Below are 101,616 nucleotides of genomic sequence, written 5' to 3' on the forward strand. Positions count from 1 at the left end.
GGCTCGGGATGACGCGCGCCGAGACGATCTCCTTGTCGGAGGTCTTGTCGGGCGTCTTGTCGAAGTAGACACCGGGCGAGCGCACGAGCTGCGAGACGACGACGCGCTCGGTGCCGTTGATGATGAACGTGCCCTTGTCGGTCTGGAGCGGGAAGTCGCCCATGAAGACCGTCTGCGTCTTGATCTCACCGGTCTGGTGGTTCATGAACTCGGCCTCGACGTAGAGCGGGGCCGCGTAGGTCTTGCCGCGCTCCTTGCACTCCTCGATGGAGTACTTCTCGGGCTCGAGGTACGGGTTCGTGAACGACAGCTGCATCGTCTCGGAGAGGTCCTCGATGGGCGAGATCTCCTCGAAGATCTCCTCGAGGCCGCTCTGCTCGGCGATGTCGGTGCGGCCGGCGGCGCGAGCCTCTTCGAGGCGCTGGCGCCAGGCGTCGTTTCCGACGAGCCAGTCGAAGGACTCGGTCTGCAGCGCGAGCAGGTCGGGGACCGTGAGCGTGTCGCTGATCTTGGCGAACGAGAGGCGACTTGCGACGCGTCCGTTCTTGGTGATGGTGGTGGATGCGTTCTTGCGCGCAGCAGCCAAGGGGATGACCTCCATGAGCCCGGTGAGGGCTACTAGATTCCTTGTCGACAGGTGAGGTGCGACCCGGATCCTCCGCCTCGATCCACCCGCCATCATCTGCGGGGATCTTGAGGCGCCAGCCGACCACCATTTGAGGGCATGGGGGAATCCAGGGAGCGCAACTTCCAACTATAGCCCCATGCGACGCGCCATGTCCACCCGGATCCTTGACCAACCCGTTTCCGCCCGGTATAAGCCCGCGCCGCGGGGCCGAAACGGGGCTCAGGCGCGGCGAGCCCGCAGCACCACGTGCACCGCGATCCCCGCCAGCAGCGCCCAGAACGCGGCGCCGATCCCCCACGCCGTGAGCCCGCCGGCCGCGACGACGAAGGTGACGACGGCCGGGATCCGCCCGCCTTCGTCGCGCACCGCCGCCGCGAGCGACGACGCCAGGGTGGGCAGCAGCGCCAGCCCCGCGACGGCCGCGAGCACGGCGGGCGCGACGCCGACGAGGGTCGTGAGCGCCGTCGCGAGCGCCGCGAGCACGACGTACACGCCGGCCGACACGCGCACGGCGCGCCAGCGCTGCGCCGCATCCGGGTGGGCGTCGGGCGACGCCGCGAGCGCGGCCGTGATGGCGGCGAGGTTGATGGCGTGGCCGCCGAACGGCGCGCCGGCGATCGTGCCGACGCCCGTGACGACCATCGACTCGCGCCAGGGCACGACGTATCCGTACGACGACAGCACGGCCGCGCCCGGCACATTCTGCGAGGCCATCGTGACGATGTAGAGCGGCAGGGCGATGCCGACGATCGCCGCCGCGTCGAACGCGGGCAGCACGGGCTCGAGCACCGGCAGGAGGGGGCCGTCGAGGCCCCTGCCCGCCGCGAGCACGCCGAGCACGACGAGCCCCGCGGCGAAGGCGGCGGGGGCGGCCCATCCGGGGGCGAGGCGCATGAGAACGAGCCAGACGAGCACGATCGGCAGCACCGCGAGCGGCTCCTCGGCGAGCCCCCGCACGGGCGCCAGGCACAGCCCGACGAGCACGCCCGCCAGCATCGCCTGGGCGACGGCCGCCGGGATGGCCGCGACGGCGCGCGCGAGCCCCGGCCACAGCCCCGTGAGCACGATGAGCGCGCCGGCGAGCGCGAAGGCGCCCACCGCCGCGGGCCACCCGCCCTCCGGGGCGGTGCCGGAGGCCAGCAGCGCGGCGCCGGGCGTGGACCACGCCAGCACCACGGGCAGGCGCGTGCGCTGCGCGAGCCACAGCATCCCGAGCGCCTGCGTGAGGCACAGCACCACGAGGCCGGACGCGGCCTGCGCCGGCGTCGCCCCGGCGGCCTGCAGCCCCGCGAGCACGACGGCCGACGAGCTGGCGAAGCCCACGAGCGCCGTCGTGACGCCGGCGAGCGCGATCCGCCCCCGGTCCGCGGGGCGCGGCGGGGTCGGGGTGCCGTCGGGTCGTTCCACGGGATCAGGCTAGGGGCGGCTCGTTGCGGGCAGATGTCGCGCCCGGGCGCCCGTTCCCGAGGAGATCCCCGCTCCCGAGGACGAAACCGTCCCGGTCCGTCCTCTCGATCCGGGATCCCCGCTCGAACCGGGGCCGCGGATCGAACGAGCCTGGGCGACGTACGCTCGAGCCGTGGGACGACAGCGAGGGACGGATCGGGAGGTGCCGACGGCGCGGCTGTCGGACGGGCGCATCGCGCGGATCCTGCCGAGCGAGTACGCGGCGGGCTACGAGGTCGACGTGGACGGCACCCCGCAGTCGCACGTCGATCCGGACGATCCCACGCACCTGCACTTCGAGTACGTGGCGCGCATGGGCGCCGTCATCGACCTGCTTCCGGGCGGGCCGCTCACGGCGGTGCACCTGGGCGCCGGCGGCCTGACGATCCCGCGGTACATCGAGGCGACGCGGCCGGGATCGCGGCAGCAGGTGATCGAGCTCGAACCGGCGCTCGTGGATCTCGTGCGGGAATCGCTGCCGCTGCCGCGCGGGGCGGCCATCCGCATCCGGATCGGCGACGCGCGCGAGGGGCTGGCGCGGCTGCCGCAGGGGATGCACGGTTCGGTGGATCTGCTCGTCTCGGACGTGTACTCGGGCGCGCAGACGCCGGCGCACCTGACGACCGTGGAGTTCTACCGCGAGGCCGCGCGGCTGCTCGCGCCGACGGGCGTGCTGCTCGTGAACGCGGCCGACGGCGCGGGACTCGCGTTCGCGCGGCGCCAGGCGGCGACCATCCGCCGGGTGCTGCCCGAGCTCGCCGTGCTCGCCGAGGTGCAGGTGCTCAAGGGCCGCCGGTTCGGGAACCTCGTGATGGCCGCCTCCGCGCGCCCGCTGCCGGTGGAGTGGCTGCCGCGCCTGATGGCCGCCGGCCCCCACCCCGCGAAGGTCGCCCACGGCGAGGAGCTGGACCGCTTCATCGCCGACGCGCGCCCGGCCGTCGACGGCGACGCGACGGACTCCCCCCGCCCGTCCTGGTCCCTCTTCGACCGCTGACGATTTCGCCGAACCCGCCCTCGTTCGCCGAGCCCGCGCCCGATCCGGCGCGGGCACGCGGATCGGGCGCGGGTTCGGCGACGGGAGTGCTTCCGGATTCGCGGCATGCCGCGTGCCCTGCCACGGCGCCGGATCTGCTCCCGCACACTGGGATGACCGAAGCGCGCGAAGGGAGCGAGGCGTTGAGCTACATCCAGGGATACGACCCCGAGACCCTGCGCGAGATCGTCGACATCGCGGCGTGCCGCGAGCGGCTGCGCGAGATCGGGCACCAGCGCAGCCTGCCCGCGCTGCTCGAACGCGTGTGGCTGCTCAAGGTGCTGGGCGAGCTGGACGAGTCGCTCGACCTGTCCGAGCAGTCGGTGCGGGTGGCCCGCATGGCCGGAACGCGCAAGGACCTGCTGCGGGCGCGCATCCTGCACGCCTCCGTGCTGACCGAGCGCGGCGCGCACGCCGCCGCCGAGTTCGAACTGTCGACGTGTGCCGAGGAGGCGGAGGGCCAGGAGTGGCCGGGCATCACGGCGTTCGCGCTGCAGCACCGCGGCCGCACCCGCTTCGACGCGGGCGACTTCGCCGGCGCGCGCTCCGACTTCAAGCGCGTGCTGTTCCTGCGGCAGGATCTCGGCGCGGACGAGACGCAGCTCGAGGTGGCCATGTCGATGGTCGAGGCCGCCGAGCGCCGCCGCGGTCACTCGCTCGCCAGCTGATCCGGCGCGATCCGCCCGGATGTCGGCGGCCCGGCATACGCTGATCTCGTGTCGGAGCTGGATCGCGTGAAGGTGTGGGCGGATGCCCTCATCCGCCTGCATCTGGACGCCTCGTGGACGTTCGCGTTCGACAACGCCAAGCGCCGCGCGGGCCTGTGCGACTACGCGCGCAAGCGGATCTCCGTCTCGCGCTACCTCGCGGCGCGGTACGACGACGACACCAACCACCAGACACTGCTGCACGAGGTCGCGCACGCGCTCGCGGGTCCGGCGGCGGGGCACGGCAGGGAGTGGAAGCGGATCGCGCGGGGCCTGGGCTACGTCGGCGGCACGACGCACGACGGCGAGACCGCGACCGAGCTGGCGCCGTGGGTGGGCGTGTGCCCCGCCGGCCACACGGCGTACCGGCACCGCAAGCCCACGCGCCCGGCCTCGTGCGTGAAGTGCTCGCCGCGCTTCGACCGCCGCTACCTGTTCCGCTGGGAGCACCGCGAGATCACCGCCGCGGCCCGTCGAGCGGCCCTCACGCCCCGCTGACGGCGACCGGTCAGACCGCCCGCAGCTCGCCGTCGGCGTAGCGGAGCACCGTGTCGACGTCGTCGATCCGCGCCGCCGCGAGCACGGCGTCGCGGGCGCCGGCCTCCTCGAGCACGAGGCCGGTGGCGCTCGCCGTGAGCAGGTGCTTCACCGCGCGCCGCAGGCCGCGGAACGACTCGGCCGCCACGGCGACGTCGGGCGCCGAGTGGTCGATCCCGAGCGCCGACAGCGCGTCGGCCACCGCACCGGCGGCCAGCTGATCCTCCACCGTCACGCGCCCGGCGTGCCCCGCCGGCACGAGCGCGACGCTCGTGCGCGCCGCGCGGCGGTTCTGCTCGTCGTACACGGCGCGGGCGGTCGCGGTGGCGTTGCGCAGCCCGGCGAAGAGCACGAGCGGCGCCGGGTCGATCGCGGCGGCCGCCGCCAGCGCCCTGGCACCGTCGTCGCCGGCGAGCGCGAGTCCCTCATCCGGCCCGGTCCCGTCGAACGCCCCGCTCAGCGTGCCGAGCGCGTCGACCACGACGTGCACGTCGGCCGGGGCCAGGCGCCCGATGCCCGCGACGCCCCAGTCGAGCCGAACCTGATACCTGCCCTGATCGAACGCACTCACGCTCTCAGCGTAGGAGGCCGCGACTCTCGGCGCCGAGCCGAGGGAAATGGTCCGAAACACGACCGGATCCGCCGATTCGCCCTCGTCTCGCACGATTCCCCTCATCTCGGAGCGGGGACGGATCGCCAGGGCGGGCGCGGTGGCACACTGGCGGCATGCGGATCCTGCTGAAGCTCGTGCTCGACTGCGACGCCCACGCCGCCTGGCGGGCGCTGCACTCCCCGCGCGCGCTCGGCGAGATGCACGGGCCACTGCTGTCGATCGAGCCGCTCGCGGCGCTGCCGACGCAGTGGCGCCCTGGCACGGACGCGCCGATCCGATACGCCGCCGGGCCCCTCCGACTCGGCACCCACCTCATCACGATCTCCGAGCGCGCGACCGAGGACTCCCGCGGCCCCGTGCGGATCCTGCGCGATTCGGGCATCCCCCTCACCGGACCGCTCGCGGCGCTGGACGTGTGGGATCACCAGATGGCGGTCTCGCCGGCCCCCGGCGATGCGGTGCGCACGCTGTGGCGGGAGCGGCTCGTCATCGGCGGCGCCGTCGCCCCGCTGTACTGGCCGGCGCTGTGGACGCTGTGGCAGTGGCGCGGCGCCCACCTGCGGCGGCTCGCCCCCACGTGGGCGTACGAGCCGCCGGCCTCCGAGGAGTGAGCGACCTCAGTCGGCGGCGAGCGCCTCGACCGGGGCGACGCGCGTGGCCAGGCGGGTGGGACCGACGGAGGCCACGAGCGTGAGCACGGCCGTGGCCGCCACGACGATGGCCATGGGCAGCCACGGCACGGCGGGCGGGACGAGCGTGCCCGCGGGCGCCCCCAGCGATGTGGAGATGGAGCCGAGCAGCGATTGCGCGGCCGCCCACCCGTAGGCGATGCCGAGCGCAAGCCCCAGGGCGAGCGACGCGATCGTGATGTGCGCGGCCTCGAGCAGCACCATGCGGCGCACCTGCGGGTTCGACAGGCCGAGGGCCCGCAGCAGACCCAGCTCCGTGCGGCGCTGCACGACGCCGATCGTCAGCAGGTTCACGAGCCCGACGGCGGCGATCACCGCCGAGACCGCGACGAGGCCCATCATGACCCCGGAGACGATGTCCATCGCGGCGAGGTAGTCGGCGGCCATGTTGCCGCCCGAGTTGGCGACCATGACGGCCTTGGCCGACTCCGTGGCCACGGCGAACATCGTCACGAGCGTGACGCCGACGACCACGCCGATCGCCATCCGGCTCGAGCGCTCCGGGTAGCGCAGCGCGTTCTCGGCCGCGAGCCTGGCCGTGGCCGACGAGCCGAAGGCCCGCCCGACGAGCCGCAGCACGGGCGGCATCACGAGCGTGGCGCCGAGCACGAGACCCGTGAACGAGAGGAGCCCGCCCACGAAGGAGACGAGGATCGCCAGCGGCGTGAGGATCCCGAGCGCTACGCCGACCCCCAGCAGCACGCCGCCGGCGATGAGCAGCACGAGCGCGACGACGTTGCGACCGAGGCCGCCCCTCGCGTGCGCGGACGTGCGCTCGACCGATCCGCCGAGCGCCTGCAGCGGCGTGACGGCGAGCACGCGGCGCGATCCGGCCCACGCGGCGGCCCACGTGGTGAGCGCGACGGCCACCACGGGCAGCGCGAGCCAGGGCTGCACCACGCCGTAGCCGACATCGGGCACGTCGAGCAGCCTCGTGGCGAGCGCCACCCCCGCGGCCGACAGCAGCGTGCCGGCGAACGCGCCGAGCACGGCGCCGATGATCCCGACCACCAGACCCTGGCCCGCCACCTCGGCCCGCTGCGAGCGCGCCGACGCACCGATGAGCCGCATCAGGGCGATCCGGCGCGTGCGACCCGCGACGATCGTCGCGAAGGTGTTGGAGGTGACGACCGCGCCCACGTACATCGCGATGATCATGAAGATCCCCGCGAGCACAGGCAGCATCACGACGAGCGTGCCGCTGTCGGGGAACGTGTCGGTCAGCAGCGCTGCGAGGTAGCCGGTCGTCGAGAGCAGCACCGCCCCGAACGCGGTCGAGAGCCCGGCGACGAGCACGCTCGCCCCCATGCCGCGCTCGGCGAGGAAGGCGAAGGACCGGCGCCGCGCGGGGGCGAGGGCCGCGCCGGCCGCGACGGCACTCACGCGGCCACCCCCGCACCGGCTCCCGCGCCCGCGGGCGTCTCGGCCGACAGCATGTGGGCGGAGATCTGCTCGGGGCTCTGGCGCGGCTTGTCGGCCACGATCCGGCCGTCACCCAGGAAGAGGACGCGGTCGGCATGCGCGGCGGCGATCGGATCGTGCGTCACCATCGCGATCGACTGGCCGTGCTCGCGGCTGGCGGTGGCCAGCAGCGCGAGCACCTCGCGGCTCGTGCGCGAGTCGAGCGCGCCGGTGGGCTCGTCGGCGAAGACGAGGTCGGGCGCCGTGGCGAGCGCGCGGGCGATCGCCACCCGCTGCTGCTGCCCGCCGCTGAGCTCGTGGGGCCGGTGGGCGAGCCGCGGCCCGAGCCCGAGCGATTCGATGAGCCCGTCGATCCGCGCCTGCTCCGCCCCCGTCGGCCGGCGGCCGTCGAGGTCGAACGGCAGCAGGATGTTGCCGCGCACGTCGAGGGTGGGCACGAGGTTGAACGACTGGAAGACGAAGCCCACGCGGCGCCGGCGCAGGATCGTCAGCTCGGCATCGCGCATGCCGGTGATCTCGGTGTCGCCGATCCAGGCGCGGCCGCCCGTGGGGGCGTCGAGGCCCGCCATGATGTGCATGAGCGTCGACTTGCCCGATCCGCTCGGGCCCATGATGGCCGTGAACTGGCCTCGGCGGATGCCGACGCTCACGTCGTCGAGCGCGCGCACGGCGCCGTCGCCCGATCCGAACGTCTTGGACAGGTGCGTCACCCGGGCCGCGAGGCCCAGCTCGCTGGTGCTGATCTCCATGCCCTCGACGCTACGGACGACGCCCCCTCGCGGTCATCGCCCGCCAGGCTCATCCGCGTACATCGCAGGGATGATCCGCGAACCCGCGCTCGTTCGCCGAACCCGCCCCGGATCGGGCGCGGGCTCGCGGATCGAGCGCGGGTTCGCGGGCAGGAGGGGGGAGTCAGACGAGGCCGTGCTCGAACGCGAACACCACCAGCTGCACGCGGTCGCGCAGGCCGAGCTTGGTGAGGATGCGGCTGACGTGCGTCTTCACGGTCGACTCGCTGAGGTACTCGCGCGCCGCGATCTCGCCGTTGCTGAGGCCGCGAGCGGCGAGCGCGAAGATCTCCTTCTCGCGGTCGGTGAGCTCCTCGTACGCGGGCGGGACGGGGCGGGCGGGCTCGGCGAAGTGCGCGAACAGCGCGCGCGTCGCCGAGGCCGCGATCACCTCCGATCCGGCGTGCACCGAGCGGATCGCCGCGAGCAGGAACTCGGGATCGGCGTCCTTCAGCAGGAAGCCGCTGGCGCCCTGCCGGATCGCGCGCGCGGCGGCCTCGTCGAGGTCGAACGTGGTGAGCATCACGATCCGCGGTGCCTGCGGATCCTGCAGCAGCTCGGCCGTGGCGGCCAGCCCGTCCATCACGGGCATCCGGATGTCCATGAGCACGACGTCCGGGCGGGTGCGGCGCACCACCTCGACGCCCTCGCGACCATCGCCGGCCTCGCCGACGACCTCCAGGTCGGGCTGCGAGGTGAGCAGCATGCGCACGCCGGCGCGGAACAGCGCCTGGTCGTCGACGAGGACGACACGGATGGGGCGGTCCTGCCCTGCGCCGGTGTGCTCCGTCACCGCGGCTCCCTCGCTCATGCGCCTCCCCCGATCGGCAGCTCGCCCGCCACCACGAACGTACTGCCCTGCGCACCCGCGTCCGCGCGCCCACCCACCAGCTGCGCGCGCTCGCGGATGCCGATGAGCCCGTGCCCGGGCGTGCCGTCGCCCCGCTCCGATCCGCCCTCCGGGATGCCGTTCGTCACCCGGAAGGCGACACGATCCGGCCACCACGACAGGCGCACGTCCACGCCCGCGCGGTCGCCGTGCCGCAGCGCGTTCGTGAGCGCCTCCTGCAGGATGCGGTACACGGCCAGCTGCACCGAGGCGGGGATGTCGGTGGGCGGCGCCGGGTCGATGTCGACGTCGATCTCGATGCCGGCGGCCCTCACCTGCGCGAACAGCTGCTCGAGGTCGGCGAGCGTGGGTTGCGGCCCCTCGGCCTCGCGGTGGCGCAGCTGCGTGAGCAGCATGCGCACGTCCGAAAGCGCGGCCCGCGCGGTCTGGCTGATGGTGCGCAGCGCCTCGGTCGCGGCCGCCGGATCGGCCGCGGCGGCGTAGCGCGCGCCGTCGGCCTGGGCCACGACCACGGCGAGCGAGTGCGCCACGACGTCGTGCATGTCGCGCGCGATGCGGCCGCGCTCCTGCTCGGACGCCGCCTCGAGCTCGGCGCGTCGCTGCGCCTCGCGGTTCTCCCGCGCCCGGATGCTCGCGCGCACGAGCGCGCCCGCCGTCCACGACAGCAGCAGCGAGAACAGCGCGGCCGACAGGACCGAGGCGCTCACGACCGCGGCGGCCATGGGGCTCACGAACGTGTCGGGGCCGCCGAACATCCCCGGCATGAGCAGCAGATAGCCGGTGATCGTGAGTGCGCCGCCGATCGCCGACGCGAATCCCGTCCACATCACGGCCCGCGATCCGTAGGCCGCCGTCACGTACAGCACACCGAAGATCGCGAGGTTGCTGGGCAGGGGCGTGAGCGCCGACGCCATCTGCACGATCGCGCCGACCCAGGCGATCGCGAGCGCCAGCCCGGGGGACAGCCGCCGCACCGCCAGGGCGCCCGCCATGAACACGCCCGTGATCACCGCGAGGATCCACGACTGCTCCGGCGCGAGGGTGACGAGCCCGAACAGCAGGAAGAACCCGACGGCCAGCACCACGTCGACCACGATCTGGGCGGTGGAGAGGGGGCGGAAGAGCTGACGGATCACGACGGTCCACGCTATGCCAGCCGGGTCGGCCGCACATCATCCGCAGGATGTATCCCGCGGAGTGCGCGGCGCGGTCATCCGGTGCGGTCATCCGGCGCGGTCATCCGGTGATCGCCCGCGGATCTACGCTGGAGCGGTGACCCCGCTGCATGACACCTCCATCCGCTCGTTCGCCTCCGACAATTACTCCGGGGTCCACCCCGAGGTGCTCGCGGCCATCGCCGCGGCGAACGACGGGCACCAGGTGGCGTACGGCGACGACGCCTACACGGCGCGGCTGCAGGAGGTGCTCGTGGGGCACTTCGGCGAGGGGGTCGAGGGCTTCCCCGTGTTCAACGGCACGGGCGCGAACGTCGTGGGCCTGCAGGCGATGCTGCCGCGCTGGGGCGCGGTCGTCGCGCCCGCCTCGGCGCACATCAACACCGACGAGGGCGGCGCGCCCGAGCGCGTGGGCGGCATCAAGATCCTGAGCGTGCCGACCGACGACGGCAAGCTCACGCCCGAGCTGCTCGACCGAGAGGCGTGGGGCTGGGGCGACGAGCACCGCGCGCAGCCCCTCGTCGTCTCGATCACGCAGTCGACGGAGTTCGGCACGCTCTACACGCCCGACGAGGTACGCGCCCTCGCCGAGCACGCGCACGCGCTCGGCATGCGCGTGCACATGGATGGATCGCGGGTCAGCAACGCGGCGGCCGCGCTGGGCGTGCCGCTGCGCGCCTTCACGACCGACGCGGGCGTGGACGTGCTGAGCCTGGGCGGCACGAAGAACGGCGCGCTCGGCGCCGAGGCCGTCGTCGTCATCGACCCGAGCGCCGCGGAGGGTGTGACGTTCGTGCGCAAGTTCGACATGCAGCTCGCGTCGAAGATGCGCTTCCTCTCGGCCCAGCTCATCGCGCTCTACGAGGGCGACCTCTACCTGCGCAACGCGCGCCACGCCAACGCGATGGCCGCGCGCCTGAGCGGGCTCGTCGAGGCGGGCATCGCCGACGGCTCGATCCGCGGCACCCGCCTGACGCAGCCCACCGTCGTCAACGGGGTCTTCGTGGCGCTGCCCGAGGGCGCGGCCGACCGGCTGCGGCAGCACTTCCGCTTCTACGACTGGGACGCCACGAAGAACGAGGTGCGCTGGATGTGCAGCTTCGACACCCAGGAGTCCGACGTCGACGCGCTCGTCGCGGCCCTGAAGTCGGAGACCGCCGCGCTCTGACCCGCTCTCTCCCGCGAGACAGCAAGTACGCGCCGAGACAGCGGCGTCTGCACGCTGTGGAGTCTCACGCTGTCTCGGCGCGCAGAAGCTGTCTCGCGAAATGGAGGGACGGTCAGCGCAGGGCGCCGACGCTCGCGAGCGCCATGCGCACGAGGGCGCCGCGGCCGCCCTCCATCTCGGCGGCCACCGCCTCGGACGCCGCCTCCTCGGGCGAGAGCCACGTCACCTCGAGCGCGTCCTGCCGCGGCTCGCACGTGCCCGTCACGGGCACGACGAAGGCGAGCGAGACAGCGTGCTGGCGGTCATCGTGGAACTGGCTGACGCCGGGCATCGGGAAGTACTCCGCCACCGTGAACGGCACGGGCGACGGGGGCAGCAGCGGGAAGGCCATGGGCCCGAGGTCGTTCTCGAGGTGGCGGAAGAGGGCGTCGCGCACCGACTCGCCGTAGCGCACGCGCCCCGACACGATCGTGCGCAGGATCTCGCCCACCGGCGACGCGCGCAGCAGGATGCCGACCTGCGTCACCTGCCCCGTGCCGTCCGTGCGCACGGGCACGCCCTCGACGTACAGGATCGGCAGGCGGCGGCGGATCTCGGCGAGCTCGATGTCGCTGAGCCACGCGGGGTTCTTCGCGGGGCCTGGCATGCCCGGCAGCCGGATCGCGCCCGTGTCGAGGTTGATCGGCCCCGAGGGCGTCGGGTCCTCGGGCAGGTCGTCGGGATCGGGGGTGCGTACCGGCATGTGTCCTGTATACCCGCCCGATCCGCTCGGCGCGCTCCCCGCGGCCGGGTGTGGAGGGATCCGATCGATCCGGCGCGCGGCAAGATGGACGCATGCCGCTGATCCCCGCCCTCGACGACGCGGCCGTGCTGTGGCGCGGCGACCGCGACGGCCGGCCGCTGCTCGTGCTGCTGCACGGCTACGGCTCGGACGAGCGCGACCTTTTCGCGCTCGCGCGCCAGCTGCCCGACGCCTTCGTCGTCGCCTCGGTCCGCGCGCCGATGGAGCCGCCGTGGCCCACGCCCGGCCACGCCTGGTACGCGCTGGAGGGCGAGGGGGCGCGGGATCCCGAGGCCGTGACGCAGGCGGCCGCGCGCTTCCTCGAGTGGCTCGACGGCACCGGCCACGACGGACCCGTCGGGCTGCTGGGCTTCTCGCAGGGCGGGGCCGTGGCGCTGCAGGCCCTGCGCCTCACGCCCGCGCGCTTCGCCTTCGCCGTGAACCTCTCCGGCTACGTCGCCCCGGGCGCCCTCGCGGGCGACGCGACCCTCGCCGAGGCCCGGCCGCCCGTGTTCTGGGGCCGCGGCACCGCCGACACGGTCATCCCCGAGGCGCTCGTCGTGCACACCACCGATTGGCTGCCCGCCCACACCGACCTCGTGGGCCGGATCTACCCCGGCCTCGCCCACGCCGTGGCCGAGCAGGAGCTGGGCGACGTGCGCGTCTTCCTCGAGAAGCAGCTGCGGTCGCTCGCCGATCAGGACTGATCCGGGCTCTCTGGTCCGTCCTCGTCCGCGGGGGTGCCGGGCGCGGGGTCGTCGGCCTCGGGGGCCGATCCCTCGCCCGGCTCCGGATCGGAGTCGGGTCTCGCCGCATCCGGGCCGTCGGACTCGTCGTCGGGCCGCGTGCCGGACGCGAACGCCATCGAGACGCCGAACGCGATGCCGATCGAGACGCCGATCGCGAAGTTCTCCAGTGCCAGTCCCAGCGCGAACCCGATCCCGATGCCGAGGGCCACGCCCACGCCCCAGTTGGGCTGGAGCCCGCCACGCTCGTCGCTCATGCACGCCACGGTACGCGCCGCCCGCGACCGGCACCTCCCCCGCGCGACGGATCCGGGTGACGGGCCGGATGTCGGAGATCGGCGGCAGGATGGAGGCATGGCGGACGTGCTCGAGCGGTTCGGGGAGGCGACGCGGGACTGGTTCCGCGGCGCGTTCCCCGCGCCCACCGACGCGCAGCGCGGGGCGTGGGAGGCGATCTCCGGCGGCCGCCATGCCCTCGTCGTCGCACCGACCGGGTCGGGCAAGACGCTCTCGGCGTTCCTGTGGGCGATCGATCGCGTCTTCCGCGAGCCGGCGCCCGAGCGGCGCTCGTCGCGGATCCTGTACGTCTCGCCCCTGAAGGCCCTCGGCGTCGACGTGGAGCGCAACCTGCGCTCGCCCCTCGTCGGCATCTCGCAGGCCGCGCGCCGTCTCGGCATCCCGACGCCCGAGGTGTCGGTGGGCGTGCGCTCGGGCGACACCCCCTCGTCCGAGCGGCAGAAGCTCGTGCGCAACCCGCCCGACATCCTCATCACGACGCCCGAGTCGCTGTACCTCATGCTCACGAGCCAGGCACGCGAGACGCTGCGCGGGGTGCACACCGTCATCGTCGACGAGGTGCACGCCGTGGCGGCGACCAAGCGCGGGGCGCACCTGGCGGTCTCGCTCGAGCGGCTCGACGAGCTGCTCGACGCGCCGGCGCAGCGGATCGGACTGTCGGCCACCGTGCGCCCGATCGACGAGGTCGCGCGGTTCCTGGGCGGATCCGCACCCGTCGACATCGTCGCGCCGCGCGCGTCGAAGACCTTCGACCTGCGGGTGACCGTGCCGGTCGACGACATGCAGAACCCGCCGCCCGCCGCCGGCGCCGCGCCCGCGCCCGAGGACGGCGAGGAGGAGTGGTTCCGGCCGCCCGAGTCGACCGAGATGACCGGATCGATCTGGCCGCATGTGGAGGAGGCGATCGTCGACCGCATCCTGCAGCACCGCTCGACGATCGTGTTCGCCAACTCCCGCCGGCTCGCCGAGCGCCTCACGGCGCGGCTGAACGAGATCTACGCCGAGCGGGTGGGGATCGAGGTGCCCGCGCCCACCGTGCCGGCCGCGATGATGGCGCAGGCGGGCGCGACGGCGGGCGTCGCGGCGATCCTGGCGAAGGCGCACCACGGCTCGGTGTCGAAGGAGCAGCGCGCGCAGGTCGAGGAGGAGCTCAAGTCGGGCGCGCTGCGCTGCGTCGTGGCGACGAGCAGCCTCGAGCTCGGCATCGACATGGGCGCGGTCGACCTCGTCATCCAGGTGGAGGCCCCGCCGAGCGCGGCCAGCGGCCTGCAGCGCGTGGGTCGCGCGGGCCACCAGGTCGGCGAGATCAGCCGCGCCGCGCTGTTCCCCAAGCACCGCGCCGACGTGCTGCACACCGCGATCGTCACCGAGCGGATGCTGTCGGGCCGGATCGAGGCGATCTCGATCCCGCAGAACCCGCTCGACATCCTCGCCCAGCAGACGGTGGCGGCCACGGCGCTCGGCCCCGTGGAGGTCGAGGCGTGGTTCGAGACCGTGCGCCGCTCGGCGCCGTTCCGCACGCTGCCGCGCGGCGCCTTCGAGGCGACCCTCGACCTGCTGGCCGGCCGCTACCCGTCCGACGAGTTCGCCGAGCTGCGACCCCGGCTCGTGTGGGACCGCGACGCCGGCACGATCGAGGGGCGCCCGGGATCGCAGCGCCTCGCGGTGACGAGCGGCGGCACGATCCCCGACCGCGGCCTGTTCGGCGTGTTCGTCGCAGGCGAGTCGACGGGCGCGCGCGTCGGCGAGCTCGACGAGGAGATGGTCTACGAGTCGCGGGTGAACGACGTCTTCACGCTCGGCACCACGAGCTGGCGGATCGTCGAGATCACGCACGACCGCGTCAACGTCGTGCCGGCGTTCGGGCAACCGGGCAAGGTGCCGTTCTGGCACGGCGACGGGCTGGGACGCCCGGCCGAGCTGGGCGAGGCGCTCGGCGCCATGTCGCGCGAGCTGGCGGCGTCGCCGCGCGAGAAGGCGGTCGACCGCCTGCGCGAAGCCGGCCTCGACGAGCGGGCGATCGAGAACCTGCTCGCCTACCTCGAGGAGCAGAAGGAGGCCACCGGATCGATCCCCACCGATCGCCTGCTCACGGTGGAGCGCGGCCGCGACGAGGTGGGCGACTGGCGGATCATCCTGCATTCCCCGTACGGCATGCACGTGCACGCGCCGTGGGCGCTCGCGGTCAACGCGCGCATCCGCGAACGCCTGGGCGTGGACGGATCGGCGGTCGCGAGCGACGACGGCATCATCGCGCGCATCCCCGACGCCGAGTCGGATCCGCCGGGGGCCGAGCTGTTCGTCTTCGAGCCCGAGGAGCTGGAGCAGATCGTCACCGACGAGGTGGGCGGCTCGGCGCTGTTCGCCGCGCGCTTCCGCGAGTGCGCGGCCCGCGCGCTGCTCATGCCCCGCATGAACCCGGGCCGCCGCACGCCCCTGTGGCAGCAGCGCCAGCGCTCGGCCCAGCTGCTCGAGGTCGCGCGCCGGCACCCGACCTTCCCGATCATCCTCGAGACGCTGCGCGAGGTGCTGCAGGACGTCTACGACCTGCCCGCGCTGACGCGGCTCGCACGCGGCATCCAGGAGCGGCGGATCCGGATCGTCGAGACCGAGACCGCGCAGCCGTCGCCCTACGCGCGCGACCTGCTGTTCGGCTACGTCGGCGCGTTCATGTACGAGGGCGACTCGCCGCTGGCCGAGCGCCGCGCGGCCGCGCTGTTCGTCGATCCTTCGCTGCTGAGCGAGCTGCTGGGCCGCGTGGAGATGCGCGAGCTGCTCGATCCCGACGTGATCGCGCAGTACGAGGCCGAGCAGCAGCGCCTCGCGCCCGACCGCCGCGCGCGCGGCGCGGAGGGCGTGGCCGATCTGCTGCGCGTGCTCGGCCCCCTTTCGGTCGAGGAGGTCGCCGCGCGGCTCGAGCCGGAGGGGGCACCCGCAGGCCTCGACTCCGGCGCTGACGCGCCTGCGCTCGACCCGTCTCCGCTCCGCGGCTCCGCCGCTCCGGTCGACGACCCCGACATGGGTCGTCGAGCGAGCGAAGCGAGCCGAGACGGGTTGAGCGAGGAGCGAAGCGACGAGTCGAAACCAGGGCCGCACGTCGCCCGCGCCGCCACCCATCTCGCCGCGCTCGTCGACGCGCGCCGGGCGATCCCCGTGACCATCGCCGGGGTGCCGCGCTTCGCGGCGATCGAGGACGCCGGCCGGCTGCGCGATGCGCTCGGGGCCGCGCTGCCCGTCGGCGTGCCGGTGGCGTTCCTCGAGCCCGTGGCCGATCCGCTCGGCGACCTCGTCTCGCGCTACGCCCGCACGCACGGTCCGTTCACCACGGAGGCGGTGGCGGCGCGGCTCGGCATCGGCACCGCGGTGGCCCGCCACACGCTGCAGCGCCTGGAGCAGCAGGGCCGCCTGTCGAGCGGCTTCTTCCTGCCCGAGGGCCGCGGCGCGCTCGACGAGAGCGAGTGGTGCGACGCCGAGGCGCTGCGCCGCATCCGGATGCGCTCCCTCGCCGCGCTGCGCGGCAGCGTGGAGCCCGTCTCGCCCGAGGCGTACGCGCGGTTCCTGCCCGACTGGCAGCACCTCACGCGGCCCCTCGAGGGCATCGACGGCGTGCTCGCGGCGGTCGAGCAGCTGGCGGGGGTGCCGATCCCCGCCAGCGCGTGGGAGTCACTCGTGCTGCCCTCGCGCGTGCGCGACTACGCACCCGCGATGCTCGACGAGCTCACCGCGACGGGCGAGGTGGTGTGGTCGGGGCACGGCGCCCTGCCGGGGCGCGACGGCTGGATCGCGCTGCACCCCGCCGATGCCGCGCCGGTCACGCTGCCCGAGCCCGAGGGCGAGGTCGACCCCGACTCGCTGGAGGGGCGGATCCTCGGCATCCTCTCGTTCGGCGGGGCGTACTTCGCGCCGCAGCTGGCCGAGATGGCCCGCGCCCGCATGCCCGACGCCGATGCGGCCGCCGTATCGAAGACGGCGGTGGTCGACGCGCTGTGGGGCCTCGTGTGGGCCGGGCGCGTCACGAACGACACGTTCTCGCCGATCCGCACGCTGCTGGGCGGCGGCTCGCAGGCGCACCGGGCCCAGCGCCGCGCCCCGCGCAGCCGGATGTACCGCGGCGCGGCCGCGCGCCCGCAGGCCCCGCGCCCCCTCGTGGGCGGGCGGTGGTCGGTGCTGCCCGCGCCCGAGGCGGACGCGACCGTGCGGGCCGCCGCGACCGCGTCGATCCTGCTCGACCGGCACGGCGTCGTCACGCGCGGCGCCGTGCAGAACGAGGGCGTGCCCGGCGGGTTCGCGCAGGCCTACCGCACGCTCGCGGGGCTGGAGCAGGCCGGCCACTGCCGCCGCGGCTACCTCATCGAACGGCTCGGCGCGGCGCAGTTCGCCACGTCGCCCACGATCGACCGCCTGCGCACGTTCGCGGGCCTGCCCGATCCGGCGCCGCTGCGGGCCGTCACGCTCGCCGCGACCGATCCCGCCAACCCGTATGGTGCCGCCCTGCCGTGGCCGGCGCTCGAGGGCGTGCGGCACCGGCCGGGCCGCAAGGCGGGCGGCCTCGTCGTGCTGCTCGACGGCGCGCTCGTGCTGTACCTCGAGCGCGGCGGACGCACCGCGCTGGTCTTCGACGAGGACGAGGAGCGCGTCGCGGCGGCGTGCGCCGACCTCGCGGGCACGGCCCGCGCCCGGCGGCTCGAGACGCTCACGGTCGAGCAGGCCAACGGCGAGTTCGTCTACACGGCGCCGCTGGGGCGGGCGCTGCGCGCCGCCGGCTTCGTCGAGTCGCCGCGCGGCCTCACCCTGCGGCGGGCCCGGCCATGACGCGCGGGCCGGATCGTGCCTGAGGGCGACACCGTGCACCGCGCGGCGCGGCGGATGCACGCCGCGCTCGCGGGCCGGGAGGTGACGCGATTCGACATCCGCGTGCCCGCGTCCGCCACCGCCGACCTGCGCGGCAGCACCGTGCACGAGGTCTTCGCGCGCGGCAAGCACCTGCTGCACCGGATCGGCGACGCCACGCTGCACTCGCACCTCAAGATGGAGGGCGAGTGGTGGGTGCTGCGCGAGGGCGAGCGCTGGCCGCGCCCCGCGTTCCGGGCGCGCGCGGTCGTCGCGGTGCGCGGCGCCGAGGCGGTCGGCTTCGACCTGGCGATGGTCGAGGTGCTGCCCACCCGCGATGAGCACCGCGTCGTGGGGCACCTCGGTCCCGATCCGCTCCGCCCGGACTGGGATCTCGCCCTCGCCGCGGCGAACGTGGCCACCGATCCTCGCCCGATCCACGTGGCGATGCAGGATCAGCGCCACGTCGCCGGGTTCGGCAACGAGTACGCGAGCGAGCTGCTGTTCCTGCGCGGCGTGCACCCCGAGACGCCCGCGACGGCTGTCGACGCCGTCGCCCTGCTCGAGCTCGGCGCCCGCACCATCCGGCGCAACGTCGACCTGCCGGTGCGCATCTTCACCGGCGTCGCGCGGCGCGGGCAGGAGCGCTGGGTGTACGGCCGCGAGCACCGCCCGTGCCGCCGGTGCGGCACGCCGATCCGGCGCGGCGCCCTCGGCGCGACCCCCGCGAGCGAGCGCGTCGTGTACTGGTGCCCGGTGTGCCAGCCGGCGGCCTGATCCGGTTCAGTGCCCGATGTAGCGGCCGGGGCGGTGATTCAGCGCGAGCACGAGGTTGAGCACGACGGCGCCGGCGGCCGAGAGCAGCACCATGCGCCAGTCCACCGCGAAGAACGCCGCGACGACGATGAGCACGTCGACGATCATCTGCGTCCACCCCGCACGGAAGCCGGTGCGGTCCTGCACGAGGATCGCGACGATGTTCACCCCTCCCACGCTCGCACCGTGGCGGAACAGGATGAGCAGCCCGACGCCGACGAGCAGATTGCCGCCCAGCACGGCGTACACCGGCTGCAGCCCCGAGACCGGGACCCAGGCCACGTTCACCGCCGACAGCGCGGCCACGCCGCCCACGCAGATCGCGGTGAGCACCGTGAAGCGCACGCCCTTCTTCCACAGCGCGAGCGCGACGAAGGGGGCGTTCACGAGGGTGAAGATGAGCCAGAACGGCACGTCCGAGAGCTGATCGATGAGCAGCGCGAGCCCCGCCGTGCCGCCCGTGACGGCGCCCACCGCCTTCAGCAGGTGCAGCCCGAAGGCCACGACGAACGTGCCCGTGACGATGCCGAGCACGTCCTCCGCGAGCGTGTGGCGCGTCTGCTCCCACTCGAAGACGACCTGCTTCTGCTCGGGAGTGGATGATCCGGTCACCCGTCAACGATAGAAGGCCCGCGACCCGACCGCGATCCGGCCGCGTCAGGGGAACCGGAGCACAGCGCACGTGGAGCAAGCTCCCCGCTCGGGAATAGCCCGGGGAGGCATGGTGTTGGTGGGGAATGGCGGCCACAACCGCTGGCCGCGGAGGGACATCGTGGGCAAGAACTACGTCGACATCGAGAACGAGCGCGGCGAGACGCTGCGCTACCGCAAGCACGTGAACGGCCGAGGACTCGTCGCGCACGGCGCCAAGGTGCACCCCGAGGCGCGCGTCGAGTCGGGCGCCTACATCGAGCCGGGCGCGCGGATCGCCGCGGGCGCGCGCGTCGCGCGGGGCGCGTGGATCGAGCCGGGCGCGCAGGTCGGCCCCGGCGCCATCATCGACGCCAACGCGCAGATCGGCCCGAACGCCGTGATCGGCTCGCACGCCCACATCGGCGTGCGCTCGCACATCGGCGCCGAGGCGCTCATCCCCGACGGCGCGATCATCCGCGACGACGAGTCCATCGCCGACGGCGCGCGGGTCAAGACCGACCGCCGCGGCTTCCTGCTCGCGGCCTGACGCGCGTCAGGACCGACGGCGGTCAGGAATCGATCGCTCCTGACGCGCGTCAGGAATCGACCGGGGCGAGGCCGACGAACTTCATGCGGTCCTCGCCGTAGAAGCAGGACTGCAGCGCGAGTTCGCCGCCGAGGCCGACGAGGTCGGCCGTGCTCGACCAGATCTTGGACGTGTATCGGATGTCGACGACCTCGTAGACCTGGTCGCGGCCCTCGATCCGAATGCGCTGCCCTTGCTCCCAGCCGAGCAGCACGTCGCCGCCGCAGTTGTTGTGCGCGGCCGCCGTCTCTGGCACACCCTCGCGCTCGTACGAGCTCATGACGGTGAACGTGCCATCGCAGAGGTCGAGCTCGTGCCGGCCGCCGACGACCCCGATTCGCACCGTCGGCAGTTCCTCGAAGACCTCTTCCTTGACCTCGTCGACGGTGCTCGTGACCTTGGTCTTGAGCGCGCCGTACACCCGCGCGCTCTCTTCTGGCATGACGGCGTACGTGCCGATCATCACCGCTCCCGCGGCGATGAGCACGATGCCGAACACCGTGAGCAGCTTTGCGCCCCGCCGCTTCTTCTCACCGTGAGTCGCCATGGCACCTCTTCCTCGCACCGCGAGGATACCAAGCCCCCGTGACATCCGGACCCGCCGAGCGAGATCCCACGGTCCGCTCGGACCGGTCGAGGCCGCGGCTCGTCGGCCGGTGACGCGGTCGTTCAGCGCGACGAGCGCGCGGTGCGCCCGCGGGTGATGCCCACGAACGTCTGGACGTCGTCGGAATCGCGGTCCCGCCGCCACGCCAGCGCCACCGTGCTCTCGGGGCCGCCTACGAGCGCGCGGTGGTCCACGTCGCGGCGGTGGTGCAGGCGCGCCAGCGAGAGCGGGACGACCACCACCCCCACCCCCGTCGCGGCGATCGCGATGGCGTCCTCCGTCGTCTCCGGAGCGTCGAAGCGCGGCGCCACGATGGGCAGGGCGAGCGGGCCGAGCACATCGTCGGCGGGCGTCACGAGCACCTCGCCCTCCAGATCGTCCGGGTGCAGCTCGTCGGCGGCCAGGAGCGAGGAGTCCCGCCCGGCGACCACCACGGGCGTCTCGTCGTAGAGCCGGATCGCGTGCACGGCGTCCGCATCCCCGGCCAGCGGCAGGCGCACGAGCGCGGCGTCGACGTGCCCGTCGTCCAGCGCCGCGCGCTGGTCCGCGACGGCGATCGGCACGAGCTCGAGCGCGACGTGCGGCATGCGCTCCCGCCACCGCTCGATCCACTTGCCCGGCATGGCGCCGGGGATGACGCCGAGCCGGAAGACCCGGGGCTCGGGCGCCGCCGGGGTGTCCGCCGCCTGCCGGCGGGGGGCCGGGCTCGGGGCGCGGGGCGCACGCGTGGGCTGGGGCCGTCCCCCGCGGGGCGCCCTGGCGCCGCCGCGGCGACCGCCTCCCGCGCTGCCCTTGGCCATACGGCAAGGCTACCCGCGCCCCGTCCGGCACCCGCCGGGCGGCACGGCTGCGGTCCGGAGGAGAACGGCGCCAGCGGAGGACCGGATCGGCCCATCGCTCCTCCGGTGCGACCGTTCTCCTCCGCGGGGCCGCGCGCCCGCCGCTACGCCTCGGCGCCCGGCGCGCCGTCGCGCCCGGCACGCAGCATCACGACGCGCATCGCGACGCAGACCGCCGTGAGCAGCGCGGCCGCGGCGAGCGCCGCCACGGCGACGGGAACGCTGCGCGGCTCGCCGGTGAGCCGCTCGACGGCGATCCACACCGTGCCCCACGCGATGGCGAGCGGCATCGCGACCGCCCAGCTGTTGCGCGCCGAGACGGCGATGCCCGCGGCGCACACGGCCACGAGCGCCAGCACGCCGCCGCCGTCGCCCGCCCAGCCGCCCAGGTTCAGCGCCGCGATCCACGCCGCCGCGTTCGCGACACCGGCCGCCAGCGCCCAGCCCAGATGCGCGCCCGCGAGCCCGTCGAGCAGCAGACCGCCGAGCAGGCTCTGGCGCCGCCGCGTCGTCGCCGCGCCGCGGAATGCCCGATACGCGGTCCCGACGAGCAGTGCCATCACGACCACGGTGGTCCACAGCGGCAGCAGCTGCGCGGCGAGGATCCACAGCCCCTCCAGCGCGGCGACGGCCGCGAGCCACCACCCCGCTGCGCGGTGCCGCGGATCGTGCCGCTGGGCGGGCAGTGCCTGCCAGACGGCGTACGCGACCAGCCCGGCGTAGAGGGGCGTCCAGATCATGAACGCGGGCGTCGCGGGCGCGAGCAGCGATCCGGCCGGTCCGAGCGCGCCGCCCTGCGTCTCGGCGACCGACCGTCCGCCCGCCGCCCCGGAGCCGAGGAAGCCCGCGGCGATCGCGGCGACGACGCAGATCGCGACGACGACCTGCCGCAGGCCGTCGCGGTGGCGGCTCTCCCCTGCCGGGGACGGCACGGACCGCTCGTGCGGATCGCTCACGTCGGCTCGCCTCGCCTTCTCGAGAGGATGCATGCCTCCACTCTCCGCACCGCCGACATCCGCCGACAGGGGCTTGTCCCGGCCCGCCGGATGTGCGTGCGTGCGGTCACTCTCCCCGCAGCATGGCGACGCGCTCCCGGAGGTATGCGTCCAGCGGCATGAGCGCCCCGCCCGCGGTCCAGCGCACCACGAGGGCGCCGTCTCGCCACGAGAGCGGGCCGGACGCCTCTCCCGCCGCCACCGCCGCCAGGTCGATCCGCGCGTGGTCGACGTTGACCGTCGTCCCCTCCGCGAAGCCCCCGCGCACGCACATCGCGGCCGCCTCGGCGCGCCGCCGCGCCGCCTCCGCGGTGAAGCCGCGCCGTCGCTCCTCGCTCGCGCGCAGCACCTGGCCGACCTCGTGCACGGCGTCGTCGCCGATCAGCAGCACGCCCACGCGCCAGGCCTCGCCATCGGGCACGATCCGGGGCCGGGCGCCCAGCGCCCGCCGCAGCCCGCCGGGCAGCTTCAGGCGGCCGAGGGCCTCCCGCGGCACGGGCGCGAGCCGTCGCCGCGCCTCGTCGAAGAGCTCGGCCGGGTCCACCCGACCAGGCTACGGTGCGAGGGCCCGCTCGATCAGCGCGATGGCGGCCCGTCCGGCGTCGGGCCGCCCCTCGGGCGCGAACGCCGTGTGGAACGCCGCCATGCTCACGGCCGTGGCGACGTCCTCGACCGTGACAGACGGGTCCACCCGACCCGCCTCGCGCTCCCGCCCGAGGATCCCGGCGATGATCCGCTCCAGCCGCTGCGCGAGGGCGGCGACGGCGGGATCGGTCGACGGCGCGAGCGCCTCGAGCAGCGACGCCGACATGCGCGCCTGGGCCACGACGAGCTCGAGCAGCCCGCGCAGGTCGTGCGCCTGCGCCTCGACGGCCGCGAGGTTCTCGTCGAACACCGCGACCGCCAGCGCCGTCTTGTCGGGGAAGTGGCGGTACAGCGAGGCCTGGCCGACGCCCGCCCGCTTGGCGATCTGACTGAACGGCACCCCGAAGCCCTGCTCGGCGAACAGCTCCCGCCCGGCCGCGATGAGGGCGCGTCGGTTCGCGGGACCGGCGGCGGGTCCGCGGTTGCTCTTGGAGGGCTCGATCCACGAGATCGACCCCGCGCTGTGGGAGAAGGTCTTCGCCGTCAACGTGACGGGCTCGTTCAAGCTCATGAAGGCGGTGCTGCCCGGCATGCTCGAGCGCGGCGCCGGATCGATCGTGAACGTCGCGAGCGAGGCCGGCCTGCGCGGCTCGGCCGCCGGCACGGCGTACACCGCGTCGAAGCACGCGGTCGTCGGCATGACGAAGAGCTCGGCGTACCTCTACGCGCTCACAGGCGTGCGGATCAACGCGGTGGCGCCCGGCGCCGTGGCGACGAACATCGAGGGCACGTTCGCCAGCGAGTTCGCCGCGCCCCGCATCCAGCGCGGCATGGCGGCGATCCCCTCGATCGCCCACGCCTCGCAGCTGGCCGCGTCGATCACGTTCCTGCTGACCGACGACGCCACCAACCTCAACGGCGTCATCCTGCCCTCGGACGGCGGCTGGTCCGCGGCCTGATCGCCGCACACCCGCGAGAATCCAGACCCGCGCAGAGAATCCCGTCACCCGCGGATTCTCGGCGCGGCGATGGATTCTCGCCGATCTCCCGCCTGTGAGGCCGGCGGCTAGAGCTCGTCCTCGTCGCGGTCGTCCTCGGTGCCGCCGTCGGGGTACGACGCCACCTCGGGGCGGCGCACGAGGAAGACGATCGAGGCAGCGAGGCCGCCCCAGACCAGCACCGCGGCGATGACGAAGGACGCGATGGCGATGCCGCTCATCGGGCGCCTCCCTTCAGGTTCAGCTGCGCATCCGTCGGCCAGGCCTCGAACCGGTCGGGATCATGCCGCCAGCGCAGCTGCGGCAGCACGAGCGCGCCGACGATCATGATGAGCACCGATCCCCAGCCGGCCACGCCGAGATACCACGTGGGGTAGCCCCCGTACCCGTTCACGAACAGATCGATGATCTTCGTGATGAGCATGTACGCGAGCACGGCCGGCGCCAGCACCGCCGTGAAGAACGTCCACAGGCGACCCACGTGGAACGTCGACAGCGCGCTGAGGTGCCGGGACAGCTCGCGGCCGCGGCGGCGCACCCACAGCACGATCACCGACATGGCGACGGCCGAGCCGACGATGCCGACGTTGTTGGCCCAGTTGTCCACGGTGTCGAGCGCCGTGAGGCCCGAGGTGGAGCCGAACAGCACCATCGACACGACGGCGAGTGCGCCGCCGAAGCCGAGCACCGCCTGGGCCCGGGTGAGGGCGAACTTGTCGCGCAGCGCGGCGATGATCACCTCGAGGATCGAGATGAGCGACGTCAGGCCCGCGAGCGTGAGCGATCCGAAGAACAGCGCACCGACCCACTCGCCGCCGGGCATCTCGCTCACGATGGCGGGGAAGGTCATGAACGCCAGGCCCACGCCCGTCAGGCCCTCGAGGTCGCCGACGGCGACGCCCTGCTGGAACGCGAAGAACCCGAGCGTCGCGAACACGCCGATGCCCGCGAGGATCTCGAACGACGAGTTGCCGAAGGCCACGACGAGGCCCGCGCCGGTCATGTTGGATCGGCGCTTGCGGTACGAGGCGAACGTGATCATGATGCCGAACGCCACCGACAGCGAGAAGAAGATCTGGCTGTACGCCGCGATCCAGACGTTCGGATCGGCGAGCGCGGCGAATTCGGGGGTGAAGAACTCGTCGAGGCCCTGCGCGGCGCCGGGCAGCGTGAGGGAGTAGATCACGATCGTCAGGAACGCGAGCACGAGCAGCGGGATGATGATGACGTTCGCGCGCTGCACGCCCTTCACCACGCCCGCGGCGAGGATGCCCAGGGTGACGATCCACATGATCGCGAGCGGGATCGCCACGGCCGGCATGTACTCGAGTGTGAACGGGGCCGTCGTCGAGTCGGCGGCGTGCAGGTAGTCGCCCGTGAAGAAGGCGGTGGGGTCATCGCCCCATCGCAGGTCCCACGAGAACACGAAGTAGCTCGACGACCACGCGAGCACCGCCGTGTAGTAGATCGCGATGAAGACGCTGATGAGCACCTGGAACCAGCCGAGCCCCTCGCCGAGCTTGCCGCCGAGGCGACGCAGCGCGAGCGGGGCGGAGCCGCGGAAGCGGTGCCCGATCGCGTAGTCGAGGAACAGGATCGGGATGCCGGCGGTGACGAGCGCCACGAGGTACGGGATGAGGAACGCCCCGCCACCGGATTCGTAGGCGACGCCCGGGAAGCGCCAGATGTTCCCGAGCCCGACGGCCGAGCCGAGGGCGGACAGGATGAATCCCACCTGCCCGGACCACTGCTCCCGCTCGGGGACGGCGGTGACTTCGCGCTGCGCTCGCGCCATGGTGCTCCTCGCTCGCGACGTTCGGTGACGGCCTTCGCCGGTGACCGAGAATACGCGGCCGGGCGGGCGCGAGGGAACAGCGCGCGGGATGTCGCGTCGGGAGCCGCGGGCTCAGGCGACCTGGTCGTCGCCCCCGTCGAGGGCGCGCAGCGGCCGGATCGGCGGGTGCGCGCCGTGGATCTCGCGGTGGATGCGCTCCATGCGCTCGTCGAGCTCGGCGGCCGTGAGGGCCGCGTCGCGCAGGCTGTCGGTGAGGCGCACCGGCACCTGGCGCTCGTACTTGTAGTAGATCTTGTGCTCGAGGCTCGCCCAGAAGTCCATGGCGATCGTGCGGAACTGCACCTCCACCGGCACATGCACGGTCCCCGTCGAGAGGAACACCGGCACCTCGACGATCGCGTGCAGGCTCTTGTAGCCGTTGGGCTTGGGGTGCGCGATGTAGTCCTTGACCTCGCGCACCGTCACGTCGTCCTGCCCCGCCAGCAGCTCGAACAGCCGGTAGGCGTCGCTCACGAAGCTGCACGTGACCCGCACGCCGGCGATGTCGGTGACCTGCTCGCGGATCGTGTCGAAGTCGGGCTCGATCCCCTTGCGCATCACCTTGGCGAGGATCGAGTCGGGCGTCTTCAGCCGGCACGACACGTTCTCGATCGGGTTGTACGCGTGCGTGTGCTCGAAGTCGTCGCGCAGGATGAGCATCTTCGTCTCGATCTCGCGCATCCCGAATCGGTACTCCGACAGGAACCGGGCCAGGTCGTCGCGGATCTCCCGCGCCTCCGCCAGCGCCTCGTCGTCGAAGGCGAGCGCGTCCGCCGCATCGGTGGTCATGCCACTCACGCTATTCAGGCGGGGTCGGCGTCGGCTGTGAGAAGCCTATGGTTCTGCCCGCGACGTCCGGCGCCCTTGCGCGGCGCGCGGCGCGTGCGCGAACGGGCATCACGGGATACCGTGGCCCCATGGGCATCCTGTACTACGGCGGATCCGCCGTACCGATCCACATCGAGGACCGCGCGCTGGCTCACCTGAAGGTCGTGATCGTCGCGAAGCTGCGCCGCAACGAGAGCTTCACCGTCTCGTGGAAGCACCACGAGTCCGAGCCGACCGGGCGCAGCACCATCTGGATCAACCCGTCGCTGCCGCTGCGGTTCGTGTTCGACGAGCCCGAGGCGCCCGAGCTGAACCGCGCCTGGATCGAGGAGCTGGCGCACTCGGCGAACGCGCTCGGCGGCGTCGTGCTGACCGAGGAGCACGTCGAGTCGCCGCCCGACCAGGAGCCCGCCCGCAACTGAGCGCGCACTATAAGAGCGCCGCCCCCCGCGGGGATCGGCGCTCTTCTCGTCTGAGCTGCGGGCGGCTCAGTCCTCGCCCGCCGGCTGCGAGCTCGGCTCGGGCGGCTCGGGGGTGATCGTGAGCCCGTTGGGACCGCTCGCGGCGAGCATGAGGTCGTCGAGCCACGCGCGGTTCAGGCGCGGCGCGCGCCCGCCCGAGAAGTGGAACTGCATCGGGATCGAGGGGTGCAGCCAGAAGCTGCGTCGCCCCTCGCCCTCGCCGAGCTTGGTGTCGAACATGAAGGGCTCGCCCCGGCGCAGCTTGTTCATGACGACAATGCGCAGGTGGGCCAGCGTGCGGTCATCGATCTCGACGCTTGTGGCCGCCGCGCCATAGAGGAACCGTCCCATGGGGCGACTCTAACCGACCCGCGCCGGGCGATATCGCGGGCGCGGGCAACGGCCCGGGTGGTACCCGGGCCGTTGCGGGGACGCGTCAGATGCCTGCGACGCCGCCCTGGTCGCGCGAGGTCTCCTGCGCGCCGTGGATCTCGCCGCGCCACGCGCCGGTCTCCGAGTCGCGCTCCTCGATGAACTCCTTGAAGCGCCGCAGGTCCATGCGTGCCTGCGCGTCGTCGATGCCGAGCGCCGCGCCGGCCTTCTCGAGGAGCCCCTCGGGCTCCCACTCCATCTCGAGGCGCACGTGCGTTCCCTCGGCGTTCGGCTCGAACTCGACGCTGCCGCGGTGGAAGGTGCCGTCGGCGCTCTGCCACGAGACGTGACGGTCGGGCACCTGATCGACGACGTCGGCGTAGAACGAGTTCTCCTTGCCCGCGATGCTCACCGTCCAGCGCGTGCGCACGTCATCGATCTGCTCGACCGACTTCACGGCCCCCAGGAACTCCGGGAACGATTCGAACTGCGTCCACTGGTCGTACACCTTGCTGATGGGCGCCTCGACGTCCACCTCCGCGCGAAGTGTGGTCGTGGCCATCTCGTGCCTCCTTAGGGATCTCATCTGCGGATGTCGTGCGAGCCACGCTAGGCACCGCGAATCGCGTTGACGACGGGGTTGACGCCGGGCGCGACGGCGCTCAACATGCCGATGCCCGCAAGCTTCGGGCGCCGGCCGTGTCAACCCGTGGCACCGCCGTGCGCCTCGCGTGAGGATCGCGGCATGGAGAAAGACGTGGATCGACGCCCCATGCGGTTCGCCTTCGGCGCCTGGATCACCATCGTCACGGTCGGCCTGGCGCTGATGATCCTGATCCCGGCCCTGGGGAGGTGACATGCGGCACTTCGCACGCGACGCGGGCCTGAGCTTGTTCTTCCTCGCGATCTTCTTCGCCACGATCATCGGACAGGCCTTCGCGGGGCTGGCGCAGAGCAACGAAGAGCTGGTCAGGCACGGCAGGCCCAAGGAGGGACTGTGGCAGTACGTGACGTCGAGCGAGTTCGTCGTCGACGTCGCGGAGAACTGGCAGAGCGAGTTCCTGCAGTTCTTCGTGTTCATCCTCGCCACGGTGTGGCTGGTGCAGCGCGGATCGCCCGAGTCGAAGAAGCCCGGCGACGAGGGGCGCGGGTCCGAGGAGGATCAGCTGCTCGGCCCGCACGCGCTGCCCGAGTCGCCCGCGTGGGCGAAGGTGGAGGGGGCGCGGCGCTGGCTGCTGTCGAACTCGATGCTCATCGTGATGGGCGCCGTCTTCGTGCTGTCGTGGCTCGCGCAGTCGCTGGCGGGCACCACCGTGGCGAACGAGGAGGCGGCACAGCACGGCGAGCCGCCGATGACGTGGCTCGCGTACATCGCGAGCCCGGAGTTCTGGAGCCGCACGCTGCAGAACTGGCAGTCGGAGTTCCTCGCGGTGGGCTGCATGGTGGCGTTCTCGATCTACCTGCGCCAGCGCGGCTCGTCCGAGGCGAAGCCGGTGGGCCTGCCGCACCACGTCGCGGGCGAGGAGTCGCAGTAGACGCGGTGCGGCCCGTGGCGGCCGCATGGGGATCGCCCCGCCGCGGGGTCCGCGATATGCCGGACCCGGCATGCCTGCCGACGCCGGAGAAGCGCTTCTCCGGGAGAGAACCGCTTGTCAAGCACCTTCCGAACGGCTCGCGGCCGGGCGTAGCGTCGCCCCGCCGCGCTTCTCCGCGGCAGGATGACGAGGGAGCGGGACATGGTGTTCTCAGGCAACGTGACCTCACGCCGCAGACGCCTGGGGGCGCTCGCGGCGATCGCCGCGGTCGGCCTGCTCGGCGGCTGCGCCGTCGGCACCGGCAGCGCGGGCGGCGACGACGACGCGCAGTACGACGCGGACGCGACGCTCGAGGGCGAGCTCTCGGTGATGGGGTTCTCGGGCGTCGACGAGGTCGCGACGAGCCGCATGGACCTGACCGAGCAGGAGCTCGGCGACGGCGTCGAGCTGCGCCTCATCGAGGGCGAGCTCGATCTGCAGCAGTTCCTGTCGACGGTGGCGACCGGCGACCCGCCCGATCTCGTCTACGCCAACCGCGACCAGATCGGCTCGCTCGCGGCGCGCGACGCGATCCTGCCCCTCGACCGCTGCATCGAGGGCGAGGGGATCGACACGTCGATGTACGTCGAGTCCGCGCTCGCGCAGGTGACGCTCGACGGCACGGTCTACGGCATCCCCGAGTTCAACGTCGTGCAGCTGACGATGGCGAACGCCGACCTGCTCGACGCGGCCGGCCTCTCGATCGAGGACGTGAACGGATCGGATCGCGAGGCGATGTCCGCCGCGAACGAGGCGCTCATGCGGCGCGGCGGCACGGGCCTCGAGGTGATCGGGATCGACAGCAAGCTCCCGGAGTTCTTCCCCCTGTGGGCGAAGGCCGCCGGCGTCGACCTGCTGTCGGAGGACGGTCGCGAGGCGAACCTCGACGATCCCGAGGCCGTGCGCGCCCTCGAATGGGCCGTGTCGATCTACGACGCGCAGGGCGGCTTCGCCGACGTGAAGGCGTTCCGCGACTCGGCCGACTTCTTCGGCGAGGGCAACCAGTTCGCCAGCGGCGTGCTGGGCGCCATGCCGATGGAGCAGTGGTACGTCAACGTGCTCAGCGACGTCTCCCCCGACGCGCCGCTCGCGTTCGACACCGTGCGCGACCTCGAGGGCGAGCCGCTCGCGTACGCGTCCGGATCGGCGTGGGCGATCCCCGCGGGCGCCGAGAACCCCGAGGCGGCGTGCCGCTGGGCGCGGGCGATGACCTCGCTCGACGCGTGGCAGGCGGCCGCGCAGGCGCGCCTCGAGCTGCGCGAGGCCGAGGGCAAGCCGTTCACCGGCATCCTCACCGGCAACGCCGAGGCGGACGAGATGGTGCGCGACATGGTGACCTCGGGCGGCGAGCCGTGGGACGCGGGCGTCGAGGCGATGTACGAGGCCAACGAGCACACCTTCGCCCTGCCGGCCAACCCCGCCGACGCCGAGTTCGAGCAGGCCATGAACGACGCCGTCAACGCCGTGCTCACGGGCGAGGCCGAGCCGGCCGACGCGCTCGCCGACGCGCAGCAGCAGGCGCAGGAGGCGCTCGACGAGGCCTGGGAGAGGGTCGAGGGCGAGGGATGAGGCGGCGCGAGTCCCTCGCCGCCGTCGGATTCCTCAGCCCCTGGCTGATCGGCTTCGCGGTCTTCACCGCGTGGCCGATCCTGTACAGCGCCTACCTGTCGCTGACCGACTACGACGTCATCAACGATCCGAACTTCGTCGGCTTCGACAACTACGTCGAGCTGTTCGAGGATCCGAAGGTCTCGCTCGCGCTCGGCAACACGCTGCTGTTCGCCGTGCTGCAGGTGCCGCTGTACGTGGCGGTCTCCCTCGCCCTCGCCATGCTGCTGAACCGGGCCGGGCGGGCGTCCGGGTTCTTCCGGACCGTGTTCTTCCTGCCCAAGATGACCCCGCCCGTCGCGGTGGGCATCCTGTTCCTGCTGCTGTTCAACGGCCAGAACGGGGTCATCAACGGCGCCCTGGGCGCGGTGGGGATCGACGGACCGTCGTGGACGACCGACCCGGCGTGGGTGAAGCCGGGGCTCGTGATCATGAGCCTGTGGACCGTGGGATCGTCGGTGCTGATCCTGCTGGCCGCGCTGCGGGGCGTGCCCGAGGAGCTGTACGAGTCGGCCACGCTCGACGGCGCGGGCGGCTGGCGGCGCTTCCTCAGCGTGACGCTGCCGATGATCAGCCCCGCGGTGTTCTTCATCGTCGTCGTCAACACGATCGCCGCGCTGCAGACCTTCGACGAGGCGTACACCGCCTTCTTCGGCGCGGGCAACTCCACGTACAGCAACGACGCCGCGCTGTTCTACGTCATCTACCTGTTCCAGCAGGCGTTCGAGTTCCTGCACATGGGGTACGCGTCGGCGATGGCCTGGGTGCTGTTCGTCGTGATCATGGCGATCACCGCCGTCCAGATGGTGCTCTCGCGGCGCCTCGTGCACTACGAGGGGGCCGCGCGATGAGCGCCCTGACCGAGCGCGTGCCGCTGGCCGTCGGCACCGACGCGGAGGCGGCCGGATCGATCGCCGGCGCGCGGCGCGGGCCGTCGCGCCGGCGTCGGACGCGGATCGGGCGGATCGTCTCGATCGTGCTGCTGTGCCTGGTCGGCGTCGTCTTCGTCTACCCGTTCGTGTGGCTCGTGAGCGCGTCGTTCAAGCCGCGCGGCGAGGTGTTCGACAACCGCCTCATCCCCGAGACGTTCACGTTCGACAACTACATCGCCGTCTGGCAGGAGGCGCCGCTGGCGCTGTGGCTGCTCAACACGGTCATCGTCACGGTGCTGGCGGCCACGGCCGTGACGCTGTCGAGCGCCATGGTGGCGTGGGGCTTCGCGCACTTCCGCTTCCGCGGCCGCGGGTTCCTCTTCTCCCTCGTGCTCGGCTCGATGATGCTCCCGGGCGCCGTCACGATGATCCCGACGTTCCTCATCTGGAACTCGCTCGGCCAGGTGGGCACGCTCACCCCCATGTGGGCGCACAACCTCTTCGGCAGCGCGTTCTACATCTTCCTGATGCGGCAGTTCATGCTGTCGCTGCCGCGCGAGCTGTTCGATGCTGCGCGGGTCGACGGGGCGGGGCCGTGGCAGGTGTTCTGGCGCATCGCGCTGCCGCTGAGCCGGCCCGTCATCGCGGTCACGCTCGTGTTCGAGGTGCAGACGGTGTGGACCGACCTGATGCGCGGCCTCATCTACCTGCGCGACAGCGCCACGTTCACGGTGCCGCGGGGCCTGAAGTCGCTCGTGGACGCCTTCGGGTTCGGCGGCGAGTGGCACTGGGAGATCCTCGTGACCGCGAGCGTGGTGACGACCGTGCCGATGATCGTGCTGTTCTTCCTCGCGCAGCGACACATCATCCAGGGCGTCGCCACGACGGGCCTCAAGGGCTGACCGGGCCGCCCGCCTCCCGGCCGATCGCCGTTCCCGTAGATTCGGGGGCATGACCCGGGCTCCCGAACCACGGATGCCGTGGGCGCACGCGCTCCGCTACGCCGGGGTCGCGATCGGCGCGCCGTACGCCGTGGCGCTGCTCATCGTCCTCGCGCTGGTCGGGCTCTCTTCCCCGCGCCCCGGCGATCCGTCGGTCGCCGGCATGGCGCTGGTCGGCGCGATCATCGCGGCGGCGTCATTCCTCGCGCTCGCGCTGCTTGCACGCCGCCGCCCGCCGCGGTCGCGGATGATCGCGTTCGGACAGGCGCTGCTGGCGTGCCTTCTCGCGATCCTCGCCGTTCTCGTCGCGACGGGTGCCGCGACGGTCGTCGTCGAGGCCGCCTCGCCCACGCCGGCGCGCGCCCCCTTCGCACTGCCGCTCCTGTCGATCACCGTCGCGTACGCCGTCGCCGTCGTGGCGCTGCTCGGCACCCCGCTCTGGGTGGGCGCCGGCGTCGTGGCGGCGGCGCCCCTGCTCGGCCTGCCGCCCCGGCCGGAGCTTCGCGCGCCCGGCGCGATCGGCGCCGGCCTCGCGCTCGCGCTGCTGGCGGCGGTGACGATGCTCGCGGGCGTCTTCCGCTCCCCCGCGGAGGCGGCCTCCGAGGTGTGCGCCGCGGAGGCCTGGGCGGCGCCACACGGCGCGGTCTTCACGGGCGCGTGGAGCTGGTTCCCGCTCGGGTGGCGTTGCGCGTGGGACGGCGTCGGCACGGCCACGGACTGGTGGCCCACCTTCGCCCTCGGCTGGGGCCTCGGCGGCCTCGCGCTCGGGCTGTCGCTGTGGGCGGCGAACCGTCCGGCGCGCCCGCGCACCGAGGTGCCGCAGCTGCCCGACGAGGAGTCGATCTTCCCCTGATCCCGGCGGTGTCAAGCCCCTGACGACGGCCCCTGCCCGGCGCGATTCTGGACCGGACAGAGGAGGCCACATGAGCGAGAACGACGTGCCGACCGGCAAGCCGAGCCAGGCCGAGGGCGAGGACCCGGACGCCCCCGACACCGGCGACCCCATCGAGGTCGGCGGCCACCCGTCGCAGGCCGAAGGCGAGGACGACGAGGACGCCTGATCCGTCAGGCCCGGCGCGGCGTCAGCCACACGGCGAGCGCCGCGCCGGCCGCGCCGCCCACCAGCTGCGCCGCGACGAACGGCGCCACCGAGGCGGGAGCGATACCCGCGAACGAGTCGCTGAACGCCCGCCCGATCGTGATGGCCGGGTTGGCGAAGCTCGTCGACGCGGTGAACCAGTACGCCGCGCCGATGTACGCCCCTACCGCGGGGGCGGCGAGCGCGCCGCGGCCCGTGCGGGCGAGCAGCAGGATCACGAGCACGAGGCCCGCGGTCGCGACCCCCTCGGCGAGCAGGAGGGGCGCGCCCGCGCGATCCGTCGTCGACCACGACACGGCGGCGGCGCCGAACATGAGGTTCGCGAGGATCGTCCCCGCGATGCAGCCGGCGATCTGCGCGGCGACGTAGGGGGCGACCTCGTGCCACGCCCGCCCGCCCGTGGCGGCGTCGACGAGGGTGACGACGGGGTTGAAGTGCGCGCCCGAGATCGGGGCGAGGATCGCGATGAGCACGGCCAGGCCGAGCGCGGTCGCGAACGCGTTCTCGAGCAACTGCAGCCCGGCATCGCCCGGGGACGTCCGCTGCGCCATGATCCCCGAGCCCACGACGACCGCCGCCAGCAGCGCCGATCCGAGCGCCTCCGCCGTCGCCCGCCGCGCGATCCCCGGTTCCGAGACGAGGACATTCGCCCGCGGAGAGGGCAATTCGGCGGGATGCGGGCCGTTCTCGGGCGATCCCCCTCGCGCGGGAGCGCGGCCGCTCACGGCTTGAGCACCTCGGAGACGCGGTCGAGCGCGCCCGGGACGAGCGCGTAGTAGGCCCACGTGCCGCGCTTGGAGCGGCTGAGGAAGCCCGCGTCCGTGAGGATCTTCAGGTGGTGCGACACGGTCGGCTGGCTGAGGCCGACGGGCTCGGTGAGGTCGCACACGCACGCCTCCTGCCCCTCGCTCGCGGCCACGATCGACAGCAGGCGCAGGCGGGCCGGATCGGCGAGCGCCTTGATGGTGCGGGCGAGCTCCGCCGCCTCGCTCGCCGAGATCGGCTCGCGCGCGAGGGGCGCGCAGCACGCGGCGGCGGGGGCGTCGAGGAGCGGAAGCGAAGTGGCCATGCATCGAAGATAGTCGATATTGACAGATGTCGATAGATGCGAGCAGGATGTGTCCATCGACATCCTTCAATGAACGGAATGGGGATCATGACCCTCCTCGACATCGCACCCGCCCCCACCGCGGGCAACCGGCTCGACGGCCTGCCGATCGCCATCATCGGCGCCGGCCCGGTGGGGCTCGCGGCCGCCGCCCACCTCGCCGAGCGCGGCATCGACTTCGTCGTCTACGAGCGGGGCGACAGCGTCGCCGACGCCGTGCGCGGCTGGGGGCACACGCGCCTGTTCTCGCCCTGGGAGCACCTCGTGGACGACGCGGCCCGGCGCCTGCTCGAGGCCGGAGGGTGGACGATGCCGCCGGCCGGCGTCGCGCCGACGGGCGCCGAGCTCGTGCGCGACTACCTCGCGCCGCTGGCCGCACATCCGGCCATCGCGCCGCACATCCGCACCGGCGTGGAGGTCGCCGCCGTCACCCGGGAGGGCATGGATCGCACCCGCACGCGCGGCCGCGCGCAGGCGCCGTTCGCGCTGCGGCTGAACGGAGCCGACGGCGCGGAGGAACGCAGCGCGCGCGCCGTGCTCGACGCCTCGGGCACGTGGGCGAACCCGGGGCGGCTCGGATCGCACGGCCTCGATCCGCTCGGCGCCGACGCCGTGGCGGAGCGCCTCGTCGCGCCGCTGCCCGACGTGCTGGGCGCCGATCGCGCCCGGTTCGCCGGGCGGCACACCACCGTCGTGGGCGCGGGCCACTCGGCGGCCAACACCCTGGTCGCCCTCGCCACCCTCGCGCAGCTCGAGCCCGGCACCCGCGCGACGTGGCTGATCCGCAACGCGCGCGCCGCGCGGGTCACGACCGCCGACGACGAGCTCGAGGGGCGCGGGCAGCTCGGATCGCGCCTCGAGCGGCTCGTCGCGACCGGCCGGATCGAGGTGGTCGACTCCTTCGAGATCGCGCGCCTCGAGCCCCACGGCGACGGCGTGCGCGTGCACGGCCGGCGCGGCGACGGCATGGACAGCCACGACACCGACCTGATCGTGAACGCCACGGGCTTCCGCCCCGATCTCGACATGCTGCGCGAGCTGCGCCTCGGCCTGGACGAGATCGTCGAGGCGCCCCGGCGCCTGGCGCCCCTGATCGATCCGAACGTGCACTCGTGCGGCACCGTCGAGCCCCACGGGTACCGCGAGCTCGCCCACCCCGAGCCGGGCTTCTTCATCGTGGGGATGAAGAGCTACGGCCGCGCGCCGACGTTCCTGCTCAAGACGGGATACGAGCAGGTGCGCTCGGTCGTGGCGTGGCTCGCGGGCGATGCCGAATCGGCCGGCCGCGTGGAGCTCGTCCTGCCCGCCACCGGCGTGTGCAGCACGTCCGACGGGTGCTGCGCGTGAGCGGGCCCGTGCACGTGCGCGCGATGGCGCCCGGCGACTGGCCCGAGGTCGAGCGCATCTACCAGGCGGGGATCGACACGGGGGATGCGACCTTCGAGACGCGCACGCCCGCGTGGGAGGCGTTCGACGCGAGCCGCCTCGCGCATCCCCGGCTCGTCGCGGAGGTGGGCGGCACCGTCGCGGGGTGGGTGGCCGCATCGGCGGTGTCGACCCGCCCGGTGTACCGCGGCGTCGTGGAGCACTCGATCTACGTCGACCCCGCGGCGCGCGGGCGCGGCGTGGGGCGAGCGCTGCTGGAGGCGTTCGTCGCGGCGGCCGAGGCAGCCGGGATCTGGACGATCCAGTCGTCGATCTTCCCCGAGAACGTCGCGAGCCTGCGCCTGCACGCCGTCGCCGGGTTCCGCGAGGTGGGCCGGCGCGAGCGGATCGCGCAGGCCGCCGCCGGCCCGCACGCCGGCGAGTGGCGCGACACGATCCTCATCGAGCGCCGCGCGCGGTGACTCGGCGCGGTGACTCGGCGCGGTGACACCGGCGCGAGCCGCGCCGAGCGAGGGCGGCACCCATAGACTGGGGTCTATGAGTACCGCCCTCGCCCCGCTCGCGGCGCTGGCGGATCCGACGCGGGCGCGCATCGCGCGGATCCTCCTCGCCGCGCCCGGTCGGCGCGCGTCGGTGACCGCCCTGGCGGACGAGCTCGGACTCCGGCAGCCGACCGTGAGCCACCATCTGAGCACGCTGCGCGAGGCGGGGGTCGTGACCTCCGCGAAGGAGGGCCGCCGCGTCTGGTACGCGCTCGCCCCGGAGCGCCTCGACCGCGTCGCCGAGATCGTCGGCGCGGAACCGTCGGCGCCGCTGCCGTTCGACGCGGACGGCGCCGTCGACCGGATCGCGGAGCGCTTCCGCGGCATCCACTCGCGCGAGACCGTCGCCGCGTGCCTGGCCGAGAGCATGAGGCTGCTCGCGGCGGGCGGCGAGGCGCCTCGCGACCTCGGCTCGCGCGCCGCGGACTTCACGGTGTCTCGGCTCGAGGCGCTGGCGCGCGCGGCGGGCCAGGGGCCGCGCGAGACGCCGGAGGTGCTCTTCGTCTGCGTGCGCAACGCGGGGCGATCGCAGCTCGCGGCGGCGCTGCTGCGCCAGCTGGCCGGCCCGCGCGTGAACGTGCGCTCGGCCGGATCGGCCCCGGCGGCCCGACTCGCCCCCGACGTGGTGGCGAGCCTCGACGAGGTCGGCGTGCCGCTGGGCGGCGAGTTCCCCAAGCCGCTCACGGACGAGGCGGTGCGCGCCGCCGACGTCGTCGTGACGATGGGCTGCGGCGACGCGTGCCCCGTCTACCCCGGCAAGCGCTACGAGGACTGGGACCTGCCCGATCCCGCGATCCTGCCGCCCGACGAGGTGCGCGCCGTCCGCGACGAGATCGAGCGGCGGGTGCGCCGACTGCTGGACGAGCTGCTCCCACGGTGAGCGGCTTCCCAAACACATAGATACTGGTCTATGCTTTGAGCATGACCGAGACGCCCTCGCCCAAGCCCACCGTCCTGTTCGTGTGCGTGCACAACGCCGGCCGCTCGCAGATGGCCGCCGGCTGGCTGCAGCACCTCGCGGGCGACCGCGTGGAGGTGCTGAGCGCCGGCTCCGCCCCGAAGGACAGCATCAACCCCGTCGCCGTCGAGGCCATGAGCGAGGTCGGCATCGACATCGCCGGCAACACGCCCAAGGTGCTCACCGTCGAGGCGGTGAAGGAGTCGGACGTCGTCATCACGATGGGCTGCGGCGACGCCTGCCCGATCTTCCCCGGCAAGCGCTACGAGGACTGGGAGCTGCAGGACCCGGCCGGCCAGGGCATCGAGACCGTCCGCCCCATCCGCGACGAGATCCGCGCGCGCGTCGAGGCGCTCGTCGCCGAGATCGCGCCGGCCTGATCAGCCGCGCGCCTCGGGATTGTCGCGCACGGCGACGCTGGCGCCCCCGGCGGTCGGCCTCGCCGCGGCGCGCACCGACGGACGCAGGCCGCCGATCCGGCGCAGGGGCGCGCCGATGAACAGCCCCAGCGTCGCGCCGGCGGCCAGGGCGATCCCGACCATGCCGGCCGTGATGAGCGACGAGGCGGCGAAGAGCACGTGCTCCGTCTCGCCGCCCGACTCGACGAGGCCCAGCAGGCCGCGGAACACCGCAGCACCCGGCACGAGCGGCACGATCGCGGCGGTCGTGATCGCCACCGACGGCACGTGGAACCGCTGCGCCACGAGCGCGCCGACGAGGCTGGCGAGCAGCGCGCCGGCGAAGCTCGCGGAGGCCTGGTCGAGCCCGGCGGCGCTGACGGCGGCGAAGCCGCCCCACGCCACGGCGCCGAGCAGCGCGCTGAAGCCGATGATGCGCCCGCCCGAGCCGTTGAACGCGGCGACGGCGATCGCGACGATGATCGATCCGACGATCTGGCCGCCGAGCGACCCGAGGGGCAGCGCCTCGGTCGGCGGCTGCATGCCCACGCCGAGGGCGCGGGCCAGCTCGAGCCCCACGACGATGCCCAGCACGACGCCGAGCGTCTGCAGCATGAGCTCGAGCAGGCGGCCGCCGGCCGTGAGGGCGAAGCCGTCGATGGCGTCTTGCGCGGCGCCGACGACGGCGAGGCCGGCGAGCATCAGCACGATGCCCGATGAGACGACGATCGACGCGCGCACGTCGACGAAGGGCTCGATGCCGGCGCGGGCGAGCATCGCGGTGATGACCGTGAGCACGGTGAGCACGAACGCCCCGGCGATCTGGCTGAAGAACAGCGGCACCTGCAGCTTGGCCAGACCGGCCTGCGTGAGCGCGACGCCCAGGGCCGCGAGGAAGGTGACCGCGAGGATCGACCACGAGGCGCCGAACATCACGCCGACCCCGACGGCCAGCATCGCCTGGGCGAGGATGACGACGACCGGCCGGTAGCGGAACGGCACGCGGCGGATCTGGTGGAAGCGGGTGCGCGCCTCCGCCAGGTCGAGCCCGTTCTCGACGTCGGCGACGAGCGCCTGCAGCCGCTGCAGCTTGGCGTGATCGGGCACCGCCGCCCGCACGACGCGCATGATCGTGACCGGCCAGTCCTCGCCGTGCCGGTGATCCGACAGCGTGATCGAGTTGAACGTGATGTCGACGTGCACGCTGCGCAGGCCGTAGGCGCTCGTGATGCGCAGGGTCGCCAGCACGACCTCCTTGGCCGAGGCGCCGACCGAGAGCATCGCCTCGCCCACCCGCATCGCCAGGTCCATCACGCGCAACGCGAGGGCGTCGTCGACGATCGGGATCGCCTCGGTGGCGGTCCGCTCCGATTCGTCCCGGTGGATGGCCCGGCGCACGGACTCGAGGACGCGACGACGACGCTCGCTTGCCATGCCTCCATCCTCCCCCAGCCGACGGACGTGCGGAGGCCCCGCCGCGTCGGGCGGGGCCTCCTCGTGCCTCGGATGGGGCGTCAGGCCGGCGAGCCGGCCAGCACCTCCTGCTCCAGGCGGGCGTAGCTCGTCTCCATCCCGTCGACCATGCCGGTGCCGAGCACCATCTCGCGCGTGGCGGCGTCCGGGTAGGTGATGAGCAGCGACAGCAGCGTGCCGCCCTCGACCGGGGTGAGCGTGAGCTCGTTGCGCGAGGGCTCGCCGGGCATGCCGATCATCACCTCGGTCGTCACCTCGCGGTGCGGCGGCTCGGACTCGAGCAGCTCGCCCTCGAAGCCGAACCCCTCGGATCCGTCCTCGCGCGTCCACTCCTGGCGGTAGCGGTCGCCCACGTTCCGCGGGATGTCGGCCACGGTCATGACCCAGCCGTCCGGTCCCTTCAGCCAGCGCTTCACGAGCTCGGGCTCGTGGTGCGCGCGCCACACCTGCTCGACGGTTCCGCCGATGACGCGGGTGACGCGCACCTGGTTCTCGCCGATCTGCTGGGCCGCCGCGGGAAGGTCGGCGGCGAAGGTCGCGAGGTCGGCCACGACGTCGTCGATCTGGCTCATCGCCTCGCGCGTGCCCTCCTCCATGCCCATCTCGAGCAGCTGCTCGAGCGCCTCGAGCGAGGGGAAGGTCATGACGCCCACGAGGCGCGAGCCCTGCTCGGTCTCGGTGAACGAGAAGGTCATGAGCATGGTGGGCATGTCGGTGTTGAGCGAGCCGTCGTCGCGGGCGAATCCGTCGCGCACCGTGAACGAGCGTCCCTCGTCCACGGCCTCGAACTGCCAGATGCCCGCCGAGCGCTCACCCTCCGGCCCGGTCATGTAGTAGTGCGAGAAGCCGCCCGGGTACACGTCGTGACGCGTGAAGGTGGCGGGCCAGCCGGGAGGGCCCCAGAACCGCTCGATCTGGCGCGGATCGACATACGCGTCCCACAGGCGCCGCACGGGCACCGGGAACTCGGCGGTGACGGTCATGGTGAGGGCGTCGAGGTCCTTCTCGACGGAGGTGAGTGGCATGATGTGCCTTTCGTCGGTGATGGATGTTCGGTGTCGCGTCGGTCGTCAGTCTTCGGCGAGCAGGGCGTCGAGCTGGGCGACGCGGCCCCGCCAGATCTGCTCGTAGCGCTCCAGCAGCGCCTGGACGCGGCGGATGCGTTCGGGTTCGCCGCGGACGATGCGCTCGCGGCCCTGCGGGCGCTTGCTCACAAGTCCCGCTCCCTCCAGTACCGCGACGTGCTTCTGCACGGCCGCGAAGGACATGTCGTATGCGGCGGCGAGCTGCGACACCGTCGCCTCACCCGTGAGGGTGCGGCGCAGGATGTCGCGACGCGTCGCATCGGCGAGGGCCCGGAAGATCCGGTCCACCTCGTCGTCGGTCAGTTCGGTTTGTACAACCATTTGGTTGTAGGTTACCGCGGCGTGCGGCCCTGTCAAGAGGGGGATCGGCGGCGAACGTTACGCCGCGTTTCGGCTGCGGTGCCGGGTCGGCGCGCGGCGGCCTAACGTGGGCGGAACGCTTTTCGTCGAGAGGAACCCGCCGTGTCCACGCCGCTGCAGCACATCGATCCCGCCGAGGTGCGGGAGCGTGCGGCGTGCATGTGCGCGCACGGCGGCGCGTGCTCGTCGTACGCCCCGGGTCACGCGCTGCACCTGATCCAGGCGCGCGTCGCCTCGGCGACGCCGCGCGAGTGGACCGACGGGATCGTCGCGCACGCCGACGCGGTCGAGGGCACCCTGGTCGTGCGCGACCTCGACGGCGGCCTGCACGAGCTGTGGAACGGATCGGGCGCGGCGCTCGAGGCGCCGGAGGGCACGCCCGTCGCGCTGCACCGCCGCTACGGCGTGCTCGCGGTGGGCCGGGCCCAGTTCAACGTGGCGCAGGGATGAGAGAGGCGGCCGTCAGGCGGCCGCCATCATCGAGTCCTTCATCGCCGCGCAGGCGTCCCTGCACGCCTCGCAGGCCTTGATGCACATCTGGCAGATCTCGCTGTCGGTGTGCGGCCGGCACGCGTCGACGCACGCCTCGCACATGGCGATGCACGCGTCGAGCATGCGCATCATCGCCGCGGGCGTCATGCCCTGCATGCGCATCATGGAGCGCATCGTCGTGTGACACATGTCGGCGCAGTTCATGCACGTCGGCGCGCAGTCCATCATCTGCGTCGAGCAGATGGTCGTGGCCTGCTCGGCGGCCGAGCAGGCGTCCATACAGGCCTGCATGACCGACATGTCCATCGACGCCATCTCGGGCATGGACTTCATGTCCTTCGCCATCGCGTCCATCATCATCGCGTCCATCTCGCACCTCGTTTCTCGGGGTCTCAGGCGAGCGGGAGCGCCCGTCTCGCGGCCAGGATAGAGCGGCCCCCGCCGGGCGCGGAACCCCTTGCGCGCACCCTCGGTTGCCGAGCGGAGCTGCCGCAGGCCGCGGAGATGATCCGCTTCTTCCCCTGTGGGCGTGACCGCCGCCTACTCCGCGCGGGCGGCGGAGTACACCGAGCTGCTGGGCAGCATGGGCGCCGTCCACCCCTCGGATCGGCAGCTCATCGACTCCTGGGCCGCCGCGGTCGACGGGCGCGTGCTCGACGCCGGCTGCGGCCCCGGCCACTGGACCGGCCACCTCGCCGGGCGCGGTCTGGACGCCCGCGGCATCGACCTCGTGCCGTCGTTCGTCGAGCACGCCCGCGCGGCCTACCCTGGCGTGCGCTTCGACCTCGAGAGCATCGAGGACATCGCCGAGCCCGACGGCGCCCTGGGCGGCGTGCTCTCGTGGTTCTCGACCATCCACCACGAGCCGTCGCGCATCGCGGCTCCGCTCGCGGAGTTCGCCCGCGTGCTGCGCCCGGGCGGCCTGCTCGTGCTCGGGTACTTCGACGGCACCGCGGTCGAGCCGTTCGACCACGCCGTCGCGCCCGCCTACCGCTGGCCAGCCGACGCGCTGGAGCACCTCCTGCGCGAGGCCGGCTTCGAGGTGCTGGAGACCCACCGCCGCACGTCGCGCGAGCACCGGCCGGTGGGGGCGATGCTGTGCCGGCGAGTCAGCCCTCGTCCGGCATCGTGCAGGTCGTGAGGAACTCGATCAGCCTGGTGCCGTCGTCCGTGCGGAACAGCTCGTCGAGTGCCACGTTGAACTCCTCCTGTCGCGCGTACGGGATGCTCACGGGTTCGAAGCCCGCCTGGATCAGCGCACCCGTCATCATGATCCGGGCCGTGCGCTTGTTCCCGTCGAAGTAGAACTGCGACCTCGTCGCCGAGGCGAAGTACACCAGCGCACGCGCCCTCGGGTCGCCGAGCGTGCCGAGGCCGGCGAGCAGGTTCGTGTAGTCCGCCTGCAGCTGCTGCCCACCATCGCCGGCCGGGTCGCCCTCGACGGTGCCACCGCCGGCGAGCCGCACGGCGCCGCCGCCGTTGACGCTCCCCTCACCGCGGAAGCTGCCCGATTCGATCGCCTCGTGCCGGGCGACCACACCGTGGATGCGGTCGCTGATCTCCTTGCGCAGGGAGAAGGTCCCGTCGCGCACGGCACCGACCATCAGCTGCATGCCCTCGCTCAACGCGAGGATCTGCTCGGCCTCCTCGATCCTCTTCCCGCCGACGGTGACGCCGTCGAGCAGCGTTCGCACCTGCGGCAGGGTGAACGTGTTGCCTTCGAGCGCCGCGGCGTTCCACACCAGCTCCGGAAGCGCCTTCTCGAGCCGGAACAGGGAGCGCTCGACGGGCGAGGGCTTGATGAGGTCGAAGTCGATCGCACCGGGTCGCCAGGTGATCCGTCCGGTCTTCAGTTCGCGGATCGCATCGCCGGCGAGCGCGTCGCGAGCGCCAGGACCCGTCTGCTGACGCGCTCGGTTCTCCGCGGCTCGACGCGCGAAGTCGGCGGAGGTCAGCCCCCACTTCTTCTGTGGGGGTCGCTTCGGGTTCTGCTCGTCACCCATCGCCCGTCACCACCCGTCCGTGATCTCGTTCGCGAGCTCGTCGTATCCGAGCCCATGCAGGTCGATCACGGCCTGGATCGGCGACACGACCCTCTGATCCCACACGGGCGGCTGGATCATGTCGACGAAGTACGCCGCCATCGTCGGCGCCAGAAGCACGCCGGCCGGCTGGTACTCGCCCACCTCGCGCAGCGTCGCGGCCAACCGCTCCGCCACCGCGTCGGCATCACTCGTCCACACCACCACGGGGCCCGGATCCGGCGCGTGGCCGAGATAGACCCGCGCCGCAGCCACTCCGGAAAGCGCACCGAGACCGGCCCCGAGCGCGCTGCCCGCGATCTCGACGATCCGCTCCTGCGAGACGCCCGCCTTCGGGGCGAAGAACCGGGCGCCCTTGCGGTGCTGCGGGGCGGAGAGCCGGCCCGCCAGCTCCAGCAGCCGCTTCGGGTCGCTGCCGCCCTGTCTCTCGAGCCGCGCGATCCACTCGGTGATGGCCGCGACGTCACCGGCGCGGATCAAGTCCCACCCCTCGAGGTCTTCCGAGCCCGGGGTGGCGGGGTCGAGCAAGACGCGCGCCGCCACCGCGGCGGCCGGGTCGCTTGCGGGAACCAGCGTCACCTCGAGGTCGTAACCGGCGGCCAGAGCAAGCTCTCGCAGCGTCGCCATCGTCGGAGAGGACACCCCATCGCGCACACGCCGGATGGTCGCGCGCGACAGCCCGGTCGCGCGCGCCGTCGCGCTCGGCGCGCTTCCGAGGCTTTCGATCAGGAATGGGACATCCATGTCGCGAGGGTATCAAGAATGTCGCATCCGAGGCATTCGCGAGGTCGTCCGATAGGTGGCGCGCGAGGCGGGAAGGCAGATTGTCGTAGCTCCCTGGGCCCGACACCGCGCCGACGCGGGGGATCAGCCATCGCGCCCTCACCTGGCCGACAGGGTGAAGCCGCTCCGGTACTCACGCATATCGGAGGGGGATCCAAGCACGAGCACGAGAACCATCACCGGGATGCTGGCCAAGGAGTACTGCGGCTCCGCCGACTGACGGCACAGCCGAAGCGTCACCCCGCGAACAGGCGGCGCAGCGCCTCCCATCGCTCCGCCACGACGAAGACCGGCACCCTCGAACGGTCGGCGACGTCGACGGCGACCTCCCGCCCACCCTGCTGGCTGCGGCCCGTGTGCACGTCCACCCACTCCCCCGGCGGGAGGTACACCGACCAGCTCGTCGCGCCGGGCTCGAGCACGGGCGCCACGAGGAGGTCGTCCCCCAGCATCCACTGCACGGGGTGGCGCCACACCTCCTCGTCGGCCGGATGATCGAAGAACAGCGGGCGCATGAGCGGCGCAGAGGTGTCGAGCGTGCGTCGCGCCGATTCCGCAAGATAGGGGACAAGCCGCTCGCGCAGGGCGACGAGCTCGCGCACCTCCTCGATCACGGCAGCGTCCCCGGTGCGCTCGGCGATGTTCCAGGGCGTGCGGTCGTTCGAGGGGCTGCGGTGGTGGTTGAACTCGGAGTGGTACTGCATGATCGGCACGAAGACGCTCGCGGCCATCGCCCGCACGTACAGCTCCGCGTCGGGGATCGGCCCCGAGAAGCCGGCGATGTCCCAGCCCCAGTACACGATTCCGCAGGATGCGGCGGAGAGCCCCGCGATCATCGACCAGCGGAAGGCCTCCCACGTGGAGTTCTCGTCGCCGGCCCAGAACGCTCCGTGAGCGGGTGAGCCGGTGAACCCGGCGCGGCTGAAGGTGACCGGTGCCTTCCCGGCCGACTCGAGCAGTCGCCCGTACGCGGCGGCGTAGGCGACGGGGAAGCGATTGTTCGACTCGTCCCCGCCGGAGCCGTCGAGGTAGACCAGGTCGGTGCCCCAGGCGTGCTCTCCCCCGTCGGTCTTGAACCCGTCGATGCCGACCTCCTCGACGAGATACCGGCGCTTCTCGGTCCACCACTCGGCGGCGCGCTCGTCCGTGAGGTCGGGCATCAGCGACAGCGGGAACCACCATCCGCGGTTGCGGTAGGGCCGAAGGCTCCCGTCGGGGGCGGCCTCGCGAATGAGGACACCGGCTTCGAGGGCGGCTCTCGCGTCGGCCGCGGCCTGGCCGGTCGGATGCGGTCGCAGCTTCAGCAGCGGGATCTGCCACAGGTGCACGCGCACGCCGTCGGCGTGCAGCGCGTCGACCATCCCCTTGGGGTCGGGCCAGGCACCATCCGGCGGGAACGTGAAGTCGGAGAGCCGCATCGGGCCGCCGTCCTCGCGCACCTCGTACTGGGCATCGCGGAAGATCGTGAAGCTCTTCTCGTCGCTCCACGCCTCGATCACGACATTGCGGACGGGGATGCCGTGCTGTCGGTGCAGCGCCATCTGCCGCTCGACTTCGGCCTGCGTGTTCCACTCGTTGCCGCTCGCCCAGAGCCCGAAGACCCAGTCCGGCAGTTCCCGGGGCCGTCCGGTCTCGCCGAGGAAGGCGTCGAGCACGGCGGACGGCGATCCGGAGTAGAGCGCCAGTTCGACCACGTCCTCCGCGTCGGAGGGCGCGTCGACCTCCGCTTCGACCTCGAGCCGGTCGGCATCTGTTCGTCCCACGTCGAACCACACTCGCCGCGAGGTGCGCACGTGAAAGCCCCACCCGTCCGCGCCCACGACATGGGCGAACGGCATCGGCAGGTAGGTGCGGCGGTGTGCTCCCTGGCTCTTGTACTGCTCGAACACGACGGAGTCGAGGCTCTGCCCGCGGTGATCGAGCGCGTCGTAGCGCTCACCGAATCCCGCGACGTGCTCGCCCGGCGCGAGCGGGAGGGCGAAGCGGACGCGGCGCACCCGTTGCCCGTCGTCGAGCACCTCGACGCTGCCCGGTACGACGGAGCGCGCGGAGCCGTCGACCGCGAGGGTCGCGTCGGAAGCGGCCCGCCAGCCCGCAGCACGGGACTCGAACCACCGGGTGCGCTGCTCGCGGCCCGCAGCGTCGGTGCCGGTGAACCGGTAGCGGATCACGCTTTCCGCCGCGGGGGCGGTCAGGACGAGCTGCCACCCGCCCGCGGTGCGAGCCGTGCGGGCCTGGGCCGAGGCGAGGTGCCCGCCGTCGACCGCCTGGCCGCGTGACGAGCGCACGACCCGCTCGAGCGGAAGCGTCGTCGCGGCGCCGTCGATCACCACCTCAGCGGTGACCGCCTCGATCTCGCCCGACGTCCTCACGCCGAGCCGCAGCGGCTCGCCGGCGACGGGGTGGACGGGGCTGCGCTGCTCGGTGTCATCGGAGTAGGGGTGGCCCGAGCCGGAGGGGCGGTGGCGGATCACGCGGCGATCTCCTTCCGGTCAGCGCCGATCTCCGTGGCGAGACGCAGCACCATCGCGTGGCTCCACAACAGCGGAGTCGCGACGGGACCCCAGCGGTCGAGCCATTCCTGGCGGTACTCGGGTGCGAGGAGGTGGCCGTCGACCTGCTCCGGCAGCATCCCCTCGTCGTTCGCAGTGGATGCGGCCCAGTCCAGCAGCCGGCGCGCGCTCTCGCGGTCCCGCGCCGCGGCATAGGCCAGTCCGAGGAAGCACGACAGCAGCGGCCAGCGGCCGCCGCCGAAGAAGGTGTCGGCACGGAAGCGGTGCACGCCGCCCTCGACCTCGAGCTGCTCGGAGACCGCCCGCAGCGTCCCCTCTGCGAGGGGGGATGCCGGGTCGATCACGCCGAGTGGCGCGATCAGGGCGCTGAGACTGCCGTCGACCTCGGTCGAGCCGACCCACTTCACGAGGTGCCCGTCCGCGACGCCGACGTCGAGAAGGCGCGCGCGCACCCGCTCGGCGCCGATCCGGGCGCGCTCCGCCCGATCGCCGAAGACGAGGCCCGACTCGGCGGCGGCGGACAGCCCCGCCGCGATGCAGCCGAGGGTCGAGATGTGCACCTGCTCGAGGTGCTCCTCCCACCAGTCATAGCAGGGTCGCTCCCACGAGCTCAGCAGATAGTCGACGGTGAGCGCCGCTGCCGCCGTCCATCCGCAGAGGTCGACGCCGTGCCGCTCGACGTGCTCGGCCGCCGCCCACAGCCACGTGCCATAGCCGTCGAGCTGGAAGTCCCACCACTCGTCGCCGCCGGGAGCGCCGTCGAAGGTGAAGCGCGCCGGCAGCATCCTCTCGTCGGGCAGAGGCCGCCCCGCTGCCTGCGCGGCGACGATCTCGAGGATGCGGTCCTCGTTTCGCTCGATCACCATCGCGCACCAGTCGAAGAAGCGGGTGGCCGACTCGATCTCCCCCGCGGCCGAAGCGCCGTCGGCGATGAACGCGCCGTCACGCAGCCAGCAGTACCCGCGGTACGCCGAGAACGTCGGGGAGGCCGGGTACGCACCGTTCGGCAGCTGCAGCGAGGTGATGACCGCTCGGGAGTGATCCAGGAGCGCGTCGATGGCGACGGGAGGTTTCGTGGTCATGAGTCCTTGGTCCAGTCCGAAAAGGAGCCCTGGAGCGGGCGGGGCTCCCGCTCCAGGGCCGGGATGATCAGCCGAGCAGCGGGGTGACGCGCTCTTCCGCGTCGGAGAGTGCCTGCTCGACGCTCTTGCGGCCAGCGGCGGCCTCGGTGAGTTCCTCCGTGACGATGTCCTGCATCTCGGTCTGACCGTCACCGATCGACGGCGCGAGCACCACCTCGTCGAGGGAGTCGAACACGGCCTGACGGTTCGTCGGCGGCGTCATCTCGAGGTAGGGGCTCAGTGCTCCCTCGTCCGCGATGGGAGGAAGCTCCCAGCCAGCCTCCAGTCGCGTGTCGACCGCCGTCTGCGAGGCGGTGAGGAACTCGGCGAACGCGGTGGCCTCCTCGATGTGCTCCGAACCGGCCGAGACGCCGACGGCGTTCGAGAACAGCGCGCTCGCGTGCTGGGTGTCGCCGGGCTCGACCGCGATGTCCCACGTGAAGTCGGTGTCGGCGAGGGTGCTGAACATCCAGATGCCGGTGTGCCACATCGCGAGCTTGCCGTCGGCGAACAGCGTGCTGTCGAAGTCAGGCGTGCCGGCGCCCTGTTCGGCGGTTGGCATCGTCGTGCCACTCTTGTCGACGAGCCACTGCGCGGCCCGGATGCCCTCCGGCGAGTTGAACGCGACCGACGAGCCGTCTTCGCTGAGGAACTCCCCGCCGGCCTGCGCGAGCACCTTGTAGAACTCGTTGTAGGTGATGGGCTGGTAGTCACCCCACACTCCGGCGCCGACGTCGGTGAGTTTCTCGGCCGCTGCCTTCTCGTCCTCCCAGGTCCAGTCGGCCGTGGGGTATTCGAGACCGGCCGCGTCGAAGAGGTCGGCGTTGTAGTAGAGCACGACGTTCGAGAACGAGGTCGGCAGGGCGTACTGCGTGCCGTCGGTCGCGTACGACTCCGCGAGCGAGGTCTGGTAGACGCTCGTGTCGACGCCCTCGAGCGGCGCGAGCACGCCGCTCTCCTGGTAGGAGGCGTAGTTGGCCAGCTCGATGTCGAAGACGTCCGACACCGTGCCGCCCGCGAGGTCGGTCTGCAGCGCGGTGAAGTAGTCGGCGTACGGCAGGGTCGTCACCTCGACGGTGACGTTCTCGTTCTCGGCCTCGAAGGCGTCGACGATCTTCTGCAGGTTCTCCTCGTTGCCACCGGCCGAGATGAAGTTCGTGTACGTGATGGTGACGGGGCCGCCCTCGTCACCGGATTCGGTTCCTCCGGCGCAACCGGCCAGGACGAGGCCGGTCGCGGCGACGATGCCTGCCGCAGCGAAGGGTGCTGTGCGACGCATGGGATATCTCCTTTGATAGTTGGATGCGGGCGAGGTGAAGGGTCACTTGATTCCGCTGCTTGCGACGCCTTGGATGACGTAGCGCTGCGCGAAGAGGTAGATGGCGAGCATCGGGAGGATGCTGACGACGGAGCCGGCCATCATGACGTCCCACTCGGTCGTGTACTGGCCCTGCAGGCCGGCGAGCGCGAGGGGAAGGGTCTGCAGCTCCTCGGAGCGCAGGATGATGAGCGGCCACAGGAAGCTGTTCCAGCTGTTCATGAACGAGAAGACCGCGAGCGTCGCGAGCGCCGGCCCGACGAGCGGCAGCACGACCGTGCCGAAGATGCGGAAGTGCCCCGCTCCGTCGAGGGTCGCCGCCTCGTCGAGCTCCCGAGGCACCGAGTTCATCGCCTGGCGGAGCAGGAACACGCCGAACGCGTTCGCGACACCAGGCAGCAGCACCCCGAGGTAGGTGTCGACGAGCCCCAGGTCGCGCATCTGCACGAAGAGCGGCACGATGAGCACTTGGATCGGGATCATCATCGTCGCCAGGTACAGCGCGAACACCGCTCCCCTGCCGCGGAACGGCAGCCGGCTGAAGGCGTACGCCGCGAGCGAGCTCGTGACCAGCTGCATTACCGCGGTCGCGAGGGCGAGGCCGAGCGAGTTGCCGATGATCCTCGCGAACGGCAGGTCTGCGAACAGCGTCTGGTAGGCCCCGATCGAGGGGTTCTCGGGGATGAGCCTCGGCGTCGCATCCAGTCCCGCGCCCGGCGAGAGCGAGGTGGTGAGCGTCCACAGGAAGGGGAAGAACATCACGAGGGCGCCGACGATGAGCACCGCGGTGAGGGCGGTGCGCTGAACCTTCTCACGCATAGTTGACCCACCTCTTCTGCCCGATGATCTGCACGACGGTCACCCCGAGCACCAGGACGAACAGCATCCACGACAGCGCGGAGGCTTCGCCCGCGGCGCCGTAGCGGAACGTGAGGTCGTAGATCTGCTGCACGACGACGGTGCTCGACCCGGCGGGGCCTCCCCCGGTCATCGCGTAGACCTGGTCGAACACCTGGAAGCCGTTGATGAGGGAGATGACGACGACGAAGAAGGTGGATGGCGACAGCAGCGGCAGCGTGACGTTGAACAGCCGGCGCCAGGATCCCGCTCCGTCGACCTTCGCTGCTTCGTACATCTCCTGCGGGATGGCCTGCAGCCCGGCGAGCAGGATGATCATCACGAAGCCGAGGTCTTTCCATGCAGAGGCGAGGATGATCGAGGGCATCGACCAGGCCGGGTCGGTCCACCACCCGGGGCCCTGGATGCCGAAGACGGCGAGGGCGGCGTTCACGATGCCGACGGAGGGGTTGAGCAGCCACCGCCACACGAGGGCGACGACGATCCAGCTCGTCACGACCGGCAAGAAGTAGACGCCGCGGAGGATGTTTCGGCCGCGGATCCGCGCGTTGAGCCCGAGAGCGAGGGCGAGGCCTCCGACGTAGACGAGCGGCAGGTAGCCGACGAGATAGTAAAAGGTGTTGAAGAACGCCCGCTGCGTCGTGGGGTCCTGGATGAGGGCGACGTAGTTGGCGAAGCCCACCCATTCCATGGGCGCGAGGAGATTCCACTCGTGCAGGCTCGTCCACAGTGCGCCGAACATCGGGTAGATCGTGAACAAGGCGAGCGGAATCGCGCTCGGCAGGAGGAACGCGAGGACCGTGAGCGTGTAGCGCCACCGGCTCCTGCGGCGACGGGGCGGGTACGCGACTCGCGCCGCGGGAGCGCCGGCCGCGGAGCGCGGTTCTGCCGTGAGGGTCATCGCCCCGCTCCCTCGGCGTCGGGGCGCACCTGCCGGGCGAGGGCAAGCCGCTCCCGCACGAGACGTCCCTGCTCGCCCGAGCGCCCCTGGGCATCGAACGGGGTGGAGAGCACGAGGGCGGCCGCTCCCTGGGCCCACCGGTCGTCCTGCCAGGTCTCGACCGCGACGGGGATCGCCCTGTTGCGCGGGATGAGCCCGGCCCGGAACGCGGGCTCGAAGCCGAACGACCAGTGCGTCCACGCCTCCGCCCCTTCGCCGAGCAGGATCACGATCTCCGGGTCGATCAGGTTCACCACCCCCGCCAGCACCCGGCCGAGCAGGTGCCCGGCCTGCGAGAACAGCTGCTGCGCGGCTGGATCGCCGCCATCGGCGAGCGCCTTTAGGGCCGGGTAGCCGTCGCCGTCGCCGAGGATTCCCTGCTCGCGGGCGCGCCGCACGAGCGCTTCCTGGCCGATGAGCGCCTCGAGGCATCCGTTGCCGCCGCACTGACAGGGCGGACCGTCCTCCTCCACCGGGATGTGGCCGATCTCTCCGGCTCCCCCGCTGCGTCCGCGGAGCACGCGGCCCTCGGAGATGAGGCCGGCGCCGGCACCCGTTCCGATCGTGATCACGAGCACGTCCTCGTGTCCGCGGGCCTGACCGTGCAGGGCCTCCGCGCTGGCGAGGGCGTTGACGTTGTTCTCGACGAGGACGGGCAGGTCGAGCTCGCGCCGGAGCAGCTCGCCGAGAGGCACCCGCAGCCAGCCCAGCTCCGTCGAGTCGACCGTGCCGACCGCCTGGTCGTCGACGTTGCCGGGCACGCCCACGCCGAGACCGAGCAGGGGGACGCCGTCGCCGGCGGCGATGAACGAGCGGAGCATGTCGCTGAGCTTCGCGATCGCGGTGCCCGTTCCGGCGTCGAAGGGCTCGGTGAGCGATCGCTGCACCCGGCCGTCGATGCTGACCTCGACCGCGGTGATGTGGTCGGCTACGACCTTAACGCCGACGGCACGGCCGGCGTCGGCGACGAGACCGAGCAGCCGCGCGGGACGTCCACCCTGCGAGGGGCGGTGATCCAGCTCGACCAGCAGGCCATCGGCGATGAGCTCCCGGGTGTGCTGCGTGACGAGCGCCGGCGAGACGCCGAGCTCGCGCGCGAGGTCGGCCCGCGAGGTCGGGCCATTGCTGCCGATGTGGGCGAGCATGGCCGATCGCGTCAGATCGGTGCGTGGATTCGGGTGGGCCACAGGAACCCCTTTGTTCAGGACTGAAAGAACGGTAGAGCACAGCGAGGGCGAACGTCAACTCACAGCCTGATCTCCCGGGCCGAGAGCCCGGCGGCCGAACTCACCTCTTGACGAGCCCGTTCGACTACGGAATATTCCCGGCTAAATACAGACCCGAACAAAGGGGTTCCCATGTCTGATGCCGTCGGCGCTCCCCGCGCGCTGAACGATCCGCACCGCTCGCGTCTCGCCGCGCTTCCGCGCCGGACCGCGGGATTCGTCCTGGCACTGGTCGCGGGGCTGGTCTTCACGCTGCTCGCCGCTCCGCCCGCCCACGCCAACACACTCGACGGGGTCTGGCACAACCCGTACGGGGCCGACGAGCTGTATGCGACGCAGCCGACGGAGCGTTCACCACGCGACCCGATGGCCGGCGACAACGTCACCGTCCGGGCGACGACGTGGCCGGTGGCGCCGGGCCAGTCGGTCTGGGTGACGTGGAGCGTGAACGGCGTCGCGCAGACTCCGCGCGGGGCATCCTGGGACTACAACTCCGGCAACAACACGTATTGGAAGCTCGATCTGGGTTCCTTCGCCCGGGGCGACGTCGTCGAGTACACGGTTCACGCCGACGTCAACGGCGGTGGGCAGCGCAGCTCAGGGCCGTTCTCCTTCACCACGACATCCTGGAGCACGGTCACCGACGTCACGTCGGTCGTCGACAACGGCACTTCCGTCGACATCGTCACGGGAGACAGCGCTGGCGATTTCACGCCGAAGGTGCGCTTCGCCTTCCCGCGCCTCGACGGCTTCGACGTGCAGATCGCACCCACGGGCGCGGGGCTCGAGCTGAGCGGGCTGCCGGACTACACCGTCACCGACGGCGCGAGCCAGGTCGAGATCGCCACCGACGAGCTCGTCCTCCGGATCAACAAGAACCCCTATCGCCTGTCGGTCTACGAGGGCGACGGCACGACGCTCATCACCCGCCAGTACGACCCCGCGGTCTTCCGGAACATCGGTTGGGCGAGCGACGGCGAAACGACTGTGACCCGCATCGAGGATCACTTCCTCACACCCACGGGCGAACGGTTCGAGGGGTTCGGCGAACGGTACGACCGGCTCGACCACCGGGGAACCGACGTGCACAACTACGCCTACAACCAGTACCAGGACCAGGGCGCGACGCGCCGCACCTACTACTCGGTGCCGTACTTCGCCAACTCCGCCGGCTACGGCATCCACGTGCCGAGCACGCGCTATGCGATCTTCAATCTCGCGACGCACCTCGACGACATGGCCGGATTCACGGTCGACACGGGAGGCGCCCTGGACTCCACGCTGACGTACCAGTTCTTCACCGGCGACCAGACCGAGATGCTCGACGACTTCACGGCCGAGACCGGCCGTCCGCTCCTTCCGCCGAAGTGGGCGTTTGGACTCTGGGGCTCCGCCAACGAGTGGAACAACCAGGCCGAGGTCGAGGCCTGGCTCGACCAGGTGGAGAGCTCCGGCATCCCGCACAGCGTGCTCGTGCTCGAGCAGTGGAGCGACGAGGCGACGTTCTACCTCTGGAAGGACGCGCAGTACACCCCCACCGACGGCAGCACGCCGCTGCAGTACGACGACCTCACGTTCCCCAGCGGAGGTGCGTGGAGCGACCCCAAGCAGATGATTGCCGAGGCGCACGCCCAGAACGTCAAGGTGCTCCTCTGGCAGATTCCGGTGCTGAAGGAGAACTTCACCTCCAACCCGGCCACGGCGCCGCAGCAGCACCTCAACGACAAGGCGTATGCGCAGGCCCAGGGCTACCTGGTCGACGACGGCACGGGGCAGCCGTACCGCATCCCCACCGGACAGTGGTTTGGAGACAGCACGGTGCCCGACTTCACAGATGCCGAGGCCACGGACTGGTGGATGGACAAGCGGCGGTACCTCGTCGAGGAGCTCGGTGTCGACGGCTTCAAGACCGACGGGAGCGAGGCGCTCTTCGGGCGTGACCTGATCGTCAGCGACGGGCGCCGCGGTGACGAGATGCACAACGCCTACCCGAACGAGTACACCTCCGCCTACAACGACTTCGTGCAGGAGACGACGGGCGCCGACGGCACGATCTTCAGCCGGGCGGGCACCTCCGGCGGCCAGAGCGAATCCATCTTCTGGGCCGGGGACCAGGCGTCGACGTTCGGCGCTTTCCAGGAGGCCGTCCGGGCCGGGCAGAGCGCGGGCCAGTCGGGAGTGCCGTTCTGGGCCTGGGACCTCGGCGGCTTCACCGGGTCGTTCCCAAGCGCGGAGCTGTATCTGCGCTCGACCGCTCAGGCGGTGTTCTCGCCGATCATGCAGTACCACTCGGAGAAGGCCGACCCCAGTCCGTCCGAGGCGCGCACGCCCTGGAACGTGCAGGCGCGCACCGGGAACACCACTGTCGTCCCCACCTTCGCCCGTTACGCGAACGTACGGATGAACCTCGTGCCCTATCTGTACACGGAGGCGGACGACAGCGCGACGACGGGTGTGCCGATGATGCGCGCGATGAGCCTCGCGTTCCCCGACGACCCGGATGCCGCGCAGTACGACCAGCAGTACATGTTCGGGTCTCAGCTGCTGGTCGCACCGATTACGCACCAGGGCCAGACCGTGAAAGACGTCTACCTGCCCGAGGGCGAGTGGTACGACTTCTGGAACGGCGGACGCGCGAGCGGCGAGGGCGTGAAGATGTACGACGCCGGACCCGACGGCATCCCCGTATACGCTCGCGCCGGAGCGGTCATCCCGCTCAACCTCAACGACGCGTACGAGGTGGGCGGCACGATCGACAACGACGTGGAGAGCTACGACAACCTCGTGTTCCGCGTTTACCCCTCCGGTGAGAGCAGCTACGAGTACTTCGAAGACCAAGCGAACGCGCACCGCCGGATCGATGTCTCGGCCGACCGCGCAGCGCGCACGGTCGAGGTGTTTGCTCCCGCGCTCACGACCGCGAGCACCTTCCAGGCGTCGGGCACCAAGCCCGACACCGTGACCGTCGCGGGCTCGGCACTGCCTGAGGTCAACAGCGTGAGCGCGCTGGCCGCATCCACCGAGGCCTGGTACTGGGATGCGAAGCAGCAGCTGACGTACGTGAAGGTCGGTGCGAGCACCGGCGAGCGCACGATCCTCCTGCTGGGCGTCGACAAGGCCGGGTACGAGGCCGAGTTCGCGGGTCATACGGCCGTCTCGACGAACGCCGACCACCCGGGCTACACCGGGCTCGGCTTCGTCGACGGCTTCGCGAACGCAGGAGACGCGGTGGAGTTCGACGTGTGGGCCGAGGAGAACGGCGCGCACCAGCTCCGCTTCCGCTACGGAAACGGAGCTGCGACCCCCGCCACCCGCACGATCCGGGTCGACGGAGCGCCTCTGGGAACGCTGTCGCTTCCGCCCACCGGGTCGTGGAGTTCGTGGGGCACGGCCTCGATCGACGTGACCCTCCCACCCGGACGCCACGCCGTACGGATCGAGTACGCCGGAGGCGATTCCGGCGGCGTCAACCTCGACAACCTCGTCCTCGCGCGCTGAGCGCACACGTGAAAGGGAGAAGAACCATGCCTGCTCTTCCGTGGCGCCGCACGACGGCGCTCGCGCTCACCACGGCGGTGACGGCCGCGACCCTGGTCGCCGTCGGGGTGAACGACGCCGGTCAGGCGGCGGCTGCTCCCCTGGGCGTGCAACGCGCGCAGTTCCAGTCGGGGTCGAGCTACCTCGTCGTCGAGGTGCTCGATGACGACCTCGTCCACTTCGAGCTGGCCGGGGGCGGCACCGCCCCCGGCACGGGCTCCCCGCTGTTCACGACGCCTCAGGTCGCGAAGCACGACTACGCGGGACCCGACGTGTTCACCCAGACCGGGTCTGTTCTGCAGACCGCGGCGATGCGCATCGAGGTCGATCCCGCGGATCTGTGCGTGACGGCCACCGACATCACCCGCACCCCGAACCTTGTACTGCACGAGGCGTGTCCCGCCGACCTCGGCCAGGCGTGGAAGGGGCTGAACATCACGAAGTCGGCGATGGAGAACGCCTACGGTCTCGGGCAGCAGTTCTTCACGGGCGGCAGCGCGGACGGCGACTGGGTGGGCCGCACCCGCACCCCGGGTGGCACCTACGGCAACGCGATGGTGTTCGACCCCGAGAACGGGCCGGTCGGCAACACGCAGATCCCGGTGCTCTTCGCGGTCGGCGATGACAACGCGAACTACGGGCTGTTCGTCGATCAGCTGTACAAGCAGGAATGGAACCTCACCGGCGACCCGTGGACGGTGCGCATGTGGGGCGACCAGGTGCGCTGGTACCTCATGAGCGGCGACGACCTGCCCGACCTTCGCCACGACTACATGGAGCTGACGGGCACCCCGCCCGTGCCGCCGAAGAAGGCGTTCGGGCTCTGGGTGTCGGAGTTCGGCTACGACAACTGGAGCGAGGTCGACAATACGATCGCGGGCCTGCGCTCGGCCGACTTTCCGGTCGATGGCGCGATGCTCGACGTACAGTGGTTCGGGGGCGTCACCGCCAACTCGGACGACACCCGTATGGGCACCCTCGATTGGGACACGTCGAGGTTTCCCGACCCTGCGGGAAAGATCGCCGACCTCGCCGAGGACGGCGTCGGCATCATCCCGATCGAGGAGTCGTACGTCGGTCGCAACCTGCCGGAGCACGCCCGGATGGCGGCGGACGGTTACCTCGTGCGCTCCGGCTGCGCTACGTGCCCGCCGGTGTACCTGACGGGGAACCCCTGGTGGGGCAAGGGCGGGATGATCGACTGGACGCAGCCGGAAGCCGGCGCCGTCTGGCACGACGAGCAGCGCCAGCATCTCGTCGACGAGGGCGTACTGGGCCACTGGCTCGATCTCGGCGAACCGGAGATGTACGACCCGAACGACTGGACCGCCGGCGTCATCCCCGGCAAGCACGCGCACGCCGACTATCACAACGCGTACAACCTGCTGTGGGCGCAGAGCATCGCCGACGGGTACGCCGACAACGGCGTGCAGAAGCGTCCCTTCATGCTGACACGCGCCGCGGCCGCCGGCATCCAGCGTCATGGCGCGGGCATGTGGTCAGCCGACATCGGGTCGACCATGAAGGCGCTCGGGAGCCAGCAGAACGCGCAGATGCACATGTCGATGTCGGGGATCGACTATTACGGCTCCGACATCGGCGGGTTCCGGCGGGAGATGGCCGACGGCGACGTGAACGAACTCTACACCCAGTGGTTCGCCGACAGCGCGTGGTTCGACACTCCGCTCCGGCCGCACACCGAAAATCTCTGCAACTGCCTCGAGACGAGCCCCGACTCGATCGGCGACGTCGCGAGCAACCGCGAGAACCTGGTGCGCCGCTACGAGCTGGCTCCGTACTACTACTCGCTCGCGCACCGCGCTCACCAGTTCGGCGAGCCGCTCGCTCCCCCGCTCGTGTACTACTACCAGAACGACGACAACGTTCGCGAGATGGGGCATCAGAAGATGCTCGGGCGCGACCTGCTGATCGCGATCGTCGCCGGAGAGGGCGAGCGGGAACGCGACGTGTACCTTCCGGCGGGCGAGTGGATCGACATCCACACGAACGAGCGCATCCAGAGCACGGGTCAGTGGATCGACAACGTGCCGCTGTGGCGTGACGGCGTCTTCACCCTGCCGGCGTACGCCCGGGCGGGGGCGATCATCCCGAAGGCCTTCGTCGACGCCTCCACGAAGGACATCACCGGCAAGCGCGAGGATGCCGCGGTGCGCAACGAGCTGATCGCAACCGTTTACGCCGACGACGTCGCGAGCGACTTCACCCTGTACGAGGATGACGGCGCGACGACCGCATACGCCGACGGGGCTGTCAGGACCACGCAGATCAGCCAATCGCTCACGAACGGCGTGGCCACGGTGACGGTGGGAGCGGCATCTGGAACCTACTCCGGTGCGCCCTCCACCCGTCCCACGGTCGTCGAGCTTGTCACTGACGGCACGCAGGCCTCGACCGTCTCCCTCGGCAGCGTTCCGCTGACGGAGCACGCGAACAAGGCGGCGTTCGACGCGGCGAGCAGCGGCTGGTACAACGCCGGCGGGGGGCTCGTTGTGGCCAAGGCGGCGAGCAGTTCGGTGAACACCGCCAAGACCTTCTCGTTCACGCTCGGTGAGGAGTCGGTCTGGGCGACGTTCTCCTGCGAGAACGCCACGACGACCTTCGGTCAGTCAGTGTACGTCGTCGGAAATGTTCCGCAGCTCGGCAACTGGTCGCCGGCGGATGCCGTGAAGCTCGAGCCGAGCGCCTACCCCACCTGGACCGGGGTGGTGCGGAACCTGCCGCCGTCGAGCACGGTCGAATGGAAGTGCATCAAACGTCAGGAGGCCGGCCTGCCGAACACGGCGGATGCGTGGGAGCCCGGCGGGAACAACATCCTCTCGACGCCACCTTCCGGCTCGGCGGGGATAACCACCGGCGCCTTCTGACCCAGGGGGGCTCGATCCCGGTCGCCAGCGCAAGCGCGGCGGCCGGGGTCGACGCATGTTAGATCAGTACGCGAAGGAACCAGCCCTCTACGACACCGGCCTCGACCCCGCCGAAGGGCTCTGGCACCGGTCAGGCTGGATCGGACAACACTGACACGCCCGACGCCATCCACTCTTTTTGGCCGATAACCCCCTCTTGGCTCAGACCTGGCCCGGGCACGACGAAACCCCCGCGATCCAGGGATCGGCGGGGGTTTCGGGTGGCGGTGACGGTGGGATTTGAACCCACGGTAGGGGGTTGCCCTACACAACTTTTCGAGAGTTGCACCTTCGGCCGCTCGGACACGTCACCGGGGTCGAGTTTACGCGACGTTCTCCTGGCGCGCCAATCGGCGGCGCCCCGCCCGCGAGAATCCAGGCCCGCGCCGAGAATCCGCGGGCGCCTGGATTCTCAGCACGGGGATGGATTCTCGCCGCTCATCCGAGCCCCGCGGCGAGCGGGCTCAGTGCTCGTCCTCCATGAGCATGCCGACCGAGGTGGCGCAGGCGTCGCCGCGCCAGGCCTCGAGGCCCTCGCGCACGGCGAAGGCGGCGATGATGAGGCCGGTGATCGCGTCGGCCCACCACCAGCCCAGCAGGCTGTTGAGCACGAGGCCCGCGAGCACCGCCGCCGACAGGTAGGTGCAGATGAGGGTCTGCTTCGAGTCGGCCACGGCCGTGGCCGATCCGAGCTCGCGGCCGGCGCGACGCTCAGCGAACGACAGGAACGGCATGATCGCCACGCTGAGCGCCGTGATGACGATGCCGAGCGTCGAATGCTCCACGTCCGCGCCGCCGACGAGGGCCAGGACCGACGTGACGGTGACGTACGCGGCGAGCGCGAAGAAGGCCACGGCGATGACGCGCAGCGTGCCGCGCTCCCAGCGCTCCGGGTCGCGCCGCGTGAACTGCCACGCGACGGCGGCGGCCGAGAGCACCTCGATCGTCGAATCCAGGCCGAACGCGACGAGCGCGGCCGACGAGGCCGCAGCTCCCGCGGCGATGGCGACGACCGCCTCGACGACGTTGTAGCCGATGGTCGCGGCGACGATCCAGCGGATGCGCCGCTGCAGGACGGATCGCCGATCGGCAGACGCGGTGGCGGTCATGCGCAGGTGCAGCTCTCTCCGGCGCAGCAGCCGGGCTCGACGTACAGGACCACGCGCAGCAGCTCGTCGAGCGCGGGCGCGAGGTGGGCATCGGCCAGCCGGTACCAGCTGCGGCGCCCCTCGGGCACGGCCTCGACGAGCCCACAGCCGCGCAGGCACGCGAGGTGGTTGGACATCGACTGCCGCGACACCCCGAGCGCGTCGGCGAGGTCCGCCGGGTAGGCCGGCGCCTCGCGCAGCGCGAGCAGCACGCCGACGCGGGTGGGATCGGAGAGGGCGTGGCCGAAGCGGGCGAGCGCGGCCGTGTGCGTCACGGTGGCGGTGGCGGTGGCGGTCGACATGGATGCGATAGTACACGTTTCGATGTACCGTCAAACCCGCGGCACGCGCCCCGGTGTCTCCGGCCCGGCATAGCCTGGGCGCATGAGCGCTCCCTCGCAGACGCGCGTGCTGTGGATCGCGATCCTCGCCTCGTTCGTCGCCTTCCTCGACGGCACGGTCGTGAACGTCGCCCTTCCCGCGATCGACCGCGAGCTGGGCGGCGGGCTCACGACGCAGCAGTGGGTGGTGGACGGCTACCTCGTCACGCTCGGTGCGCTCATCCTCGTCGCCGGATCGGTGAGCGACGCGTCCGGGCGAGCGCTCGTGCTGCGGATCGGCCTCGTCGGGTTCGGCATCGCCTCGATCGCGATCGCGCTCGCGCCCGATCCGCTCATCCTCGTCATCGCGCGCATGCTGCAGGGCGCGGCCGGCGCGTTCCTCGTGCCGAGCTCGCTCGCGCTCATCACCTCGACGTTTGAGGGGCCGGCGCAGTCGCGCGCCATCGGCACGTGGACCGCGCTCACGACGGGCGCGATGATCGCCGGGCCGCTCATCGGCGGCGCCCTGGTCGATCTGGCGAGCTGGCGCCTGGCCTTCCTCATCAACGTCGTGCCGATCGGCATCACGCTGTGGCTGCTGCGTGGCATGACCGATCCGCCCCGCCGCCCCGACGCGCGCATCGACGTGCTCGGCGCGGCGCTGTGCGTGCTCGGATTCGGCGCGCTCGTGTTCGGCCTCATCGAGCAGCCGAACCTCGGCTGGGCGCACCCGGCCATCCCCGGCTCGCTCGCCGGCGGCGCGATCCTCTTCGCCCTCTTCCTGCTGCGCCAGCGCACGGCGCGCTCGCCGATCCTGCCGTTGGACGTGTTCCGCGTGCGCAACTTCTGGACGGGCAACGTCGCCACGGCGCTCATCTACGGTGCACTCTCGCTCAACGGCTTCGTCGTGGCGGTCTACCTGCAGGAGGGCGCCGGGCTCTCGGCGACCCTCGCGGGCCTGGCGAGCCTGCCCACGACGATCCTCATGATCCTGCTCAGCTCGCGGATCGGCGCGCTCTCGGGCCGCTGGGGCGCGCGGATCTTCATGACGGTCGGGCCGCTCGTCATGGCTGCGGGATCGCTGCTGCTGCTCGCCGTCGCGCCGGAGTTCGACTACTGGTGGCAGGTGCTGCCGGCCATGATCGTGTTCGGCCTCGGGCTGTCGATCACCGTCTCGCCGCTGACGGCCGCGATCCTGGGCGCGATCGAGCCCGCGCGCAGCGGCATCGCGAGCGCCGTCAACAACGCAGTCTCGCGCGTGGCCGGCCTCGTCGCCATCGCCGCGATCGGCACCATCGTGGGCGGCACCCTCGACCTCGAGGGCTTCCACCGGGCCGCGATCGTCGTCGCCGCGCTCATGGCGGCGGGCGGCATCGCGTCGTGGCTCGGGATCCGCAACGACGCGCGGCGGGCGGAACCGCCCGACGCGAACTAGAGCACATCTGGCCCTAGCTCGAGCTCGACGGGCGAGGCATCCTCCTGGAATCACCTTCCCTCGCGGTATATAAATGTTCCGTCGAGGGAAGGTTTTTACATGGAGTTCGTGACGACGGAGGAGGCCGCGAAACGGCTGGGCGTGTCCACGCGCCGTGTCGTCGACATGCTCACGAGCAAGCAGCTCGCAGGACAGAAAGTGCACCGCAGCTGGCTCGTGTCAGCCGCGGCCGTCGACGAGCGCGAGCGACTGCAGCACAGCCACGGCCGGCCGGTGAAGGCGACCACGGCGCGCGCGGTGATCGGCGCGCTGTCAGCGGGCACCGCGCTTCCGGTGAGGCAGCAGGCCATCGTGCAGCACCGGGGGGCCGGGCAGCTCGCCGCGGCGCTGGCGCGCTCGGTGAGGGTAGAACGGTTCGCGACCCGAAGCCCAGAGCTCGCAGCCGAGCACCTGCACTTCACGGGAGAGAACGCACTCGCGCAGATCGTCGCCCACGCGGGCGACGCTCTTGCCGGGCGGGCCCGGCAGCTGCACGGCTATCCGAAGGACATGAGTTTCGAGGATCTCGTCGACCACGCCATGCTCGTGCGCGACGACGAGAACCCGCGGGTGGTGCTCTACCGGTTCGAGGACGAGATCTTCCCTTGGCGCAGCACGCCGGCCGCGCTGGTCGCCGTGGATGCGGCGCGCAGCGAGGTCTCCCGGGTGCGCGCGGCAGGCCTCGAGGCGCTGGAGTGGATGAGGAGCCGATGGCTGGCCGAGCTCACGTAGTCGAGGTGCCGGCGGAGATCCCGCCGTGGCCACTGGCGTTCGAGGTCGCCGCCTCGACTCCACCCGGCAGCTGGGCGCTCGTCGGCGGGCTCATGGTGCACGTGCACGCGCTGCGCGCCGGAATCGAGGCCACCCGTCCGACAAACGACATCGATCTGCTGCTGAACATCGGGGCGAACTCCGTCTCCCATGTCGCCGGCCCTCTCACCCGGCTCGGATTCGTCGCCGTGGACCCGTCGCCGGGTAACCCCATCCATCGCTTCACGAGAGGCGAGGAGGACGTCGTCGACGTGATGGTCGCGCGCGACGTGCGCGCGCGCACGCGCTGGCAGCTGCGCTCGCCCGGCGCAGCGCAGGCGCTGCAGCGGCGCGACACCTACACGCTCAGCTCGACCGCCAGGTCGGCGACCGTCGAGGTTCCGGACGAGCTCGGCGCGATCATCGCCAAGGCCGCCGCGTACGCGGTGGACTCTCGCAACCCCGGGCGACACCTCGAGGACCTCGCCGTCCTCGCCGCGGCCGCCGGGAACCCGCGCACCCTCGCCCTGGGCACTCTCACCCGCAAGGATCGCCAGCATCTTCGCCGGGTCATCCCGTACCTGGCCGAGGACCGGCACCCAGCGTGGCGAGTGCTCGGCTCCTACGATCAGACGATCGGTCAGAGAGTGTGGGCGGCGATCACCACGGCGTGCACACCATGAGCACGGGCGATGCCGCAGAGCAGCTGCCACGACCTCGAAGGCGCATGCCGGTGACCCGCCGCCCCGCAGGCATGCCGCGGGTCCGCGCGCGCCTACGGCCCGCAGTCGCACCACGAACCTCGTAGCCACGCGACTGTATGGGCTCGCAATCAGCGGACGCGGGCTAGTCCACCGCTGCCCGGGCGCACCGGGGGAAATCCCGTGTCACCGGGGATTCCGGTGAATCCTCGGCGGCGCGCCGGTGAACACTCCCGCGCGCCGATGCGGCGGCACGCGGGCGGGCCTAGCTTCTGCGGTGACGGCTGTGCCCGCGGCCGTCACGCCTGAATCGAAGGAGATCTCCCGTGCGCATCACATCCGTCTCCGCGTTCGCGGCGGCCGCCGCGCTCGCCGCCGTCGCGGCGCCACTGCCGGCCGCCGCCGCCGAGGCCACCGGCGATCTCATCGTCACCCGCTTCGACGACCGCTTCGCCGACGGCCTCTACGACCCGTCCCTCACGGCACCCTCCGGCGACGCGGACCGCCTCAACACCGCGCTGCCCGTGCAGCTCGTCGACGTCAACGGCGAGCGCTGGTACGTGAGCGCAGACGAGGACGGCCTCTACCGCTTCGATGACGTGCCCGTCGGGCCCGCGAAGCTCTACCTGATGTACCCGAACAACCCTCCCGGCGAGGTGCTCTTCGACGCGACGGGCGCCGAGAGCGCCGCCGACATCACCCGGCTCGACACGGCGGAGTACTTCGGCCTGCAGGGCGTGCTGGACGTCGTCATCGACGAGGACGGCGAGGAGCGGCTCATCGGCATGTCGGCGCTGCGCCTGGCGGCCAACGTCGAGCTCGCCGACGGCACCCCGATCTCGGGGGCGAGCGTCGAACTCGGCTCGGGCGGCGACTGGTACCCCGCCACGGAGTACGGCTTCGCCGGCGGCGAGGGCACGTACGAGGCGTTCCGCCCCGAGGGCGGCTACGTGCGGCACCTGCCGGGGCAGCTCGGCGTGCGCATCGACGCGCCGGAGGGCTACGACGTCGCCGAGGTGACGGCCGCCGAAAACAACGAGTTCGCCGTGACCGAGGCCGACGGCGCGTGGTGGTTCAGCTCGACCGAGGTGTGGAACTACTTCTGGAACCCCGCGTTCACGATCACGCTCGAGGAGGCCGCGCCGACCGACAGGACCGCGCCGACCGCCACGGTCAAGCAGGGCGCCGAGTTCACCACGGGCGACGCGAGCGGCTACGGCCGCGTCAGCTACAAGCTGCACGACGAGGGCAAGATCGACCGCGTCGAGATCAACGGCGTCGAGAAGGACCTCGTCGACAACGTCTGGTCGGACGTCAACTTCATCGCGCCGGGCGCCTTCGGCGCCACGGCGGGCCGGAACACGATGGTCGTCTACGACGTGGCCGGCAACGCCACGACGGTGTCGTTCACGCTCGACGCCACCGCCCCGACGGCGACCGTGAAGTCGGGCGAGACCTACACGGTCGGCGACGAGGCGGGCTACGACAGGATCAGCTTCAAGCTGCACGACGGCGGCAAGGTCGACCGGGTCGAGATCAACGGCGTCGTGAAGGACCTCACGAACAACGCGTGGTCGGACGTCAACTTCATCCGCCCCGGCGTCTTCGGCGGCCGCAGCGGCGAGAACACGATGATCGTGCACGACATCGCGGGCAATTCCCGCGAGGTGACGTTCACCCTGAACTGATCCAGCCCGCGCGGCCCCTCTTCCACAGGGAGAGGGGCCGCGCGCTGCCTGTCGGACGCCCCGCCTACCCTGGAGGCATGGCCTCGAAGCGACCCGCACCCGCCCCGTTCCGGTGCACGGAGTGCGGATGGACGACCGCGAAGTGGGTCGGCCGCTGCGGGGAGTGCCAGCAGTGGGGCACCGTCGTCGAGGCGGTGCAGGCGCCTGCGGCCCGGCGCGTGGAGTCGATGGTCCCCACGGCGGCCGCCACGCCGATCACGCGGATCGAGACGAGCGAGGCACCGCGCCGCCCCAGCGGCATCGGCGAGTTCGACCGGGTGCTGGGCGGCGGCGTCGTGCCGGGCGCGGCGATCCTGCTCTCGGGCGAGCCGGGCGTGGGCAAGTCGACGCTGCTGCTCGAGGTCGCGGCGCGAGCGGCCAGCGAGGGCCGTCGCGTGCTGTACGTGAGCGCCGAGGAGTCGCCGGCGCAGGTGCGGCTGCGCGCGGAGCGCACGGGCGCGCTGCACGACGAGCTGTACCTGGCGAGCGAGACCGATCTGGCCACGATCCTGGGGCACATCGACTCGGTGCAGCCTCAGCTCGTCATCGTCGACTCCGTGCAGACGGTCTCGTCCTCGCTGTCGGACGGCGCGGCCGGCATGCCCGGCCAGGTGCGCGAGGTCGCGGCCACGCTCATCCGGGTGGCGAAGGATCGGGACCTGCCGATCATCCTCGTCGGGCACGTCACGAAAGACGGCCAGGTCGCGGGACCGCGGCTGCTCGAGCACCTCGTCGACGTCGTGTGCCAGTTCGAGGGCGATCGCCAGACCGCGCTGCGCTTCGTGCGCGCGCTGAAGAACCGCTTCGGGCCGACGGACGAGGTGGGCTGCTTCGAGATGACCGGCGACGGCATCTTCGAGGTGCCCGACCCGAGCGGCCTGTTCCTGTCGCAGGGCTCCCCCGAGCCGGGCACATGCGTGGCCATCGCGCTCGAGGGCCGCCGCGCGCTGCCCGTGGAGGTGCAGGCCCTCACCATCCCGACGAGCGCGCCGAACCCGCGGCGCGTGGTGCACGGCGTCGACGCCTCGCGCGTGGCGATGGTGCTCGCGGTACTCGAGCGGCGGGCCGGCATCAAGACGAGCGACCAGGACGTCTACGTCTCGACCGTGGGAGGGGTGCGGTTCACCGAGCCGGCGGCCGACCTCGCGATCGCGATCGCCGTGGCCGGCTCGGTGCGCAACTTCAAGGTGCCTCGGCAGCTCGCGGCGATCGGCGAGCTCAGCCTTGCGGGCGAGGTGCGGCCCGTCGCCCAGGCGGATCAGCGCCGCACGGAGGCCGCCCGCCTCGGCTACCGCCAGGTGGTCGACAACGGCGCCAAGCGCCTGCGCACCGCGCTCGACCACGTGCAGGCGAGCGGCCCGAGGCCCCTCGACGACGTGCCCGACTTCTGATCGGCTCCGACGCCCGGACTACGAGAGGCGCCGCTCGAGGCGCACGGTGGACCTCGCGGTCACCGGTTCCGACCCTGTCGGCGGCGCGGCGTCACGAAGAACAGCGCGAGCGGGACGATCACGCCCGCCGCGCACAGACCGAGCGACAGCCACGGGGACATGCCCCCATCCTGTCAGCGATCCGGGCGGCCCGGAACCCCTCCGGCCGTCAGGCCTCGAGGGCGGCCAGCAGGTCGGACGGGGAGGCCTGCATGGGGTGCGGGCCCGCGATGTCGAGGAACACCGTCGTGATCTCGTCGGCGTGCGCGGCGAGGAACGTGCGCAGCCACTGCGGCGAGTAGACGCCGAACGCGGGCGGCAGGTTGGCCGGCTTGTGGCGCGCATCGCTGAACAGCAGCAGCGCCACCTCGCCCGTCGCCGGATCGCGGAAGGTCCAGACCTCCCCGCCCTCGAGCGGGTTGTCGCGCGGGCCGGGCTTGATGAGCGGCACGATCGTGTTGCCGTTGCGCAGCGCCAGCGCGACCGCGGCCATGTCCTGCTTCTCGAGCGCCTGCGCGAGCGCCTCCGAGCGCACGTCCTGCTCGGTCAGCTTCGGGGGCTTGCGCTTCTTGGCCATGGTTTCAGCCTAGGCGGGCGTGCGCGGCGGTGCCCGGCGTTGCGGTGGTCGCTTCATCTCCGCGGCCTCCGGCCGCTCCGTTCAGCGACCGATCCGGCCGCTCGGTTCAGCAGCCGAGGGGACGCAACCGATCCGGTGCGCCCCCTCGGTTGCCGGACGATCACTCCTTGTTCATGGCGTCCTGCGCGCGTCCCGCGATCTTCTCCACGGCGTCGGGCACCTCGGTCGTGCCGTAGAACCGCACGTCGGGGTGCGTGGGCGGCGGCATGGTGGCGCTCGTCGTGGGGCCGTCGTGGTACGTGAACTCGCCCTTGCCGTCGGGCGTCGGTCCCGACGCCCAGGGGCCCTCGCTCGCGGCGGCGCCGTCGCTGAAGTTCAGGTACTGGTACGACACCTCGCGGTGCTCCTTGTCGATCGGGAAGTTGCTGGGCACCGGCAGCTCCTCCACACCGTTCTCCTTCAGGTCCTCGATCACGGTGAGCCACTGGTTCTGGTGCATCGTGTCGCGTGCGAGCAGGAAGGCCAGCAGATCCCGCACGCCGGCGTCGTTGGTCATGTGGTACAGCCGCGCCACCTGCAGGCGCCCCTGCATCTCGCCGTTGGCGTTGGCCGTGAAGTCGGCCATGAGGTTGCCGCTGGCCGTGATGTAGCTGCCCTGCCACGGGTTGCCGTTGCTGTCGACGGGGCGGGCACCCGCTCCGGCGACGATCGCCTGCTGCTGGCTCGACCCCAGGGCGTCTGCGACAATGCGCGGAGCGCGGGCCGAGCTCGGGCGGAACCCCGATGCAGCGCGGCTCAGCCCAGGATGAACTGGCGCGACGACGTCGAGGCGATGCCGCCGATCTCCACCGCGAGGTGGTACGACGATCCGCCGGCGGGCGCCACCGGGCGCCCCTCGGAATCGCACGTGTCGACGGCCGAGCGGGTGCGGTCCCACACCACGGGCTCGGCGCTCGTGACCTCCTGCCCGGCGGCGAGCGTGACGACCATGTCGATGGGGTCACGCTGGCAGTCGGTGGAGCGCCACCAGGTGTCGTCGCCGCTCGTGATCGTGAAGCGCTGCTGCGAGGTGCCGACGTTGAACGTGCAGTCCACGTCGCCGGTGTTCACGAGCCGGATCGACAGCCGCGGCTGCTCGTCGGCGGCGTACACGTCCTTGTCGGTGAGCGCCTCCACCTGGATCGCGTTGGGATCGCAGGCCTGCGGCTCGGTGTCCGTCGGCGTGGGCTCGGGCTCCGGGGTCGGCGATCCGGAGGGGCCGGACGTCGGCTCGCCCGTCGGCAGCGGCGTGCTCGCGGAGGGCGTCGGCTCGGGCTCGGAGAACAGCGCCCCGATCGCCCGCCACGGCTGGGCGTTGACGGCCCAGACGACGCCGGCGGTGATGCCGCCGACGACGAGCAGCGCGAGCAGGAGCACCGCGATCCGCCGACGCCGGTAGACGGCGGGGGAATGACGGCGGGCGCTCACGTCTTCAGGGTAGGCGTCGGCGCGGCTCAGAGCCGCTTGAGCATGCGGGTGTTGCCGAGGGTGTTCGGCTTGACGTGCGCGAGGTCGAGGAACTCGGCCACGCCCTCGTCGGGGCTGCGCACGAGCTGCGAGTACACATCGGGGTCGACGATCTGCTCGCCGATGGGCGTGAAGCCGCGGCGCGAGAAGAAGTCGACCTCGAAGGTCAGGCAGAACAGGCGGTTCACGCCCAGCTCGCGGGCGTTGTCCTCGAGGCGTTCGACGATCGCGCGGCCGACGCCGCGGTGGAGCCAGTCGTCGCGCACGAGCAGCGTGCGCACCTCGCCCAGGTCCTCCCACATCACGTGCAGCGCGCCGCAGCCGACGACCTCGCCCGCCGCCTCGGCCACGACGAACTCGTGTGTCGCCTCGTACAGGACGACGAGGTCCTTGCCCAGCAGGATCCGGCGCTGCACGTACGGCTCGAGCATGTCGCGGATCGGCAGGATGTCGGCCGTGCGCGCGGGCCGCACCAGGAACTCGCTCATCCCTCCAGGGTATGGGCCGGTTGCTCGACGCCGCCTGCGCGCCGGATCGGGACGTCCGGATAGAGTCCTCGGGTACGTCCGCGCCGTCGAAGAGGTCTCATGTCGTCACCGGAACCGCAGCCCGGCCAGCGGGTCGTCATCCGCTACACGGACGGCGGATCGCCGACCGACGCCGTCGGCTCGGTCACGGCCGCCGCCGAGTCGTCCGTGACCGTCGAGACCAAGCGCGGCGCGGTGACGATCCCGCGCGAGACGATCCTGCTCGTGCACGAGCTGCCGCCCGCGCCCACGCGGCCGGGCGCGCTGCACCGGATCGTGTCGGCCGAGGATCTGCAGCGGATCGCCGCCGCCACGTGGCTGCCGGAGGACTCGGCGTGGCTGCACGCCGACAACCTCAGGGCCGAGGAGCGCGACGAACCGCCGAGCGTGCAGGCCGGCTGGCTGCTGCGCGCCAACGGCGGCGAGACGCACCGCGCGAACTCCGCCCTGCCCCTGGGCGATCCGGGCATGCCGCCCGAGCAGGCGCTCGAGCTCGTGACGGCGTGGTTCGCCGAGCGGGATCAGCGGCCGGCGTTCCTCATCCACTCGTCCGCGGGCACGACCGAGCTCGCGCCCGCATGCGCGGCGATCGCACCGCGGTTCCGCGACGCGGGGCTCGCGCCGTCGAAGCCGACGCTCGTGCTGACGGCCGCGACGCGCGAGGTCGCCGGCGGCGCCGACCGGCCGGCCGAGGCCGCGCCCGGCGGACTCGAGATCGTCGAGCACGACGAGCCGCACGCCGTGCACTTCGAGGCGTGGGGGCGCCCGGTCGGCTCCCCCGGCCACGAGGCCTACCGCCGACTGCTGTGCGGCCCCGAGTCGCGCACCTTCTTCTCAGCGATCGAGCGGGGTGCCGATGGCGCCACGACGCTCGTCGGCACCGTGCGGCTGGCGATGGCGCAGAAGTGGGCCGTGGTCTCCGACCTCGTCGTCGCGCCGGCCTACCGGCGCCGCGGGGCGGGCCGGGCCCTCGTGCGCGCGGCCGCCGCGGGAGCCGCCGTGCGCGGTGTGCGCTCCGCCCTCGTGCAGGTGCAGGCGGGCAACGAGGCCTCGCTCGGGCTCATGGCCTCCCTCGGCTTCACCGAGCACCACCGCTACTGGCACGCGCGCGTGCCGGAGTAGGCCGCCGCTCCGGTTGCGGTGGTCGCTTCATCTGCGCGGCCTCCGGCCGCTCCGTTCAGCAACCGAGGGGTCACCGCCCCGGGCGACGCGAAAGGGCGGCCCCCGGAGGGACCGCCCTTTCGTGCGTCAGGTCAGCTGCCGAGCGCCAGATCCGGCGTGCCGGAGATGCCGCCGGCGGTGTTCACGCCCACCGCCACGCGCTCGCCGCGCGGGGCGTTCTCGAACGTGAACCGGCCGTCCTCGACGTCCACCTTGATGTGGTGGCCGGCCTCGAGGGTGCCGGCGAGGATGCGCTCCGAGAGCTGGTCCTCGATCTCGTGCTGCATCGCGCGGCGCAGCGGGCGGGCGCCGAGCGCCGGGTCGAAGCCGATCTCGATGAGGCGCTCCTTGGCGGCGCGCGACAGCTCGATCGTCATGTCGCGGTCGAGCAGTCGGTCGTTGAGGCGCTTCGTGAACAGATCCACGATCTGGATCAGCTCCTCCTTCGACAGCTGCGGGAACACGATGATGTCGTCCACGCGGTTGAGGAACTCGGGCTTGAAGTGGCGCTTGAGCTCCTCGTCGACCTTGCCCTTCATCCGCTCGTACGTCGTGGTCGAGTCGCCCTCGATCTGGAAGCCGACCGGGCCACCGGCGATCGCCGACGAGCCGAGGTTCGTCGTCATGATGATCACGGTGTTCTTGAAGTCGACCACGCGGCCCTGACCGTCGGTCAGACGACCCTCCTCGAGGATCTGCAGCAGCGAGTTGAAGATGTCCGGGTGCGCCTTCTCGATCTCGTCGAAGAGCACGACCGAGAACGGCTTGCGGCGCACCTTCTCGGTGAGCTGCCCGCCCTCCTCGAACCCGACGAATCCCGGAGGGGCTCCGAACAGGCGCGAGACGGTGTGCTTCTCGCCGAACTCGCTCATGTCGAGCGAGATGAGCGCGCCCTCGTCGTCGAACAGGAACTCCGCGAGCGCCTTGGCGAGCTCGGTCTTTCCGACGCCCGTGGGGCCGGCGAAGATGAACGAGCCCGAGGGGCGCTTCGGGTCCTTGAGGCCGGCACGCTGGCGACGGATCGTCTTCGAGAGGGCGGCGATCGCCTCCTCCTGGCCGATGACCCGCTCGTGCAGCGCCTTCTCCATGAAGACGAGGCGGCTGGTCTCCTCCTCGGTGAGCTTGAACACCGGGATGCCCGTGGCCTGCGCCAGCACCTCGGCGATCAGGCCCTCGTCGACCACCGCGTGCGACTCGATGCTGCCCGAGCGCCACTGCTTCTCGAGGCGCAGGCGCTCGCCCAGGAGCGCCTTCTCCTCGTCGCGCAGCGCGGCGGCCTTCTCGAAGTCCTGCTCCTCGCTGGCGGCCTCCTTCTGCTCGCGGACCTTGGCGATCTTCTCGTCGAACTCGCGCAGCTCCGGCGGGCTCGACAGGATCGACAGGCGCAGGCGGGCGCCGGCCTCGTCGATCAGGTCGATCGCCTTGTCGGGCAGGAAGCGGTCGCTGATGTAGCGGTCGCTGAGGTTCGCGGCCGACACGATCGCGCCGTCCGTGATCTGCACCTTGTGGAAGGCCTCGTAGTGGTCGCGCAGGCCCTTGAGGATGTTGATCGCGTGCGGCAACGACGGCTCGTTGACCTGGATCGGCTGGAAGCGGCGCTCGAGCGCGGCGTCCTTCTCGAAGTGCTTGCGGTACTCGTCGAGCGTCGTGGCGCCGATCGTCTGCAGCTCGCCGCGGGCGAGCAGCGGCTTCAGGATCGAGGCCGCGTCGATCGCGCCCTCGGCGGCGCCCGCACCCACGAGGGTGTGGATCTCGTCGATGAAGACGATGATGTCGCCGCGGGTGCGGATCTCCTTGGTCACCTTCTTGAGGCGCTCCTCGAAGTCGCCGCGGTAGCGCGATCCGGCGATCAGCGATCCCAGGTCGAGCGAGTACAGCTGCTTGTCCTTCAGCGTCTCGGGCACCTCGCCCTTGACGATCGCCTGCGCGAGGCCCTCGACGACGGCGGTCTTGCCGACGCCGGGCTCGCCGATCAGCACGGGGTTGTTCTTGGAGCGGCGCGAGAGGATCTGCATCACGCGCTCGATCTCCTTCTCGCGCCCGATGACCGGGTCGAGCTTGTTCTCGCGCGCGGCCTGCGTGAGGTTGCGGCCGAACTGGTCGAGCACCTGCGATCCGCCCTGAGCCTGCGCGGTCTGCTCGGCGCCGGCGCCCACGGCGGCCGGCTCCTTGCCCTGGTAGCCCGAGAGCAGCTGGATGACCTGCTGGCGCACCTTGTTCAGGTCGGCGCCGAGCTGCACGAGCACCTGCGCCGCGACGCCCTCGCCCTCGCGGATGAGGCCGAGCAGGATGTGCTCCGTGCCGATGTAGTTGTGGCCGAGCTGCAGCGCCTCGCGCAGCGACAGCTCCAGCACCTTCTTCGCGCGCGGCGTGAAGGGGATGTGGCCGGTCGGCTGCTGCTGACCCTGGCCGATGATGTCCTGCACCCGCTCGCGCACGGCATCGAGCGAGACACCCAGGGACTCGAGAGCCTTCGCGGCGACGCCCTCGCCCTCGTGGATGAGGCCGAGCAGGATGTGCTCGGTGCCGATGTAGTTGTGGTTGAGCATCTTCGCCTCTTCCTGGGCGAGCACAACCACACGACGGGCACGGTCGGTGAATCTCTCGAACATGTCACTCCTCCGGGCACTTGGGCCTTCGGGACGCGGGGTGCAGGAAGCGCACCTCGCGCCATGGATTCCACCGTAACGACGGATCCCTGCCGGGGCGCCCGTGTTCGCCGTGGGCATAGCGCGCCGACGCGGTCGTCGCGGCCCTCCGCCGGGAGGCGCGAAACGTTCCGTCACACGGCGCCGGGAACATCCCGAGGGCCTCTAACGTTGACCGGCGTGCCACCGGGCACCCCTCGAAACGGAGAACCATGAGCACCACCACCCCCGCGAGAAAGGCGCGCGCGAAGCGGCCCTTCTACGCGTCGTTCGGATTCCAGGTCATCGCCGCCCTCGTGGTCGGCATCGCGCTGGGCCTGCTCGCCCGCCAACTGGGCGCCACGCAGGAGAACCCGAACGGCCTGTTCACGACGCTCGACACCATCGGCAGCTCGTACGTCACGATCCTGCGCGCCGCCGTCGTGCCGCTCGTGTTCACGGCGATCGTCGCGAGCATCTCGAACCTGCGCCGCGTGCAGAACGCCGCGCGCCTGGCGGGCCAGACCCTGCTGTGGTTCGCGATCACGGCATTCATCTCCGTGGTGATCGGCATCGCGCTCGGCCTCGTGATCCGCCCGGGCGACCGCGCCGGCGGCGACCTCGAGGCGGCCGAGCCGAGCCACGTGGGCACGTGGTGGGACTTCCTCATCGGCCTCGTGCCGCAGAACTTCCTCGGCCTCGGCGTCTCGGGCGCCGTCGACCCCGAGACCGGCGACTTCAGCGGCGGGGTCTCGTTCAACATCCTGCAGATCATCGTCGTCTCGGTCGTCGTCGGCCTCGCGGCGCTGCGCGCCGGCCGCAAGGCCGAGCCGTTCCTCGCCTTCACCGAGTCGCTGCTCCGCGTGATCCTGCGCGTGGTGTGGTGGATCATCCGGATCGCCCCGCTCGGCACGCTCGGCCTCATCGGCGCCGCCGTGGTGAAGTACGGCTGGGAGCGCCTGACCTCGCTCGCGTGGTTCGCGGGCGCGATCTACATCGGCCTCGCGCTGGTGTTCTTCGTCGTCTACCCGCTGCTGGTGAAGTTCCACGGCCTGTCGATCAAGCAGTACTTCTCGGGCGTGTGGCCCGCGACCCAGTTCGGCTTCGTGAGCCGCTCGTCGCTCGGCACGCTGCCGCTGACCCAGCGCGTGGCGGAGCGCAACTTCGGCGTGCCGCGCGAGTACGCCTCGTTCGCCGTGCCGTTCGGCTCGACGACGAAGATGGACGGCTGCGCCGCGATCTACCCGGCGATCGCCGCGATCTTCGTGGCCCAGTTCTTCAACATCGAGCTCACGCTCATCCAGTACGTGCTCATCGCCCTCGTCTCGGTCGTGGGATCGGCCGCGACGGCCGGCACCACGGGCGCGACCGTGATGCTCACGCTCACGCTGTCGACCCTGGGCCTGCCGCTCGAGGGCGTCGGCCTGCTGCTGGCGATCGACCCGATCCTCGACATGGGCCGCACCGCGGTGAACGTCACCGGCCAGGCGATCATCCCCGCGATCGTCGCCAAGCGCGAGGGCATCCTCGACCTCGACCTCTACAACGCGCCGCGGGAGGGCCTGCCCTTCCAGGACGAGGAGGAGTCCGAGTCGGAGGCCGCCTCGGACGCCGAGGCGACCGGCACCCAGGAGCCCGTCGCGGCTCGCTGATCCATCCGTCCGATGGCCCGCCTCCCCTCGGGGAGGCGGGCCATCGGCGTTTCCGGGACGTTTGACTTATCGATAGTCGTTGTGATCGTTTGTCGTGAAACAGCGAGGGATGGAGAGCGGGATGACGATGACGACGGGCGGCAGGACGCTGACCCGGGGCGACACGGTCGCGCTGGGTGTGATCGCGACGGGTGCCGCGTCGGTGGGGATCGCCGCGCTGACGGCGATCGTGCTCGCGGCGATCGGGGCCGCCGCGCGGACGCTCACGGTGACCGGTCTCACCCTGCTCGACGCGCCCATGCCGACGCCGGCCGCGGCGGAGTCCGCGCAGTACGAGACGGCGTCGGTGACGCTTTCCGACGCGCCGGCGGTCATCCGCTGGATGCTCTTCCTCGAGGGCTCGCTGCCTGCCCTGGCGACGATCGGCACCTGCGCGATCGCCGCATGGCTCGGCGTCGCGCTCATCCGCGAGCGCCCCTTCGCGCGGCGCGCAGACGCGGCCATCGTCACCGTGGCGTGCCTCGTGATGGTGGGCGGGATCGGCGGGCAGCTGGCCGGCGCGATCGGGCGGGCCGAGACGACGGCGCTCCTCGAGCGCGCCGATCCCGCGATCGAGGGCGTCTTCCCCCTCTTCCTGCTGAACCTCGACCTCGCCCCGATCGGCTGGGGCTTCACCCTCGCGCTCGTCGGCGCCGTCTTCGGCATCGGCCGCCGCCTGCAGCGCGACACCGAGGGGCTTGTGTGAGTCCCGCCGCGGACGAGGAGGCCAGCGGGATCCACTGCCGCCTCGACGAGCTGCTCGCCGAGCGCGGCATGACCCTCACGGCGCTGAGCGAGCAGGTCGGCGTGAGCATCGTGAACCTGTCTGTGCTGAAGAACGACCGCGCCCGCGCGATCCGGTACTCCACCCTCTCGGCCATCTGCCGCGCGCTCGACTGCGAGGTGGGCGAGCTGCTCGTCCGCGTCGACTGAGCCGCGGGATCCATCCGGGCGACTGAGCGCCGGATCAGTCGGGGCGGAGCGCGCCGCGGGTGTCGAGGGCGAGCTCCTCGGCGTCCATCGCGACGAACAGGTCGCGCATGACCTCCTCGCTGAGGTTGCCCGCGCGGCATTCGTCCAGCAGCACCTGGCGGCGCACGGCGAGCCAGCCCCTCGAGAGCTCGACGACCGCCTCGCGCGGCACCCGGTTCCACCGCTCCTGCGCCTTCTCGAGGTCGCGGTCGGTGCGGTCGGTGTCGCGCTCCACGCGCACCATCGCGCGCGCGAAGCCCTTGAAGATGTCGGCGCTCTCCTCGCCGTGCTCCGCGATCCACCGCTGCTGCTGCGCGCGCAGGTACTCGAGCCCCGCCTCGTTCGACAGCCGGCGCATGCGGGCGATCTCGGCCTCGTCGGAGCGGCGCTCGTCGTCGGCCGAGACGCCGAGGGCGCGAATCAGCGGCGTGAGCGTGAGGCCCTGCAGCAGCAGGGTGCCCACGGTGACCACGAACGCCACCGCCACGAGCACCTCGATGTGACCGGTGGGCATGGCGTGCTCCGTGAGATCTGGCAGCGCCGCCGCCATCGCGAGCGTGACGACGCCGCGCATGCCCGCCCACGAGATCACCACCCGCTCGCGGCGCGACAGCGGCGGCTCGAACACGCGGCGCCGGATCGCCTCCTTCGTGGGCGTCGCGGGGCCGAGGCGCGCACGGTGCCGCTCCTTCTTGCGCCGCACGGCGCGGGCGCGGCGGCTGTGCGGATCGGCGCGATAGGCCTCGGCGGCGTGCTTGAAGCGCATGAGGCGCAGCCGCTGCAGCGCCTGGCCCCACGCATATGAGGCGAAGACGAACACCGGGCGCACGGCGATGACGACGAGCAGCACGGCGACCGAGATCAGGATCGTGCGCGTGCCGTCGGTGCTCGACAGCTCCGCGATCACGGTGGGCAGCTGGAGTCCGACGTACGCGAACACGAAGCTCTCGAGCAGGAAGTCCATGGCGTGCCACAGCGGCCGGTCCTGCTGCCGCGTCGTGTAGGCGGTGCGGGGCGCGTGGTAGCCGACGTAGAAGCCCATGGCCACGACCGCGAGCACGCCCGAGCCGTGCAGGTGCTCCGCGATCGCGTAGGCGCCGAACGGCATCAGCAGGCCGAACGTGGCCGTGACGGTCGTGTCGTCGAACCGCATGCGCAGCTGATGGAGGACGACCCCGAAGGCCAGGCCGATCCCCACGCCCAGGACGACCGCGAGGGCGAACTCCCACACCCCCTGCCACACCGTGACGGTGGCGCCGGCGACGACCGCGGCGAAGACCCGCACGAGCGTGAGCGAGGTGGCGTCGTTGATGAGGCTCTCGCCGCTCATCACGTTCATGACGCGCCGCGGCAGGCCGAGCCTGCGCCCGATCGCGGCGGCCGAGACGGCGTCGGGAGGACCGACGATCGCGCCGAGCAGCAGTGCGCCGGCCAGGCCGAGCTCGGGCATGATGAGCCACGCGACGACACCGACCGCGACGGCCGTGACGAGCACGAGCCCGACCCCGAGCCGGCGGATGTGCGGCAGCGAGTACCGGAAGCTGAGGAACGACGACTCGAGCGCCGCCGAATAGAGCAGCGGGGGCAGCGTGAGGTTCAGCAGCAGGTGGCCGTCGATCGCGATCTCGGGCACGAAGGGCAGCAGCGAGACGACGAGGGCCACGGCCGTGACGAGCAGCGGGGCCGGCCAGCCCCGCCACCGCGCGAACGCCGCCACCGCGACCGATCCGACCAGCACGTAGAACAGCTCCACACCCATGGATCGACCCTATTCCCACCGCCGCCGCGCCCGCGGTCCTCCCTGCACAACGAAGGAGAGCCGCGGCCGAGCAGGGTCGGAATGGTCGGATCCGCGCCCGATGCGCTGCGATCTCCTTCGTTGTGCAGCGGGGAATGCCGGCGGGGCCGGCGCGGTTGGACGACATGATGAGCGAGAACGCGAACCCGGCCCTGTCCGTCCTCGACCTGGTGCCAGTGCGCACCGGGCAGACCAGCGCGCAGGCGGTGACCGCCTCGATGGCCATGGCGCGACGCGCCGACCAGCTGGGCTACCGGCGCTACTGGTTCGCGGAGCATCACAACATGCCGGCCGTCGCCTCCACCGCCCCGCCGGTGCTGATCGCCGCCGCGGCGGGCGTGACCGAGCGGATCCGCGTGGGATCGGGCGGCGTCATGCTGCCGAACCACTCCCCCCTCATCGTGGCCGAGCAGTTCGCCGCGCTCTCCGCGCTCGCGCCCGGCCGGATCGATCTGGGCATCGGGCGCGCGCCCGGCAGCGACCCCGTGATCACGCAGCTGCTGCGCCGCTCGGGCACGACGAGCGACGTCGAGCGCTTCCCCGAGCACGTGACCGACATCGTCTCGCTCGTGAGCCCCGAGGGCGCCACCGTGCGCTTCGTCTCGGGCGGTGAGTACCAGGTGCACGCCACCCCCGCCGCCACCGATGTGCCCGAGGTGTGGCTGCTCGGATCGAGCGACTACTCCGCGCAGCTGGCCGCCCAGCTCGGCCTGCCGTACGTCTTCGCCAACCACTTCGCCGGCGACGGCCTCGAGCGCGCCATGGCGCTCTACCGCAGCGGATTCCAGGCGAGCGAGGCTCGGCCCGCGCCGAAGTCGTTCCTCACCACCAACGTCGTGGTCGCCCCGACCGCGGAGGAGGCGCGGGAGCGCGCCCTGCCGCAGGCGCGCCAGTTCGCGCGGATGCGCACGAACAAGCCGATGCGCCCCATGGAGACGGTGGACGAGGCGCTCGCCGAGAAGCCCGACGCCCTGGAGCAGTCGCTCATCGAGCAGACGATGAGCCGCTGGATCATCGGCACGCCCGACGACGCCGCCGCGCAGCTGCGCGCGTTCGCCGCGACGCACGAGGTCGACGAGATCATGGTCTCGGCGGTCGCGGGCTCGTACGCGAGCGAGCCGCTCGACGCCCCCGAGGGCCGCGTGCAGACGCTCGAGCTGCTCGCCGCCGCGCTCGGCTGACGCGCGAGGGGCGGATCCTCAGTCGGCGGGCTCGCCCGAGAGGAGGCCGCGCAGCCAGTCGCGCGAGTCGGCGAAGGCCTCGTCGGCGTAGCGATCCGGATACTGCACGATCTTGCGGTCCGCCCGGGGGTACGAGCCGAGGAAGATCACCTTCGGGCTGAACCGCTTGAGCCCCATGAGCGCGTCGGCCATGCGCTCGTCGCGGATGTGGCCGTCGGCGTCGATGACGAAGCGGTACCGGCCCATCCGGTCGCCGATGGGGCGGGACTGGATGAGGCTGAGGTTGATGCCGCGCGTGGCGAACTGCTCGAGCATCTCGAGCAGCGCGCCCGGCTGCTCGGCGGGCAGCTCGGCCACGAGCGAGGTCTTGTCGGCGCCGGTCGGCTCGGGCGGCGCGACCGTGCGGGTCACGAGCACGAAGCGCGTGACGGCGTGCTCGTTGTCGCCGATGTTCTCCGCCAGCACGTCGAGGTCGTAGCGCCCGACCACGCCAGGCGCGGCGATGGCCGCCTGCGCGGGGAGGGATCCGTCCAGCACGCCGATCGCGCTGGCCACGTTGCTGCCGGCGACGACGGATCGGTGGCCCGGCACGTGCGCGCCCAGCCACTCGAGGCACTGCGCGTAGGCCACGGGATGCGCGGCGATGTCGGTCACATCCGTCAGGCGGGTGCCGCGCGGCGCGACGAGCACGAAGGTGACGGGCACGAGGTACTCGCCCACGATCCGCAGGCCCGGGGTGTCGGCGAGGGCGTCCTGCGCGCTCGAGACGCCGCCCTCCACGGTGTTCTCGATGGCGATCATCGCGGCGTCGCTGGCGCCGGAGGCGACGTCGCCGAGCGCCTCGCCCACGTTGTGCACGGGCTTCCACACCTGCCCGCGCGCCTCGGGCACCTGCTCGAGGGCGGTCTCCGTGAAGGTGCCGGCGGGGCCGAGATAGCTGTAGACGCGACGCTCACCGGGCTCGATCGACATGGACGCCAGCGTATCCCGGCCTCCGGATGCCGCGTGCGCACACGACTGTGGCTTCGTTCGCTTGGTGGCGGGGTTTTTGCAGCGCTCCGTGGCGGTCTTGTTGCCGCGATCACGCAGGACTGGCTGCAGGTAGGTGTCGCGGTCTGAACCGAGAGGGGTGCGCCCGGTCGGGGCCGTTTGGATCGCTGCCGCTACGTCAGAGTCCGAAGGCTCCGCCGCTGACGAGGATCACGATGCCGAGGCCGATGAGAACGATGGGGAAGAGGATGTGCTCCCAGCGTTCGAGCACTTCGGCGATCGGGGGGCGGGTGGCGACGAACTTTGCCAGGGCCACCAGGACCGCGACGAGCGCGAGGAAGACGATGCAGTAGGCGACTACTGCGAGAGGTTCCACGCTGAGGAAGACAGGGGTGTAGACGCCGATGTTGTCGCCGCCGTTGGCAAGGGTGACGCCTGCGACTGTCCACACGCCGACCTTCTTGCCGGCAACCTTGGCCTCGTCGTCATCGTCGTCATCGTCTCCGCGCCAGGCCTGCCATGCGGCCCAGAGGCCGAGGCCCAGAGGGATGAGACCGAAGTACGGGATGGCTGCCGAGGGCAGGAATGCTCCGGCACCGATGGTCACCAGGACCGCGGCACCGAGGATGCCGGCGAATCCGAGGTACTGGCCGGCCAGAATGCGGGCGGTAGTGCCGCGCTGGCCTGCCCCTCGCGCGAAGAAGAGGGAGAGCACGATGATGTCGTCGATGTTGGTCGCTGCGAACAGGCCCATCGCCTGCAAGACCGAGGTGAGGATCATGCGCCCTCCCCAGCTGCGTCGCATCCGGGAAGCGAGCAGGCGGGATCGATGCACGGGGCGTCTTCGTCCACTGCCAGGGTGGCATCGACCAGTGCCGTCAGCGCCTGCGCCAGGTGCGAATCGGCGATCTCATATCGTGTCCGACGACCCTCGGGCTCGGAGACGACGATCCCGCAATCGCGCAGGCATGCCAGGTGGTTGGACACGTTCGGGCGTGTCAGGTCCAGATCTCGGGCCAGTTCCGCCGGGTAAGCGGGATGGTCGAGCAGGGTCAAGATGATCCGGGATCGAGTGGGGTCGGCCAGTGCACGACCCAGGCGGTTCATCACGTCGAGACGCGAAGCAATAGTCAGCATGGACTGAACTATACAGCGCGCACTGAACACTCGGTCACAGGCGTCAGCCCAGATCGCATGCCCCGGCGACCGCCGGACAGGGAAACCGATAGGAACGAAACCCAGGCCGGTTCAGTTCGTCCTCGAGCGACACTGGCGATCCCTCGGCAAGACCCTCGACCCCGACGACTTCACCGACGCCCAAGCCATCGCAGCCATCGCACGGATCACCCGCGGCAACTTCCGGCTCCTCGAACGCCTCTTCCCCCAGATCCAGCGGGTCCTGAAGATCAACGAACTCGACACCATCACCAACGACGTCATCGAAGCCGCACAGAGCACCCTGGTCATCGGTGTCACCTGACCCCGCCACGAAGCGACCGAAGAACCCCGCCATTCAGCAGACGAAGTCACAGCACACGACGATCCACACCGGATGCATAACCGTCGGGTAACGACGCCTGGCAGACTGGAGGAATGACGAGCCGTGCAGGACAGCCCGCGGAGCCCTCCGATCTCGCAGACATCGACGAGCTCATAGGCGCGTACTACGACGTGGCGCCCGACCCGGCCGTGCCGGGCCAGCGCGTCGCCTTCGGCACGAGCGGACACCGCGGCTCGAGCCTGAGTGCGAGCTTCAACGAGCAGCACATCCTCGCCACGACCCAGGCGATCGTCGACTACCGCAACCGCGAGGGCATCGCCGGGCCGCTGTTCCTCGGCCGCGACACGCACGCCCTCTCGCTGCCGGCGGAGCGCAGCGCCATCGAGGTGCTCGTCGCCAACGGCGTGGACCTGCGGATCGATGCCCGCGACTCGTGGGTGCCCACCCCGGCGCTCAGCCACGCGATCCTCACGCACAACCGCGGCCGCGATGCCGCCGATCCTGCCCGCGCCGACGGCATCGTCGTGACGCCCAGCCACAACCCGCCCACCGACGGCGGGTTCAAGTACAACCCGCCACACGGCGGCCCGGCCGACGCCGACGCGACGGAGTGGATCGCCGCGCGCGCGAACGAGCTGATCGAGGGCGGTCTCGAGGGCGTGCGCCGCGTGCGCTTCGCCGACCTCGACGCCGATGCGCTGCCCGGCTACGACTTCCGCGACGCCTACGTGCGCGACCTCGCCACGATCATCGACATGGACGCGATCCGCTCCTCCGGCGTGCGGATCGGCGCCGACCCGCTCGGCGGCGCGTCGGTGGAGTACTGGCAGCTCATCGCCGAGGTCTACGGCCTCGAGCTGACGGTGATGAACCCGGACGTCGACCCGACGTGGCGGTTCATGACGCTCGACTGGGACGAGAAGATCCGGATGGATCCCTCCTCCCCCAGCGCCATGGCCTCGCTCGTCGCGCGCCGCGACGAGTTCGACCTCATCACGGGCAACGACGCCGACGCCGACCGGCACGGCATCGTCACGCCCGACGCCGGGCTGATGAACCCGAACCACTACCTGGCCGTCGCGATCGACTACCTCTACGCGCATCGCCCGCAGTGGCGGGGGGATGCGGCGATCGGCAAGACGCTCGTCTCGTCGATGATGATCGACCGCGTCGCCGAGTCGCTCGGGCGGCGGCTCGTCGAGGTGCCCGTCGGCTTCAAGTGGTTCGTTCCCGGGCTTCTGGACGGATCCGTCGCGTTCGGCGGCGAGGAGTCGGCGGGCGCGTCGTTCCTGCGCCGCGACGGATCGGTGTGGACGACCGACAAGGACGGCATCCTGCTGTGCCTGCTGGCCGCCGAGATCCTCGCCGTCACCGGCAAGACGCCGTCGCAGCGCTACGCCGAGCTGGAGGCGCGGTTCGGCGCGTCGTCGTACGCGCGGGTCGACGCCCCCGCCACGCGGGAGCAGAAGGCAGCGCTCAAGGCGCTCTCCCCCGAGTCGGTCGCGGCCACCGAGCTGGCGGGCGAGCCGATCACGGCGAAGCTCTCGCACGCCCCCGGCAACGGCGCGGCGATCGGCGGGCTCAAGGTGCAGACCGAGCACGCGTGGTTTGCCGCGCGCCCGTCGGGCACCGAGGACGTCTACAAGCTCTACGCCGAGTCGCTGCGCGGGCCCGAGCACCTCGCGCAGGTGCAGGAGGAGGCCCGCGCCGTGATCGACGCCGCCTTCAAGGGCTGAGCGCCGCCCTTCCCGCCGAACCCGCACCGGTTCCGCCAGCCCGCGCCCGATCCGGGGCGGGTTCGCGGATCGAGCGCGGGTTCGCCGCTGACGGCGCCCGGCCCCGTCAGCGGCGGGGCTTGCGGCGGGCCCAGCGGGCGGGGAGGTCGGGGCCGTCCCAGACCTGCACGATGCCCCACGCCACCGCGGCGAGCGGCACGGCGAGGACCGCGCCGAGGATGCCCGACAGCACGGTGCCGATCGTCAGTGCGACCAGCACGACGAGGCTGTGCAGCTTCAGCGCGCGACCCATGAGCACCGGCTGCAGGAAGTTGCCCTCGAGCTGGTTGACGACCACGACGATGATCACGATGATCACGGCCGTCCAGAGCCCGCCGTCCACCAGGCCGACGAGCGCGGCGAGGATGCCGGCCGCCGTCGCGCCGACGATCGGCACGAACGCGAGCAGGAACACGACCAGCGTCAGCGGCAGCGCCAGCGGCACCTGCAGGATGAACAGGCCGGTGCCGATGCCGATCGCGTCGACCGCCGCGACCGCCGCGGTGCCGCGCACGTACGCGCCGAGCGTGTCGATCGTCTTGTTGCCGACGCGACGCATGCGCCCGTACCACTCGCCCTCGAAGGGGCGCAGCAGGAAGGCCCAGATCTCCGGGCCGTCCTTGAGGAAGAAGAACAGCACGACCACCATGAGCACGAAGCCGGTGACGAAGTTCGCCACGACGCCGAAGCCGGCGACGGCGCCGCTGCCCACGCTCGAGCCGAACTGGGCGCTCGTGACGAACTCCTGCACGGCCGCGATCCACTCGTTGATCTGATCCTGCGAGGGCGCGAACGGCAGGGTGTTGACCCACTCGATCACCTGCTGCACGCCCTGCTGGGCGCTGGCGTAGAGGTCGGCGGCCTGGTTGCTCACCTGCGCGACGATCGCCCAGCCCAGCCCGCCGATCACGAGCACGATGGTCAGCAGCAGCAGCACGGTGGCGAGCACCGACGGCATGCGCGCGCGCATGCGCCGCATGAGCGGCTCGAACGCGGCCGCGAAGATCAGGGCGAGGATGAGCGGGATCACGACGAGCGTGAGCGACTGCAGGCCCCACACGAGGCCCGCGCCGAGGATGACGACCGTGATGATCTGGATGGCGCGGGTGGCGAAGAGCCCGAGCCCGTCCGACCAGGCGGCGCGCGCGCGGCTCGGCGGCTGCGGCGGCACGACGGCCGGGGCGGGCGGGGCGGAGCGCTTCCTGAACACCATGCGCCCCATCCTGCCCCGTCCCGCGCGTCCTGTCGCAACCCCTTGCGGATCGTCGGCGCGCCGCACCTCTCCGCCTCTCACCGGGGGGATGAGCGCGGTGACCGAGCATGCCCGGAGAGCAAACGGGGAGTCGACACGCGAAGCACGCGCCGTCCAGACCCGGTTCACGATCCGTTCATTCTCATGTTCCCCTTATCTAAGAATCCGCGGCCACGTTGAGGACCCATGAGCCTTCTCCTGGATCCCCCCTCGAACTCCGCCACCGACGACGGCTCCGGCACGCCGACGCCCGAGCGCCGCCCGCTGCTCACCCTGCTCATGAGCGGCCGCACCCACGGCAAGCGCAGCGCCGTGACGTGCCTCTACAAGTGCGACAACGCGTGCTTCCACCCCGCGCCGAACACGAGCGAGAACGGCTACTTCCGCGACATCGCCGACGCCGTGCTCAGCCGCCGCGCGGCCCTCGCCGGCGGCGCCGCCGCCGCGGCGGCGGTGGTCATCGGCGCGAACCTGCTCACCGGCGGCCAGCCCGCCTCGGCCGCCAAGGTCGGCAGCGGCGGCGGCGCGGCGTTCGGCTTCACGCCCATCGCGCCCGTGCCGTACACGGTCGACGCGTTCACGGTGCCGGAGGGCTTCCGCTGGGACCCGATCATCCGCTGGGGCGACCCGCTCTTCGACGCCGCCGACGCCTTCGACCCGCACGCGCAGACGGCGCAGAAGCAGGCCAGGCAGTTCGGCTACAACTGCGACTACCTCGACATCATCGCCCACCCGAACGGCAAGAGCGCCGTGCTCGTGGCGAACAACGAGTACACGAACGCGCCGATCATGTTCCCGCCGGCCGCGAGCGAGGAGGAGCGCCTCGAGCAGCTCCGGGTGACCATGGCCGCCCACGGCATGTCGGTCGTCGAGCTGCAGCGCAAGCACAAGGGCACGCCGTGGTCGTACATCGTGGGGGCGCCGCGCAACCGCCGCATCACGGCGAGCACGCCGTTCGCCGTCGACGGGCCGGCCGCCGGATCCGACCTGCTCAAGACGAAGGACGACCCGGCCGGCCGCACGATCCTCGGCACCTTCGGCAACTGCGCCGGCGGCACCACCCCGTGGGGCACCGTGCTCTCGGGCGAGGAGAACTTCAACGGCTACTTCCGCGCCGACAACGAGGGCGACTCCGTGGCCGCGGCCGGCGCCCGCCGGTACGGCATCACGCCCAGCGCGTCGAGCTACGGCTGGGAGGCCGTGGACGCGCGCTTCGACGCCCGCCAGCCCGGCTACGAGAACGAGCCGCACCGCTTCGGCTGGATCGTCGAGATCGACCCGGAGGACCCGAGCGCGGCGCCGGTGAAGCACACCGCCATGGGCCGCATGAAGCACGAGGGCGCGAACGTCACGATCTCGAGCTCCGGCCACGCCGTGGCGTACATGGGCGACGACGAGCGCTTCGACTACCTCTACAAGTTCGTCTCGCGCGAGAGGTTCCGTCCCGGCAAGAGCGCCAAGGCGCGGGCGCACAACAAGACGCTGCTCTCGAGCGGCAGCCTGTACGTCGCGCGCTTCACGGGCGACTCGCCCGTCGAGGAGATCACGGGAACGGGCGCGCTGCCGTCCGACGGCCAGTTCGACGGCGCCGGCGAGTGGCTGCCGCTCGTGATCGACGACGAGAGCGTCGTGCCCGGCATGACGACCGACGAGGTGCTCGTCTTCACGCGCCTCGCGGCCGACGCCGTGGGTGCCACGAAGATGGACCGCTGCGAGGACGTCGAGCCGAGCCCGCGCAGCGGCCGGGTGTACGTGGCCTGCACGAACAACACCAACCGCGGCACCGGATCGAACGAGGGCGCCACCGAGGTGAACCCGCGCAACGTCAACCGCGACGGGCACGTGGTCGAGATCACCGAGGCGGGCGAGGACGCGACGGCGACGACGTTCGGCTGGAGCATCCTCATCCTCGCCGGCGACCCGGCCACCAACGCGCTGACGTACTTCGCCGGCTTCCCGGCCGACAAGGTCTCGCCGATCTCGTGCCCCGACAACCTCGCGTTCGACTCCGGGGGCAACCTGTGGATCTCGACCGACGGGCAGCCGGGCACGATCGGCTACAACGACGGCCTGTTCCGCGTGCCGCTCGAGGGCGCCGAGCGCGGCAACGTGCAGCAGTTCCTGGCGGTGCCGCGCGACGCCGAGACGTGTGGCCCCGTGATCCACGACGGCGACCAGAGCGTCTTCGTCGCCGTCCAGCACCCGGGCGAGGAGGGATCGTGGGAGGCGCAGAACTCCTACTTCCCCGACTACGTGCCCGCCGGCACCCTCGAGGGCGGCAAGTGGGGCGGCCCCCGCCCCTCGGTCGTGCAGGTGACGCGCGCCTGACGCGCGCTCGACGATGATGGCCCGGGCTCACCGCCCGGGCCATCATCGTGTCACATGTTCGCCCAGGCGATGAGGCCGGCGACGGCGAGCACGGCGGCGAGGCCGCAGAAGACGAGCGGCGCGATGCGCGCCTTGCGCTCCTCGTCGGCGTCGGCCCAGGCGGTCCCGGTGAGGACCACCTCGGGCCGGGTGAACGACAGCACGGGCAGAACGACGAACAACACGACGACGACGTAGGCGCCCAGGCCGCCCAGCATGAGCAGGAGCGGGTTGAGCACGAGCGCCTGAACCCAGGTGCTGGCCCCGCCCTCGACCCACAGCGAGCCCGCGCCCTCCGCCAGGGCGTACACGCCGGGGAACAGCATCGCAACGACGGTGAGCACCCAGACCGCGAGCACGACGACGGCACCACCGAGCAGCGGCACGACGAGCAGGCGCACGAGCGTGATCTCGGTCCTCTCCTGCCGCAGCACCAGTGCGGGCAGGATGACGACGACGATGAAGATCGCCGGCGCGAACGCGAAGACGAAGAACCCGACGTTGCCGAGCGGCTCCGGCTCCAGCGCGAGCGCGAATCCGCCCACGCCCATCAGGACGCCGAGCACGAGCGCCGCGAGGTTCGGGATCGTGCCGAACGTGCGCGCCACGAGCGTCCCGGGCTGGCTCGTCGGATCGTCCGCCGACCACCCCTGGCCCCAGTCGTCTCCCGCCTCGCGTGCGCCGTCGGACATCACCGGCCACCTCCCGCATCCGACATTAGATGCCGTCGGTCTCCGCATCGTGCACCCGCGCGTTGCGACCTGCTCCCGAGTCGGACACCGCCGCCGCACCCGCGGCCGCCTCGCCCTCCACCGGCGCCGCCGCCTCTCCGGCCTCGCCCTCCTTCGGCGCGCTGGCCTCGTACTGCCTCGAGAGCAGGCGGTACTGCGGGGTGAGGAAGGCGAGGAGCGCGAGCACCGTGCACACGAGACCCGCGATCACGAAGATCAGCGCGATGCCGCGCGACTCGCCGGTGCCCAGCAGCCACATCCACTGCCGCTGCCCCTCGCCGGTGCGCATGTAGGGGATGACGAACAGCTCCGCGATCGGCGCGATGAGCAGCGCCGTGATCGGCGCCGAGGCGGCCTCGAAGGTCATGGCGAACCCGAACACGCGGCCCTGCTTCTCGTAGGGCACGACGCGCTGGATCACCGTCTGCTCGGCCGCCTCGATCGCGGGGACGAGCGCCATGTAGAGCCAGATGCCGCCGATGAAGAGCCAGCCCCACTCGCGGATGCCGAACAGGGCCCCGATCACGCCGATGAGCACCGCGACGACGAGCATGGTGCGGATCGGCTTCCTGCCGAGCCCGCGCGAGGCGATGAGCGCGCCGCCCGCGATGAAGCCGGTCGAGGCGACGGCGAACCAGATGCCCCAGCCCTGCACGCCGAACAGGTCGATGCCGTACGGGTCCATGAGCGCCATGTAGACGCCGCCGACGAGGTTGTTGAGCGTCGTGAACAGCACGAGGGCGAACAGGCCGGGCGCCGCGATCACCGCCAGCCATCCGCCGCGGATGTCGACCCACTTCACCTGCTGCTCCGTGCGGACCACCCGGCGCTCCGGGATCTGCAGGGCGAGCAGGTGGAGCATCGTGAGCGCGAGCGCCGAGACGCCGATCACGAGCGTCCACCCCATGCCGAGGAAGCCGACGGAGAGCCCGCTGAAGACGCTCGTCACGAGCATCGCGAGGCCCTGCACCGTGCCGACGAGCCCGTTCGCGTTGGCGTGGCGCTCGTCGGGCACGAGCAGCGTCACGGTGGTCGACAGCGCGATGTTGCGCAGCTGCTCGACGACCGCGCCGGCGAGCATGACGACCGCGAAGATCCAGAACGCCGGCCCCGTGAGATCCGTGATGGCGCCCTCGCCGACGACGAAGAAGAACGCGGAGTCGAGCACGAACACGATCAGCGCGATGAGCGTGGCCCACACCATGACGGGCTTCTTGCGGAAGCGGTCGACGAGCGTGCCGAAGAACATGCTGAACAGCGAGACGAACAGCATGTACGCGCCGCCGATCACGCCGGTCGCGATGACGTTGCGCGTCTCGGCGTAGATCCAGAAGGTCAGCGCGAACCACAGGAAGCTCGTCGTGACGTTCGCCACGGCCGTGTTGACGAGCACGTGGAGGAAGCGCCGGAAGCCGTCGGCGGGGACGACGACGGCCTGACCGGTGGGGTCGTGCGAGACGGGCGGCGCGGCCGCGCCGTCGCCGGGGTGCGTGGGCGGGCGCGACGCGTCGCCCGAGGGCGTGGAGGTCTCCATGGGGCCCAGGGTAGGCGGCGCCTCGGACATCCGATACGTCTCAGGACGACGAACCGGCCGCGCTCAGCGGACGCCGCCGCGGAGAGGGTCGCTCCTCTGCGCGGCGGCGTCCGGCGCGCTCAGGACAGCGCGGGGATCACCTTCTGCTCGAACAGCTCGAGGCCCGAGGTGTCGTAGGCGGCCTCGGGGAAGTACGTGATCGCGTAGTCCATGCCGAGCTCGCCGATCGCGGCGAGCTTCTCGGTGACCTGCTCGACGGTGCCCACGAGGGCGCCGGGGGCGCGGTACTCACCCATGATGCGCTCCAGGGTGTCGCCGAGGTGCGGGGCCAGGCGCGCCTCGATCGCGCGCAGCCGCTCCTCGACCTCGGCCTCGGTCTCGCCGATCACCGTGTTGAAGTTGCTCGATCGGGTGATCTCGGCGAAGTCGCGCCCGATCCGGTCGGTGTGGCCGCGCAGGACCTCGCTCTTGGCGCGGAACACCTCCGGATCGCCGCCGGCGAAGTTCGTGTACGAGGCGTACTGCGCCGCGATCCGCAGCGTCACCTTCTCGCCGCCGCCGGCGATCCAGAACGGGATGCCGCCGTCCTGCAGCGGCAGCGGCTGCACGATCGCGCCGTCCACCTGGTAGAACTCGCCGTCGAGCGTGGCCTTGCCGGTGAGCCATGCCTGCTGCATGATGTCGACGCCCTCGCGCAGCATGCGCAGGCGGGCGGGCGCGTCGGGGAAGCCGTAGCCGTACGCGCGCCACTCGTGCTCGTACCATCCGGCGCCGATGCCCATCTCGGCGCGGCCGCCCGAGACGTGGTCGACGGTCGCCGCGACCTTGGCCAGGTAGGCCGGGTTGCGGTAGCTCATGCACGTGCACATCTGCCCCAGCCGCACGCGGCTCGTCGAGGCGGCGAACGCCGCCATGAGCGTCCAGGCCTCGTGCGTCGCCTCGGCGCTCGGCACGGGCGTGGTGTGGAAGTGGTCGTAGACCCAGATCGACTCCCACGGGCCGGCGTCGGCACGCTGTGCCAGCCCGTTCATCGTGTTCCACTGCTCGGTGGTGTCGATGCCGACCAGGTCGAAGCGCCAGCCCTGCGGGATGAAGGTTCCGAATCGCATAGCGCTCACGCTACTCCCGCACGGCGATCGGCAGGGACGCGACCCGCCCCGATGCGGCGCCGACACGCCCGCGGGCTCAGGGCACGCGGTGCAGCCAGGCGTCGGTCGAGAACTTGGTGCGCACGAGCTCCTCGGCGGCCGCGTACTCCTCGGCCGAGACGGATCCGCGCGTCGCGCCCGTGTAGGCGGCGAAGGTCTCCATGAACCGGTCGATGATCGCCCGCCGGGGCATGCCCGTCTGGCTGCGCAGCGGATCCACCCGCTTGGCGGCCGAGACCGTGCCCTTGTCGCTGAGCTTCTCGCGCCCGATGCGCAGCACCTCGGTCAGCACCTGGCCGTCGATGTCGTAGCTGAGCGTGGCGTGGTGCAGCACGCCGCCGTTCGCGAGGCGCTTCTGCGCCGCGCCGCCGATCTTGCCGGTGGGGCTCGCGATGTCGTTGAGGGGCTGGTACGTCGCGTCGATGCCGACCGAGCGCAGCGCCTGCAGCACCCAGTCGTCGAGGTAGGCGTACGAGTCAGCGAACGTCAGGCCCGCCACGAGCGAGGCCGGCACGTAGAGCGAGTACGTGATGATCTGCTCGGCGCCCATGAGCATGGCGCCGCCGCCGGAGATGCGGCGGACGACCTGGAAGCCGTGCTTCGCCGCGCCATCCGGATCCACCTCGTTGCGGTACGACTGGAAGGATCCGATGACGACGGCCGACTCGTCCCACTCCCAGATGCGCAGCGTGGGCTTGCGCTCGCCGGCGCCGACGCGCTCGGTGAGCACCTCGTCGAGCGCGAGGTTCATCATGGGCGAGACGGCGGGGTCGTCGACGATCTCCCACTCGAAGTCGCGCCAGCCGGCGGCGGTGACGAGCGCGCGGCGCACGGCGGTGCCCACCGACTCCGGTGTGAAGCCCAGCAGCTGCGCGCCCTCCGGCAGCGCGCCGCGCACGGCGGCGGCGATCTGGGGCACGTCGGCGGTGTCGGGCAGGCCGTTCACGGCGGCGTTGATGTCGAGCAGCGCGTCGTCCGGCTCGAGGAAGAAGTCGCCCGCCAGGTGGAAGCCGCTGATCCTGCCGTCCACGACGTCGAGGTCGACGACGACGAGCTTGCCCCCTGGCACCTTGAACTCACCGTGCATGCTCCCACCCTACGACCGCGAAACAGCAACCCGGCGCCGAGTCAGCGGCGTCTGCACGCTGTCTCGGCGCGCGGATGCTGTCTCGCCGGATGTGGGGGGGTCAGCGCGGGGGGAAGCGCGCGTCGAGCCAGGCGCGCAGGTCGGCGCGCACCTGCGGCCAGCTGGCGTCGTTGACGATCTCGTGGCGGGCGTCGGGGTAGACGAGGGTCGTGACGTCCTCGAAGCCGCCGCGGGTGCGGTAGGCGTCGGCCAGGCGGTGCACGGAGCGCGGGCCGCCCACCGGGTCGTCGCGGCCCACGAGCAGCAGGATCGGCACGTCGCGCCCGGCGGCCTCGCGCAGCCCTCGGCGGGGGCGGCCGAACAGGCGCGCACCGTCGACGAGACCGAAGAGCTTGCGCAGCGGCGTGGCGGTCGTCAGCGGGTCGGCGTGGAACGCGCTCGCGACGGCCGGATCGGTCGAGAGCCACTCGAGGCCGTTCGCCTGCGGTCCCCGCCAGCGCGCGTTCAGGTCGCCCGCGTTGAGGGAGCCCGGCCAGCGCAGCGCCGAGCCGCTCAGGACGACGGCGTCGTAGCCCGCGGGATCGGCATCGAAGAGCATCTGCGCGAGGAACGACCCCCACGAGTGCCCCAGCAGGACGAGCGGCAGGCCGGGACGCTCGTCCCGGATGATGCCGCTGAGCCGACGCACCGCGGCGAGCGCGGCGGGGTGCCCGCCCACGCCGAGCCTGCCGAGCAGGCGCGCGTCGCCGTGCTGCTTCATGCCGGTGCGGCCGTGGCCGCGGTGGTCGTCCGCATACACGACGAAGCCGGCGCCCGTGAGCGCCTCGATGACGTGCGCGTAGCGTCCCGCGTGCTCGCCCACACCGTGCAGCAGCTGCACGACCCCGCGCGGCGCGCCCTCGGGCTCGTGGACGTCGTAGACGATCGCGACGCCGTGCGCGTCGATGAACTCGGGCATGAGTGGCACCCTATCGCCCCCGAACCGGCACGGCGATATCCGGGTTCCGTTAGCAAAGCTAATGAGCTAGGCTAATGATTCGAATGGCTAACGAATCACTCTCCTCCGACGCCTCCGAGATCCGCGCGGCGACCTTCCGCCTCTCGCGCCGCATGCGCCAGCAGCGCGCGGTCGCCGAGATGACCGACGGCCAGTTCGCGGTCCTCGCCCATCTCAACACCCTCGGATCGCACACGCTCTCAGCCCTCGCCGCGCGCGAGGGCATCACCGCGCCGTCGATGAACCGCACGGTGAACGGGCTCGAGGAGCTCGGCTACCTCACGCGCACCGAGGATCCGGCCGACCGGCGCCGCGTCGTCATCGCCATCACCGAAGCCGGCCGCGCCGTCGTGGCCGAGACCACGCGCCGCCGCGACGAATGGCTCGGCCGCGTGCTCGCCGGGCTCCCGCCCGAGGACCGCGCCGTGATGCGCCGCGCCGCCGAGATCATCCTGCGCGAGGTCGAGCGCGACCCCCGCCTCGCCGCCGAGCCGCAGGCCGCGCCCGATCCGGCGGATCCGGGTCGCGAGGCCGCGCAGGACGGAGGCCGGCCGTGAACGCGATGTTCCGCTCCTTCGCCTCGTTCAACTACCGGGTCTGGTTCCTCGGCGCCCTCGTGTCGAACATCGGGTCGTGGATGCAGTCGACGGCGCAGAGCTGGGTGGTGCTCACCTACCTCACCGACAACGACGCGGGCGCGATGGGCCTGACCATGGCGCTGCAGTTCGCGCCGCCGCTGCTGCTCGTGGGCGTCACCGGCTGGGTCGTCGACCGCTTCGACCGGCGCCTGCTGCTCATCGTCACGCAGCTGCTGCTGGGCGTGCTCTCGGTCGCGACCGCCGTGCTGCTGCTGAGCGGCCTCATGACACTCGGGATGATGTACGCCTTCGCGTTCGCGATGGGCATCGTCGCCGCCTTCGACAACCCCGCGCGGCAGACCTTCGTGACCGACATCGTGCGGCACGAGCTCGCCTCGAACGCCGTGGCGCTCAACTCGGCCTCGTTCAACAGCGCGCGCATGCTGGGCCCGGCCGTGGCCGGCGTGCTCATCGTCGCGATCGGATCGGGCTGGGTGTTCCTGCTGAACGCCGCGACGTACCTCGCGATGATCACCGCCCTCCTGCTGATGCGCACGCACGAGCTGCAGCCGCGCGCCGAGCAGAAGAACCGCTCGCGCCTCAGCGACGGGTTCCGCTACGTGCGCACCCGGCCCGACCTCATCGTCATCTTCGTGATGATCTTCCTGATGGGGGCGCTCGCGATGAACTTCCCCATCTACGCCTCGACGATGGCGCTCGAGTTCGGCCGGGAGGCCGACGGCTTCGGCCTGCTCAGCTCGATCATCGCGATCGGATCGCTGGCCGGCGCCCTCATGGCGGCGCGCCGCGATCGCGCCCGGATGCGGGTGGTCATCGCCGCGACGGGGGGCTTCGCCGCGATCGCGCTCCTGTCGTCGCTCATGCCCACCTACTGGCTCTACGCCATCGTCATCGTCGGCATCGGCTTCGCCACCGTGACCATGCTCACCACCGCGAACGGCTACGTGCAGACGACCACACCGCCCGCCGTGCGCGGGCGCGTGATGGCCATCTACATGGCCATCCTCATGGGCGGCACGCCCGTGGGCGCGCCGATAGTCGGCTGGATCGCGGCGGAGTGGGGCCCGCGCGCGGCGATCAACACCGGCGCCCTCGGCGGCCTCATCTCGTGCCTCATCGGGCTGACGTGGCTCATCGCGTCGGGGCGCATGCACCGCCACGAGCACCGCCGCCTCGGCTTCTCGATCGATGAGACCGTGTCGATCCCCGTCATCACGAAGCCGGGACCCGGGCCCGAGGAGTTCAGCGAGGAGATCGCGAGCACGACGCCCATCTCGATCGCCGACGACGATCCGGACGCCGAGCCGGCCCCGCGCCGCGCCTGACCCGCGTCAGCGGGCGAGGACCACCTGCAGCTGCTCCACGGCCCAGTCGAGCTCGGTGGCGCGGATGACCAGGGGCGGGGCGATGCGGATCGTCTGGCCGTGCGTGTCCTTCACGAGCACGCCGCGCGCCAGCAGCGCCTCGGCGACCTCGCGGCCGGTCCCGAACGCCGGATCGATGTCGACGCCCGCCCACAGCCCGGCGCGGCGGTAGCCCGCCACCCCGTGCGCGATGAGCGCGTCGAGACGCGTGCCGAGGTGCTCGCCGAGGGCCCGCGCGCGCTCCTGAACGGTGCCCTCGCGCAGCAGCTCGACGACCGCCAGGCCCACGGCCGCCGCGAGCGGGTTGCCGCCGAAGGTCGAGCCGTGCTCGCCCGGGCGGATCACGCCCAGCACGTCCTCGTCGGCCACGACCGCCGAGACGGGCAGGATGCCGCCGCCCAGCGCCTTGCCGAGCAGGTACACGTCGGGCACGACGCCCTCGCGGTCGCACGCGAACGTCTCTCCGGTGCGCCCGAGGCCCGACTGGATCTCGTCGGCGATGAAGAGCACGTTGCGCTCGCGCGTGAGCGCGCGCACCTCGCGCAGGTAGCCCTCGGGCGGGATCACGACGCCGCCCTCGCCCTGGATGGGCTCGAGCAGCGCCGCGACGGTGTCGTCGTCGATCGCCGCCGCCAGCGCCGCGGCGTCGCCGAACGGCACGGCGGCGAATCCCGGGGCGTAGGGACCGAAGTCGTCGCGCGCATCCGGGTCGTCGCTGAAGCCGACGATCGTCGTCGTGCGGCCGTGGAAGTTGCCGTGCGCGACGACGATCTTCGCGCGGTCGGCGGGCACGCCCTTCACGCGGTAGCCCCACGCGCGGGCCACCTTGATGCCGGTCTCCACGGCCTCGGCGCCCGTGTTCATCGGCAGCACGAGGTCCTTGCCGCACAGCTCGGCCAGCGCGGCCGCGAACGGCTCGAGGCGATCCGAGCGGAACGCGCGGCTCGTGAGCGTGACGCGCCCCAGCTGCTCCGTCGCCGCGGCGACGAGGCCGGGGTGGCCGTGCCCGAAGTTGAGGGCGGAGTAGCCCGCGAGCAGGTCGAGGTAGCGGCGCCCCTCGACGTCGGTCACCCACGCGCCCTCGCCCGAGGCGATCGTGACGGGCAGGGGCTTGTAGTTGCGCGCGACGTGCGGCTCGGCCGTCATCGGGCGCCGCCCCGCAGCTCGAGCGTGCAGCACTTGATGCCGCCGCCGCCGAGCAGCAGCTCGGACAGATCGATCAGCACCGGGTTGTAGCCGCGCTCGCGCAGCTGCGCCTCGAAGCCGGTGGCACGCGGGGAGATGAACACGTTGCGGCCGTCGCTGGCCGAGTTCAGGCCGAACACCGCGCCGTCGGCGTCGGCGACGCGGATCGCGTCGGGGAAGCGGCGCTCCAGCTCGGCGCGGCTGGCGTCGTCGAAGGCGCCGGGCAGGTAGGCGATCGTGGGCGTCTGGCCCGGCGCGACGACGGGGTCGAGCACGCTCAGCGCGGTGTCGAGGTGGTAGAAGCGCGGGTCGACGAGCGTGAGCGAGACGACCTCGCGGTCGAACACGCGCGCGATCTCGGCGTGGCTGTCGTCGGTCGAGCGGAAGCCGCGCCCCGCCAGGACGACGTCGCCGGCGAGCAGGAAGTCGCCCTCGCCCTCGTTCGTGAACTCCGGCAGCACGACCTCGAAGCCGTGCGAGCGCGCCCATTCGATGAAGGCGGGCTCCTCGCCCTGACGCTCCTCGAAGCGGAAGCGCGGCGCGTAGAAGACGCCGTCGATCACGAAGCCGCCGTTGGCGGTGTAGACCATGTCGGGCAGGCCGGGGACCGGATCGATCAGCTCGACCTCGTGGCCGAGCTCGACGTACGTGTCGTACAGCTTCTGCCACTGCCGCACGGCGAGCGCCGTGTCGGTCGGGTTGGCCGGCTCCATCCACGGGTTGATCGAGTACGACACCGTGAAGTGCTCGGGCCGGCACATCAGGTACCGGCGCGGGTGCTGCGTGCGCTCGGAGGCGGGCGCGACGGCGACGGACATCTGGGACATGGATCGCTCCTCGTCGTGAAAACGGGCGGCGGACGCTGTCCTCGGGCACTGCGGAGTGACTCAACACCTACGCGAATGCACGCCGCACACATTCTGCCACGCGCCCGCTGCGAACCCCCGTCTCACACGGTGGGCGGCGAGTACGCCAGCTGCAGCACGAGGTTGCCGCGGTCGCGCGAGATGTACTGCGCGCGGCCCGGCACCGCGGGACGCGGCTTGACGTTGCCGATCAGCGCGCCCTCCTCGGTGGGGCCCGAGAGCATGATGCCGGGCGCCGCCAGGTCGCGCAGCGTCTGCGTCACCGGCTCGTAGAGGCTGCGCGAGGCGCCGCCGATGCGACGCGCGAACATCACGTGCAGGCCCACGTCGGCGGCCTGCGCCAGCAGCGGCTGCAGCGCGGCGAGCGGGTTGCCGCTCGCCGTGGCGACGAGGTCGTAGTCGTCGACGAGCACGAACGCCTCGGCGCCCGACCACCACGAGCGGTCGCGCAGCTGCTGGGGCGTCACATCCGGGCCGGGCAGGCGGTTGCGCAGGTACTGCGCGAGGCCCGCGATCTCCTGGGTCGCCTGATCCGCGGTCGTGTAGTAGCCGGCGAGGTAGTCCTCCGGCACCTCGGCCAGCAGCGCGCGGCGGTAGTCCACAATGAAGATCTGCGCCTGGGCGGGCGTGTAGAGCCGGCGCACCTCGCCGGCGATGCCGCGCAGGAACGACGTCTTGCCCGATCCGGAATCGCCGAACAGGTACAGGTGCGAGTCGGCGCGCGGATCGAAGCCGACGGGGCCGAGCGCGGCCTCGTCGATGCCGAGCAGGATCGAGCGCTGCAGCCGCTCGTCGGTGGCCGCGGCGCGCAGGTCGTCGAGCCGCAGCATCTCGGGCAGCAGGCGCAGCTTCGGGCCGGGGCGACCCTTCCACGCGGCGCCGACGCGAGCGACGAGGTCCTCGACGCCCTCCGCGAGCGAGTCGTCGTCGGCCACGCCGTCGACACGCGGCAGCGCGCCGATCATGTGGTGACCGCTCATCGTGAGGCCGCGGCCGGGGCGCTCGCTGGGCACGTTCTTGGCGATGTTGCGGTTGATCTCCGAGTCCATCGGGTCGCCCAGGCGCAGCTCGAGCTTGCTTCCGAACGTGTCGCGGATCTGCGTGCGGAAGTCCATCCAGCGCGCGGTCGTCGCGACGATGTGCAGCCCGAAGGTGAGGCCGCGCGCCGCCAGCGCCTGGATCTCGAACTCCATCTCGTCGAACTCGGCCCGCAGGGTCGGCCAGCCGTCGACGATGAGGAAGATGTCGCCGTAGCCGTCGTCGACGCGCCCCTCGGCGCGCCAGCGCCGATAGGTCTCGATCGAGTCGATGCTGTGCGCCTTGAAGAACTGCTCGCGCGCGTTCAGGATCCCGAGGATCTCGGAGTACATGCGGCGGAGCACGTCGGGCTCGTTGCGTCCGGCGACGCCGGCCACGTGCGCGAGCCGCGACAGCGGCGTGAACGTGCCGCCGCCGAAGTCCATGACGTAGAACTGCACCTCGGCCGGGGTGTGGGTGAGCGCGAGGCCCGCGACGATCGAGCGCGCCATCGTCGACTTTCCGCTGCGCGCGGAGCCGACGATGGCGACGTGCCCGCCCGCACCCGACAGGTCGAGCTCCAGCACCTCGCGGCGCTGCTCGAGCGGGCGGTCGACGATGCCCAGCGGCAGCCGCAGGCGGCCGCGGCGCCGCCACGACGGCGACACGAGCCCGAGCGCGGGGTCCTCGACGAGGTCGCCGAACAGCTCGTCGAACGTCGGAGGCGTCTCGAGCGGCGGCAGCCACACCTGGTGGGCGGGCGGACCCTGCCCCTTCATGCGCTCGACGGCGATGTCGAAGGTGACGCGCGTCTCGGCCGGCTCGCTCGGGTCCACGTACGCCTCGGCGTCGTCCGCGGCTTGCGTCGGCGCGATGACGGGGGCGGCGGTGAACTGCTGCACCTTGACGTCGCGCACCGGCTGATCGGCGCTGCGCTGCGTGCGCCGCCGGGCCTTGGGGGGCGCCGACACGTAGGCGGCGCGGAACTGCGTGAGCGTGGACGCGTCGGACTTCAGGATGCCGTGACCGCCGCCGCCGGGCAGCTCGAAGGCGTCGGGCACACCGATGACGGCCCGCGAGTCGGCCCCCGAGAACGTCTTCAGACCGATCCGGTACGACAGGTGCGAGTCGAGGCCGCGCAGCTTGCCCTCCTCGAGCCGCTGCGTCGACAGCAGCAGGTGCATCTGCAGCGATCGGCCGAGGCGGCCGATCGCGACGAACAGCTCGGTGAAGTCCGGCTTGGCGGCGAGCAGCTCCGAGAACTCGTCGGCGACGATGAACAGCGCCGGCAGCGGCGCGAGGTCGGTGCGGCCGCCCTTGCGCGCCTTCTCGTAGTCGGCCACGTTGGCGAAGTTTCCCGCGTCGCGCAGCAGCTCCTGGCGGCGCACCATCTCGCCCGTGATGGCGTCCTGCATGCGGTCGACGAGGGTGAGGTCGTCGCCGAGGTTGGTGATGACCGCCGCCACGTGCGGCATGTCGGCCATGCCCGCGAACGTCGCGCCGCCCTTGAAGTCGACGAGCACGAAGTTGAGGTCCTCGGACGAGTGCGTCATGGCCAGCGCGAGCACGAGGGTGCGCAGCACCTCGGACTTTCCCGATCCGGTCGCGCCGATGAGCATGCCGTGCGGGCCCATGCCCTGCTGGGCCGACTCCTTGATGTCGAGGATCATCGGCTGGCCGTCCACGGTGAGGCCGATGGGCACCCGCAGGCGGTCGCGCGCCCGGCGCGGGCGCCACGCGACGGCGGGATCGAAGTCGCGCACGTCCGGCAGGCCGAGCAGGTCGGTCAGCTCGGCCGAGACGGCCTTCTTCGGACCGGCCCCGGTCTCCTCGGCGACCTCGAGCAGCGGGGTGAGCCGGCGGGCGGTGGCCTCGGCGACGCTCACGCTGATGCGGTCGGGCACGGCCGGGTGCGGCGAGACGCCGCGGCGCGCGATGTGCATGATCTCGTGCCCTGATGCCTCGGCGAGCAGCAGGCGCAGCGTGTGCGGATCGGTCAGCTCGCCCCACATCTGCGGCAGGTCGAGCACGGTCACCCCGTGCACGCCGTCCTCCGAGGCGATCGGGTGGCCGGCCGGCAGGTGCCCGCCGTCGACGACGAGCAGGAGGTGGTGGCCCGAGACGGTGGTGCCTGGCGCGAAGCGCGGGCGCTCCGAGATGCCGGCGTCGACGAGCCCCTCGATGTCGGCCCACGTGGCGCCGACGAGGCGGGCGGGGCCGACGGCGTCGCGCTCGCGCGCCGAGTGGGCGTGCGGCAGCCACTTCGTCCACTCCCAGTAGGGGAGCGCGTCGGGCGCGGCGAGCACGGCGACCTGCAGCTGCGACGGGTGCACGAACGTCGTCAGGTGCGCGATCATCGCGCGGGCGAGGCCGCGCGCGCGTGCCTCCGATCCGGCGATCTCGATGCGGCAGGTGGAGAGGAGGTCGACGGCGTGCGGCAGCCCGGGCTGCACCTCGTGGGTGAGCACGAAGCTGTGCGCGGCGGAGGCGCTGACCGGGTCGAGCTGCGCGAGGGCGGGCACCGGCGCCTCCTCGAGGTCGAGCGACAGCGGCTGCACCGACGTGCCGATCCGCACGATGTACTGATCCGCCTGGTCCGCGCGCCGCTCCCACACGCGCGAGCCCTCCTCCGCGATGAAGGGCAGCGCCTCGGGATCGGGCAGCACGTACTCGGAGAACTCGCGCTGGCGGCGCGCCGTCTCGCGCACCACCTCGCGCGTCTCGGAGAGGTACGCGAGGTACTCGCGCCGGGTGTTGAGCACGTTCTCGGCGTGCGTCGCCTTCTGGCGCCAGATGTTGCCGCCGACCATGGCGAGCGCCATGAACAGGAACATGCCGCCCATGAGGTAGGTGCGCATCGGGTCGCCGCCCTGATTGAACGACATCAGGGCGATGGCGCCCATGCTGCCCACCATGGGCAGCGCCATCATGAGGGTGTTCGACATGCCCTCGGGCTTGGGCAGCTCGGGCGGTGGCTGGATGATCAGCTGGCCACCCGGCGGTGCCTGCGGCGGACGCTTGGTCGGCGCCGGCATGCTCACGTGTGGTTCCCCCTCCTGCCCGGACGACCCTGCCATAGTATGGCCCCAGGCGGGTCGCGGTTGCACGCGCCTTCGAGGATCGGATCGAGAGCGTGGCGGGAACGAGCGTGAATCTCGTGCTCGCGGGGTCGGGCCGGAGGCGCGACCTCGCCGTGCCGAGCGACGTCACGGTCCGGGAGCTGCTGCGCGCGTCGGGACTGGACCCGCTGCGCATGGGCGTGATCGGCCCGGCCGGCGATCCGCTGCCCCTCGACGAGCCCGTCGGCGAGGGCCTGTCCGACGGCTCGCTGCTGTGGGTGTTCGACACGGCCGCCGCGGCCGACGCCTCGCGGGCCGCCGACGAGGCGCAGCGCCGCAGGGCGCGGGCCGGCGGGCACCCGGCAGTGCGCGTGGCCGTGCTCGTCACGCTGGCGGTGGCGCTCACGATCGCGGCGGTCCTCCAGCCGCAGACGCCGTGGGCGGCCGTCGCCGCGGCGGCACTCGCGCTCGGCGCGGGCGCGCTCGCCTTCCACCCCGAGGCGGCGGAGAACGATGTGCGCGCCATGCTCGTGCCGATCGTCGCGTTCGCCGCGGGCGCCGTCGCGAGCTCGGGCACCGCGTCGCCGCAGGCGGTGCTCACCGTCGGGGCCGTGTGCGCCGCCACCGCCGCGTGCCTGCGCCACGGCTACGGCCTGCTGCGACGGCAGCCGGTGCTGCCGGTGACGGGCATCTCGGCCGTCATCTGGACGGCGACCGCCGCCGTGCTGGCCGTCTGCTTCCTCTTCGCGCTGCCCGCCCACACGCCCGCCGCGCTGCTGCTCGGCGCCGTGCCGCTCGCGTTCCGCGCGCTCACGCCCGCATCGGTGCCGATCGACGAGGAGGATCTGCTCGACATGCCGTTCCTCATCCGCGATGCGCCCGGCGTCCGCGAGACCATGCCGCGGCCCCCGCGGCGCGTGGCGCGCGACGACATCGCCGGCACGATCCGCGAGGCCGGAAGGCGCCGCGACTCGGGCGCGATCCTGCTCGCGGCGATCTCCGCCGTCTCGGCGTGGGCGCTGCTCGACGCCGTGCCGGCCGGCACGGTCGCCGCGTGGTGCGCCCTCGGGGGCGTGGCCGGCGTCGCGGCCTTCCTCGGCCTGACGTCGCGCACCGCGCACCGCGGCATCACCAAGGTCGCCACCGGGGTGGGCGCCACGGCGGCCCTCGTACCGCTCGTGCTGCACGCTGCGCCGCTGTGGCCGCTGCTGCCGTTGCTCATGGCGCTCGCCCTGGTCGTGTGCGGCCTGATCGCCGTGCTGCTGATCCGCCCCGCGCAGGCCGGATGGCGCTCGCTCGGCTGGTCTCGCACGGGCGACATGCTCGAGGTCTCGTTCGTCGCCCTCACGCCCGCCGTGCTGCTCTACGCTTCCGGAATCATCGACGAGATCGGCAGGAGGATCGCATGACGATCGGCTCCGCACCCCCTCAGGGCCCCTCGCGTCGGCAGGCGCGCGGCGCCCAGCCGCCCGCTCCGCCGCGGCCGCCCGCGGCGCGCGCGCAGGCGGCGCCGCCGCGGTACCCCACGTTCGACACCCCGCGCTCGCTCGTGCAGGTCCCCGCGGCGGCGGGGCCGGGGCCCCGCATCGCCGCATGGCTGATCGATCTCGCCGTCGTGGCCGTCGTCACGGTCGGCTCCTGGCTGCTGACGGGCTCGGTGCTCGTCACGGTGATCGTGGCCGCCGAGATCCTCGTCGGCCTCGCCGTGTGGGAGGGGCACACGGGGTCCACCTTCGGCCAGCTCGCCCTCGGCCTGCGCACCGTGCGCGCCGGCACGGCGGTGTCGGCCGGGGCGCCGCGCGCCTTCCCGCGCGCGCTCGTCTTCGGCGCCTCGCACCTCGTCGTGGTGGGACCTCTCGTGCTGCTGCTCACCGCCATGGCGGATCGCTCGCGCCGGCGGCAGGCGTGGCACGACCGGATCGGCGACCTGCAGGTGATCGACGTGCGCCGCACCGAGTTCGTACCCGCCGAGCAGGAGCCGCCCTCGCGCGCGGCCGCCCCATACGGCGCGGTGCCGCCGGGAGCCGCGCCATACGGCGGCACGCAGGGCACCGGCCGCCCGGCCGGGGGCACCACCCCGCGGGCGGCGGGTGCGGGGACCCGCGGCCCGGCGCCCGCGCTCGTCGCGCCGG

Annotated in this window: 94 protein-coding genes, 1 tRNA gene and 2 pseudogenes (1 of these 97 cut by a window edge); 42 read left to right on the plus strand and 55 right to left on the minus strand. The window is 72.0% G+C overall.

Translation table 11 applies throughout. The annotated features are described in order from the left end of the window. Both rpoB and ACODR5_RS00280 read right to left on the minus strand, forming a co-directional pair. Positions 1 to 601: the start of a DNA-directed RNA polymerase subunit beta gene (rpoB, locus tag ACODR5_RS00275; RefSeq protein ID WP_449854560.1), read on the minus strand. 2,909 nt of this gene lie to the left of the window's left edge; the window shows 601 of its 3,510 coding nt (coding positions 1–601); it begins with the start codon at positions 599 to 601; its stop codon lies beyond the left edge, outside the window. A gap of 246 nt (positions 602 to 847) precedes the next feature. After that, on the minus strand, positions 848 to 2,035 hold the full coding sequence (locus ACODR5_RS00280; protein WP_488982372.1) for a benzoate/H(+) symporter BenE family transporter: 1,188 nt from the start codon (positions 2,033 to 2,035) through the stop codon (positions 848 to 850). 172 nt (positions 2,036 to 2,207) lie between these two features. Between ACODR5_RS00280 and ACODR5_RS00285 the strand changes: the two genes are divergently transcribed. The 3 genes from ACODR5_RS00285 (at position 2,208) to ACODR5_RS00295 (ending at position 4,312) form a co-directional block, all read left to right on the plus strand. Then, positions 2,208 to 3,068, plus strand: a complete 861-nt coding sequence (locus ACODR5_RS00285; protein WP_449854557.1) for a spermidine synthase — start codon at positions 2,208 to 2,210, stop codon at positions 3,066 to 3,068. Between the two features lie 182 nt (positions 3,069 to 3,250). Continuing rightward, positions 3,251 to 3,775: a hypothetical protein gene (locus tag ACODR5_RS00290; protein WP_449855123.1), complete on the plus strand. Its 525-nt coding sequence runs from the start codon at positions 3,251 to 3,253 to the stop codon at positions 3,773 to 3,775. A 48-nt stretch (positions 3,776 to 3,823) separates the two neighbouring features. After that, on the plus strand, positions 3,824 to 4,312 hold the full coding sequence (locus ACODR5_RS00295) for a SprT-like domain-containing protein (RefSeq protein ID WP_460817018.1): 489 nt from the start codon (positions 3,824 to 3,826) through the stop codon (positions 4,310 to 4,312). Positions 4,313 to 4,322: 10 nt separating this feature from the next. Here the strand turns inward: ACODR5_RS00295 and ACODR5_RS00300 are convergent, their stop codons facing one another. Next, on the minus strand, positions 4,323 to 4,922 hold the full coding sequence (locus ACODR5_RS00300) for a 2-phosphosulfolactate phosphatase (RefSeq protein WP_488982373.1): 600 nt from the start codon (positions 4,920 to 4,922) through the stop codon (positions 4,323 to 4,325). 155 nt (positions 4,923 to 5,077) lie between these two features. On the opposite strand from ACODR5_RS00300, the gene ACODR5_RS00305 reads away from it, so the two are divergent. Further along, complete coding sequence (locus ACODR5_RS00305; protein WP_488982374.1) at positions 5,078 to 5,575, plus strand: hypothetical protein; 498 nt, start codon at positions 5,078 to 5,080, stop codon at positions 5,573 to 5,575. A gap of 6 nt (positions 5,576 to 5,581) precedes the next feature. Here ACODR5_RS00305 and ACODR5_RS00310 read toward each other — a convergent pair whose 3' ends face one another. The 4 genes from ACODR5_RS00310 to ACODR5_RS00325 form a co-directional block, all read right to left on the minus strand. After that, positions 5,582 to 7,036 carry an ABC transporter permease gene (locus tag ACODR5_RS00310; protein ID WP_488982375.1) on the minus strand — a complete coding sequence of 485 codons (1,455 nt, stop codon included), beginning with the start codon at positions 7,034 to 7,036 and terminating at the stop codon, positions 5,582 to 5,584. Beyond that, the gene (locus ACODR5_RS00315; protein WP_449855118.1) at positions 7,033 to 7,824 is read right to left on the minus strand and encodes an ABC transporter ATP-binding protein; all 792 of its coding nucleotides are present in this window, start codon (positions 7,822 to 7,824) and stop codon (positions 7,033 to 7,035) included. The genes ACODR5_RS00310 and ACODR5_RS00315 overlap by 4 nt, the downstream gene beginning before the upstream one ends. Positions 7,825 to 7,987: 163 nt before the next feature. Continuing rightward, a complete protein-coding gene (locus ACODR5_RS00320; protein WP_488982376.1) occupies positions 7,988 to 8,674 on the minus strand; it encodes a response regulator in 687 nt (228 codons plus the stop codon). Then, on the minus strand, positions 8,671 to 9,849 hold the full coding sequence (locus ACODR5_RS00325) for a sensor histidine kinase (RefSeq protein ID WP_488982377.1): 1,179 nt from the start codon (positions 9,847 to 9,849) through the stop codon (positions 8,671 to 8,673). Before ACODR5_RS00325 ends, ACODR5_RS00320 begins: the two co-directional genes overlap by 4 nt. A 136-nt stretch (positions 9,850 to 9,985) precedes the next feature. Here ACODR5_RS00325 and ACODR5_RS00330 point away from each other — a divergent pair, with 136 nt between their 5' ends. Then, positions 9,986 to 11,056: a threonine aldolase family protein gene (locus ACODR5_RS00330; RefSeq protein WP_488982378.1), complete on the plus strand. Its 1,071-nt coding sequence runs from the start codon at positions 9,986 to 9,988 to the stop codon at positions 11,054 to 11,056. Positions 11,057 to 11,168: 112 nt separating this feature from the next. Here ACODR5_RS00330 and ACODR5_RS00335 read toward each other — a convergent pair whose 3' ends face one another. Then, on the minus strand, positions 11,169 to 11,798 hold the full coding sequence (locus ACODR5_RS00335; RefSeq protein WP_449855114.1) for a DUF4916 domain-containing protein: 630 nt from the start codon (positions 11,796 to 11,798) through the stop codon (positions 11,169 to 11,171). A 92-nt stretch (positions 11,799 to 11,890) separates the two neighbouring features. Between ACODR5_RS00335 and ACODR5_RS00340 the strand changes: the two genes are divergently transcribed. Then, positions 11,891 to 12,544, plus strand: coding sequence for an alpha/beta hydrolase (locus ACODR5_RS00340; RefSeq protein WP_488982379.1), 654 nt, complete (start codon positions 11,891 to 11,893; stop codon positions 12,542 to 12,544). On the opposite strand, the gene ACODR5_RS00345 is transcribed toward ACODR5_RS00340, so the two are convergent. Beyond that, on the minus strand, positions 12,535 to 12,840 hold the full coding sequence (locus tag ACODR5_RS00345; RefSeq protein WP_488982380.1) for a glycine zipper domain-containing protein: 306 nt from the start codon (positions 12,838 to 12,840) through the stop codon (positions 12,535 to 12,537). The two genes, ACODR5_RS00340 and ACODR5_RS00345, sit on opposite strands and share 10 nt — an antisense overlap. A 97-nt stretch (positions 12,841 to 12,937) precedes the next feature. Between ACODR5_RS00345 and ACODR5_RS00350 the strand changes: the two genes are divergently transcribed. Together ACODR5_RS00350 and ACODR5_RS00355 are read left to right on the plus strand one after the other, a co-directional pair. Beyond that, positions 12,938 to 17,692, plus strand: a complete 4,755-nt coding sequence (locus ACODR5_RS00350) for an Lhr family ATP-dependent helicase (RefSeq protein ID WP_488982381.1) — start codon at positions 12,938 to 12,940, stop codon at positions 17,690 to 17,692. Between the two features lie 15 nt (positions 17,693 to 17,707). Further along, positions 17,708 to 18,487, plus strand: coding sequence for a DNA-formamidopyrimidine glycosylase family protein (locus ACODR5_RS00355; RefSeq protein WP_488982382.1), 780 nt, complete (start codon positions 17,708 to 17,710; stop codon positions 18,485 to 18,487). A gap of 6 nt (positions 18,488 to 18,493) precedes the next feature. Here ACODR5_RS00355 and ACODR5_RS00360 read toward each other — a convergent pair whose 3' ends face one another. Beyond that, entirely contained in the window at positions 18,494 to 19,138 is a 645-nt protein-coding gene (locus ACODR5_RS00360) for a YitT family protein (protein WP_488982383.1), read from the minus strand. A 160-nt stretch (positions 19,139 to 19,298) separates the two neighbouring features. Between ACODR5_RS00360 and ACODR5_RS00365 the strand changes: the two genes are divergently transcribed. Continuing rightward, on the plus strand, positions 19,299 to 19,706 hold the full coding sequence (locus ACODR5_RS00365; RefSeq protein WP_488982384.1) for a transferase: 408 nt from the start codon (positions 19,299 to 19,301) through the stop codon (positions 19,704 to 19,706). Positions 19,707 to 19,755: 49 nt separating this feature from the next. On the opposite strand, the gene ACODR5_RS00370 is transcribed toward ACODR5_RS00365, so the two are convergent. From ACODR5_RS00370 to ACODR5_RS00390, 5 genes are all read right to left on the minus strand, one after another. Next, positions 19,756 to 20,292 (minus strand): hypothetical protein, encoded by a 537-nt coding sequence (locus tag ACODR5_RS00370; RefSeq protein ID WP_449855107.1) that lies wholly within the window; start codon positions 20,290 to 20,292, stop codon positions 19,756 to 19,758. Positions 20,293 to 20,414: 122 nt separating this feature from the next. Continuing rightward, on the minus strand, positions 20,415 to 21,152 hold the full coding sequence (locus ACODR5_RS00375) for a LysR substrate-binding domain-containing protein (protein WP_449855106.1): 738 nt from the start codon (positions 21,150 to 21,152) through the stop codon (positions 20,415 to 20,417). Between the two features lie 143 nt (positions 21,153 to 21,295). After that, the gene (locus ACODR5_RS00380) at positions 21,296 to 22,147 is read right to left on the minus strand and encodes a tryptophan-rich sensory protein (RefSeq protein WP_488982385.1); all 852 of its coding nucleotides are present in this window, start codon (positions 22,145 to 22,147) and stop codon (positions 21,296 to 21,298) included. Between the two features lie 106 nt (positions 22,148 to 22,253). Next, positions 22,254 to 22,730 carry a glutaminase gene (locus ACODR5_RS00385; RefSeq protein WP_449855104.1) on the minus strand — a complete coding sequence of 159 codons (477 nt, stop codon included), beginning with the start codon at positions 22,728 to 22,730 and terminating at the stop codon, positions 22,254 to 22,256. A gap of 9 nt (positions 22,731 to 22,739) precedes the next feature. Next, positions 22,740 to 23,342 carry a TetR/AcrR family transcriptional regulator gene (locus tag ACODR5_RS00390; RefSeq protein WP_488982386.1) on the minus strand — a complete coding sequence of 201 codons (603 nt, stop codon included), beginning with the start codon at positions 23,340 to 23,342 and terminating at the stop codon, positions 22,740 to 22,742. Here ACODR5_RS00390 and ACODR5_RS00395 point away from each other — a divergent pair. Beyond that, positions 23,260 to 23,730: an SDR family oxidoreductase gene (locus ACODR5_RS00395; RefSeq protein WP_488982387.1), complete on the plus strand. Its 471-nt coding sequence runs from the start codon at positions 23,260 to 23,262 to the stop codon at positions 23,728 to 23,730. The two genes, ACODR5_RS00390 and ACODR5_RS00395, sit on opposite strands and share 83 nt — an antisense overlap. Before the next feature lie 107 nt (positions 23,731 to 23,837). On the opposite strand, the gene ACODR5_RS00400 is transcribed toward ACODR5_RS00395, so the two are convergent. The 3 genes from ACODR5_RS00400 to ACODR5_RS00410 all read right to left on the minus strand — a co-directional run bounded on the left by ACODR5_RS00400 (position 23,838) and on the right by ACODR5_RS00410 (position 26,392). Then, positions 23,838 to 23,990: a MetS family NSS transporter small subunit gene (locus ACODR5_RS00400; RefSeq protein WP_488982388.1), complete on the minus strand. Its 153-nt coding sequence runs from the start codon at positions 23,988 to 23,990 to the stop codon at positions 23,838 to 23,840. Further along, positions 23,987 to 25,564: a sodium-dependent transporter gene (locus ACODR5_RS00405; RefSeq protein WP_449853837.1), complete on the minus strand. Its 1,578-nt coding sequence runs from the start codon at positions 25,562 to 25,564 to the stop codon at positions 23,987 to 23,989. Before ACODR5_RS00405 ends, ACODR5_RS00400 begins: the two co-directional genes overlap by 4 nt. Positions 25,565 to 25,675: 111 nt before the next feature. Next, positions 25,676 to 26,392, minus strand: coding sequence for a GTP pyrophosphokinase (locus tag ACODR5_RS00410; protein WP_449853838.1), 717 nt, complete (start codon positions 26,390 to 26,392; stop codon positions 25,676 to 25,678). 128 nt (positions 26,393 to 26,520) lie between these two features. Here ACODR5_RS00410 and ACODR5_RS00415 point away from each other — a divergent pair, with 128 nt between their 5' ends. Then, a complete protein-coding gene (locus ACODR5_RS00415) occupies positions 26,521 to 26,853 on the plus strand; it encodes a DUF7882 family protein (protein WP_488982389.1) in 333 nt (110 codons plus the stop codon). 66 nt (positions 26,854 to 26,919) lie between these two features. On the opposite strand, the gene ACODR5_RS00420 is transcribed toward ACODR5_RS00415, so the two are convergent. Together ACODR5_RS00420 and ACODR5_RS00425 are read right to left on the minus strand one after the other, a co-directional pair. Next, positions 26,920 to 27,243: a DUF7882 family protein gene (locus ACODR5_RS00420; RefSeq protein ID WP_449853840.1), complete on the minus strand. Its 324-nt coding sequence runs from the start codon at positions 27,241 to 27,243 to the stop codon at positions 26,920 to 26,922. Positions 27,244 to 27,328: 85 nt separating this feature from the next. Next, complete coding sequence (locus ACODR5_RS00425) at positions 27,329 to 27,826, minus strand: SRPBCC family protein (protein WP_449853841.1); 498 nt, start codon at positions 27,824 to 27,826, stop codon at positions 27,329 to 27,331. Between the two features lie 295 nt (positions 27,827 to 28,121). Between ACODR5_RS00425 and ACODR5_RS00430 the strand changes: the two genes are divergently transcribed. From ACODR5_RS00430 to ACODR5_RS00455, 6 genes are all read left to right on the plus strand, one after another. Beyond that, positions 28,122 to 28,799 carry a DUF6766 family protein gene (locus tag ACODR5_RS00430; RefSeq protein ID WP_449853842.1) on the plus strand — a complete coding sequence of 226 codons (678 nt, stop codon included), beginning with the start codon at positions 28,122 to 28,124 and terminating at the stop codon, positions 28,797 to 28,799. 201 nt (positions 28,800 to 29,000) lie between these two features. After that, the gene (locus ACODR5_RS00435) at positions 29,001 to 30,407 is read left to right on the plus strand and encodes an ABC transporter substrate-binding protein (protein ID WP_488982390.1); all 1,407 of its coding nucleotides are present in this window, start codon (positions 29,001 to 29,003) and stop codon (positions 30,405 to 30,407) included. Next, on the plus strand, positions 30,404 to 31,297 hold the full coding sequence (locus tag ACODR5_RS00440; protein WP_488982391.1) for a carbohydrate ABC transporter permease: 894 nt from the start codon (positions 30,404 to 30,406) through the stop codon (positions 31,295 to 31,297). Before ACODR5_RS00435 ends, ACODR5_RS00440 begins: the two co-directional genes overlap by 4 nt. Next, the gene (locus ACODR5_RS00445; RefSeq protein WP_449853846.1) at positions 31,294 to 32,220 is read left to right on the plus strand and encodes a carbohydrate ABC transporter permease; all 927 of its coding nucleotides are present in this window, start codon (positions 31,294 to 31,296) and stop codon (positions 32,218 to 32,220) included. The genes ACODR5_RS00440 and ACODR5_RS00445 overlap by 4 nt, the downstream gene beginning before the upstream one ends. A gap of 49 nt (positions 32,221 to 32,269) precedes the next feature. Then, on the plus strand, positions 32,270 to 33,112 hold the full coding sequence (locus ACODR5_RS00450; RefSeq protein ID WP_488982392.1) for a hypothetical protein: 843 nt from the start codon (positions 32,270 to 32,272) through the stop codon (positions 33,110 to 33,112). Between the two features lie 70 nt (positions 33,113 to 33,182). After that, complete coding sequence (locus tag ACODR5_RS00455) at positions 33,183 to 33,320, plus strand: hypothetical protein (protein ID WP_449853848.1); 138 nt, start codon at positions 33,183 to 33,185, stop codon at positions 33,318 to 33,320. Positions 33,321 to 33,324: 4 nt separating this feature from the next. Here ACODR5_RS00455 and ACODR5_RS00460 read toward each other — a convergent pair whose 3' ends face one another. Next, positions 33,325 to 34,023: an aquaporin gene (locus tag ACODR5_RS00460; RefSeq protein WP_488982393.1), complete on the minus strand. Its 699-nt coding sequence runs from the start codon at positions 34,021 to 34,023 to the stop codon at positions 33,325 to 33,327. A gap of 56 nt (positions 34,024 to 34,079) precedes the next feature. Continuing rightward, on the minus strand, positions 34,080 to 34,427 hold the full coding sequence (locus tag ACODR5_RS00465) for an ArsR/SmtB family transcription factor (RefSeq protein ID WP_460817047.1): 348 nt from the start codon (positions 34,425 to 34,427) through the stop codon (positions 34,080 to 34,082). Between the two features lie 87 nt (positions 34,428 to 34,514). Between ACODR5_RS00465 and ACODR5_RS00470 the strand changes: the two genes are divergently transcribed. From ACODR5_RS00470 to ACODR5_RS00485, 4 genes are all read left to right on the plus strand, one after another. Beyond that, the gene (locus tag ACODR5_RS00470) at positions 34,515 to 35,813 is read left to right on the plus strand and encodes an FAD-dependent oxidoreductase (protein WP_488982394.1); all 1,299 of its coding nucleotides are present in this window, start codon (positions 34,515 to 34,517) and stop codon (positions 35,811 to 35,813) included. A 23-nt stretch (positions 35,814 to 35,836) separates the two neighbouring features. Beyond that, the gene (locus ACODR5_RS00475) at positions 35,837 to 36,313 is read left to right on the plus strand and encodes a GNAT family N-acetyltransferase (protein ID WP_488982421.1); all 477 of its coding nucleotides are present in this window, start codon (positions 35,837 to 35,839) and stop codon (positions 36,311 to 36,313) included. Between the two features lie 76 nt (positions 36,314 to 36,389). Continuing rightward, positions 36,390 to 37,274, plus strand: a complete 885-nt coding sequence (locus ACODR5_RS00480; RefSeq protein WP_488982395.1) for a metalloregulator ArsR/SmtB family transcription factor — start codon at positions 36,390 to 36,392, stop codon at positions 37,272 to 37,274. A 41-nt stretch (positions 37,275 to 37,315) separates the two neighbouring features. Next, on the plus strand, positions 37,316 to 37,732 hold the full coding sequence (locus ACODR5_RS00485; RefSeq protein WP_449853852.1) for an arsenate reductase ArsC: 417 nt from the start codon (positions 37,316 to 37,318) through the stop codon (positions 37,730 to 37,732). On the opposite strand, the gene ACODR5_RS00490 is transcribed toward ACODR5_RS00485, so the two are convergent. The 3 genes from ACODR5_RS00490 to ACODR5_RS00500 form a co-directional block, all read right to left on the minus strand. Next, the gene (locus tag ACODR5_RS00490) at positions 37,733 to 39,184 is read right to left on the minus strand and encodes a threonine/serine exporter family protein (protein WP_488982396.1); all 1,452 of its coding nucleotides are present in this window, start codon (positions 39,182 to 39,184) and stop codon (positions 37,733 to 37,735) included. 80 nt (positions 39,185 to 39,264) lie between these two features. Continuing rightward, positions 39,265 to 40,248 carry an SRPBCC family protein gene (locus ACODR5_RS00495; RefSeq protein WP_488982397.1) on the minus strand — a complete coding sequence of 328 codons (984 nt, stop codon included), beginning with the start codon at positions 40,246 to 40,248 and terminating at the stop codon, positions 39,265 to 39,267. Positions 40,249 to 40,293: 45 nt separating this feature from the next. Beyond that, positions 40,294 to 40,629, minus strand: coding sequence for an ArsR/SmtB family transcription factor (locus tag ACODR5_RS00500; protein ID WP_488982398.1), 336 nt, complete (start codon positions 40,627 to 40,629; stop codon positions 40,294 to 40,296). 141 nt (positions 40,630 to 40,770) lie between these two features. Here ACODR5_RS00500 and ACODR5_RS00505 point away from each other — a divergent pair, with 141 nt between their 5' ends. After that, positions 40,771 to 41,118, plus strand: coding sequence for a hypothetical protein (locus ACODR5_RS00505; RefSeq protein ID WP_449853857.1), 348 nt, complete (start codon positions 40,771 to 40,773; stop codon positions 41,116 to 41,118). A 12-nt stretch (positions 41,119 to 41,130) separates the two neighbouring features. Here the strand turns inward: ACODR5_RS00505 and ACODR5_RS00510 are convergent, their stop codons facing one another. Next, positions 41,131 to 41,529, minus strand: coding sequence for a four-helix bundle copper-binding protein (locus ACODR5_RS00510; RefSeq protein WP_449853858.1), 399 nt, complete (start codon positions 41,527 to 41,529; stop codon positions 41,131 to 41,133). 214 nt (positions 41,530 to 41,743) lie between these two features. Here ACODR5_RS00510 and ACODR5_RS00515 point away from each other — a divergent pair, with 214 nt between their 5' ends. After that, positions 41,744 to 42,301 (plus strand): class I SAM-dependent methyltransferase, encoded by a 558-nt coding sequence (locus tag ACODR5_RS00515; RefSeq protein WP_449853910.1) that lies wholly within the window; start codon positions 41,744 to 41,746, stop codon positions 42,299 to 42,301. On the opposite strand, the gene ACODR5_RS00520 is transcribed toward ACODR5_RS00515, so the two are convergent. From ACODR5_RS00520 to ACODR5_RS00555, 8 genes are all read right to left on the minus strand, one after another. Next, on the minus strand, positions 42,270 to 43,163 hold the full coding sequence (locus tag ACODR5_RS00520) for a Fic family protein (protein ID WP_449853859.1): 894 nt from the start codon (positions 43,161 to 43,163) through the stop codon (positions 42,270 to 42,272). The two genes, ACODR5_RS00515 and ACODR5_RS00520, sit on opposite strands and share 32 nt — an antisense overlap. Before the next feature lie 6 nt (positions 43,164 to 43,169). Beyond that, complete coding sequence (locus tag ACODR5_RS00525; protein WP_449853860.1) at positions 43,170 to 43,829, minus strand: hypothetical protein; 660 nt, start codon at positions 43,827 to 43,829, stop codon at positions 43,170 to 43,172. Between the two features lie 392 nt (positions 43,830 to 44,221). Then, on the minus strand, positions 44,222 to 46,459 hold the full coding sequence (locus ACODR5_RS00530) for a glycoside hydrolase family 31 protein (RefSeq protein WP_449853861.1): 2,238 nt from the start codon (positions 46,457 to 46,459) through the stop codon (positions 44,222 to 44,224). Next, the gene (locus tag ACODR5_RS00535) at positions 46,456 to 47,580 is read right to left on the minus strand and encodes a glycoside hydrolase family 15 protein (RefSeq protein WP_449853862.1); all 1,125 of its coding nucleotides are present in this window, start codon (positions 47,578 to 47,580) and stop codon (positions 46,456 to 46,458) included. Before ACODR5_RS00535 ends, ACODR5_RS00530 begins: the two co-directional genes overlap by 4 nt. Positions 47,581 to 47,647: 67 nt before the next feature. Next, positions 47,648 to 48,898: an ABC transporter substrate-binding protein gene (locus tag ACODR5_RS00540; RefSeq protein ID WP_449853863.1), complete on the minus strand. Its 1,251-nt coding sequence runs from the start codon at positions 48,896 to 48,898 to the stop codon at positions 47,648 to 47,650. A gap of 42 nt (positions 48,899 to 48,940) precedes the next feature. Beyond that, positions 48,941 to 49,756 carry a carbohydrate ABC transporter permease gene (locus tag ACODR5_RS00545; protein ID WP_449853864.1) on the minus strand — a complete coding sequence of 272 codons (816 nt, stop codon included), beginning with the start codon at positions 49,754 to 49,756 and terminating at the stop codon, positions 48,941 to 48,943. Continuing rightward, positions 49,749 to 50,696: a carbohydrate ABC transporter permease gene (locus ACODR5_RS00550; RefSeq protein WP_488982399.1), complete on the minus strand. Its 948-nt coding sequence runs from the start codon at positions 50,694 to 50,696 to the stop codon at positions 49,749 to 49,751. Before ACODR5_RS00550 ends, ACODR5_RS00545 begins: the two co-directional genes overlap by 8 nt. Then, the gene (locus tag ACODR5_RS00555; protein ID WP_449853866.1) at positions 50,693 to 51,922 is read right to left on the minus strand and encodes an ROK family protein; all 1,230 of its coding nucleotides are present in this window, start codon (positions 51,920 to 51,922) and stop codon (positions 50,693 to 50,695) included. The genes ACODR5_RS00550 and ACODR5_RS00555 overlap by 4 nt, the downstream gene beginning before the upstream one ends. Before the next feature lie 171 nt (positions 51,923 to 52,093). Here ACODR5_RS00555 and ACODR5_RS00560 point away from each other — a divergent pair, with 171 nt between their 5' ends. Then, positions 52,094 to 55,459: a TIM-barrel domain-containing protein gene (locus ACODR5_RS00560; protein ID WP_488982400.1), complete on the plus strand. Its 3,366-nt coding sequence runs from the start codon at positions 52,094 to 52,096 to the stop codon at positions 55,457 to 55,459. A gap of 26 nt (positions 55,460 to 55,485) precedes the next feature. Continuing rightward, a complete protein-coding gene (locus tag ACODR5_RS00565; protein WP_488982401.1) occupies positions 55,486 to 58,383 on the plus strand; it encodes a TIM-barrel domain-containing protein in 2,898 nt (965 codons plus the stop codon). Positions 58,384 to 58,644: 261 nt separating this feature from the next. On the opposite strand, the gene ACODR5_RS00570 is transcribed toward ACODR5_RS00565, so the two are convergent. The 3 genes from ACODR5_RS00570 to ACODR5_RS00580 form a co-directional block, all read right to left on the minus strand. After that, positions 58,645 to 58,735 (minus strand) — tRNA-Ser (locus ACODR5_RS00570). Between the two features lie 151 nt (positions 58,736 to 58,886). Next, positions 58,887 to 59,531, minus strand: a complete 645-nt coding sequence (locus tag ACODR5_RS00575; protein ID WP_488982402.1) for a cation efflux transmembrane domain-containing protein — start codon at positions 59,529 to 59,531, stop codon at positions 58,887 to 58,889. Next, positions 59,528 to 59,872 carry an ArsR/SmtB family transcription factor gene (locus ACODR5_RS00580; protein ID WP_449853869.1) on the minus strand — a complete coding sequence of 115 codons (345 nt, stop codon included), beginning with the start codon at positions 59,870 to 59,872 and terminating at the stop codon, positions 59,528 to 59,530. Before ACODR5_RS00580 ends, ACODR5_RS00575 begins: the two co-directional genes overlap by 4 nt. An 82-nt stretch (positions 59,873 to 59,954) precedes the next feature. Here ACODR5_RS00580 and ACODR5_RS00585 point away from each other — a divergent pair, with 82 nt between their 5' ends. From ACODR5_RS00585 to radA, 5 genes are all read left to right on the plus strand, one after another. Beyond that, on the plus strand, positions 59,955 to 61,325 hold the full coding sequence (locus ACODR5_RS00585; RefSeq protein ID WP_488982403.1) for an MFS transporter: 1,371 nt from the start codon (positions 59,955 to 59,957) through the stop codon (positions 61,323 to 61,325). Between the two features lie 99 nt (positions 61,326 to 61,424). Beyond that, a complete protein-coding gene (locus tag ACODR5_RS00590) occupies positions 61,425 to 62,096 on the plus strand; it encodes a helix-turn-helix domain-containing protein (protein WP_488982404.1) in 672 nt (223 codons plus the stop codon). Continuing rightward, entirely contained in the window at positions 62,075 to 62,797 is a 723-nt protein-coding gene (locus ACODR5_RS00595; protein WP_488982405.1) for a hypothetical protein, read from the plus strand. The genes ACODR5_RS00590 and ACODR5_RS00595 overlap by 22 nt, the downstream gene beginning before the upstream one ends. A gap of 344 nt (positions 62,798 to 63,141) precedes the next feature. Then, complete coding sequence (locus tag ACODR5_RS00600) at positions 63,142 to 64,503, plus strand: hypothetical protein (protein ID WP_488982406.1); 1,362 nt, start codon at positions 63,142 to 63,144, stop codon at positions 64,501 to 64,503. A 77-nt stretch (positions 64,504 to 64,580) separates the two neighbouring features. After that, entirely contained in the window at positions 64,581 to 65,933 is a 1,353-nt protein-coding gene (radA, locus tag ACODR5_RS00605; protein WP_488982407.1) for a DNA repair protein RadA, read from the plus strand. Positions 65,934 to 66,141: 208 nt separating this feature from the next. Here radA and ACODR5_RS00610 read toward each other — a convergent pair whose 3' ends face one another. From ACODR5_RS00610 to ACODR5_RS00625, 4 genes and pseudogenes are all read right to left on the minus strand, one after another. Continuing rightward, a complete protein-coding gene (locus ACODR5_RS00610; protein WP_460817104.1) occupies positions 66,142 to 66,549 on the minus strand; it encodes an SseB family protein in 408 nt (135 codons plus the stop codon). 160 nt (positions 66,550 to 66,709) lie between these two features. After that, positions 66,710 to 67,273, minus strand: a pseudogene (locus tag ACODR5_RS00615) (manganese catalase family protein); the annotation flags it as partial. A 71-nt stretch (positions 67,274 to 67,344) separates the two neighbouring features. After that, positions 67,345 to 68,016 carry a hypothetical protein gene (locus ACODR5_RS00620; RefSeq protein WP_488982408.1) on the minus strand — a complete coding sequence of 224 codons (672 nt, stop codon included), beginning with the start codon at positions 68,014 to 68,016 and terminating at the stop codon, positions 67,345 to 67,347. Positions 68,017 to 68,042: 26 nt separating this feature from the next. Continuing rightward, positions 68,043 to 68,543 carry an amino-acid N-acetyltransferase gene (locus ACODR5_RS00625; RefSeq protein ID WP_488982409.1) on the minus strand — a complete coding sequence of 167 codons (501 nt, stop codon included), beginning with the start codon at positions 68,541 to 68,543 and terminating at the stop codon, positions 68,043 to 68,045. A gap of 99 nt (positions 68,544 to 68,642) precedes the next feature. Here ACODR5_RS00625 and ACODR5_RS00630 point away from each other — a divergent pair, with 99 nt between their 5' ends. Then, positions 68,643 to 69,704: a GNAT family N-acetyltransferase gene (locus tag ACODR5_RS00630; protein ID WP_488982410.1), complete on the plus strand. Its 1,062-nt coding sequence runs from the start codon at positions 68,643 to 68,645 to the stop codon at positions 69,702 to 69,704. 131 nt (positions 69,705 to 69,835) lie between these two features. On the opposite strand, the gene ACODR5_RS00635 is transcribed toward ACODR5_RS00630, so the two are convergent. Beyond that, positions 69,836 to 72,355 (minus strand): ATP-dependent Clp protease ATP-binding subunit, encoded by a 2,520-nt coding sequence (locus ACODR5_RS00635; protein WP_488982411.1) that lies wholly within the window; start codon positions 72,353 to 72,355, stop codon positions 69,836 to 69,838. Positions 72,356 to 72,603: 248 nt separating this feature from the next. Between ACODR5_RS00635 and ACODR5_RS00640 the strand changes: the two genes are divergently transcribed. The 3 genes from ACODR5_RS00640 (at position 72,604) to ACODR5_RS00650 (ending at position 74,994) form a co-directional block, all read left to right on the plus strand. After that, entirely contained in the window at positions 72,604 to 74,022 is a 1,419-nt protein-coding gene (locus tag ACODR5_RS00640) for a dicarboxylate/amino acid:cation symporter (protein WP_449853878.1), read from the plus strand. Between the two features lie 121 nt (positions 74,023 to 74,143). After that, positions 74,144 to 74,767: a hypothetical protein gene (locus ACODR5_RS00645; protein WP_488982412.1), complete on the plus strand. Its 624-nt coding sequence runs from the start codon at positions 74,144 to 74,146 to the stop codon at positions 74,765 to 74,767. Then, positions 74,764 to 74,994: a helix-turn-helix domain-containing protein gene (locus ACODR5_RS00650; protein WP_488982413.1), complete on the plus strand. Its 231-nt coding sequence runs from the start codon at positions 74,764 to 74,766 to the stop codon at positions 74,992 to 74,994. The genes ACODR5_RS00645 and ACODR5_RS00650 overlap by 4 nt, the downstream gene beginning before the upstream one ends. Positions 74,995 to 75,028: 34 nt before the next feature. Here ACODR5_RS00650 and ACODR5_RS00655 read toward each other — a convergent pair whose 3' ends face one another. Beyond that, positions 75,029 to 76,792, minus strand: a complete 1,764-nt coding sequence (locus ACODR5_RS00655) for a cation:proton antiporter (RefSeq protein ID WP_488982414.1) — start codon at positions 76,790 to 76,792, stop codon at positions 75,029 to 75,031. 167 nt (positions 76,793 to 76,959) lie between these two features. Between ACODR5_RS00655 and ACODR5_RS00660 the strand changes: the two genes are divergently transcribed. Beyond that, positions 76,960 to 78,012, plus strand: a complete 1,053-nt coding sequence (locus ACODR5_RS00660; RefSeq protein ID WP_449853882.1) for an LLM class flavin-dependent oxidoreductase — start codon at positions 76,960 to 76,962, stop codon at positions 78,010 to 78,012. Between the two features lie 18 nt (positions 78,013 to 78,030). Here ACODR5_RS00660 and pheA read toward each other — a convergent pair whose 3' ends face one another. The 3 genes from pheA to cmtR form a co-directional block, all read right to left on the minus strand. Beyond that, the gene (pheA, locus tag ACODR5_RS00665; protein ID WP_449853883.1) at positions 78,031 to 78,984 is read right to left on the minus strand and encodes a prephenate dehydratase; all 954 of its coding nucleotides are present in this window, start codon (positions 78,982 to 78,984) and stop codon (positions 78,031 to 78,033) included. 196 nt (positions 78,985 to 79,180) lie between these two features. Beyond that, a complete protein-coding gene (locus tag ACODR5_RS00670) occupies positions 79,181 to 79,783 on the minus strand; it encodes a cadmium resistance transporter (protein WP_016997609.1) in 603 nt (200 codons plus the stop codon). Continuing rightward, positions 79,780 to 80,139 carry a Cd(II)/Pb(II)-sensing metalloregulatory transcriptional regulator CmtR gene (gene cmtR, locus ACODR5_RS00675; protein ID WP_006590980.1) on the minus strand — a complete coding sequence of 120 codons (360 nt, stop codon included), beginning with the start codon at positions 80,137 to 80,139 and terminating at the stop codon, positions 79,780 to 79,782. The genes ACODR5_RS00670 and cmtR overlap by 4 nt, the downstream gene beginning before the upstream one ends. A gap of 115 nt (positions 80,140 to 80,254) precedes the next feature. Between cmtR and ACODR5_RS00680 the strand changes: the two are divergent. Then, positions 80,255 to 80,482 (plus strand): annotated as a pseudogene (locus ACODR5_RS00680) (AAA family ATPase); the annotation flags it as partial. A gap of 113 nt (positions 80,483 to 80,595) precedes the next feature. Then, entirely contained in the window at positions 80,596 to 82,239 is a 1,644-nt protein-coding gene (pgm, locus tag ACODR5_RS00685) for a phosphoglucomutase (alpha-D-glucose-1,6-bisphosphate-dependent) (RefSeq protein ID WP_460817120.1), read from the plus strand. A 106-nt stretch (positions 82,240 to 82,345) separates the two neighbouring features. Here the strand turns inward: pgm and ACODR5_RS00690 are convergent, their stop codons facing one another. Next, complete coding sequence (locus tag ACODR5_RS00690) at positions 82,346 to 83,491, minus strand: AI-2E family transporter (protein ID WP_460817121.1); 1,146 nt, start codon at positions 83,489 to 83,491, stop codon at positions 82,346 to 82,348. Positions 83,492 to 83,716: 225 nt separating this feature from the next. Here ACODR5_RS00690 and ACODR5_RS00695 point away from each other — a divergent pair, with 225 nt between their 5' ends. Next, entirely contained in the window at positions 83,717 to 85,858 is a 2,142-nt protein-coding gene (locus ACODR5_RS00695; RefSeq protein ID WP_460817122.1) for a PhoX family protein, read from the plus strand. A 50-nt stretch (positions 85,859 to 85,908) separates the two neighbouring features. Here the strand turns inward: ACODR5_RS00695 and ACODR5_RS00700 are convergent, their stop codons facing one another. From ACODR5_RS00700 to ACODR5_RS00720, 5 genes are all read right to left on the minus strand, one after another. Next, entirely contained in the window at positions 85,909 to 86,589 is a 681-nt protein-coding gene (locus ACODR5_RS00700; RefSeq protein WP_488982415.1) for a hypothetical protein, read from the minus strand. Between the two features lie 25 nt (positions 86,590 to 86,614). Further along, on the minus strand, positions 86,615 to 88,162 hold the full coding sequence (locus ACODR5_RS00705; protein WP_460817125.1) for an MFS transporter: 1,548 nt from the start codon (positions 88,160 to 88,162) through the stop codon (positions 86,615 to 86,617). Between the two features lie 119 nt (positions 88,163 to 88,281). Then, positions 88,282 to 89,271, minus strand: a complete 990-nt coding sequence (locus ACODR5_RS00710; RefSeq protein WP_488982416.1) for an LLM class F420-dependent oxidoreductase — start codon at positions 89,269 to 89,271, stop codon at positions 88,282 to 88,284. A gap of 76 nt (positions 89,272 to 89,347) precedes the next feature. Beyond that, on the minus strand, positions 89,348 to 90,397 hold the full coding sequence (lplAB, locus tag ACODR5_RS00715; protein WP_449853890.1) for a lipoate-protein ligase LplAB: 1,050 nt from the start codon (positions 90,395 to 90,397) through the stop codon (positions 89,348 to 89,350). Positions 90,398 to 90,497: 100 nt separating this feature from the next. Next, positions 90,498 to 91,355, minus strand: a complete 858-nt coding sequence (locus ACODR5_RS00720; protein ID WP_449853891.1) for an alpha/beta hydrolase — start codon at positions 91,353 to 91,355, stop codon at positions 90,498 to 90,500. An 83-nt stretch (positions 91,356 to 91,438) separates the two neighbouring features. Here ACODR5_RS00720 and ACODR5_RS00725 point away from each other — a divergent pair, with 83 nt between their 5' ends. Together ACODR5_RS00725 and ACODR5_RS00730 are read left to right on the plus strand one after the other, a co-directional pair. After that, positions 91,439 to 91,951: a MarR family winged helix-turn-helix transcriptional regulator gene (locus ACODR5_RS00725; protein WP_488982417.1), complete on the plus strand. Its 513-nt coding sequence runs from the start codon at positions 91,439 to 91,441 to the stop codon at positions 91,949 to 91,951. Between the two features lie 5 nt (positions 91,952 to 91,956). Further along, a complete protein-coding gene (locus ACODR5_RS00730; RefSeq protein ID WP_488982422.1) occupies positions 91,957 to 93,318 on the plus strand; it encodes an MFS transporter in 1,362 nt (453 codons plus the stop codon). 6 nt (positions 93,319 to 93,324) lie between these two features. Here the strand turns inward: ACODR5_RS00730 and rocD are convergent, their stop codons facing one another. The 3 genes from rocD to eccCa form a co-directional block, all read right to left on the minus strand. After that, a complete protein-coding gene (gene rocD / locus ACODR5_RS00735; protein WP_488982418.1) occupies positions 93,325 to 94,503 on the minus strand; it encodes an ornithine--oxo-acid transaminase in 1,179 nt (392 codons plus the stop codon). Next, on the minus strand, positions 94,500 to 95,369 hold the full coding sequence (gene ddaH / locus ACODR5_RS00740) for a dimethylargininase (protein ID WP_449853894.1): 870 nt from the start codon (positions 95,367 to 95,369) through the stop codon (positions 94,500 to 94,502). Before ddaH ends, rocD begins: the two co-directional genes overlap by 4 nt. 122 nt (positions 95,370 to 95,491) lie before the next feature. Further along, positions 95,492 to 99,460 (minus strand): type VII secretion protein EccCa, encoded by a 3,969-nt coding sequence (gene eccCa, locus ACODR5_RS00745; RefSeq protein WP_488982423.1) that lies wholly within the window; start codon positions 99,458 to 99,460, stop codon positions 95,492 to 95,494. 98 nt (positions 99,461 to 99,558) lie between these two features. On the opposite strand from eccCa, the gene ACODR5_RS00750 reads away from it, so the two are divergent. Together ACODR5_RS00750 and ACODR5_RS00755 are read left to right on the plus strand one after the other, a co-directional pair. Then, complete coding sequence (locus ACODR5_RS00750) at positions 99,559 to 100,893, plus strand: hypothetical protein (protein ID WP_488982419.1); 1,335 nt, start codon at positions 99,559 to 99,561, stop codon at positions 100,891 to 100,893. Further along, positions 100,890 to 101,616, plus strand: a 727-nt coding sequence (locus ACODR5_RS00755; RefSeq protein ID WP_488982420.1) for an RDD family protein, incomplete at its 3' end; no start/stop codon positions are given. The genes ACODR5_RS00750 and ACODR5_RS00755, both read left to right, overlap by 4 nt.

It is taken from the genome of Microbacterium sp. FG3, assembly GCF_057809335.1.

Excerpts from the sequence above, each read along its gene's own strand:
- ACODR5_RS00345 (WP_488982380.1), bottom strand. The coding sequence starts at position 12,840 with ATGAGCGACGAGCGTGGCGGGCTCCAGCCCAACTGGGGCGTGGGCGTG.
- ACODR5_RS00465 (WP_460817047.1), bottom strand. The coding sequence starts at position 34,427 with ATGGCCACTTCGCTTCCGCTCCTCGACGCCCCCGCCGCCGCGTGCTGC.
- ACODR5_RS00445 (WP_449853846.1), top strand. The coding sequence starts at position 31,294 with ATGAGCGCCCTGACCGAGCGCGTGCCGCTGGCCGTCGGCACCGACGCG.
- pgm (WP_460817120.1), top strand. The coding sequence starts at position 80,596 with ATGACGAGCCGTGCAGGACAGCCCGCGGAGCCCTCCGATCTCGCAGAC.
- ACODR5_RS00660 (WP_449853882.1), top strand. The coding sequence starts at position 76,960 with ATGAGCGAGAACGCGAACCCGGCCCTGTCCGTCCTCGACCTGGTGCCA.
- ACODR5_RS00540 (WP_449853863.1), bottom strand. The coding sequence starts at position 48,898 with ATGCGTCGCACAGCACCCTTCGCTGCGGCAGGCATCGTCGCCGCGACC.
- ACODR5_RS00720 (WP_449853891.1), bottom strand. The coding sequence starts at position 91,355 with ATGCCCGAGTTCATCGACGCGCACGGCGTCGCGATCGTCTACGACGTC.
- eccCa (WP_488982423.1), bottom strand. The coding sequence starts at position 99,460 with ATGCCGGCGCCGACCAAGCGTCCGCCGCAGGCACCGCCGGGTGGCCAG.
- radA (WP_488982407.1), top strand. The coding sequence starts at position 64,581 with ATGGCCTCGAAGCGACCCGCACCCGCCCCGTTCCGGTGCACGGAGTGC.
- pheA (WP_449853883.1), bottom strand. The coding sequence starts at position 78,984 with ATGTCGATCGAGCCCGGTGAGCGTCGCGTCTACAGCTATCTCGGCCCC.
- ACODR5_RS00495 (WP_488982397.1), bottom strand. The coding sequence starts at position 40,248 with ATGCCACTCACCTCCGTCGAGAAGGACCTCGACGCCCTCACCATGACC.
- ACODR5_RS00565 (WP_488982401.1), top strand. The coding sequence starts at position 55,486 with ATGCCTGCTCTTCCGTGGCGCCGCACGACGGCGCTCGCGCTCACCACG.
- ACODR5_RS00510 (WP_449853858.1), bottom strand. The coding sequence starts at position 41,529 with ATGGACGCGATGATGATGGACGCGATGGCGAAGGACATGAAGTCCATG.
- ACODR5_RS00405 (WP_449853837.1), bottom strand. The coding sequence starts at position 25,564 with ATGGCGCGAGCGCAGCGCGAAGTCACCGCCGTCCCCGAGCGGGAGCAG.
- ACODR5_RS00430 (WP_449853842.1), top strand. The coding sequence starts at position 28,122 with ATGCGGCACTTCGCACGCGACGCGGGCCTGAGCTTGTTCTTCCTCGCG.
- ACODR5_RS00705 (WP_460817125.1), bottom strand. The coding sequence starts at position 88,162 with ATGGAGACCTCCACGCCCTCGGGCGACGCGTCGCGCCCGCCCACGCAC.
- ACODR5_RS00525 (WP_449853860.1), bottom strand. The coding sequence starts at position 43,829 with ATGGCGACGCTGCGAGAGCTTGCTCTGGCCGCCGGTTACGACCTCGAG.
- ACODR5_RS00490 (WP_488982396.1), bottom strand. The coding sequence starts at position 39,184 with ATGGCAAGCGAGCGTCGTCGTCGCGTCCTCGAGTCCGTGCGCCGGGCC.
- ACODR5_RS00450 (WP_488982392.1), top strand. The coding sequence starts at position 32,270 with ATGACCCGGGCTCCCGAACCACGGATGCCGTGGGCGCACGCGCTCCGC.
- ACODR5_RS00575 (WP_488982402.1), bottom strand. The coding sequence starts at position 59,531 with ATGACCGCCACCGCGTCTGCCGATCGGCGATCCGTCCTGCAGCGGCGC.
- ACODR5_RS00640 (WP_449853878.1), top strand. The coding sequence starts at position 72,604 with ATGAGCACCACCACCCCCGCGAGAAAGGCGCGCGCGAAGCGGCCCTTC.
- ACODR5_RS00545 (WP_449853864.1), bottom strand. The coding sequence starts at position 49,756 with ATGCGTGAGAAGGTTCAGCGCACCGCCCTCACCGCGGTGCTCATCGTC.
- ACODR5_RS00370 (WP_449855107.1), bottom strand. The coding sequence starts at position 20,292 with ATGGCGACTCACGGTGAGAAGAAGCGGCGGGGCGCAAAGCTGCTCACG.
- ACODR5_RS00515 (WP_449853910.1), top strand. The coding sequence starts at position 41,744 with ATGGGCGCCGTCCACCCCTCGGATCGGCAGCTCATCGACTCCTGGGCC.
- ACODR5_RS00520 (WP_449853859.1), bottom strand. The coding sequence starts at position 43,163 with ATGGGTGACGAGCAGAACCCGAAGCGACCCCCACAGAAGAAGTGGGGG.
- ACODR5_RS00710 (WP_488982416.1), bottom strand. The coding sequence starts at position 89,271 with ATGCGATTCGGAACCTTCATCCCGCAGGGCTGGCGCTTCGACCTGGTC.
- ACODR5_RS00595 (WP_488982405.1), top strand. The coding sequence starts at position 62,075 with ATGGCTGGCCGAGCTCACGTAGTCGAGGTGCCGGCGGAGATCCCGCCG.
- ACODR5_RS00560 (WP_488982400.1), top strand. The coding sequence starts at position 52,094 with ATGTCTGATGCCGTCGGCGCTCCCCGCGCGCTGAACGATCCGCACCGC.
- ACODR5_RS00500 (WP_488982398.1), bottom strand. The coding sequence starts at position 40,629 with ATGGTTGTACAAACCGAACTGACCGACGACGAGGTGGACCGGATCTTC.
- ACODR5_RS00580 (WP_449853869.1), bottom strand. The coding sequence starts at position 59,872 with ATGTCGACCGCCACCGCCACCGCCACCGTGACGCACACGGCCGCGCTC.
- lplAB (WP_449853890.1), bottom strand. The coding sequence starts at position 90,397 with ATGCACGGTGAGTTCAAGGTGCCAGGGGGCAAGCTCGTCGTCGTCGAC.
- ACODR5_RS00700 (WP_488982415.1), bottom strand. The coding sequence starts at position 86,589 with ATGTCCGACGGCGCACGCGAGGCGGGAGACGACTGGGGCCAGGGGTGG.
- cmtR (WP_006590980.1), bottom strand. The coding sequence starts at position 80,139 with ATGCTGACTATTGCTTCGCGTCTCGACGTGATGAACCGCCTGGGTCGT.
- ACODR5_RS00305 (WP_488982374.1), top strand. The coding sequence starts at position 5,078 with ATGCGGATCCTGCTGAAGCTCGTGCTCGACTGCGACGCCCACGCCGCC.
- ACODR5_RS00340 (WP_488982379.1), top strand. The coding sequence starts at position 11,891 with ATGCCGCTGATCCCCGCCCTCGACGACGCGGCCGTGCTGTGGCGCGGC.
- ACODR5_RS00335 (WP_449855114.1), bottom strand. The coding sequence starts at position 11,798 with ATGCCGGTACGCACCCCCGATCCCGACGACCTGCCCGAGGACCCGACG.
- ACODR5_RS00410 (WP_449853838.1), bottom strand. The coding sequence starts at position 26,392 with ATGACCACCGATGCGGCGGACGCGCTCGCCTTCGACGACGAGGCGCTG.
- ACODR5_RS00635 (WP_488982411.1), bottom strand. The coding sequence starts at position 72,355 with ATGTTCGAGAGATTCACCGACCGTGCCCGTCGTGTGGTTGTGCTCGCC.
- ACODR5_RS00375 (WP_449855106.1), bottom strand. The coding sequence starts at position 21,152 with ATGGCCAAGGGCAGCGCGGGAGGCGGTCGCCGCGGCGGCGCCAGGGCG.
- ddaH (WP_449853894.1), bottom strand. The coding sequence starts at position 95,369 with ATGTCCCAGATGTCCGTCGCCGTCGCGCCCGCCTCCGAGCGCACGCAG.
- ACODR5_RS00610 (WP_460817104.1), bottom strand. The coding sequence starts at position 66,549 with ATGGCCAAGAAGCGCAAGCCCCCGAAGCTGACCGAGCAGGACGTGCGC.
- ACODR5_RS00725 (WP_488982417.1), top strand. The coding sequence starts at position 91,439 with ATGGCTAACGAATCACTCTCCTCCGACGCCTCCGAGATCCGCGCGGCG.
- ACODR5_RS00435 (WP_488982390.1), top strand. The coding sequence starts at position 29,001 with ATGGTGTTCTCAGGCAACGTGACCTCACGCCGCAGACGCCTGGGGGCG.
- ACODR5_RS00645 (WP_488982412.1), top strand. The coding sequence starts at position 74,144 with ATGACGATGACGACGGGCGGCAGGACGCTGACCCGGGGCGACACGGTC.
- ACODR5_RS00590 (WP_488982404.1), top strand. The coding sequence starts at position 61,425 with ATGGAGTTCGTGACGACGGAGGAGGCCGCGAAACGGCTGGGCGTGTCC.
- ACODR5_RS00585 (WP_488982403.1), top strand. The coding sequence starts at position 59,955 with ATGAGCGCTCCCTCGCAGACGCGCGTGCTGTGGATCGCGATCCTCGCC.
- ACODR5_RS00455 (WP_449853848.1), top strand. The coding sequence starts at position 33,183 with ATGAGCGAGAACGACGTGCCGACCGGCAAGCCGAGCCAGGCCGAGGGC.
- ACODR5_RS00630 (WP_488982410.1), top strand. The coding sequence starts at position 68,643 with ATGTCGTCACCGGAACCGCAGCCCGGCCAGCGGGTCGTCATCCGCTAC.
- ACODR5_RS00315 (WP_449855118.1), bottom strand. The coding sequence starts at position 7,824 with ATGGAGATCAGCACCAGCGAGCTGGGCCTCGCGGCCCGGGTGACGCAC.
- ACODR5_RS00695 (WP_460817122.1), top strand. The coding sequence starts at position 83,717 with ATGAGCCTTCTCCTGGATCCCCCCTCGAACTCCGCCACCGACGACGGC.
- ACODR5_RS00425 (WP_449853841.1), bottom strand. The coding sequence starts at position 27,826 with ATGGCCACGACCACACTTCGCGCGGAGGTGGACGTCGAGGCGCCCATC.
- ACODR5_RS00670 (WP_016997609.1), bottom strand. The coding sequence starts at position 79,783 with ATGATCCTCACCTCGGTCTTGCAGGCGATGGGCCTGTTCGCAGCGACC.
- ACODR5_RS00320 (WP_488982376.1), bottom strand. The coding sequence starts at position 8,674 with ATGAGCGAGGGAGCCGCGGTGACGGAGCACACCGGCGCAGGGCAGGAC.
- ACODR5_RS00625 (WP_488982409.1), bottom strand. The coding sequence starts at position 68,543 with ATGAGCGAGTTCCTGGTGCGGCCCGCGCGCACGGCCGACATCCTGCCG.
- ACODR5_RS00485 (WP_449853852.1), top strand. The coding sequence starts at position 37,316 with ATGACCGAGACGCCCTCGCCCAAGCCCACCGTCCTGTTCGTGTGCGTG.
- ACODR5_RS00420 (WP_449853840.1), bottom strand. The coding sequence starts at position 27,243 with ATGGGACGGTTCCTCTATGGCGCGGCGGCCACAAGCGTCGAGATCGAT.
- ACODR5_RS00390 (WP_488982386.1), bottom strand. The coding sequence starts at position 23,342 with ATGAGCTTGAACGAGCCCGTCACGTTGACGGCGAAGACCTTCTCCCAC.
- ACODR5_RS00655 (WP_488982414.1), bottom strand. The coding sequence starts at position 76,792 with ATGGGTGTGGAGCTGTTCTACGTGCTGGTCGGATCGGTCGCGGTGGCG.
- ACODR5_RS00730 (WP_488982422.1), top strand. The coding sequence starts at position 91,957 with ATGTTCCGCTCCTTCGCCTCGTTCAACTACCGGGTCTGGTTCCTCGGC.
- ACODR5_RS00400 (WP_488982388.1), bottom strand. The coding sequence starts at position 23,990 with ATGAGCGGCATCGCCATCGCGTCCTTCGTCATCGCCGCGGTGCTGGTC.
- ACODR5_RS00470 (WP_488982394.1), top strand. The coding sequence starts at position 34,515 with ATGACCCTCCTCGACATCGCACCCGCCCCCACCGCGGGCAACCGGCTC.
- ACODR5_RS00690 (WP_460817121.1), bottom strand. The coding sequence starts at position 83,491 with ATGGTGTTCAGGAAGCGCTCCGCCCCGCCCGCCCCGGCCGTCGTGCCG.
- rocD (WP_488982418.1), bottom strand. The coding sequence starts at position 94,503 with ATGACGGCCGAGCCGCACGTCGCGCGCAACTACAAGCCCCTGCCCGTC.
- ACODR5_RS00535 (WP_449853862.1), bottom strand. The coding sequence starts at position 47,580 with ATGACCACGAAACCTCCCGTCGCCATCGACGCGCTCCTGGATCACTCC.
- ACODR5_RS00350 (WP_488982381.1), top strand. The coding sequence starts at position 12,938 with ATGGCGGACGTGCTCGAGCGGTTCGGGGAGGCGACGCGGGACTGGTTC.
- ACODR5_RS00550 (WP_488982399.1), bottom strand. The coding sequence starts at position 50,696 with ATGACCCTCACGGCAGAACCGCGCTCCGCGGCCGGCGCTCCCGCGGCG.
- ACODR5_RS00480 (WP_488982395.1), top strand. The coding sequence starts at position 36,390 with ATGAGTACCGCCCTCGCCCCGCTCGCGGCGCTGGCGGATCCGACGCGG.
- ACODR5_RS00415 (WP_488982389.1), top strand. The coding sequence starts at position 26,521 with ATGGGCATCCTGTACTACGGCGGATCCGCCGTACCGATCCACATCGAG.
- ACODR5_RS00475 (WP_488982421.1), top strand. The coding sequence starts at position 35,837 with ATGGCGCCCGGCGACTGGCCCGAGGTCGAGCGCATCTACCAGGCGGGG.
- ACODR5_RS00440 (WP_488982391.1), top strand. The coding sequence starts at position 30,404 with ATGAGGCGGCGCGAGTCCCTCGCCGCCGTCGGATTCCTCAGCCCCTGG.